The sequence below is a fragment of the Chryseobacterium sp. SIMBA_028 genome (assembly GCF_046535285.1).
In the GTDB taxonomy this organism is placed as follows: domain Bacteria; phylum Bacteroidota; class Bacteroidia; order Flavobacteriales; family Weeksellaceae; genus Chryseobacterium.
This window is the reverse complement of record NZ_JAWRWZ010000012.1, coordinates 1-115,343: the sequence shown is the minus strand read 5'-3', so window position 1 is coordinate 115,343 and position 115,343 is coordinate 1. Positions and strand designations below refer to the sequence as shown.

Genomic DNA, 115,343 nt, shown 5'->3' with positions numbered 1-115,343 from the left:
ATTTAAAGCAAGACAAGCAGGCATAATAAATTAAGTGTAGCAAAAAGAGGTTTGGTAAGAGTTGAGCGGAGCTAGGAAATTTCAACTTTATTATTAATTATGGAAATTTTTATGACCTTTGTTTAAAAGTAAGAAAAATTGTACTGTCGGCCTTTAAGTTCTCTTTTTTTTAACAAAAAGTTGTAAATTTACAAGTAGAAATTAAAGCGTTCTTTGGTTCAAGTCGTAAGAATTTTGCAGAAATAATATATTTTGTTATCTGGATCTGTTTTATAAAAATTGTGGCAATTTCATGGCACTTTCAGATTCATGTAATAAAAATATGATAAATAGGGCATTTACACGAGTGGGTTCGAATCCCTCTCTCTCCGCAGAGACAAATAAAAAACTACTGAATATCAGTAGTTTTTTTTGTTTTATAAGATTTCTATTTTGGTTGCTGTTGTGTTACACAATGTACCATTCCGCCATTGGCAAACAGGTTACGGCAATCAATTCCAATCACTTTTTTATCAGGATATAATTGTTGGATAATCCTGTTGGCAATTACATCATTGGGATCATTGTAATTAGGGACCAGTACGCGGTTATTAGCAATATAATAATTGATATAAGATGCTTTGCCTACATTTTTTCCATAGGTGGTTGTCACATCATATTTCGTTAAAGGAACTTTTACAAACTGATAGGACGTACCATTTTTTTGTGTAGCATTGTAAAGCTTACCCATATCGCTGCTGGGAACCTGCCAGTAATCCAGATCATCAGTATCCATAGTGATAATAGTGGTGGAATTTGCAAATCTGGCAAATCCGTCAATATGCATGTCTGTGATGTCAAGATTGGCTTTTCCATCCAGCCAGATGAATTTGGTGATTCCTAAATTCTTAGTGAAAATAGCTTCTGCCTGCTGTTGAGTCATTCCAGGGTTTCTGTTTTCGTTAAGAATAGAACTTTTACAAGCCATTAATACTCCGTTTCCATCAATTTCAACACTTCCTCCTTCATTGATCATTACCGAATTAAGATCTATTTTTGGAATTCCGGTGTCGGTAGCAATTTTAGATGGAATGGTATTGCATTTACTAGATTGGGCTTTATTTCCCCAACCGTTAAATCCCCAGTCCTGAATAAACAACTTACCATTTTTATCTTTTACATAGATAGGCCCATTATCTCTTACCCAAAAATCATCGGTAGGGTACAGTTTAAAGTCAATATTGTTCAATGGTACTCCTGCGTTGTTTAATAGTCCTATAATACGGTCTTTTTCTGTACTGTTATAGGCAATGATATGCACTTTTTCACTTTGTGCGAGCTCTTTAGTCATTGCTACCCATGTAGGGTCCAGTCGGTTACGGTAAGTGGTGCCATATTGATACTGGTGTGGCCACTGAAGCCAGGTTCCTTCATGTGGAACTGATTCCTCAGGCATTTTGTAAACTACGGAAGCTGGGTCAGGTGTGCCAGAAGTGGGAGGTGTTGTTATCTCATCCTGAGAACAGGAGAACATGATAACAGGTAGTAATAAGAACATGATTTTCTTTTTTTGCATAACTGATCTATTTTTGATAGGGCAAAATTAGATCGATAAATAGTGGCAAAGTTGTCCAAAATTGACAATCTATTTCAGAGGCAGTAAAATATAAGTCAATTGTTCCTCTTGACTTTCCACATCATCTGCATACCTTTCATATTTCTCTATAATAGGAGTGTGCGAAAACTCAAGTCCTGAATTAAAAATCCATCGGGAATAAATTTTTGTATAAGTGTCATCTATTGTTTCGTAAGTTCCAGAATGAGTAAATCGTGCATATTTACCGCCTAATATGGTTTTTGAAGGAAGCTTTTTATTTTGAGCCTGTGTGGTTGAACAGGCATCATACCGGCAGTTTATTTCGGTTTTAATTAAGGGTTCATCTGCTATAACTCCAAAATATTCTGCATCGGAACTGAGAAATTCATTGTGCATGAAGTTGTCCCAGAGTAATTCAATTTCCGCATTATTATAATAGGTTTGAATGCTCTGATAATACACTTGTGTTGGTTTAAGGTATACAATTTCGGGCTCTAGTAGGATGTCAGATGTAACGGGAATCAGATCCGGTTCGCAAAGTAGCTGTTGCTTGCTTAGTTTCGCTTCTTTAGGAGATATACCAAAATGTTGTTTGAAAGCTTTTGAAAAAGAAGCTATAGAGGAAAATCCTACTTCAATACCTATAGACGTAAGGTTTTCTTGAGTATAAAGAATTCGTTTGTAGGCATTTTCTACTTTCAGCCTTTGCTGGAAAGCGCCTATTGTTTCCCCACAACTATACTTAAAGATACGTTGAATGTTTCTGTAAGAATAATTTGACACCTCTTCTAAATCTTTCACAGAAATCTGCTGATCGTAATTTTTCTCAATGAAATTGATGACTTTATAAATACAATTCAGGTTGTCTTCCATAAATAATGACATTTTGAGAGGTGAGCGGTCTGAAATAAATTGCAAATAAAAGAAATAAAAATAAAGTTAGAATAATGGATGGAGAAACTTTCCTCTCACTACAAAAGCCTTAAATCAATCAATTTAAGGCTTTTATTTCCAGGTGATATGCTGTTTGTTAGCTTAATATTTCACAAGGTGCTACACAATAGACCCAAGGACATCTTTTAATTCCCGGAGGTGGGCAGCATGCTTCTGAGCAGCTTAATGCACCACCATTGATGTTCTTCAGCTGATCTCTTGAAATTTTTTTAGAATTTTTCATTGTCAAGTAATTGGGTTAGACTTACAATTTAAGGCTGATTTCCGCCACCACATCCGTCGTATGGCATACATTGCCATTTACCGTTGATCAAACATATCTGACCACCAGGGCAGTTAATTCCTCCTTTAATTGTTTTCATTTCTTGTCTGTGAACTTTCTTTAAATTTTTCATAGTAATAAGGTTTAATGTAAATCGAAATTAATCAATTTTCATTAAATAAAGTAATGTTATTTTGAGAATATTGTTATAAAATTTGTTTTATATTGTGGTATTATTCAGTGTAAAGTAAACTGTAATAATTATGAAAGATGCTTAGAATGACCTTTTGGAACAGCCTTGCAAAGTAAAAAACTTTTGTCCGGTTGAAATCTTGCCTTGTGGCAAGTTGAATTTCATGAGAATAGAGTAGCTTTAATTAAAAGTTATAATTGATAACGATTAAAAATATTGCCTTATGAATACAAAGTTTGAAGCGGGAATTAATATTGCTATAAAAATTCCAAAAAATAAATACGAAAGCACAGTCGCTTTTTACAGGGATATTTTGAAATTTGATGTTGAAGAGAGATCCATTAACAATCCTACAGTTTCCAGAACGCATGAGGTCAAATTCGGGAATAATATTATTTGGCTGGACTGTGTGGACAATTATACCCATTCTGAAACCTGGTTACAACTTACCGTCCCCAATGTAGAACAGGCAACAAAATATTTGCAGTCACAAGGAGTGGAAACGTGTGATGAAATTGAACAGCTTCCTGAAAATATGCATTGGATTACCGATCCGGCAGGAACAGTTTTCAATGTACAGCAAAGAGGCTAATCTCTATATCTGTTTTTTGTGTAGTATTGCAAGTATATTTGAACGTTCATGATTATAATTGAAAGAAACGAGGAAAATTTTAAACGTTATGGCTCAACAATAGATGAAGAGGGTTTAATTTACCTTTTAAATAAATTTGTAGAACCAATTAATACACATTATGGAGTCGGGTATTGTGCTTCCGTAACATTAAATGACGGGACATTCTTTCCTTGTGTTGAATTTAGGCATAAAGGAAAAATGATTGAGCTTACCTATACTGCATTGCATGAAAAACGGTATGGTATTATAGATAAGAGACCTTATGAGACCGAATTTGTTCAAAAAAGAATAATTGAACATGATCTCAGTTCTGAAAATAGGTTGAAATTTGACTCTGATGTTATAAAAATTGAGAAATGTAGGTATGTTCTTCCCGAAAAAATTCTTCAGAAAATGAGTGGTACCCCCACACATTATTTTCTTGTACAATTTAAAGATGGGAGCTATGAGAATTTTAGGTGGGGGGACGGTTTGTTTTATGAAGTACCATTTAAAAAGCAGTTAGAAGATATTGTGGAGGTATTTAATTCAAAATTAATACTGCAAAATGATAAAATCATTGAATTGAAAAGCCTGATGGATTGGAAAGTCAATGAAGAAAATTTTAAAAGGATACATATTTCAAAGCCTTATTTCGTGAGTTATATTGGTAATCCTGATGACAAAGGTTTTGCTGAAAATATAGATAGGATTAAAAAAAGCAGGAAATAAACGGTCTTTACATAAAGCTAATTCGCAATGATGTAGATGTTGAGTTTCTATGTGAACTCTAAAAATTAATATTCAAAATGTAATAGTCCCTTTTTCTGAGTTGTTATAATGTCAACAGAGAAAAATAAATATCCATAAAACTAATTACTTGAATATGAAAAAGATATGTTTGATCATTGTTCTATTTTTATCACTTAATATTTTTGCGCAAAATATAAACGATAAAATAAACCTATTCGAAACCAAGCTAAACTATTGGGATAAGTCCAAAACTAAAAAGTGGACTTTAAAAGAAAGAATGGCTCTCTACAATGCTAATGCAGTAAGTATTGCTGTTATTAAGGATTATAAAGTAGAGTGGGTAAAAGCCTACGGCTACGCAGATGTTTCTGAACATAAACCTGCTACTCCCCAAACTCTTTTTCAGGCAGCATCAATCAGTAAGTCAATCAACAGTCTTGGAATTTTGAAACTGGTTCAGGAAAGAAAATTAGATTTAGATAATGACATCAATAATTATCTAACAGATTGGAAATTTCCATACGATGAAGCTATAACAAAAGGGAAAAAAATTTCAATTTCCAATGTATTGAGTCATACGGCAGGTTTATCTGGTCATGGTTTTTATGGGTACGAAAAAGGGAAAAAATTGCCAACGATTATAGAAATATTGAATGGGGTACCACCGGCAAATTCAGGGGCGGTAAGGTCTGTATTTGAACCGGGGCTTAAGTTTCAGTATTCAGGTGGCGGAACAGTCATTACTCAGTTAATTCTTGAAAATGTAACGGGAGAAAAATATGAGGATTATATGATGAAGAATGTATTAGCTCCATTGGGGATGAACGAAAGTTCTTTTAACCAGCCTCCGTTAGAAGATAAAGCCAGTCTGCTGGCTACAGGATATCATGCAAATGGCAAGGAAGTGAAAGGGAAATACCATATCTATCCGGAAAAAGCACCGGCCGGTTTATGGACAAACCCCTCTGATTTAGCAAAATATGTCATTGATACACAATTGTCATTATTAGGAAATTCTAATAAAGTATTGTCTAAAGAAATGTCTGCAAAAAGAGTGGAAAATAATTTAGGAGTGTTCTTGAATGACTTTAAAGGAACAAAATATTTTGGACACAGTGGTGGAAACGAGGGCTTTGTCTGTTATTATGTGGGTAGTGTGGATGGCGGAAATGGAGTAGTCGTAATGACAAACGGAAGAAACATCAGATTAATAGATGAGATCGTATGCAGTATTGCCAGTCTGAATAATTGGAAAAACTATCCCATTGAATCCCAAAAAGAACCTATAGCCTTAACGATAAGAAAAGAGTGTTATAAGAATATTGATAAAGGTATTGAGCTATACAAGAAACTTAAAAAGAACAATAATGCCGATTATAATTTTTCTAATGAAAATGAGTTGAATGAACTTGGCTATGAATTTCTAAAAGACGGAAATATAGATTCGGCAATTAAAATTTTTAATTTGAACGTCAATGAGTTTCCAAAATCTGCTAATACATATGACAGTCGTGGTGAAGGATATTTCAATAAGAAAGAATATCAATTATCGAAAAAAGATTATTTGAAAGTTTTAGAATTAGATCCTGCTAACCAAAATGCAAAAGAAATGCTTTTAAAGATAGAAAAAGAGGCCGTAAAATAGCCATATTTTTTTATTTTTGTGGTGATTTAAGAAACTCAAAAAAAGACAGATTATAATCAATCATCTGTTCACTTTTTATATTTATAAGTAACCTTTTTCATCATGAAAAAAATAACCCTTTCTTTATTTGCTTTCCTTGTGCATATTGCTTGTCAGGCACAAAATTTCGACCTTATTCCGTTAGGTATATACGGTGGAGAAGAGGAAGATAACCTGTCTGCCTATTTAGTGGGAGGTCCAAAAGACAATACATTTCTATGCCTGGATGCAGGTACAATAAATACAGGAATTCGTAAGGCCATCCAACTGAAAAGTCTCAACGGATCAACAGAAACCGTTCTAAAGGATCAGATCAAGGGGTACTTTATTTCACATGGTCATTTGGATCATTTGTCAGGTCTTATCATCAATTCTCCTGCGGATTCTAAAAAAGATATTTTCGGGATAGCTCCAGTACTTCAAATTTTACAAAATCATTACTTTATTACAGATACCTGGATTAATTTTGCAGATCAGGGACAAAAACCTATCCTTGGAAAGTATCACTATAAGGAACTTCAGGAGGGAATAGAAGTTCCTACACAAAAAACTTCATTTTTCTTAACAGGATATGAACTAAGCCACGTGAACCCTTATAAAAGCAGTGCTGCCCTTGTAAGAAATGGTGAACACTATTTACTTTACTTAGGAGATACAGGAGCTGATAGAGTGGAAAAATCAGACAAGCTTAATAATCTATGGAACAACGTTGTTCCATTTATTAAGAAAAGACAGTTAAATACAATTTTAATTGAAGTCTCTTTTCCTAATAGCCAACCCGAAAATTTACTGTTTGGCCACCTTACTCCCAATCTGTTGACGGAGGAACTAAGTAAGCTGAAAGAAAAAATCGGACAAAAAAATCTGGAAAATTTAAATATTGTAGTTACCCATAGAAAGCCAACAGGAAATAATCCTGAGATTATAAAGAAAGAATTGCTGGAGAATAATCCATTAAAGGTAAATTATATTTTCCCTGAGCAAGGTAAAAAGATTAGTTTACCATAAAAAAGATAAAAGATGAGACAGAAGAATGTTTCATCTTTTTTTATGTGATTGAAATGTTTGTACATCCTGACAAACTGTTGTCATCTGTTTTTTATAATTTTACGTAAAACAATTGAACATGCAACCTGTAAAAGAAAGAAAAACAATAACGATCAATACAAGCAAAGAATGGCGGAAATGGCTGGAAAAGAACCACCAATCTGAACAATCTGTATGGGTTATTTGCAACACTGCAAAGTCTGATCTGCCTGTTGCAAAATGGAGTGATTTAGTAGATGAATCCCTTTGTTTCGGATGGATTGACAGTACAAGAAAAACCATTGATCCATATTCTTTCATGCAATTGTTTAGTAAACGTAAACCCAATAGTACCTGGTCAAAAATCAACAAAGAAAAGATTGAAAGACTGATCGAAAGGAAATTAATGATGCAGGCGGGTTATGAAACCATCAGAATAGCCAAGGAAAATGGTTCATGGATCATTCTGGATAGTGTAGAAGAGCTTGTAATTCCTGAAGATTTGGATGCTGCATTTGAAATTCATAATGGATCAAAGGATTATTTTTTGAATTTGAGTAAATCAATGAGAAAAATGATGTTGCAATGGATTGTACTGGCAAAAAGATCTGAAACCAGGCAGAAACGTATTGATGAAATTGCAGAGCATGCAGCCCGAAAAGAGAAGCCTAACTACTTCGCATGAGATTTTTACTGATCTTCAGAGGGGTTTCTTTATGATAATCTGTACCAATTATGCTTTCTCAACCTGTACTTTTTCTTCTTTATTGTAAGTAGAAATGATCTGTTTAGTAGAAAATAAAGAGATTGCTACATATTTTGCATTATCCTTAATTTTTGCGTCTCATCTAAGAAAATGGATTTACATTCATTAAAAGCTATGGTTTTAAGGGTATTTTAATGTGAAGTACAGCTCATTTCTCCCAATTTTACCGGATATTTACTATTATTAAGAAGATAAAAATTACTTTAACTTTGCTAATTGAATGATATTTGCTAATTATTAAAATTTTAATAATAAATTTATATTGTTTAAAACTAATAAGAAAAGACTTAAAAAATCAGGATATTAATTTAGCTGATCGTAAATATGGAAAATAAATTCTTAAATTTTAAATTGAGAAAAGTTGTTCATTACTCATTGATTATTTGTATCTTATTGATACAAGTGATTATAGCCATATTTTTTTACAACGAATTTGTCAATGAAAAAAAACTAAATTTCATCAAGAACCAGCTAGAAGAAAGCAGGGCGTTGGGAGGATTGACTGATAATTCAAGAAAAGACTTTATGGATGCGCAGGATCATCTGCAGAAATATATGATAAGTCAGGATGACAAGGATCTTCAAGCCTATTTTCAGTCACTTAGGAAGCTTAAGAACAATTTTGATAAAATTGGTGAATATGAAAATACAAGCCCAAGGTTAAAAAATACTTTGGCCCAAAAAAAAATTGATACTCTTAAGGTTACAAAGCTGAAAACTTTAATAGATTCTGTATATCAATCTTCTCTGAAACCTCCTGCAAAAATTCAAAACAAGCAATACGAGCCGGAAAAGTATAAAAATGACTTTGAGAACTTCAATGTTCAGACCCGTACTTATGCTGATACTATTAAAAAGAAAGGCTTCATGGGGCGTCTAAAAGATGCGATAACGGGTAAAGTAAATGTACAGAAAGAGAGTACGGTAGTTACTTTAACGAATAATAAAACAATAGATCTGTCCAATGTAAAGTCTGAGATGAACAATGCACTCAAGTCTATGGATAGGCATTATGCGGCGGAAGTGAAAAAAGCACAGCTTTATGCCATCCAAAACCAGCGCGAGAATATGCAGTTTTATAATAACTTCAATAAATTGTTGGTATACAGTAATGGACTTATTGATGTATATGAAAGTGCTATTAAGGACTTTAAGTCGGAGCTTGAAAAAGAATATAGTAAGCAAAGTTCAGATAATAATAAAATCAGGAGATATCTTGTTCTTGGGTTAATGACTTTGATGTTTATTGTATCCATCCTTATCATGTATTTCACAAGAGTTGCCTTCTTATATGAAAGAAAACTGAATGCCGCGAATAAGGAAATCAAGAACAACCTGAGTTTCAAAAACAGGATATTGGGTATGCTGAGCCACGATTTAAGATCTCCGTTGAAGATTATTAATATCTTTATTGATAAGATCTACAGGACAACGGAGGATGAGACCACTAAGGATTATCTTAAATCGATTAAGTTTACCAACAGTACTTTACTTCTGCAGTCTAACCAGATTCTGGAATACACGAAAAATCAGGATGCAGAGAAGCAACTTATAAAGTCTGTTTTTAATCTTAAGGATGAGGTTGGCTCCATTGTGAAGGTGATTACCCCTTATCTGGAAACAAGAAACAATAAGTTTGCAGTAACAGATAGAATTCCTGAAAATGTAGTGGTGTATTCAGATAATATAAGAATCAATCAGATTTTTATGAATATTCTGGGAAATGCCAATAAGTATACAGAAAACGGACAGATTGATCTTACCCTGACAACACAGCCTCTTGATGGAAACAGAATTTCTCTGATTACAACCGTAGCTGATACAGGAGTGGGAATCTCGGAATCCGATCTTAAAAAGATTTTTGACCCTTACTATCAGGGAACTGTATCTGATGAGGTTGATAATCTGGGAGTAGGACTAGGACTAAATTTATGTAAGGAAATTGTAGAGCTTTTTGATGGTGAAATATCTGTGGAGAGTAAGTTACACAAAGGGACAAAAATAACATTCAGTCTCAATTTAAATATTAATAATAATGGAAATACCAATTGAAAACAGAGAAATAGCATTCCTTTTAGCAGATGATCATAGTATTGTAAGACAGGGAATGGAGATTGTAATCAATGATATTGCTCCAAATGCTAAAATTTATCACACTTCATCTTTACAACAGGCTGTAGAGCTAGTAGAATCAAAGGGAATTGAAATGGCTATTATAGATGCCCATTTTCCGGAGGGAAATAGCCTGCATGTTTTGCCACAATTGAAAAGTGCAAACCCTGATATTAAGATTTTAATTTTTACAGGGCTTGAAGAAGATTTGTATGCCCTTAAATTCATAAAAGCTGGTGCCAATGGTTATCTGAGTAAGTTGAGTGAAGAAGAAGAGGTGAGACAGGCTGTTCTGAACTTTATACAGAAAGGAGAATATTTTTCTGATGTTTCCCGAAACTTATTGGTTCAGTTTATTTATAATCCGGATTTAATAAGCCCGCTTAGCCGTTTAACCAAAAGAGAACTGCAGATTGCAGAATTGTATGCCGATGGATATGGCAACCTGGAAATTGCGAATAATTTAAATATAAAACAAAATACGGTAAGTACAATCAAAAAAAACATCTTTGAAAAGTTAAAGATTGATAACCTCGTTGAACTGATTGACCTTATTAAAACACATCATAAGATATAGGTGTTTTCAGGAAATATTCCTCACTTCTAATTTTTATAGATAAATATCTATATCACGTCCGAGATCTATCGATGGGTTTTATGCGTAATATTATCCTGTGATGTCGTTACTTTGCAGTATAAAATTTACCAAATGAAATGTAAATGCTTTTTTTAGTTATTTCATTGCATATTAAAAGGTAAATATTATAACTATAAAAATAATAAACTATAGTTATAAAAAACGCAAATGATGAAATTAATATAGAAGTGTATGGATAACCTTTTAACGAGTGAACTTCTTGAAAAAACCAAATGATAAGAAAAAAAAACACAAATTAATATAAAGAAGTTCAATTGGTGGTTACTATTACAAAAACAAAGGAGGCATAAAGGCCTCCTTTTTTTATTTGATTTCGGTTTTGTTTTTCATGATCTTATCTGAATCAATTGACCAGTATTGCTTACTAAAATAAACGTTTCTATTTTTTAATCAGTGTAAGTATAAGCTTATTTTTAGCGTATGAAAGCTCCACTGACTGGGTCTTGGTTTCCCATTTTGAATACGAGGGTTCTTCTGAAACAGGAGTACCTAATTTTTGATTTAGAAAGCTAAACAACCAGTTGTATTTTTTCATAAAAATACTTTTGGAATTAAGAGATAAGAGCTCGTTGGAATCATTTTTTTTGTCATCTTGTGAGTGCGTTGAGAACGGAAAGCCCCATTGAAATTGAATTTTTTCTACAGATTTATTTTCAGGAGCATAATCATACCTTGTTAATAAATGAAGGTACTTGCGTTCAGATTTTTTATAGGCCCTTTGCTCTTTAGAAGATTCTTTTATGTCGTTGTTCTTTTCTGGAGTTATGGCCAGGGCATTTTCTTTCTGCTCAATACGATCAACCTGATCTACGGATAAAGTATTGAGGTTAGAGTAGAAGTACTCAAAGTTTTGTTCTGTCCAGGCCTTTATTTTAGATTCTCCGAGTATAGGTTCTCTGTACAGATTTTTAAAAGTTATCACATTGAATTGGTTTTTGTCAATTTCAATAATTCCAAAAAAATTAGGATCTTCAGTAGTAAACTGAACCGTTTTATAGGAGTTGTCGGTGATGTAATTTCTGGTGTCAGATGTTGATCTGTAGGGGAAAATGTCCGACTTAAACTCCTGAACTTTCAGTAGGGATTTATTTTTCACAGCACCTATTTTCATCGTATTATCACTTGAATAGAGATGATACAACTTCTTGTTGATGACAAATGAGGTCATTATGGCAAAATTATTCCCATTGGAAAAGTCATTGGAATATTCAATTTCAGATTCTGTCAAAGTGTTGGTTGTAGGGAGATAATGATCAGAAGGCTCCATTAATTTGAGGCTCTTAGGATCATTGAATTTCAAAACGGATTCTTTAGAGGTAAGATAATAGACATTATTCAGTTTATTAACCACTGGGCTTTCTGCCAAGATTTCATATTGCTGGCCTGTTGCATTGTCTTGAAACCAAGTTTTATTACAGCAAATTCCCCTATTATTAACAAATACAGTATATTTCTTATCCTTATAAACTTCATCTGTTGCCTTTGAGGTTTTTATCCATTTTTTATTTTTTTCATCAAGATAAAATGTTAGACTACTCCAATCTGCTGTAGTCAAAATACTATCATTTCTTATATACAGGTCATAATCCGTGAAATTTATACTGGGTAATGGAATTTTGGAGGTTATTTCTCCGCTTTCATTCAAAATATAGAAGTCTGTAAATGGTGCAGAGCTATTTTTTTTGTCAACACTTTCGAAATAACAATAATATTTTGAGTTGTGCTTCACGGATGGCCCCATCGTTCCAGGAATACTAATTTCAATGGTTTTAAAATTGATTCTCATTTCTTTTGACTGGCAGGACTGCATCAATAAAAGAATGATAAAGATGTGAATAATATATTTCATGAATTGGTTTGTGGACAACTAACTTACGAAAAATAGAGAAACTAGGAAAATCAGGAGTTTATAAAAGCAGCCTATTCACGGTTGATGAGGGTATAAGTGGCAAAAAAACAGCTTACTATTACTGGTAAACTGTTTTTTGTCAGATAATGGATTCTAACTAAATTTTTGAAGAGCCTCAGCACTTACTGGAGTAAAGAAATTGATTAAGTTCCCATCCGGGTCACAAAATAGAAGAGAGCGGTTACCCCATGGCATCGTTGTAGGTTCTTGTACAATCTTATTTGTTAGGTTCTTAATTCTTTCATATTCATGATCTATATTAGAAACTAAAAATTCTATAATGGTATGGGTAGCCCCTTTTGATTCCGTCAGATGTTCACTGCCAAACATCTTCATGGTACGGGTGCTTCCGATAGCGATGGTGATAGAACTTGTTTTAAGTTCTGCAAAATCTTCCGTATACCATTGAGCCGTTAAGCCCATTGCTTTTTCATAAAATTGTACAGATTGCTTAATGTTTTCAGTAATTATCCTTAATGATGCTAGTTTCATATGATTTTATATTTAAATAATTTCATACAAAACTAAGGGAGAGTTGTGACAACAGAATGTCAGCAGTAATTGAAATGATAAACAAATCCGGGCTTAATAAAAATTAGCAATATGGATCAGTTGTTTAAAATCTATTATTTTTAACTTACGCCTTTCTGATCGGATCAGGTTTTCCTGTTTAAAGTCATTGATGATTCGGGCCAGAGTTTCCCTTGCTGTTCCTACCATATTGGCGAGGTCAACACGGGATAAAGAGATGAATACCTCTTCCTCAGGATTATCAGTCATTTTATATTTATCATGCAGAATCAGTAAGCTTAAGGCCGCACGTTCCCTAACCGTTCGGTGAGACAGAACCGCAATAAGGTTGGCCATCACACTGAATTCATGGCTTAAGGATTTTAGCAAAAGCCTTGAAAATACAGATGACTGATCAAGAATATCCAGAAAACTTTCTTTTGAAATAAACGAAATAACGGAACTTTCTAGGGTAGATGCGGTATCTCCATAAGATTCATTACTCAAAACAGCTGAATACCCGAAAAACTCTCCGGAACTGTAGATGTAGATGATTTGCTCTCTGCCATCGTTATCTACCTTGTATTTTTTTATTTTCCCTTCATTAAGGTAGTAAATTCCGTTAGGCTTTGTTCCGTCAGTAAATATAGCCTCATTTTTTCGGTAATTTTTGGTTTTCATGGCTCCTAGAAGAAGATTTTTCTCATACTCAGGAAGCTCATTAAACAGATATTGATTATTAAAAGTAAATTTCGAGATCATAATTTCTAGGGAAGCTGATGAATAAACGTTCAGAATGTAACTTAAATCACATTTTAATCAGATCTAAATCAACAAGTTTTTTTTCTAAACGAATTATTTTTACAAAAGTAATAAAATAGATTTTGAATATGATTTAACCGATCATATATGAACTATTAAGCCTAGAATTTCTCCTCATAAGAATATAAAATAATACTGGATAAAAACTTAAGTTGACATGTTTTTCACGGCGGTTACGCTGACATTTCTAAATTATTTTTTTTTGCTTATTTATTTTATCCAGTTTTTTAAGCAACTTGTAAAAGTTAGTAGTATTTCCCTACAAAAAATGGTCATTTCAAAATACTGAAATGACCATTTTTATTGTAATAGTAGCTAAAATCTACTGAATTGTATAAGATAAATTTTTCACTGTATGTGCAGAAAAATACCCCAATGCACCATTGCTGATATTGCTCGGTGGATTGGCCGGAGTAACTCCGCTACCATTCGATAGGTTAAGAAGAGCACTATAAAACGTGAATACATTATTGTCAATGCTCTGCATTTCTACATGAATGGTATCTCCCACTACAACTTCATGATCAGCTCCATCATTATCATCATTAGGAAGTATGATCGGACGTTGATTAGGCAGTCCGTTATTTAGGTTGTCTGAAAATACATCGATATATTTTTTTGCTAAATCATTAATGGTAAATGAGAACAAATAACGATTTCCCAATACTGTCGGATCTGTAAAAATTGGTAAAAGAGTATAGCTGGTTTTGTCTCCGAACTTAAAAGAATCCTGTTCAAGACCCTCAAAATCTACAGCTTCCGGCATGGTGCTTTGGGCTGTATATTGCTGCCCTTCTGCCTGTATTTTCAAGGTATAGGTTCTTCCTGAAGCCCCTACAAAAGCTGATGTCATATATCTGCCATCGCCTACATACTGCAAGGTTTCTGTCTGACCTGTATTATCGCTTAAAATCACCTGTGCACCAATTACAGCAGGATACTGATTCTGCTGTGTAAATTCTACAGATTTTGTAATTCTTACGATATAAGGCCCTGGCTGGTCAGTTACATTGGCTTCAATAACAATTTTACCACTCTGATCCGCCAGATCCAGATCAATCTCTTTCTGGCATGAGGTTACTAAAAACAGAGATAATATGATTAAAAAAATATTCTTCATGATTTAAAATTTGAAATTGTAAGTAATGTTAGGAATCAGGCGGAATAATGAAGTCTGCATGGCGCGGGTAGTTCCCGGATTATTCGGATTATCTTCAAAAGTAATGGTGTAGGCGTTTTCACGGGCATACAGGTTATAAATTCCAAAAGTCCAAGATCCACGGAAACGCTTATTAGATTCCGGTTCATAGGTTGCACTTATGTCCATTCTGTGATAAGCCGGCATTCTGTCAGCATTTCTGTTGCTGTACTGGAAAACAGTTTGTCCGTTTAATTGATACTTTCCGGTAGGGAATGTTACTGCATTTCCTGTGCTGTAAACAAATAATCCAGAGAAAGACCATTTAGGATTCAGTTGATAAGTAGCTACTACAGAAAGGTCATGCGTTTTATCCATTCTGGCATTATACCACTTATTATCATTAATTCCGTCTATTTTTCTTTCCGTTTTAGAAAGGGTATAGGAAATCCATCCTGTAAGTTTTCCGCTTTTCTTTTTGGCGATAAGCTCCAGACCATAGGCTCTTCCTTTACCAAATAACAATTCACTTTCTACATCGGCAGCAGTATCAAAGGTGATTTGAGCTCCATTCTTAAAGTCAATTTGATTTTGCATGGATTTATAATAAACCTCAGCATTAAGTTCATAGTTGTTATTATTGAAGTTTCTGCTGTATCCTAAGCTTACCTGGTCTGCAATTTCAGGTTTTACGGTATAGCTGCTTCCAATCCACTGATCGGTAGGATTTCCGCTGCTTGAGTTGCTTAAAAGGTGTAAATTCTGAGTATTACGCGAATAACCTCCCTTGATGCTGCTCACTTCATTGATTCGATAATTGGCTGTAACCCTTGGCTCAACGTTAACATACGTTTTTCCGAAGTCTCCTTTCTCAAGGTATCTGCTGTCGGTAAGAATTCCATTATCATAGGTATTAAAAGTATCACCTCCTAAAACACTGAACATAGAAAGTCTGGCTCCATAGTTGATGGTTAGTTTTTCCGTAGCCTTAAAATCATCGTTAATGTATAAGGCATTCTCCCATGATTTTCTCGGATTTCTAGGGAAACTGCTTACACTTGTCCCTGAAGCACTGCTAGGAGTAATGGTATGATAAATAGACTGTAAACCAAAACGAACAGAATGCTTATTTCCTGCAAACCATGTAAAATCCTGTTTAAGATTCCAGTCCTGTATCTTAGAATTTAGCCCAAAAGTGTTATCATTGCTTGTCAGACTGATTTTGTAATCATAGTTACTATAGATAAATGAAGTGTTGGAAAACAATGTACTATTGATAATGCTGTTCCATCTCAATGTAGCCGTTGTATTTCCCCAGTCTGTAGAGAATGTATTCCCTAATCCCAATACATCTCTTCCAAAATATCCTGAAAGGTAAAGTCTGTTGTTTTCATTGATCTGATAATTGGCTTTCAGATTCAAATCATAAAAATATAACTTGTTGTCTTTGTAATCTTTGGAAGTTTTAAGAAACAAATCTGCATAGGTTCTTCTTCCGGAAACAATAAATGAGGATTTTTCCTTTTGAATAGGCCCCTCCACACTTAATCTGCTGCTGATAAGCCCAATTCCTCCATTGATGTTATAATCCTTGTTATTACCATCTTTCATTTTTACATCCATTACCGAAGAAAGACGTCCTCCGTACTGAGCAGGGCTATTTCCTTTGATGATACTTGCATCTTTCAGAGCATCACTGTTGAATGTACTGAAGAAACCAAGTAAATGGGAAGCATTGTAAACCGGAGCTTCATCCAATAAGATCAGGTTTTGATCTGTGGCACCACCTCGTACACTAAACCCGCTGCTTCCCTCACCATTGCTTTTAATACCGGGAAGTAGCTGTATGGTTTTCATCACATCTTTTTCACCAAACAGAACCGGAAGCTTCTCTATGTTTTTAATGCTTAATGTTTCTGTCCCCATTTGGGCAGACGTTAGGTTTTTATCCTTTTTAATTCCTGTTATAACTACCTCATCAATCGTTTTTGCAGCCTGTTCCTGTTGGCTAAGAGGGAGGTCCAGCTTGATATTCTGGTTAACCGTTATTTGTTGTTCAAAATCTCTATAACCCGGATAAGAGATAATCACCTTATAATTTCCCTCAGGGAGTGATAAAGAATAGAAACCATATTCATTGGCAATCACATTAATAGAGGGATCTTCGGCTACCTTTACGCTTACCCCGATCAGAAGTTCACCGTTTTTCTGATCCTTCACGGTTCCGCTTACCTGGTATTTTTGTTGTGCCATAGCCCAACTGCTGAAACAGAGTGCAGCCGAGGCAGCAGCAATTTTAAAAAAAGATGTTTGCATTAAGTTTATTTTTTAAAGTAGTAGAGATCTCCAATAGATATATCGGTTATAGTTCGTTGAATTAGTTGGATAAAAGGGAAATTAGTTACATCTAAAGCTTTAATTATTAAAGAAATCCATAAAAAAAATGAATTTTTCCACCTCTAATGAATTTTTTTCAAAACATCCCAAATAAACATAAATATAAATCATTGCAGAAAGATTAATATTATGCACTAAATATTGTTTTATTTATGTTTTTTGGTTTATTGTTGAAACAAAATAAATTATTTGATTTTGTTGAGCGAATTTTTTTCAAATAAATCTAAAAAACCAATTTTTAACTTGTCAAAATACTCTTTAAAGCAGTTTTGATACATAGAAAGAATAGAAATTCCGGAGGTTGTGTTGTTTTTCATGATTATTTAAAATTAAAGATCAGCTTTAGTCAATACTAAAACAGCAGAAAACTTAAAATATTGTATGATAAAGAAAATACAGTCTTATTGATAATTGGTGAAGCCAAAAGAAAACGGCTATGCAGATCAATTTCATCGGAAGCGTCTCTTACATCTCAATACAATCTAAAATATGTACAATATGTACACAATTGTATGCATGTGCATATTGTGTGCAATTATGGGTTTCCATAGTGCAGTACTCCATAAATTATTTACTTTTATCCTGTAATAAAAAATCACACAAAAAAGAATTAATTATTATATTTACAAAACACAAATGCTTATGAAGACAAATCTATTCTGCGGACTTTTATTGTTAAGCATGCTTACTGTTTCCCTCAATTCCTGCAGGACAGATGAGATGCTGACAAGCACAGAACAAACGCAAAAGGAGAAAATTGCCTTTTTTGAACGCTTTGAAAAGGAAAAAAGCCTTTCCAAAAATGCAACATCCAACAACTATGCATTACCCTTTGGAAACTCCATGCTTGCCTATTTTGAGAAGTATCCCGAAAAGAGAACAGAACTTGAAAACAAGTATGGAACGGTGGATTTAAGGGTTTCCTCTCAGGATATAGGAGGAGATGAGGTAGATAACAGGAAGCTTCTATTTTTTCCTATGCTTAAGGATGGAAAGGTAACGGCCGTAATAGCCGGAGTGATCAATGCAGAAAGAGACTATCTCTATTTTGACGTTCACCAAAGCACACATTCCGATGTTTTTTATCTTATTGATACATTTCAAGACTACTATGACACCAAGACAGTTTCCAGAAATAGCAACAACCCTATTGATGTAGGAGAAGTGATCATCAGAGTAATAAGACCGGTAAGGCTGACGATGTATGACGGATGGGGTGGAAATGGAGGTCCTGGCAATGGCGGACATGATATGGGTGGTGGACCTGGTGATTATGGTGGTGGAAGTGGGAGTAATCCTAATAACCCCAACCCCAATGATCCTTGTGCTAAGGCAAAAGATGGGAATAATACTGCTGATATAGTCTCAGAGAACTCAGAATTTAAGGGAAAAAGAGATTCTATTAAGGTTGGGATAGCTAATGCTGGACCCGAAAAAGGATATGTATTTGGAAAAGATGCAAATGGGAATTTTAAAAGTGGCAATATTAAAACAGGCACAAACTCAAATATAAGCCTACCTAGTATAGATCCCAATTATACTATAACAGGCAGTGTACATACGCATGTGGGAGACGATAATTTTGATAGCTTTTCTCCTTTAGATTTCTATGGTTTGGGAGAACATAACCAAAATAACTCAAGTTACAATATGATGTTTGTTTTTGGAGCGACAGGATCAGAATATAGTTTGGTAATTACTGATCCTGTAAAATTGAAAAACTTTATCAGTACTAATGGACAAATGAGTAATATTGGAACAGACAATGGATGGGTTAAAGGAACTTCTATTGGAGATCATTTTTTGGATGCATTAAAGCAATTCATAAATAATGGTAAAGGACTTGATGCAGCCTATGCATTGGCTAATGCTTATGTGTTAACAAAATTTGAAATAGGAATGGCAATAAGCAAAAAAGAGGTAGATGGAAAATTTAAGACTTTATTTATAAAAGAAAAATGTGATTCTAACAATATCACTAGCTATGAAGAAACTTCTGATTGTAACTTATAAAATTTTATCATGAAAAGTATATTTAAACATTTTTCTGTGGGCTTATTATTGTTGATTAGCATTAAAATTAATGCACAATTAGATACGTTGAGCTATTTAAAACAATTTGAAACTAATAAATCACAGTATGTAAATAAGCCACTGTCATATTTGTTGGGACAAATTACCCAGATACAGCCTAAAACAGTTTGGCCCATACCTGTTACTAATAAGAAAAGTATTATTAGAGAATCTCAATTTAATTTTTGTGAGAAAAAATATAGTTTTCATAATGCTATTAAGCTCTACATAACATGGCAGGACGAAATTCCATATTCCCAGGTAGATTACTATCAAAAAAAGAATGCATTTTTTTTTACCAATGAAGAACGGATGTTTTACGGAAATAAAATAGTAAAGGATATAATGGTGTATCGTTAATTGTCATTATTCTAATCAAATATTTGATGGGGCAAGTTTTCTTTTTGATTATTGAAGTGGGCCTTATCATGGTTTTCAGCTAAAGCTATTCCAATTTTTTTGTTCTTCATAACAGTTGCTAAAAATTGGCTTTTGTGTGATCTCCAGTTTTGAATAATATAAAACGATCATTTATTTCCTATTTTGCTGGGCAGGACGTTATATTTCCTTTTAAATGCGGCTGAAAAATGTCTTGGATTTTTATACCCGATAAAATCCGAAACTTCACTGATATTCATGTTACTATCCAAAAGTAGTCTTTTAGCCTGTTCCATTTTAGTATCATTCCAGAATCCGAAGACAGTGGTTCCGAAAAGTTCCTTAAATCCTTTTTTTAAAGTAAATTCATTGGTCCCCACCTGATGGGCAAGGTCATTTAGGGTACAGTCTGCATTCAGATTGCTGGCGATATAATCTCTTACGGCATAGATTTTCTCTTCATCTTTTTTGGAAAGGGAAGATGTTGAAGACTTATCATGAAAAAGTTGTTCCAGCTGAAGCAGAAGCAATTCGCTCACCTTGGCTTCAAGATAAATCCGTTTAAAAACGCCCTTTCTGTCACAATTTGTAATATCATTCAGAATTTGATACATCTCCAGGCTGATGCGGTTATGATCCGGATGAATCAGGGATGAATGCTGCTTTTCTATTGCATTTCTGAAAGTTTCAAATAATCCTGAGTGATCAGGCAGAAACTTCTTAAAAAAATAAGGAGCCAGATTGATTTCCAATATATGAATATCCGGACCGTAGAACTCCATTTTACCCTGCATATGATGAGCATAAATGATATTGTGCTGGTAGCTGTCAAATTGTACAGTCTTCTGAAAGTTTTCTGAAATTGCTAAGCTTTTTCCCTTAAGAGCAAAATGCATCTCCACTGTATCAAAATCACTTTCAAAATACAGTTGAAGCTTGTTGGCTAATGAAATATTTCCAAAACTGATATGAATGTTTTCAAAACATATTTCATGATAAAAACCATCCCCATAAGGAGGAATCAGACGGGTTATGCACTCCTGAATATCCCCGTCGTTTATGTAATACGTATCCGGATAATTCCTCTCCATGAGTATTTTTCCGATATTTTCATCATACAGGCGTAGTGTCATTTCCTTTCTTTTAGTTAGAATTTCCTTTTTGCGGACTTTTTATTCCGTTTTGCGTACCTCAACTCTGGGCTATACGATCTACTTTTGCACAAAGGTAATGATTATTTAGAATCATTCTTAATAACTAAGTCTATTTTTCATGAAAGAATCGAAGAAAAGAAAAAACGGAATTGCAAGACTATTGGAGATTGCTGGAAGGCGGAAAATGCTGTTGTTTTTCTCAGGTTTCCTGTCCGTTATCCATGCGTTGCTAAGTCTCATTCCTTATATATTGGTGTTTTATATTATTAGGGAACTGACCAGAGAGACAGTGGATTTCAGTCGGGCTCGTCAATACATTATCTATGCTCTTATTGCAGCTGTGGTGAGTATGCTGGTATTCTTTATCTCCGGAATTTTATCACATATTGCAGCCTACAATATACTGTTTGAATTAAGACGATTTATTGTAGATAAAGTAGGAAAACTTCCTATGGGCTATCTGAATAATAGAAACTCCGGAGCATTAAAAAAGATTTTGTCTGATGATGTAGAAAGAATAGAAAGCTTTATCGCTCATCAGATTCCAGATTTTGTAAAAGGAGTGGCTTTGCCGGTTGTAACTATTGTTTTTCTTTTTTCGCAGGACTGGCGCTTGGCTGCCATCAGTTTTGTGCCACTCATTGTTCTTGGAATTTGGATTCCGGTTATGTTTGGCGGTAAAAAATCAAAAGTTCTGATGAAAAACTATCATCAGTCATTAGAAGATATGAATGCTGGTATTGTAGAATATGTAAGAGCAATGCCTGTGATGAAAATATTTGGGCAGTCGGCAGAAACATTTGACAAGTATGGTAATACGGTAAAGCGTTTTAATGGCTTTGTGAATGATTGGGTGAAATCCAGTACGCCTGCATTTGCTGTATTCATGAGCTTTATCAGCAATGCAATGCTTCCGGTGCTGGCATTGGGGCTGTATCTGTACTTTCAGAACGGTCTCACACTGGCCACCTTATTACTGTTTCTTATTTTGGGAACAGGCTATATCAAACCTCTTTTTGTACTTAACAATATGGGAATACAGATCTCAGTCATCAATAGAGGTGTGGAGCAGATTGATGAACTTCTGTATCACGAAAATTTAAAAGAAAACCATGAAGATCATCAGCCAAAAGACCATAGCATAGCATTTGAAAATGTGAGCTTTGCGTATGATGAGAATAACCTTGTCTTGGAAAATGTTGATTTTATAATCAAAGAAAAATCCATTACAGCACTGGTGGGCCCATCAGGAGCAGGCAAAAGTACGGTAGGACAGCTTTTAGCCCGCTTCTGGGACACCAGTAAAGGAAACATCAAGATTGGTGGAGTCAATATTAAAGATTATCCTCAGGAACAATTGATGCAGATGGTTTCCTTTGTATTTCAGGACAGTTTTATGTTTCAGCAAAGCATGTTTGAAAACATAAGAATGGGAATGAATAAAACGCAGGAACAGGTAGAAGATGCAGCCAAAGCAGCTCAGATCCATGACCTGATTATTGGGCTTCCCAATGGTTACCATACCTTATTCGGGCAGTCCGGAGTACATTTGAGTGGAGGAGAGCAGCAACGTTTTCAGCTGGCAAGGGCAATTCTTAAAAATGCTCCGATTTTAATTCTTGATGAAGCAACAGCATTTGCCGATCCTGAAAATGAATACAAAATCCAGCAGGCATTCAGTCAATTGATAAAGGATAAAACCGTACTGATTATTGCCCATAGACTAAGCACAATTACCGATGCTGATAAGATTATGATTTTTGATAAGGGAAAATTAGTTTCAGAAGGACAACATGAGGATCTTTTAGAAGAAAGCAAAATCTATCAGAGAATGTGGAGTGCCCATATTAGGGCTAAAGAATTTGTAATGTAAAAAAATAACAGAGAATTATCCCCGATAATAAAAATAGTATGAAAAATTTTAAAACAATACAGGCAGAACTTACAGTCAGCAGAAAAGAATATATCACACCTCATTATATCAGGATCTTTTTGACAGGAGCGCAGGTTCCTTTAATAGACAATACAACAGTGGGAATAAACAATAAGATTCTTATTCCGCCCAAAGGAGCAGATAAGGTTCATTTCCCAGAATTTGATTACGAAAAGATGCTTTGGAAACCTCAGTCTGAAGAAATTCGTCCAAGTATAAGAACATATACCCATCGGGGAATTGATCTCGAGAAAAATGAAATCTGGATTGATTTTGTAGCCCACGGAGATGAGGGACCCGCCTCTGCATGGGCATTAGAGTGTAAAGTTGGAGACTTGTTGGGTGTACTGATGAAAGATGGTAAGACAGAACTTTATGGCAAGGCTGAAAACTATCTTCTGGCAGCTGATGCAACAGGAATTCCCGTATTGGCTGCAATTCTGGAAGATCTTCCGGCAACCGTTAGAGGAACCTGTATTATAGAAGTTCATGGGGAAGAAGATAAACAGAATCTGCAAACTGCAGCAGATATTCACTTTATCTGGCTTTACAATAAAAAACCTCAGCAAGGCAGTAAGCTGGCAGCAATTGTAAAACAACAGATTTTGCCTGAAGAATCCCGTTCTGGTTATGTAGCTGCAGAGTTTTCTTCTGTAAAAGAAATTCGCAGTTATCTCAGAAAAGAAAAATACTGGAAGCAGGAAGAATTGTATGCCTATTCTTACTGGAAATCTGGTGTAGCTGAAGATAAGTCTGCTGTAGAAAGGCATCAGGAGAATGCTGAAACAAATGCTTAATAATTTTTAAAGGTAAACAATGATAAAGAATTTAAAATACGTTACCTCTTTCAATCCAAAGGATACCCGAAAGGTGGCTTTTATGGAGATTGTACACAGTCTTTTTATTGCTGCTCCCTCAGGTATTTTGCTGGTGATTGTCTGGGAACTGTTTTCAGAAAAGCCTGATATGACAAGAATATGGTCTGTTGTTGCTTTAATGGCCGTTATGTTACTGGTGCAGTTTTTTGTAGCTTCCCGCTCCATGGTAAGATCCAATATTCTGGTCTATGATCTTTCGACTAAACTGCGCATTAAACTGGGAAATCATATTCAAAAATTCTCTTTAGGATTCTTTAAGCAAAAAGATCCGGGAGAAATAGCTTCCATTGTTTTACAGGATGTTGCTAATTTTGAGGGAATATTCGGACACAGTATAGGAAATCTTGCTTCGGCAGCGTTTGGTACAGTATTATTATCAGTCTGTTTATTGGTGTATGATTGGAGACTGGCGCTTTGCCTGTTACTGGCATTACCGTTAATTTATCCTTTCTTAAGAATTGCTAATTATTTTGTCAGCCGTTTAGGAAAAAAACAGATTGAAGCAAGAAATACGGTAGGAGCAAAATTTCTTGAGTATGTACAGGGGATCCGACATTTGAAATCTTATGGGCTAACAGGGCAAAAAAATAAGGGACTGGAAGATTCATTCGATGATCTCCGCCGTAAATGCATCCGTTTGGAAGCCATTCCCGGACCATTTATTGTAACAGCAGCCATTGTATTTGAAATCGGTTTTATAGGAATGGTCGCCCTTGGATTATACTTTCTTCTACACCAATCTATCACTGTTCCTGTACTGATTACCTTTCTGATTATGGGGTACAATCTGTATAGTCCCTTAAAAGTGGTGATGGTTGATTATCTCGTATTGCGTTATATGAATGAAAGTCTGAACCGAATCATCGGAGTACTGGAAGAACCTACAATGGAAACCGAAAAAAATGAAGCTCCTGACAACTACGAAATCAGATTCAATAATGTGAACTTTGGATATCAGGAAAAAATGACTTTGAGGGATATTAACTTTACTGTTCCTGAAAATTCAATGCTGGCTTTGGTAGGGCATTCCGGATCTGGTAAAACAACCATTGCCTCATTGATTGCCAGATTCTGGGATGTAAATGATGGAACCATAACAGTGGGTGGTATTGATATCAGGAATATCAAACAGGATACGTTCTATAAGCTGATTAGTGAAGTCTTTCAGGATGTTTATCTTTTTGATGATACCATTTACAATAATATTAAAATCGGGAATCCGGCTGCAACCGATCAGGAAGTTTCCAGAGTTATTGAACAGGCTCAATGTCTTGAATTTATCAATGAATTGCCCAAAGGTATTCATACCAAAGTAGGTGAGGGAGGTTGTAAATTATCCGGTGGGCAAAAGCAACGGATCAGTATTGCAAGAGCCTTATTGAAAGATGCTCCCATTGTATTATTGGATGAAGCTACCGCCAGTCTTGATCCCGAAAACGAAATTTATATCCAAAGAGCGATTCAGGAGCTGGTAAGATCAAAAACAGTAGTGGTAATTGCCCACAAACTGTCTACCATACAGAATGCAAACCAGATTCTTGTCCTTAATGAAGGAAAAATAGCGGAAAAAGGCAATCATGAAGAACTTTTACAAAAAGAAGGGATATACCGTAACATGTGGGATATCCAAAAACAATCCAACGGATGGAAGGTAAAACACACAAATAAAATGCTTGATGTATGCTAAAGATGGAACAGACGTTTTCTTCTTAGTAAGAAAAGGTCCAATGCAGAGGGAGTCTTTAAATCTTCGGATTTAAAGACTTTTTTATTGAAAAAAGAATTCCGTAATGCCAAACCAAATAATAACCTTATCTTGGTGTAATGAATTATTAGGAAAAGAATATGGAAAATATGAAAAAATGGTTCAGAAGCAATTGGTCTACAGTCATCTTTACCATTGCTTTCATCATCTTGTTGGTCAGTCCCGATGCCAAGGCATGGCTCATGAGACAGGCAGCCTCTACAGGCTTATTAAATTCTAAAATATCAGAACCCAAAACTAAAAATACCCATACTGTGCCCTCTGCTTCTTACACTGATTTCACCCTGAAAGACGAAGCGGGAACTATGGTAAACGTATCAGACTTAAAAGGGAAAGTGGTTTTTATCAACTTTTGGGCATCATGGTGTCCTCCGTGCCGTGCAGAATTTCCCTCCATTCAGAAGTTTTATGAAAAATACCGCTCAAATGCGAATATGGTTTTTCTGACGATCAATTTGGATGATGATCTGACATTGGGGAAATCTTATCTAAAGGAAAAAAGTTTTACTGTTCCGTTTTTGACTCCGGGAAGTTCCATTCCAAAGGAAATCTATGACGGATCCTTGCCTACCACTGTGGTTTTGGATAAGAATGGGGAAATCCGTTTTCATCATACAGGAGTGGCTGATTACAGTAAGGACTCCTTTTATGATCAGATGGATCAACTCTTAAAAGAATAATGCTGATGATATCCTTTAAAATACTAACCATTAAAGAAATGGAAGCCGAAGTTTTGAAAGAGAAGAAAACTTTGCAAAACTTCCCAAAAACTACTGATTTCCCTTTTTCTGAACTGTATAGAAAACTGGCTACTCAAATAAAAACTGTGGAAATTGCATCTGAAGCTATTTTATACAATTCTGTGGATGCAGTCAATGAAAATAAAGAATTTGTATTGAAAGAGTATTGGTGTTTTGCCGGAAATGGACAAGGAGACCAGTGGTTTTTTGATAAAAATGGGAATGTTTTTTTCTACGACCATGATTATGATGAAAGTATGGAACCTATGGATATCAATTTTGAGCAATGGCTGCAAATGGCATTTGTGATTAAACAGTTGGATGACTATTTTGATGTACATGACGATATTTCAGAGCCTGTTAAACATAAATTTTATGAAACATTGAATATCTTTCACCCCAAACTGAGTGAAAAATATCCCTTTGCAATATAGAATCATCCTTTTCTAAAAATTATAAAAACCAATAAAATCAATTATTTTTGAATGAAAGTATTTGATTTCAAACACTAAAAACAACACTTGAATAGTAACATGAAAAATGAACCGCTTGTAGAAGTTTTTTATGACCCAAAAAACAAAACATATACCTGTATAGAACGAAATACCTTATAATCCCAATGAATATCTCAGAACTAGAACAAAAATACAACTTCAAATACCCCGAGATCTACAAACAGCTATCCGAAAATAATATGCTGGATTGGGGAGAATCCGGATCAGATTGGTACCATACAACCTTTCCGGAGCTGAAGAAAAATCCACCATTGCTTTTATTTGGATACGATATTGAAATCTGGAATAATCCTCAGTTTGTGGAAGCTTCCATAGATGAAATGTCAGATGAAGAAGACTATAGAAATATCCATTCGGGATATCAGTTTGTACCTTTTGCAAAAAATGGAGCGGGGGATTTATATGCCTTTCAGTTTGACTTACAAAATAATGGGGAAGTTCCGGTTACGTTTATTCCTCACGATGATGAAGAAGCAGAAATAGTAGCCAAAAATTTTCAGGATTTTATTTTTCGTCAGCTTTTGGAAGCTATTACGGAAGTAGATGAAGACTCTATGTTCTACGAAGAGGATGAAGAGGAGATGAAGCAGAATCTAATCAATCAACTAAAAACCCATGAACCTTATTTGACCTCCAGACAGATAGGAATTCTGAAAGATATCTACCAGAGAGATATCTTTGAATATACTTACAAAGTTCCCAATGGCAGTACTTTTGAAGCAGAAGGCTTGGTAACCTTTGATGAGGTGGAGAAAATCCTGAATGAAGAGATCAACTTTGCTCAGCTTAATAAAAAATTTAACTATACAAAAAATTGGATCAGCTAAGAACCCATATAGAGAAGATTGTTCCTCTCAGTGATGAGGAGTTTAATTCTATATCATCTTTCTTTACGTATAAAAAATATAAGAAACATCAATTTTTGATACAGCAGGGAGAGGTTGTGCCCTCTAATTATTTTGTATTGAAAGGCCTCCTGAAATTAGTCTATACCGATGAAGGAGGAAAGGAACATATTGTAGGATTTGCAATGGAAGACTGGTGGGAAACCGATTTTCCGGCCTATTATCAGAGTAAAAAGGCAACCATGTCATTAGAATGTGTAGAAGATACGGAAGTACTATGCCTTAGTCTCGACGGGTATCGAAAAATAGTTCGCAATCATTCCAAAATGGAGCATTTCTTCCTTGAAAAAGCTTATATGGGCTTTATTGCGGCACAACAGCGTATCATTTCTACCATGACAACAGGGATAAAAGAACGGTATGAGCAGTTATTGGAAAAATACCCGTCACTCATACAGCGCGTTCCAAAGTCTCTACTTGCTGCTTATCTGGGAGTTTCCCGGGAGACCCTGAGCCGTTTCCCTTTATAAATAGTGATCTTCCTCACTTGATAATCGTGATAGGGATCACAGAATTTTGCTATACCTATTCTGCAATTTTGCAAAGTAATGTATAACAAAATATAGTCAATACAATGGAAAAAAGAACGGTAAACCCATGGAAATGGCAGGAAGAACGCAGCTATTCGCAGGCAGTTGAAGTAAAAAATGTTCAGGGAACTTTATATTGCTCCGGCCAGGCAGCCATTGATCCCGATGGTACATCAAGTAACAAGGATATGAAAAGCCAATTAGAGCAGGCTATAGCTAACCTCGAAGAAGTAATCACTGCTGCAGACTATGAATGTAAAGGAATTGTAAGGTTAAATATATACACGACTTCTACAGAAGAATTGTGGCCTCATTTTCCTATTCTTCAAGAATGGATTAGCAGACATCAAATAGAGCAGGCTGTAACTATGCTTGAGGTCAATGGTTTATTTGAAACCTTAAAAGTAGAACTGGAAGCCACTGTTGTTAAATAATTATTCAGTAAAATTCTATAACCAACCTCCAAGGCACATCTGGAGGTTTTTTCTTACCTTTATATAAGCTAATTTGAACGTATGAATATTCAGTTGTTTTCAAAAAATGCCTTGGTAGGAGGAGCTACACAAGGAATAGGGGCCGGGATTGCCCTTGAACTTGCAAAAAGTGGTGCTAATGTTACTGTAATGTCCAGAAATGAAGCCAAGCTCAGGGATTTTGTATCCACATTGCCTGTCTTAAATGCAGATCAGAAACACCAGTATCTGGTTGCCGATTTTTCAGACTTTGAAAACTACAGAAAAGTGATTGCAGGGTATTTCAATGATCATTCTATAGATATTCTGGTTAATAATACCAATGGTCCGGAGCCGGGTTTAGCAATAGAAAAAAATACAGGAGACTATCAAAAAGCATTTGATCTACTCTTTAAAACTGTTTGTGAAACCACGCTACTGGCCTTACCTCATATGATAGAAAACAAAAATGGGCGTATCATTAATGTTTCCTCACTTTCCGTGAAAGAGCCAATTGGTAATCTGGCACTTTCTAATTCCATTCGTTCAGCAGTAATGGCCTGGGCAAAAACCTTATCCAATGAAGTGGCACAGCATAATATTACCGTAAACAATGTTTTAACAGGATATTTTGATACCGCACGCATTCAAAATCTGATTGATCATGAAGCGGAAAAAACAAATACCTCTGTGGATGAAATAAAAAAGACCAGAGAAAGTAAAATCCCAATGAAAAGGTTTGGAAAGCCCGAGGAATACGGTCATCTGGTTACCTTTTTAGCTTCTGATTACGCCGCTTATCTTACCGGAGCAAACATTCCTTTGGATGGAGGATTAAATAATACCTATTAAAATCAAAAATTTTAAAATTTTCATGTAATAAATCCTTTCCATCAGTTGTCTTATTAATTATTGGAAAATATTATATGAAAAATTGGTCTTTTAAAAAATGGAACACCGTAACGGGATGGTTCCTTTTCGGTATTGCGTTTATTACCTATCTCTCTACCATAGAGCATTCCCTGAGTTTTTGGGACTGTGGAGAGTATATTTCATCAGCTGTTAAACTTGAAGTAACCCACGCTCCGGGAGCCGCCTTATTTCAAATTATGGGAGCTGTGGCCAGTATTTTTGCACTGGGAAATTCAGAAAACTATTCCTTGGTAATCAATGCAATGTCAGCCCTTTTTAGTGCATTTACTATTTTATTTCTGTTTTGGACCATTACCCATCTTTTAAGAAGACTTTTAAATAAAGACTTCGAAGAAATTTCCGGACACCAGGAGATTTCTATTCTGTTTGCAGGAGCAGTCGGGGCATTATGTTTTACATTCTCAGATACATTCTGGTTTTCTGCAGTGGAAGGGGAAGTATACTCAATGGCCTCCCTGTTTATTGCGTTACTGGTCTGGCTCATTACCAAATGGGAAAACGAATATCGGGCAGTTGATAATGAGCGATGGATTATTCTTATTTTCTTTATTATTGGGTTGTCGGTTGGGGTACATATGATGTGTATGCTTGCAATTCCGGCAATCTGTTTGGTGTACTATGCCAGAAACTATACATTCACCTGGAAGAGTTTTATAATTGCCAATCTGGTAACCCTTGGAGTGCTGGCCTTTGTGTTTAAGATTATTTTCCCTTTGATCATGACGATGTTCGGGAAGTTGGAGATTTTCTTTGTCAATGGATTAGGACTACCTTTTCATTCGGGAACAGTGGCTGCATTTGTTATAATGGCCGCAATCAGTTTCTTTCTGATTAAATATGCCCGAAAGACCAAAAAAAATATTTATCAAACCATCGTTTTATCGGTTGTATACATGATTATTGGTTTTTCTTGCTGGTTGGTAATCCCGATCAGGGCTAATGCTAATCCTCCCATGAACCTTAACGATCCCGATACAGCGATTGGAATGAAGGACTATTATAACAGGGAACAATATGGCGACTGGCCAACCATCTACGGACAAAATTATACGGCAGCTCTTGACAGGAAAGGACTGGAAAAGAATGAAGACGGAAGCTACAAAAGAAAAATAACAGGTGACATTTATGAAAAGGATGACAAAACAAAAACCTACAGAAAAACCGGAGAACGATTCAACTATGTTTTTAGTAAATCTCATATAAGTTTTATGCCGAGGATGTTCAGTGAAGATAAAGAAGTAACGGCTAATTATATTGCCATGTACGGAGCTCCTGATTTTACATTCAACTATGATAATGAAGAAGTTGCAGACAATCCGCAGGCAAAACAAATTTTTGATGAATTGAGAACCAAATATGAAAATAAGACCATTACAGCAGAAGATTATTTAAAAGTAAAACCTTATGATCTTATCAATGTGCAAAGGCCCTCATTGGCGCAAAATATGGACTATTTTATCTCCTTTCAGAATGGGTATTATTTTGTAAGGTACCTCTTGTGGAACTTCGCAGGAAGACAGAATGATCTTCAGGGTCATATGGAAAACACCCACGGAAACTGGATTTCCGGATTTTCATTGATAGATAATGCTTTGTTGGGAGATCAGGATCATATGCCGGTCAAATTTAAGAATGAAAGTACGGTGAAATTCTTCTTTTTACCCCTTATTTTAGGTTTAATTGGTTTCTTTTTCCAGTTAAATAAAGATTTTGGAAGATTCTATGCAATCCTTTCGCTGTTTATTCTGACTAGCTTTGGAATTGTTTTTTACACAGGAGTGAAACCGTTTGAAGTAAGAGAGAGAGATTATGCAATGGTAGGTTCTTTTTATGCTTTTGCAGTCTGGATCGGGTTAGGAGCAGGGGCAATTTTATGGTTCTTGCAATCCAGGATCAAATCGAATGGCGCTAATGTGGTACTAGGAGCAATTTTATTAGGAGTTCCTTTTATGATGGGCTTTCAGAACTATACATCCCACGACCGAAGCAAAAAGAGTGCAGCATATGACTCGGCTTATTCATTCCTGAAATCTTTACCTAAAAATGATATTTTCTTTATCTATGGAGACAATGATACCTTTCCAACTTGGGCTATTCAGGAAACAGAAAGATTCAGAGATGATGTGAAAACAGTCAACTTCACCCTTCTAGCTACGCCTTGGAGTATCGATCAGGTAAAAAGAAGAACCTACAATGCAATGGGAATTCCGGGAGAATTAACCCATGAAGAATATAGAGACGGGGTTAATGATCAGGTATATCTGATGAAAAAGGACGATTGGGAGGGACTTTTTGCCATGTTAAAAGAACAAGGTGCTCCTGATACAGAATTTCAAACTTTTAGAAAATATTTGACACAGGATTCCATGACATTGAAAGAAGCTATGCAATTTCTTAAGTTAAAATCCGCCGAAAAAGATGAACTGTTGAAAATGTACTTCGGAGAAAAGGAGTATGAAAAATACAATATTATCCCTGTCAACAAATTTATTCTTCCCGTAAACAAAGAAAATGCGGTGAAGTCAGGAACTATTAATCTGGAAGATCTTCCAAATGCAGTGGATCATATTATGATTAACTATGAAGCTCATACTCTTTACAAAAGCAATCTTATGATGCTGGATATGTTGGCTAACTTCGATTGGAAGCGGCCAGTCAATTTCTCATCAGGAGGAATGTATGACAGTGAAAATGTTTTTTATCTGGATGATTATCTGCAGTTTGATGGATTCAGTTACAGATTGGTTCCTATTCACACGCCTCAAGGTCCGGATGGAGATAAAGGTAGAGTAGATGCAAATTCTCTTTATAATGTGGTGAAAAACTTTAAATGGGGCAATTTTAAAGATCTCAGCATTTATTATGATGAAACTGCTACTTCCAATATTATAGGCTACAGAATGTCGGTAAGCAGAGCCGCTTCTGCTCTTGTCTTAAATGGACAGAAAGCTAAGGCACAGGAATTATTAGATCTTGTAGCAAAGGAAATTCCCGTTGAAAAATACAATGATCCACGTTCATTAAGTTCTATTGTAACCGCTTATATCGTTGCCGGAGAAGAGCAAAAAGGGATTCAACTGGCAGAAAAACTTAAAAAAGAAATATTTGAAGAGTATGATTATTATCTAAAACTTTCTTCCGAATTTCAGGCAGCTGCGCGGAGACAGATGAGGTCAAAACCAATGGAATATGCGCTTGTTATTTCAGCAGTGACAGAAGGATACAGAAGATTGGGACAGAATGAGAAAGCACATGCCTATCTGCTAAAATCTGTGGAGTCAATTGATCAAAAATTCAATGTCTTTGTAAAAAGTCTTCAGCAAATGGATAAAGAAAAAGCGATGAAAGAATCTGAAAATGTTCAGCAGATTACTCCTTTCTATCAATATTTATTTGACGTTATGAAGCCTTTTGACTCTAACTATTCAAAGAAGAAAGAAGAGCAGATTACCACCGCTATGATTAGAGCAACACAGTAATAAGAATGACAAGACAACCCACTTAATAATTAAAAAAGCCTTTAAATTCAATATTTAAAGGCTTTTTTATATAATGGAAATTACATTTTATGCTCCAACAGAAAATTCCTTTTCCAGTTGTATTGCTTTAGGGAAAAGAATATTATTTTCAAGGTGAATATGTTTATGAAGATCATTTTCAAAATCCTGCAGCATGGCAAAAGCTACTTTATAAGTATTACAAGCATCTGCAGGCGGCTGGTATTCGTTTGTGATCTCCGCAATCTTTCTGAAACGGTCACCCTCCACGGTATGTTCGTGCTGCATCATATTAACCGGATTTTCCACTGTTCCAAATGCAGGTTGTGCAAGGTTTCCTCCTGATATTTTAGTCTTAATCATATTTCTTACAAAAGGAAATAGAATAAGTTCCTCTTTTTTCATATGAGCGGCCAGATCATGTGCAGACTCATTAAACAGGGCATTGATCTCAAACAGTTCAGGATGTCTTTCACCGTGAACCTTGCATAGTTTTTCTAGAAAAGCCTGTAAAACTTGGGTTTTCTCCTCCACATAACGATGGTGGGTTTTCTCAATATAATCTGCCAGAAGATCTAATGGCCAGCTATTGAAATCTATTGTTGCTGCTTCATTTTTCGAAAGGGTTTCCAGTTCTTCATAGATTTTTTCAGGCGGCATTTTTTTGGTGTTGCATGCTTCTTCAATGGTTCTTCCGCCTTTACAGCAGAAATCAATTCCGTGTCTATTAAAAATAGCTGCTGCTCTGAAGTCCTCAGCTACAATATTTCCTATACAATCTGTTTTTGCATTCATAATACAATACTTTTTTGTCTTTTATTATTTTAAATTTTTTATTTTTTTAATGATAAAATATACTTTACCATCAGTTTTGCATTGTCTTTACTGAGTTCATTGTGAGGTGTCATTGGGATATCTCCCCAATTTCCCTTTCCGCCCTCAATGATTTTCTGGGCAAGTATATCGAGATCGGCATCTGTATATTTTGCGGCAACTTCCTGATAAGAAGGACCTATTAATTTTGAATCTATTTTGTGGCAGGCAAGGCAATCTGCTTTTTCAATTAATTGTAAACCCTCATCTCCTGAGGGGCTCACTACCAATGGTGCAGCTGGTACCGGTTCTACAGGGGGAACTGATTGCTGAGCAGAGGAAGGTTCAGGAACAGGAATGGGTGTTGTTTCAGTCTTGGAGCATGAAAATAATAGGATGGATAAGGTCAGAATAATTGCGGTGTTTAAGAATTGTGTTTTCATAATGAATACATTTTATTATTTATTTTTTAAACTGTAAAATAATGACGATAGTGATTGTCAAAGCCTAGCAATCTCTTCATATTATATTATTTAAATATATTAAGATCTTTTTATCTTTTATTTTATTAAATTTTTTTTACACTTTAAGATGGGTTAATTTTAAATCTAAATTATCAACAAACATTTGTATACTAGAGGTTTCAAGCATAATGCGGAGATCATGTCTGATACTTTTGAACTGCTCATGAAGAGGGCAGGGGTGAATTTCAGAACATTGATCAAGCCCAAGACCACAACCCGAAAACAGTTTATCCCCGTCAATTTCTCTTACAATATCTGCAATGCTTGTATTCAGGTTGGACTGATCCATATAAAATCCACCATTAGGCCCTTTTGCCGATTGTACAAATCCTTTTCTGCTCAGATCCTGAAGAATCTTTGCAATGAAATGCTCAGGAGAATGAATGCTTTTTGAGATGTCTTTAATTCCGACTCTGCTGTCATTTTTAGACTGCTGGGCAATATAAATCAAAGCTCTTAAAGCATATTCGCAGGTTTTGGAAAACATCTTATCTGAATTTTATAGCACAAAGGTATAACTTATTTTTAATAAAAGATAAAAAACTCTTTTATTTTATTGGGATTTGATAAAGATCATGAAATGACAGATTGAACCATAAATACCTAAAATTTTAACCAGAAAACTCTCAAAAGCTTTTAAACACTTTACGCAAAACACTTAAAAAGTCTTACTGCTTTTTCTAAGATCTGATGGTCTGGATTGGGTAAACTCATGAAAGGTATCACTGAATGCACTGATAGAGCTATAACCCACATCATCTGCAATTTCGTTAATGGGTTTATCCGTATTTAAAAGGAGTTCGATAGCTTTTATAATTCTTAATGTTTTCAGGTATTGAAGAAAAGAAATATCCATATCAGCCTTAAACAGACGGGACATGGAACGTTCACTCAGCCCAAATCGGGCACTTACATTCCCTAGAGTAAGTTTTTCCCCGATATTCCATTCAAGATAAGAGACGATTCTCATCATTTGTTTATTATGGGTAGCAGGAAGAATAATGGGTAAGGGTTGATTATGAGTTTTGGGAAGGATTTTTTTTAAAGCCATTAAAAACTCAAAATTTTCGTCCTTGTCAGTGACATGCTTTTCGTCCCATATCTCTGAGTATTTAATCATCTGGATTAAAAGCTCGGATGCCGGATATATCCCCAACCTGCCATAGAAGGGATCAGAACCATCATCATGAGCATAAAAGTAAAGTGAACGAAGGACGGTAGCCGTATGTCCGATCTCTAAAATATGTTCCATTCCTTGAGGGATCCAGAAGAAGTGTCTGGCAGGCACCACATATGTTCGATTGTCTATTGTAATATAGGCTATACCGCCCTCTACATAGCTTAACTGTCCTTTTGTATGTTTATGAAAAGGAATGAGTTTTTCTGATTTTTCGTGCATTACAAATACACTTTTATCATGTTTATCTATATCCGGAAGTGCTGCAATTAATCCCATAAAAAAATGAAAATACTAAAGAAAATACAAATATACGCATTTGGCCGGAATCATGTAAAACTTGACTATTTTAGATAAAAGAGATGTCTGAATTGGAGAGTAACTTTGCAGAGCAATAATTCGAAAAATCCCGATGAAAATTTATCTTACCGGATTGCTGATGCTGGGAACTTCCTACATTATATCAGCCCAGACAGGCAGTCCAAGAAATGATACCATCCGCCTCTCCCTAAAAGATGCATGGCAAAAAGCTGAAGAAAACAGCCGTCATATTAAAATCAATACCATCAATGTAGACATCGCCGAAGCTGAAGTAAAAGACGCCAAAAGAGAAAGACTTCCGGAAATAGAAGTTAAAGGATCCGCAGAAAAAGCATCCAATATCCCAATTTATGAAAATGGTATTTTTTCCAAACCTACCCAACATGAAGTAATCCATACACTGTATAGAGCTGGAGCAGATTTTTACCTGAATATTTATAACGGAAATAAGCTGAACCTTAAGATCAAGGAAAATAAAACGCTTCAGAAAGTCAAGGAAATTCAAAAAGAACAGGCGATTTCGGATATTCATTACAAAACGGCAAGTCTTTATCTTGAACTACAGAAAACTTTCATCTTCAGGGATCTTATTAAGCAGGATATTGCAGATCAAAAAGTTCAGCTTAAGGAAATACAGGCACTTTATAAAAATGGAGTCGTTCTGAAAAGCGATGTTTTAAGAATAGAGCTTGAGCTTTCCAAGAGAAAAATGACCTTAATGACTATTGAGAATGATATCCTCATTGCTATGCAAAAGCTGAACATTATTTTAGGTATTCCGGATGATCAGGTTGTTATTCCTGAGGCTCCGTTCAGTCAATGGAATGAAAACACGACCTATGCAGAATATCTGAAACTGGCTTTGGATCATTCTTTCAATTATCATGTTTCGGAACAGCAAACTGAACTGAGCAAGATTAAGCTGAAGCAGGTAAAAGCCAACGTAAGTCCCAAAATTGGAATGTATGGAGAGTTTTATTATGCCAATCCACAGATTTTTCTTTACCCTTATAATCCTTATTGGTACTCCCTCGGCATCGTAGGAGTTAAGGCTTCCTTTTCCATTTCGTCTCTTTATCACAATACCCAGAAAGTAAAAGCTGCTGCATTGGAATTTGAAAAAGAAGAAGAAGTGCACAAAGACACGGAGGACAAAGTAAGACAACAGGTAAAAGAGGCCTATTTAAGATATCAGGAAGCTCTTGAACAGATAAAAGTTGCTGAAACCAATGTAGTTCAGGCTAAAGAAAATGCAAGAATCATCAAAAATACCTATTTCAACCAAACCTCTCTGATAACAGAACTTCTGGATGCCGATATACAGGTTCTTCAGACAAAATTTGAATTAGAGGCTGCAAAGATCATGGCTCAGAACAATTATTATTTACTACAAAATATTACAGGCGTTTTATAATACAATGAAAAAAAAATATACTCCCACCGATAGAATCATCACAAAAGTTACAGGATGGATTTCCGTTTTTATCGTTGCAACCCTTGCAGTTTGGGGCGGTTTTACCCTTAAAAATTACTATAAATATGAGCAGACCAATGATGCCCAGATTCAGGAATATGTAAACCCTGTTATTTCCAGAGCTGGTGGATTTATTGTAGCTGTGAAATTTGAAGAAAACCAGGAAGTGAAGAAAGGAGATACACTTTTACTGATAGATAATCGTGAATATATACTTCAGCAAAAACAAACCCAGGCAGCCCTGCAGAAAGCCCGTGCAGAGCTAAGAGTGCTGGAAAGCAATACTGGCACCACAGAAAAAGAAGCAGCTTCAGCACAGGCACAGGTAGATGCCAATAAAGCAAAGGTCTGGAAGCAGCAACTTGATTATAACAGATATAAAAAGCTTTATGATGATGAGTCTGCTACAAAACAGCGGTTAGAAGATGTAAAAGCAACTCTGGATGTCAACGAAGGCGAATATAAATCTTCTCAGGATAACTATGCCGCATCTATGTCTAAAATCAATGACATACAAACTGAGAAAGCCGTTGTACAGGCAGAAATTGCCAGACTGGAAGCATTGTTGGATCGCCATAAACTGGATGTAACCTATACCGCAGTTACTGCAGCATACGATGGAAGAATGGGACGTAGAACCGTTGAGATAGGACAAATGATTGATGCCGGAGAAACTCTTGCATTTATCGTGAATAATGAAACTGATAAATGGGTAGTTGCGAACTATAAGGAAACACAGATTAAGGATATGCATATCGGAGATCATGTGAAAATTGTGGCAGATTCTTATCCTGACAGAGAATTTCAGGGAACCATTATTTCTTTGTCACCAGCAACAGGGTCCAGTTTTTCACTTTTACCTCCTGATAATTCCACCGGAAACTATGTGAAAATTGTACAACGTATTCCTGTAAGAATTAAGGTTGAGGGGCAAAGAAAAGATATAGATGTCCTGAAATTGGGAATGAATGTGAATGTATATGCCAATAAAAAGCATTCCAATGGCTAAAAGACGAATGCCCTTTTTTAAAAGTTGGGTGCCGGAATGGCTGGTTAAAATCATCCTTTTCTCGATGACACTGCCGGGGATTATCATATTCTTTCTGCCACTTACCAACGTTAATGCAGCAGCAGGATATTATGGCTGTGAGCCTGCAGATATTCAGTTTTCAGTGGCTTTATTTTATGCCGGATATGTAGGGTTTTATAGTCTGGAAAGAAGATTTTTTAGCTTTCTGGCAGCTAAAGAGTATTTTCTTTTATTTACAACCTTGCAGATTGTAGCCTGTTTGGTCTGTTATTTCACTCGTGAAATTTATATTTTATTTCCCATACGTTTTATTCAGGGAATGTTGTTTGCAGGGAATGTTAACCTTTCACTTACCCTGATCTTTACACGGCTGAACAATGAAAGAGGACGGGAGATCAGCTTTTCGGTATTCTTTGGAATTCTGATCTGTGCATTGCCTTTTAATAATTTAATTACAGCAGATCTTATAGACTCCTATAATTTTAATATTGTCTATAAAACGGCAATCTTTTCTTATTTGCCGGGACTTGTATTTCTGAGTCTTGTGATGAGTAATTACAGAACCCATGTCAGATTCCATTTGTATAAGCTGGATTGGCAAAGTTTTGCAGTCTTTAGTACCATACTGGTACTTATAGGATATATTATGATTTTTGGCCAGGAATATTATTGGCTGGAAGATAACCGGATTTTAGGATCTGTAATAGGGATTATTATTTTGACAGGAATATCCATATTTCGACAGCAGGCGATTAAAAGACCTTACATTGATCTTCGGATATTCCGATACAGAAACTTTAAAGTGGGGCTGTTGATTCTTTTTGTCATGTATATCTGTCGTTTTGCCTCAGGAATTACCAACAACTATTTCGCTACAGAGCTTCATCTTGACCCGTTTTATATTTCCTATATTAATATTTTTAATCTTTGTGGACTTGTTATTGGGGTAATTATTGCCTGCTGTATGGTATTGCAGAAGAAAAGAATTCAATATATCTGGGGACCCGGGTTTCTTATGTTGCTTGCCTTTCATGCACTGATGTATTATTCCTTTGATGTTCAGGCTGATGAATTCAACTATTACATTCCGTTATTTCTTCAGGGATTAGGAGTGGGATTAATTATGGTTCCTACTATCATTTACATTATTTCATCAGTTCCGGCTTCTATTGGTCCGTCAGCAGCAGCAACAGCTCTTACGATAAGATATTTGGGATTCTGTGTCAGTATTGCATTGATCAATTTTTTTGAACTTTTCGAAAAAAGCCGTCACTATAATGCTTTTCAGGATCATTTAAGTGCGATAGACCCTGCCGTTAAAAGTTTCTTACATCAACAAACAGCTAAATTGACTGCTAAGGGAATGCTGGAAGATCATGCGGTAAAAGCTTCCAATAAATTGCTGGTGAGAAGAATAAATGTCCAGAATCATGTTCGTTTTGCCATGGATTATTATGAAATGATGATGTGGCTCCTTGCCATTGTCTTGCTTCTGATTTTTCTTTTCCCGTACCTTAATCGTACAGCTCTTTATTTAAAATCCCGCAGGTTATCTCCGGCATAAATGTAGATGATCATTGAAAATTTTTAAATACAAATACAATCAGAAAAGTATAGCTTATTAGCTAGTTTTTATAGTAGAGTGCTGAGACTGTCTTTTATGGCAGTCTCTTTTTATAATCAAAAGAGATGATGAAGTATGGCTGAAAGTGTATATTTTTTGTCATTGCAGCCATGATGCATTCTCAGTACATTTGTATCATACAAATAAGGATATGGAAGAGGTAGAAAAAGATACAGGAATAAAAAATATTGTGCTTTTGGTTTTACCGCAGGTACAATTATTGGATGTTGCGGGACCTTGTGATGTTTTCACTTCAGCCAATCGTTTTTTATCTGAGGAAAGCTCCAGGTCAGGATATTATGTCTACCTTGTATCAGGAACATCAGAAAAGATCTTGTATTCAAGTTCCGGAATCCCGTTGACCTGCAGCCATACCATTTATGATTTTGATTTTAATATAGATACATTATTAGTTGCAGGAACTGCGCTTACCGTGTTGGATGAGATCAATCCGGAGCTTTATTCTTACCTGCGTAATATGAAAGAAAAAGTAAGGCGGATGGGCTCAGTCTGTGTAGGAGCATTCGTACTGGCAAAAGCTGGACTTTTAAATGGAAAGCAGGTTACCACTCATTGGAAGTATGCAGATGCATTACAAAAAAGCTACCCTGAGCTGGAGGTCAATATCAATCCTTTTTTTATCCGGGATCAGCAGATATATACCTCAGGAGGTGTCTCTTCCGGGATGGATCTGGCATTGGCTGTTGTAGAGGAAGATTTTGGAAAGCCATTGGCTGCAGAAGTTGCCCGCCACCTTGTTCTGCATTTAAAAAGAGTAGGAGTACAGTCGCAGTTTGGAAACGCTCTCCCAGATTATGAAACCCTGTCCTCTTTTACAAAAGATATAAGAGATTTACTTAAAGATAAGCTAGGGCTGTCCATAAACATTGAGTATATGGCAGAGTTTATGAATATGAGTGTTCGCAATTTCTCCAGAGTATTTTTAAAAGAATCAGGAATGACTCCCGGTCGGTTTCTTGAAAAAATGAGACTTGATCAGGCAAAAAATATGTTGGAATATACAGATATGAGCCTTGATATGATTGCCGATAAATGTGGCTTTGGAAGTTCTGTTTCTCTTCGGAGATTATTTTTGAAAAACCTTTCCATTTCTCCCGCACAATATCGAAGAGCTTTCAAGGGAACAGAATAATTAAATTTTAACTTTTTAATACACAATAAGGCTGACAATCATTTGTCAGCAGGCAAAATCCATGTCTTTTTCAGAAAAATATTAATCTTTAAAAAATAGAATAATGAAGCAAGTACAAAACAGTAAAACAATGAATGTAGCATTTTTAATTTATGATCAGGTAGAAGTTCTTGATCTGAACGGTCCTCTGGACGTTTTTGTTAAAGCAAATGTAGTACAGCCCGGAAGCTATAACTGCTATACCGTAGGGAAAACAATGGAACCAGTGTATACAGAGGCCAATACCATGTCAATAATTCCTACTTATGATATACAAACGTCTCCAAAACCTGATATGATTGTGATTCCCGGAACTAATCCTGATCAGGTAATGAAATACCTAAAAGACGATGACTTTCAAAATATTGTATTGAACTGGGTGAAAAATAATAGTAACAATGGAACCGTTATTTTTACGATTTGTACGGGAAGTATGCTGTTGTCAGAAACGGGCATCCTTGATCATTATGATATTACGACTCATAGCATGCTGCTGGATGCATTGGAACAACATAATCAGGAAAGTAAGGTTAAAAAAGGAGTACGGTATGTAGATCAGGAACAGTTAATTACCACTGCAGGGATCACTGCCGGAATAGATGCCGCTCTTTACTTGGTCGGGAAGCATCATGGAAGTGAGCTGACAAATACTTTGATTACCCTTTTTGAGTATCAGAAGACAAAGATGGAAGATTCTATGGCTTAATAAGCTCTTTTTTTAATAAAATATAAAATGAGTTTAAAATTAATCGGCGGCTTCGAAGAAGCCGCCGATTAATGAATTCAATATACTTCAAACTTTATAAAACTTCACTTTCCAATATAGAAAATGTCTGATCAATACAGTTGATTTCCGCTAATTTCCCATAAGGAAGTGTAAAAGTAGGGCAGGTGTGGCCGAAATCCATCTGGGTAATGACGGGAAGATCATAAAGATCTTCTTCATCCAAAACTTTCAATAGCTCGGTTTCATATTCCTCTGCATGTAGATTATCATAAGGTCTCCCAAAAATAATTCCCTTTGCATTTTTAAGAATTCCTGTTGCAGCATAGTTTCTTAGCCACCATCTTACATATTCAGTTTTAGGTTTATCCTCTGAAGTTTCAAAAAACAAGATACAATCTTTCCATACTTCCGTATCCGGCCAGTAGTCCGTTCCTTTAAGCATTTCAAGCACTTCGATACATCCACCTATCAAAGGCCCCTGTACAATGGAGTTTCCTCTTATAAAGCGCCATCCCGAAGAAAGAGTTAATTGCCTTTTGGTATTCTGTAGAGAAACATCAAACCAATCGAGAAATTCCGTCGTCCAGCCCTCTTTATTAGGATGGATCTGTCCAATTACAGACGGAGAAAATAAAGTTCTGTTGATATCATTGATTTGATATTCATGCATCGCTCCATTCTCTGCAAAACCAACCAGTAAAGAAGTACCATAAAAGGAGCTTAAACCCGCCTTAAGACAGATAAAATGAGTAATGGTACTATCAGAAAATCCAAGAAATATCTTTGGGTTATTTCTGATGACATTAATATCGATATATTTCAACATTCGAATGCTGTCATCTCCGCCAATATTTGAAATAATAGCCTTTATAGAGGGGTCGGAAAAAGCGTCCATAAGATCATTGGCTCTGGCTTCAGGGTGGTTATAGATCCATTGTGCAGATTGCAGGGCATGTTTTGTTTCCGAAACCTCAAGGTTGAAAATCTGATTCAACCGTTCCTTGCCTTTTAAATAGCGATGTGGCAGATCGCCAGCGCCTCCCCATGACATGGAAATGGTTGCTATTTTATCACCACTGACTAACCTTTTGGGAGTAATTAATTTCATAGATATGGGATTACTTAAAAAAAACTATGATTTGAGATGATGTAACCATTGAAAAGATCAATCAGAAAAGGCTTGTATGCCTATTTCTTTCAAAAATAGAACTTCTTTACCAAAAATACAAAGATCAGTCCTTAAAAGCAAAGGTGAAAATCTTCTATAAACATGGCATAATAGAATACGGTCAAAGATCAAAGGACTAATTTCATAAAAAGTAATAATTGTAATTGATTTATAAACAGGTGCTTGATAGTTATTCTTAAAATTTGAAAATAAAAAAGCAGTGAAAAAGTTGGAATTAAAAAGGATTTTTCTATCTTTGCAGTCCCTTAAACAAAGGGATTTACTTGAAAAAGTAAGTGGCCGACTCGGTAGCTCAGCTGGTAGAGCAATACACTTTTAATGTATGGGTCCTGGGTTCGAATCCCAGCCGGGTCACAACAAAAAAAGAACTGCAATTTTGCAGTTCTTTTTTTGTTTTTTTATAGGTAAATTTTAAATCTGCTCATTAACTTTTTTAAACCTCTATCTTTCCAGAAGAGTTGTGATGTATATTTGTATAATATCACGAGAGTAGAGCCTGCATATGAAGTTTATCCATCAAATTGACCCATCAAAATTGACCTTTTTTGAACTGGATTCCTATTCGGAAGATTATCTGCGAAATCCACAACGAGCCCATTTTTTTGAAATTATATGGTTTCGAAATGATTCGGAGAAGAAAGAGGAAGATCAATATATAAGTCTGATTCCCTTATATCGGATTGAAAAACCGGACCTTAAAGGGAAGAATGGTTGTGTAATTGCTTTTAAAAGGGATTATTTGGAAGAAGATGATAAGGAATATGCATTGGATGTTTTCAATCTTTTCAATATGCATGGGCAGTGCACCAGCTTTCGTTTGAATAAGGATGTTGTAGAAACCCTTCAGCATTTAAAAGTATTAATTGAGAAAGAATATACTAGCTCAATGGGAACCTATCTGGTTTTAAAGTCACTGTTGAAGGTGTTTCTTTTAAATTTAATTCGGATTAATCAAAATTACTTTTTAAATCAGGATGTCAATCAGAAACGGGTCTATCACTTTATTATGCTGATGGACGAATATTATAAGACAGAACGAAAGGCTGACTTTTATTCCTCAAAAATGGGTATTAGTGAAAAACGGATCAACCAAATTCTAAAAGAAAAAATGAATAAAACCCTCACTCAGTTATTACATGAAAGGGTTGTTTTAGAAGCTGAAAGAATGTTGATCTCCAGCGAATTGACCATAAAAGAAATTGCGTTCGACTTAAATTTTGATGATCCTGCCTATTTTTCCCGATTTTATAAAAAGCAAACAGGGCAAAGTCCCGAAGTTTTTAAAAGAAAAAATGCCTGCCTGTAATATTTTTAGCATTTAAAATTCTAAGTCTTTTCCTCAGTTTTTCTTCAAACTCAAAAGTATTATTTGAGTGGAAGCGCTATTCATAGCACTTTTCCAAATTGTACATATCGATTAGATAATAGTACAATAATCCAGGTATTTACCTGATTTAACTTTGTCCTACAATTGACAGAATAATGAAATAGGAATGGAGTAAATAGAATAAGGTAAAATGAAATTCATGCTATTTTTCCATCCTTATACCCAAGGGTTTGATCGAAGAATTAAAACGTATAATGTAATAAATTATCGAATATGGAATTGACTAAGGAAACTGAACAATTAATGTTTAAGGATATAAATACTCTTTTATCCTCTAAACCAATCTCTCTTGAAGCGGGTGTCAAAAGATTGGATAACGGAATGCTTCATGTGGCGATGAGGAATGTGCTGCATAATTGCAAAGGTAAGATGTTGGATTGGTGGTTCAAGTATTTTGAAACAACGACCGATTTAAAGTTATGGCATCCCCATGATCATGTGGAGCACGGGGGTTGGGACAATAAATGGATTAAAAATGAAAATTATATCGGAGCTACCATCCACGCAACAGAATCCCTTGGGGATATTCCTCCCGTAGCTGCCACCATAAAATTTCATGATCCGGCAGAAATTTTTGATCCTAATACTCTAATGCGGGCCTATGCTAATGGAGAAGTAAGTGCCGTTGTATATGCAAGAATTGGGTTTGGTGAAGATACATTAATGGATGCAAATGGGGACCCTATGGATGGCTACATGTTTCATGTTATCAGAGATACGGTACAGGGCTGTATGTTAAGAAGCCATTTTTTTCTGGGAGCTTTAATGGCAGATAATGAAAATCAGTTGTCTGAAGAAATTGGATTCGGCTTAATGGAGCACTGCTATAATGAGTTTACTTATCTTTCACAGGTCCTGCCTTCCCTTTATTATGCTGAAAATAAAAATGGAGATCTGGCACCTCTTTTTTGGTAATTTACCTTAAACGGAGGTTGTTTTAATTAATAAACACCAATAAATTTAAATTTCGACCTACAATTTTAGAATGCTATATGAAAGCTTCATATAGCATTTTTTCTTTGCAACTAACCCTTTATCAGTGTTTTGGTATGATGACCACAATTACAAGGAATGTAAAATCCTCATGAATGAGAGATTTAAAAGTAAAAAACATAAGAAAAAGAGTAGGGGTAAAGGAAAAAATTATATCTTTGCAGTCCCCTAAATAAAGGGATTTACTGAAAAGTAAGTGGCCGACTCGGTAGCTCAGCTGGTAGAGCAATACACTTTTAATGTATGGGTCCTGGGTTCGAATCCCAGCCGGGTCACAAGCAAAAGGATTATCAATATTTGATAATCCTTTTTTTATTTTTCCTAAACCATATTATCAGAATTTACTTTTTATATGAGGTCCTTAAAACTCATGAAAATTAATCTCATTGTATTTCTGTGCTTTAGAATTAATTTTAAGATTTTTAAGGTAAAAAAGTTGGATTGAAAAGAAAAGTTTCTATCTTTGCAGTCCCTTAAACAAAGGGATTTGCTGAAAAAGTAAGTGGCCGACTCGGTAGCTCAGCTGGTAGAGCAATACACTTTTAATGTATGGGTCCTGGGTTCGAATCCCAGCCGGGTCACAAGAGCCTTAACGAAAGTTAAGGCTTTTTTATTTCAAGCGGGTTGAGAACCGGGGTTCGATTTGCAGAAACTCGGCTTGACAAAGGAATGGTTGTATTTGAAAGAATTAAATCACTCATAGGAAAATACAAACCAACTTCATCTTCAATAGACATTAGTGGTAGTACGGGAAAGTGTTAGGAATGGCTTGCTAAAAAAGGATGGGTATACAAAATCCACCTCATAATTTTGTAGACGCCCCATTTTTAGACAGTAAAACTGCTATTATCTAATTTATTTTATTACTTTTTCAACTTCGTTTTGGATATTTGTACATGGCTTTATTTATAACTTTGGACAATGTCTATAAATTGTACAATCTCGATCTTTCAAAAAAGACGGAAGGGATCGTTATTCTTAGTCAACAAAATGACCCAAAGAAGAAATATACAACTCATAGTCGCCTATTTGATGGTTTATTACTAGGGTTTATGGTACAAGGATCCATGAAATCACAAATTCATTTTTTAGAGTATGAAATAAACACGGGTGATATTGCTATTTTACAACCGCAACTGATGATTGATACAAAGTCATTGAGTGAAGATGCAAAAATAGTAACAATTGGTCTTTCATTAGATTTTATTACAGAATTTCCTATTCTACGTGAGTTTGTAATGAATAATCAAATTAGATGGCAACCAATTATCAGGCTTCAACCCGAAGACGTAAAGCTCCAAAATGAATTATTAGCACTTATACAAAATTTCTATAATAAAAAACCGAGTTCTAATAAGACACAAATGCTGCGGCATCTTGTTATGGTTCTAATTAGTATGATTTCTGAAGTATATTCTAATTTACCGAATAACAAAAGCTTAGTAAAAAACCGCACACATGAGATTATAGATGAATTTTATTTACTAATTTCAAAGCATGCTAGCCAACAAAGAAGCGTTGCATTTTATGCTGGAAAGCTACATTTAACACCACAATATCTTTCTACTTTCCTAAAACAGAAAACTGGAAAATCTGTATTACAGTGGATTGATCATATCACAATTCTGAATGCTAAAACATTATTAAAATCTTCTAATTTATCAATTAAAGAAATTAGCAATGAGCTTCATTTTGAAGAAACAAGTGTCTTTTGCAGATACTTTAAAAGAATAGTAGGAGTATCGCCAAAAACGTATAGAAACGCATAATAATTTATATTCGTTTATATATCTAAACTATTTACAGGTCGCTGAAGATTATTAGCTTTCAGATTGTATGTAAACTCCATTAAATTGTCAATACCTTCTTTTTATCTCTGTTTAATTTTACAGCATGAAAAAAACAGGTAAAAAAGCAGCTATCAGATTTATATTTATCACGTTGTTGATTGATATTACAGGTTGGGGAATTATACTTCCTGTGGTTCCTAAACTCATTGGAGAACTTATCCATAGTGATCTTAGTGAAGCTGCTAAATATGGAGGGTGGCTCGGCTTCGTCTATGCTATGACGCAATTTATATTTGCACCTATAGTGGGTAATCTCAGTGATAAATATGGAAGGCGACCCATTATTTTAATTTCTCTTCTTGGTTTTGCGATGGACTATATACTATTAGCACTTGCGCCTTCTATTGGTTGGTTGTTTTTTGGAAGAATTATTGCTGGGCTTACTGGGGCTACTATTTCAACAGCTAGTGCATATATAGCTGATATATCCACCGATGAAGATAGAACCAAAAATTTCGGCTTAATAGGTGCTGCTTTTGGATTAGGGTTTATTTTAGGCCCGGTCATCGGTGGTTTACTTGGGCATTATGGAGCAAGAGTTCCTTTTTATGTTGCTGCTATATTATGCATGGTGAATTTTCTTTACGGGTTGCTTATACTACCAGAAAGTTTAGAAAAAGATAAACGTCGATCATTTAACTGGAAAAGGGCCAACCCTATCGGAACATTTAATTTTTTGAGAAAACAATCAAAAATATCAAACCTTGTCCTTGCTTTAATTTTGGTCTATGTTGCTCTTCATGCCGTACAGAGCAACTGGCATTTCTTTACCATGTATAAATTCAATTGGACGGAACGAACTGTAGGTTTATCACTTGGTTTACTTGGTTTATTGATTGGATTAGTACAAGGAGTTCTAATAAGATGGACAACCCCAAAATTAGGAGAACAGAAAAGTGTATATTTTGGGTTGTTATTCTATGCCTTGGGACTCATGCTATTTGCCTTTACTAATCAAGGATGGCTGATGTTTGTTTTCCTTATCCCTTATTCTTTGGGAGGAATCTGCGGCCCCGCACTACAATCAATAATTAGTAAAAATGTTCCTTCAAATGAGCAGGGCGAGCTTCAGGGAGCTTTAGCAAGTTTAGTGAGTGCTACTTCTATTATAGGTCCTCCGATTATAACAAACTTATTCTATTATTTTACACATGATAAAGCACCATTTGAATTTTCAGGAGCGCCATTTTTTCTAGCATCCATTTTAATGGCTATTAGTGCAATTATTATATATTTTGCTTTTCAACGAAAAAGTAAACAGAAATCTAAAGAATAAAAAATGCAATAATTTGAAGAAGTAGGGGTAAGCTAATGATGCATTACATACTTTATTCAGAATTAAAATGGTTTCCGAATCTTCTAATCTCTTTTTTCAAATAGATTATTGAGTTTAGGATTGAACAACTCTCGGTTTGTGAATGTTTGGAGTAACTGTATCCGAATGATTTTTTAATATCTTTTCGCTGGTTTAATTGCCTCAAATCTTCCAGTAAGGAGTTCGAGTTTTGTACCAGTGGGTTCACAAGCAAATGGATTATCAATATTTGGTAATCCATTTTTTATTTTCTTTACACCCTATCATAGGAATTTCCTTTTTATACAAGATGCTAAAAATCCATGAAAATTAATCTTATTGTATCTCTGTGCTTTAGAAATAATTTTAAGATTTTTAAGGCGAAAAAGTTGGATTGGAGAAAAAAGTTTCTATCTTTGCAGTCCCTTAAACAAAGGGATTTACTTGAAAAAGTAAGTGGCCGACTCGGTAGCTCAGCTGGTAGAGCAATACACTTTTAATGTATGGGTCCTGGGTTCGAATCCCAGCCGGGTCACAAACAAAAAAGAACTACAGAAAGTAGTTCTTTTTTGTTTTAGGTGAAATATTTCATAACAATATTGCTTGCAGAATTTTTTTCATCAATTACTTCCTGAAACCCCATTTTTTTATATAAATGATAAGCCCTGTCATTTTTCGGAGTTACTTCCAGAACGACCTCAATTCCTTTAAATCTGCTATGGGCTTCATTGATGATAGCCTGTATTAATCCAGATCCGATATTTTTCCCCTGAAATCCCTCTCTTACATACATCTGGTAGATATTTCCTGTACTATTTTCATCCTTAACGAAAGCACAGATACCAATAAGCTTCTGATCAACAAATGCTCCAAATACAAATCTTTCTAATGACTGATTCTCTATATCATTTTCTATCCTGAATTTTTCAGTCTTCAGGGCTTCCAGGTAATTGGCACCAAATGATTCCGGAAATTTTTCAAGACTTTCTAGACGGATCGCCCTATATGCTTTACTTTCGTTTGGTAAAAGATTTCGATATTCAATATTCATGGTTGTTTGCAATTAAGGTTACACGGCTTTACTAAGCAAATATGCAGATAGTTTTGGACTTGTTCTTTATGAAAACCCTAAAGTTTGTTGTATTGATCGGGTTTTCCAATAAAATAAGAAATTTGTAACAATTTTACTTTCGCATAGTCTTATTAAAGAATGAAGAAATAAAATATTTTCCAATCTTACACCTACAAAAATTAGAACGTTATGGGAGTCGTTAAAGCTGTAGAAAATACTGAAATATCTACTCAACATAAATAATTTTTGAATGATTATTACGTTGTTTTTTTTAGATTGGAATGATTTTATACAATAATTTATAGATAAATTCAGTATATTTATAACAAATGTTGCTAAGATGATTATTTAATTACAGTATGATAAGTTATTAAATTAATGTTCAGGTAGGTATATGGAACGCGACAGATAAAAGGGGAAATTAAAATTGACAATTAGTAAGAATAATAAAGTATCTTCAATAATCTTGAGGAAAGTATTAATGTATACATGGTGTATAGGTTTGTTATTGCATATGTTTTCATGTAGCTCAAAATCTCAGGATGAAGAGAAAGAAAATTTTGATATTTCCTTACTCAGGAAAAGTGCAGAGCTACAGCTTTCTGGTGAATATGAAGCTCTTGTCCAACTCAATCTGAAATATCTACAAAAAGCTTCTAAAATGAAGTATAAAGAGGGAAAAGGGCTTTGTTATCTTAATATTGCAGGGGTAAATGTATCAGCAGGTAACTATGAAAAAGCACTGTTTTTCTTCAACAAAGCAGAAAAAGACCTTGAAAATTCTGAAAATAACTATCACAAAGCTACATTTTATAATAACTACAGCCAATATTACTCCCATCTCAAATTATATGACAAGGCTGTAGGATGCAATAACAAAGCATTTTCTTATCTAAAGAATGCTAAGGACTCAGATCTTAAAAACAAGCTTTTGCCGAGACTTTACATCAATAAAGGAATCTACTTTGCATGGAAAGGCTGGAAAGGCACTTCGCTGAAGTCTTTTCTAAAGGCCAATGAATTGGAAAATTCGGCTTATAGTAATTGTATGGTTGCTCAATACTACCTGTTTGTGCACGAGCCGAAACTAGCGGACCCTTACATTGCGATAGCAGACCAAAAGATGCTCAGCCAAAAGACCAGCGATGTAGAATCTCTTTGGGTTTACTATACCATGGGATATTATTATAATGAAATCAATGATAATGATGAGGCTGAAATAGCCCTTAAAAAAGCTCTGGACATTAATATAAAGACCAAACGTACTTATTCTACTCATATCAGTGGAGTATATAAATCTTTGGCAGAACTCTACAAGAAAAAGAATGATGGCGGGAAGGCTTACTACTATTTGAAAAAATACATGGAAGAGGAGAATAGACTTGATACGGCACGATTGGCCACCATGAATAAGGCTACGGAAAGCTTTATCACAGAAATGAAGAAAGAATCCGATTGGCATAAAAATGATTTACCCTTTCTTATTGCATTATCGATTACAGTACTTGCTATTTCCGGTATTTATGTGCAAAAAATGATAAAGCAGCAAAAGATAAAAAAGAAAACATTAAAAGAGGAAACCGAAGAGCTGAAAAATCATGTGCAAACTAAGATGCTGCAGGAAGTCACCGAGCTGGCCCAAAAAAATGATTCTTCTTTTTTAAAGAGGTTTAAGGAAGTATATCCGGATTTCATCACTGCACTTCTGAAGATTAATCCTGATCTGGAAAACTCTGAACTGGCATTCTGTGCCATGTTAAAGCTCCATTTTTCATCCAAAGAAATAGCTGATTATACCTTTGTACAGCATCGGTCTGTACAGCAAAAGAAATATAGAATCAGAAAAAGGCTTAACATTACCGGTGAAGAGGATATTTATGCTTTTTTTGATAGGCTGGATCACTAAAAGAACTATTAAAAGTTAATTAGATCTGATATATAAACAAAATGTAACATCATTGAGTGTAATAAAATCATTTTTAAATCATAATTTATACCTAATTCAATTTAGATGGTAAAGGTGCTATGATACGTATTCTTCTTTTTATTTTACTAATTATCCTCATTTCCTGTAACCCGGATTCGAAAGAATACGAGAAAATTTTTGATGCTCCTCTCATGAAACAGAATGAGGAATTTAGACTTGCCGGTGAATACGATTCCCTTGTCAACCTTAATAAACAGTTTTATAGAAAGGCAGAAAGTATGGGGTATGATGAGGGTAAGGCACTCTGTTATATCAATCTCGCCGAAGTCAATATTTCATTGGAAAACTATCAAAAATCTCAGTCATTTTTTAACGATGCAGAGGCCATTCTAAAAAACTCAGAAAATAGGATTCATCAATCCAGGTTTTATAACGCGTACGGCCGTTTCAATTTAGAGATGGGGAGAGGGGATAAGGCCTTTGAATACAATAATAAAGCTTTAAATCTTATTATAAAAAGTGGAAACTCAGAACTGAAAAACAATATCCTTTTTAATATTTACCTCAGACAGGGAACCTATCTTATTAAAAAAAATCAGTATACAAAAGCACTGGAGTCCTTTCAGAAGGCCAGAAAACTAGACGATTCAGGGTTGGCAGACTGTGCCATAGGGGATTACATATACATGCATAAAAATATGGATTCTGCCTATAAATATGTAACCATTGCCTACAATAAAGCCAATGCAAGTGGGAAGAAAGATGGAGTAGCTCTTTATGCCAATACCATTATGGGAGAATATTATCTTGCAGACAAGCAATATGATAAGGCCGAGGAAGTCCTTAAAAAAGCTCTGGAAATAGATAACAAAACAAAACGTATCTATGCTTACTATACCAAGTATATTTATAATGATCTGAGGTCGGTATACGAGAATAAAGGAGACAATGGAAAAGCTTATTTTTATTTAAATGCTTATACTGAGGCAAAAAATAGAAATAATACAGCCATCCTGAAAACCATCAACAAGGATATGGAGTCCTTTATAGCAGAAACAAAGAACGATTCAGAAAATCATGGGAGAAATGTACAATGGGTAATTTTATTATCTCTTGCAGTTCTTTCGTTGCTGGCTGTGTATGCATGGAGAATCATAAGTTTGCTTAGAAAAAGGAAAGACACACTCAGAACAGAATCTGAGGAGTTAAAAAACCGCATAAATGATAAGAGCCAGACTGAAGTGATGGAATTAGGCAGAAGAAATGATCCTGAGTTTCTTAGTCTGTTTAAAGAAGTATATCCGGAACTCATCAATAAACTTTTACATATTAATCCTAATCTTGAGGATTCTGAATTGGCTTTTTGCGCCATGTTAAAATTGCATTTTACCTCAAAGGAGATTGCCAGCTATACTCTTATTCAACATAGAACCGTTCAGCAGAAAAAATACAGGATTAGAAAAAGACTTCATATTCCAACAGAAACGGACATTTATCAATTTTTTGATGATCTGAATTAACTGCAAAAAAAACTGCCTGAATCATCACAATCAGACAGCGTTCGAAATATTTTTTTTCCACCACTATATTTTTATAGTGGTCTCTTGTTCAAATATGATGATTTTTACCTAAAAGAAGAAAAAAAACAGTACTACACGAATACTACAGCTCTGAATTGTTAAGTTAATTAATTGAAAAATAGATTGTTATATTTTTGAGGGTAAATTCAAAAATTTATACATATTATGGATGATGTTGATGCCTGATCTTCTTTTTTAGACTTTAATTATTTTAAAATATAGCACTGTCAAGAATTGCTTTAGAGAGTATTTATATTGCGATTGTAGATCAGAATATTTTTTTTAGTACAAGTTTGGATAGCATGTTGTTTTTTTATAATAATCTGATAATCAATTTATTTTATTCGATGCTGTATTGGTGTAGTAGGGAGTTTTTTCAAATTTCTGATTTTAAAATATACATTTGTAAAGGAATTATTGAAAATAAATAACCAATAGCGTATTAATTGTGATTATAAATAATAGTAATGCTAATAAAGCATTGTAAAATTTATAAAATACCTAGTATAATAAAAAACACAAATGGTCTCCAAAATCAGAATCTAGCGGAGAGAAAGATCTTTATTTTTAAGAGGGAAAAAGGGGCTGTCTCATTATTTGAGGCAGCCTTTTTATAATAAGTTTCAATGTCCACTAAAGAATTCCAGCATGGTTGTTAATGCCTGTTTAGAATGCATTCTCTCTCCATTTTCAAGAGATTCCTGGGTAGCAATGGCAGCCCGCTTACCCATTTTAGTTTCATAATGATGAAGAGCTTCCTCCAAGGTGCTGTAATTATTATTGGTCAAATGTTCACTTAATTCCAGTGCATCAAGCATTGCCATATTGGCTCCTTCTCCTGCAAATGGAGGCATTACGTGGGCGGCATCACCCAACAGAGTTACATTGGCCTTTGTTTCCCAAGTCTGATCTAAAGGCATATAGTAAATGGGACGCGGAATAAACGGGGTAGCAGCATTTGTAAATAATTCATGCCATATATTGCTCCATTCAGAATATTCTTTTTTAAACCATTCCAGGATATCTGCACGATCAGAAAAATTCAGGGCGCTGTGTACAGCCCAGTTTTCATCTGCCTTAAAGCTTGCATAGAAACCAAGATCACCATTGCCTTTTTGGCCCATCAATATATTTTTGGTATTTCCGAATGCCATTATTTTACCACCTTTTATCAAAGCATCAATATTTGGTGCATTTTCTTTTGAAACATTTCCTTCTAACATAATAATCCCGGAATAGACTGGTTGATTATTGGTAAGGTAAGGACGAATTTTAGAATGGGCCCCATCTGCAGCAATTACAAGATCTGCATAAGCCGATGTCCCGTTTTTGAAATGAAGTAACCAACCTTCATTGTGAGGTTTCATGGATATAAAATGGCTATCCCATACCACTGTTTCCGGTTGTAAAGAGTCCAGCAGCATATTTCTGAGTGGTCCCCGGTCTATTTCAGGGCGAAAATGCTCGGCTCCAAAATCTTCATCAGGCTTTGCTTCATGATCACTGAAAAGAATTTCTGCCTGTTCGTTCACAATCAGTGTTTTATCTGCGCCGGGGCGGTATGATTTTTTAAATTCTTCAAGCAAATCAGCTTTACGCAAAGCAGCCAGCCCCGAATCTTCATGCATGTCAAGAGGAGAGCCTTGTACACGGGCATATTTATTAAGATCTCTTTCATATACCTTTACATGGGCATTTTTCAGCTGTAAAAGTCTTGCCAGAGTAAGTCCCGCAGGGCCTCCTCCAACGATTGCTATTGATTTATTGTTTATCAGCATTTTATTTTAAATTTTACAGGACAAAATTACTTGCCTTTTAATACTGATAATAGTACAAATCGGTCGTTTTTATTTTGAGATAATTCCTTGGGAGCAACTCCGGAAAATTTCTTCACCTCCTTGATGAAATGATTTTGATCTGTATAATTAAGTTCAGGGAAAAGCTTTCCCTTAACGATGTGTTCCAAAGATGCTCTGAAACGTAAAATTGTGGAGTAGGCTTTTAATGACAAGCCTAGTTGCTTTGTGAAATACCTGTTTATTTGTCTGCTGCTCCAGCCTACATTTTCCGAAAGTTCTTTCACACTCATTTCTCCTTTTGATGAGTAGATGAGATGAAAAAGGGTACGCTTTCTTTCATCTGTTTCTTTGGGAAGAAGTTCCTTTATCTTTTGTGTCGCCTTTATACAGCAACGTTCAAAATTTTGCACGTCTTCAGCCTTAAATCCCCAAAAATCGTCAGGAAGATCTTTTGCTCTATTTACTATTTCAGCAATGGAAGTATTTAAAATATATTCAACAGCAAGAGGCTTGAAACTCACAACAAAAGCAATGGTTTGTGGCGGGATATCTCTTTGTTCAGGATAGGTTTCCAACCCAATAAGGGCAATATGGAAAGGTTCAGACGGAGATTGCATGAAAAACACATCAACCCGCCCATCCGGAATAATTACCACTTCTTTTGCTTCATCTGAACGATTATGAAATGTCCCCAGATTTTCTACGAAATCAGCAAGAACTAGATCGGGTTCAATGAAATTATAATAAAAATCCTGGTCCATACTGGTAAGGAGTGCATACTGATTAGACTGAAGTAAATTACAAAAATAGTTAGATCACAACAAATAATTTAATAATTTAGTCGCTAAGATTTATTAATATAATTTGAATCTATAAAAACTAATAATATGGCTAAATATCAAATTTTGTTGTTTTTTCTGTTGATTTTTATGGCAGTACCTGCACAGAAAAAGAAAAATAAGGCAATGTCACCAATGCCTAAAAGAGAAGTATTAACTCCTCCCGCAATCATAACAAAGGAGTCCCTGGAACCTGCTATTGGGGATATGGCAGCGTTTCGTTGGAAGAATGAGCCCGAAACATTAACTACTTTTACTCCTGATGACCTTGTAGAAAGAATATATGATTTTAACGGAATGTACAGCGCACGTATTATTTCCCATTATCCATTGGAAACCATCAGCTATAAAAAGCCAGACAAAAATGACGATAGGGTAGTCTTACTTGGGTATACCGCGAAGTATGATGACTATGATACTGTTGAACTAAAAGGAAATAAATTGCAACTTTCTGATAAAAAGGATCCAAAAAAGGAAAAAATTATACTGGAGGTAACCAAAAAAGGCAATAAAGTAATCCGAATAAAGGAAGTAAAAACAGGAAGAGTATTTAGTCCATCAGAATATTCACCCTCTCCTTCAATCTAGAAAAGCCAATAGCATTACAAAAATTCTCTACATTTTAATTAATTTTAGACGGAGAATATTATACAAAAAAAGTATACTGAAAAAATCAGTATACTTTTTTTATATGTTGTTAAATCTTTGAAAAATAATCCTCTTCCAGGATGGCATATTCATAATTATCACTCCAACCATTTTTTAGTGGAAGCAATTTTCTACGATGTGCTTCTCTTATCATTCCTGTTTTTTCCATGATTTTATAAGATGCAATATTGTCTACTGCACAACCTGCTTCAACTCTATGTAATTTTAGATCTTCAAAGCCAAATTGAATAATTCGGTCAAGCGCCTCAGTACCATATCCTTTTCCCCAGCTTTCAGGACTGATTTTAAACCAGACTTCGGCATTTCTGTAGTGTGGTTTAATAATATCAATACCGATAATTCCAATAAATGCATGATTGATTGTATCCTCTATTAAAAAAGTAAATTTTTTCCTGTCCTTTCCTTGATCAGATTCTAACTGCCAGGTATTGATTAATTGTTCAGTCTCTTTTTTATCCTCGGAGTATGTGGTTGGGTTGAATGCCGTACTTTCTGGTCTTAAAAGCATTTCATGCACATTCAAGATATCACGACCTCCAAATGTGCGTAGAGTTAATCGTTTTGACTCCAGGGTAAGATGATTCATTTTCTATGGTTTGTTTTTTAGTTTAATTGGAAACCCGAGGCAATATATAAAGAATAATCACAATTTCGGCCTCCAGGGAAAATATCCTAGTTTTTGAATTCATTATTTATAGTGATTAGGTACCATAGGAATTGGATGAAAGTGGAGATTCACTACTGAAGCGAAGCAATATCGTGCAACACTAGTTAATAATAAGATAGAGAAACCTTCCAAAGCTTTTTCCTGCTGTAAATATGAGTAACGCAGAAAGAGCAATAATTATAATTCCAAAAGTAGGATTGCTTTTGGATTTTTCTGTTAAAAATAGTATCACATCATCTGCTTTAATCTTTTTCAGTCTGTTCCATAAATTTTTCATACCGTTCTGTTTATCAGTTAGTAGATAATGTTGGGTATTTGTTACAAAGGGGGTAAGGTGTAGATTATCAATTGTTTAAGCCTGAGTCTTTAAATTTTTATATTCCTCAGTAATTTCCAAGATGCTTTAAATCAGGTGTTTTCTTTTAAGATATAGAAAAAACCAGTGTTAATCAGGGGTAAAGTACCTATATTTGAATCATGTAATGCATTGTAAAGTGCCTTATAATGCCCAATGAAAAAGAAATAATAATATGCAAGAAGAGAAAATAGACTTTTTACACCATAATGAGTCTGCCTGGAATAAGCAGGCATTGGAGCAGAATGAATGGTCGAAAGCTGTAAGTACAGAACTGATTAAAGCTGCTAAAGAAGGGAAATGGGAAGTTCATCTTACCCCAAAACCCTTGAATAAAACATGGTTGGGAGATGTAAAAGGAAAAAAGATACTATGTCTGGCTTCTGCAGGAGGACAACAGGCTCCCGTATTGGCAGCGGCAGGGGCTTCTGTGGTAGTTTTTGATATTTCAGAAGAACAATTAAGACAGGATGAACGTGTTGCAGAACGTGACGGTTTGTCATTGAAAACCATTCAGGGAGATATGAGAGACCTTAGTGTATTTGAGAATGAGTCATTTGATATTGTATTCCATCCCATATCCAACCATTACGTGGAAGATGTGAACCCTGTCTGGAAAGAAGCTTACAGAGTCCTGAGAAAAGGAGGAACTTTACTGGCCAGTTTTTTTAATCCAGTTGTTTTTGTTGCAGATCGTAGCCCTGAGGATATGGCAAACGGAGTTATCCGTCCGAAATATACTTTACCCTATGCTGATATTAAAGATCTGGGACAAGAACAGATTGCCAGAAAGATGGAGAATAGAGAAGCCTTGGTTTTTGGGCATACACTTTCGGATCTTATTGGCGGGCAATTAAAAGCGGGTTTTGTAATGGCAGATTTTGAAGAGGAAATGCAGCCACATCCGAGGTTTTTAATAGATAAGTATCTGCCGACTTTTATGGCGACAAAAGCATTGAAATTAGTATAGCATTGAATGGATAAATCATCAATTAATAATTATTTTCATTCCTTATTCAGTATTAAAGATGAGGTGGTTGAAAAGATTACGGAAACTTTCAATCATTTTGAATTAAGGGCTAATGCGGTCTTGCTTGATCAAAATACCATTAGTACAAAGACCTATTTTTTGGAAAAGGGGTATGTTCGTTCGTATCTTTTGAATGAAGATAATGAGGAAATTACCACCAATATTTATGCTGCACCATGCTTCGTTAATGATTTTCTGTCGTTTTTCAGGCAACAGCCCACCAAGGAAATTTACCAGACTGTTACGGACTGTACTTTTTGGGAAACAGGTTTGGAAAATGTACAGCATAATTTTCATAATATCCCGGAATTCAGAGAATTTAGCAGGCTTCTTTTCGTATTAAATTATTACAATATCCATGACCGGCTGATTGAAATGGCGAGCCAGAAAGCTTCCACAAGGTATTTTAATCTGATGAAGAAAGATCCTGATATTTTTCAGCATGTTCCTCTAAAGGTTATTGCGTCCTATCTGGGAATCAAGGATAGTTCTTTGAGCAGGATCAGAAGAGATATTAATAAAATGTAATTTCTTTTCATTTGTCAAGTGATATTTTATCATTTGTCATTCATCTTTGTTAAAAATAATTTAATGAATAAAAAACATATTGTCGTTGTTGGGTTAGGAGGTGTAGGTGGATATTTTGGTTTTAAAATTAATCAGCTTAATGAAGCTTTCGGAAAATATACGGTTTCTTTTGTTGCCAGAGGAGAAACCTATGATAAAGTAAAGGAAAACGGATTGACCTTACTTTCTCCGGAGCATCCCAATGACCGGACACATCCTGATGCTGTTGTAGAACATATCAATGACATTCAGAATCCTGATTTGGTATTGATCTGCGTTAAGGAATATGATCTGGAAAATGTTTGTAAACAGCTTTCTGAGGTCATTCATAAAGATACTGTTTTACTTCCGATGATGAACGGAGCAGATATTTATGACAGAATTCGAAAAGTAATTCCTGATCATGTTATTCTGCCAACCTGCATTTATGTAGCTTCCCATATTAAGGAAAGAGGGACTGTGGAGCATAAAGGAAAGGCCGGGAAGATGATTGTGGGGAGAGATCCTGAACACTTTTCCTGCGATGTGGAATGGGTAACAGATCTGCTTAAGGAAAGTAAAATTGATTTTGATTTTAAAGAAAATTCACTAGCCGATATCTGGACTAAGTTTTTCTTCATAGCAAGCTTTGGAATGGTCACTGCAAAGCATAATTCATCCATTGGAATGGTATGCGCAGATGAAGAACAGAAGCATGAAGCAACAGAGATTATGAAAGAAATAAAATTGATTGCGGATAAAAAAGAAATCCATTTACAGGAAGATATTATAGAGAAAACTTTTGAAAAAGCTTCTACATTTCCGTTTGAAACACCTACCTCTTTACAGTTGGATATTCATTCCGGGAAGAAAGACAATGAACTGGAATTATTTGCCGGAGCGATCTTAAAATATGGAACAGAACTTTATATTGATACTCCTTTTACGCAAAAAATATACAATGAGATAAAAGGAAAATAGGTTTGGGCTAAAGCCAGACGAAGAATTTTTGATATTGAAGGCGGGTTAAAACCCGCCTTTATTTGTTATTAAAATTATAAGGGTGTATCAAGTGAAAACGCATACAAATCATGGAGGTTTTGTAGATATCATTAGTTCTCATTCGTATACAATCAGAGTGTTATTAGTGTTTAAAATTGTGACATTTAATCCGAAATTTAAAATCTAAAAGCTAGGTATGCAAAAACCTCTGCCGGTTCAGTAGGACCTCTTCAGTTTCCCGATGATCAGGATCATCAACGCAACAATCTACCGGACATACGGCTTTACACTGTGGCTCTTCATGAAAACCTTTACATTCAGTGCATTTTCCGGATACAATATAATAAACCTCATCTGAAACAGCCTGATTAAAGGCACTGGCATCTGCCTCTGTACCATCAGGAAATGTCACATTTCCGGAGAGCTTTGTCTTGTCTTGCCAACGCCAGTCAATGGCCCCCTCATAAATAGCTGAATTGGGGCATTCGGGTTCACAGGCCCCACAGTTGATACAGGCATCCGTTATTTTTATAGCCATGTTCTTTATTTTTAAAGTATTTAAAAAAAGGGACTTCTTCAACATTGTACTGTTTTGGAAATCCCTACTAAACTTAATTAAAACAGTTTCAACAATTTATTACATCATAAACTGTGCAAACTTGTATTTTGAATCTGTTAATCTGCTGCGATTTCCACAGAGAGACCATCCATTTGCGCTGTCAGATAAATTTGGCAAGCTAATCTGCTGACTGCATTAGAAGTGAACAGTTCTGAGAGAAGAGCTTCTTCAACATCATTTTTTTCAGGCAATGAGGCCGCTTCACTGAGAATGTAGCAATGGCAGGTGGCACACATAGCCATTCCGTTGCACATAGCCTCCATGGGAAGTTCATAGGCTTTACAGATATCTTTTAAAGTAAGTCCCATCTCCAGCGGACAAATCAGGGTATGTTGAATACCGGTTTGATCCGTTACGGTGATTGTAATTTCATCTTTCATGGTTATTAGTCAATCGTTGCTACTACTTGCTTCTCTGCTTGTTTTTTTGTTCCGTCAAACCCCTCAATACCACTTACTGTAGTATATTTCAGGACAAACTTTTTGTTAGGATTAAGACGTTGATAAATACTTTGGCAGGCAATGGCTGCTTCATGGAATCCACATAGGATCAGCTTCATTTTGTAAGGATAGGTATTGATATCACCTACCGCATAAACCCCAGAAATATTAGTTTGGAAATCTGTGCTATTATCTACCTTAATGGCATTTTTTTCAAGTTCCAGCCCCCATTCTGCTATAGGTCCCAGTTTAGGAACCAATCCAAATAATGGGATTAAATAATCTGTTTTTATAGTTTGGATAAGCCCTTCTTTCTCAATAACAATTTCCTGCAATGAATCCCTTCCTTTCAGTCCAATAACTTCTGCAGGAGTTACCAGATTGATTTTTCCCTCGTGTTTTAATTTTTTCACCTTTTCCACGGAATCCAATGCCCCTCGGAATTCATTTCTCCTGTGAATCAAAGTAAGGGAAGAGGCAATTTCTGCCAAATGTATGGCCCAATCCAATGCAGAATCACCACCACCAGCAATCACTACGTTCTTTCCTGTATAGTCTTCAGGATTTTTAATGAAATAATTTACCCCACGGTCTTCATAAAAAGAAATGTCTTCAAGAGGAGGTTTTTTAGGCTCAAAACTTCCAAGGCCTCCGGCAATAATGACTGCTTTAGCTCTATGTACGGTACCTTTATCAGTAATTACTTCAAAAAGATTTTCTTCCAGTTTCAGAAGGTGCCTGGCTGTTTCATTGAATGTAAAACCTGGCTCAAACTGTTTGATTTGTTCATAAAGATTATCAATCAGTTCACCAGCAAGTACACTGGGAAATCCCGGAATATCAAAAATGGGTTTCTTGGGATATAATTCTGATAACTGGCCTCCCATTTGGGGCAATGCATCTATAATATGGCAACGCATTTTAAGGAGACCGGCTTCAAAAACTGTAAATAACCCTGCAGGGCCGGCACCAATGATCAGTATATCTGTTTCTATCATGTTATGATTGCTTTATTGTAGTTTTTTCTATTTTCTTTGTTGTTGCTATGCTGATAAGTTGATCAAACTTACCGGAATAAAGAGGAGAGATCTGTGTAGGATGATCATTATCAAATAAGGAACCCCTTACAATCGGGACACTAAAAGGAAGTGGCCAGGCCCGTAGTGATTTGGCAATAACATCCATCGCATTGATTCCGTGCATGGCCTGTAAACCATCTGCCCAGCAAACTAATCCTACGGTTTTGTCTGTAAGGTAAGGTTCATAGGTGTTGGCTGTCACTTCCAGCCAGTCGAGGCAATTCTTCATTACCCCCGGAATACTTCCATGATAGATAGGAGCCAGCCAGAAATGAAGATCAGCCCCCAAAAACATTTGAGTCATACGTTCCACAGCCAAAGGCGTTTTGGTAAGGGTGACATCAAATAAAGGAATCCCGGAATCCGCAAGGGTGAAAATATCAGCCTGAACTCCTGATTGTGCAAGACGTTCTGATAAATATTTGGAAATAAGCCCTGAAGTAGACTCCGTTCTTCTTTCCAGTGATCCGTTGAATATGATTGCTTTCATTTTGTTTTATTTTTTGAAAATTACTTTTGGCAAACCTATTTCGCCATACATCAGGCTTTTGACCAAGGGTTTTAGAAGTCCGGTTACCAATAAGTAAAGTGCAGGGGCGTGATGGGTATGCGCTCTAACCACAACTTTTTGATTTTTATAATGTTTTAGATCTGCATAGGTAATCCGGCGTTTCCAGAGATCAAGCAGAATGGTTTCAGCATTGTTTAAATCTACATAAACAGCATAAGGAGATATTTTTTCCATGATGAGCATATAGGCCCACGGCGGAATAATGGCATCAGTAGAACAAATAATCCCCACTGCTTTTTCGTTGTATACAGAATAGTCCACTGCAGCAATTGATTCTTTAAACTCCTTTTCTTTGACAATCATTCCCATAAAAAGATGATCCTTGATATCGAACTCTACAATTTCTGTAGTGGGTTTATAGTCTAAAAAGTCAAAAGCAATAATACCGGAGGCCTCTGCTTTATTGACAAAAGTTTGAGTGTTCATTGTTTGCAATATTTTCTTGTATTATCTTATTTTTGAAAGGGCTTCTTCATATTTTTTTTCTACTGAAGCCCAGTCTAACACAGACCAGAATGAATCCAGATAATCTGCTCTTTTGTTCTGATAAGCTAAGTAGTAAGCATGTTCCCAAACATCTATTCCAAGGATTGGGAAACCTCTGTTCATCGAAAGGACGTCCATCATAGGGCTATCCTGATTAGGGGTAGAACTTATGGCAAGAGAACCATTGAATTTTACAAAAAGCCAAACCCATCCTGAGCCGAATTGTCCAAGACCTGCTTTCTTCATCTCTGCTTTAAGGTTTTCAAGACTTCCGAAAGTTGAAATAATAGCATCATTAAGTTTTCCCTCAGGGTTTAGCTTAGGTTGCGGGGACAAGATTTCCCAAAATAAAGAGTGGTTATAATGACCGCCACCATTATTTCTCACAGCAGGGCTGTATTCACTTATTCTTTGTAGTAATGAATCAAGGTCAGGATTCGTCTCATTGGTTTGCTCCAAAGCAGCATTTAGATTATCCACGTAGGCCTGATGATGGCGTTGATGATGAATAGTCATTGTATTTTTATCTATAAAAGGTTCCAGAGCATCATAAGCATAGGATAGCTGAGGTAGTGTAAATGGTTTCATTGCATTTATTTTTTTGATTAATGTAGGACAAAGGTAATAATATATTTAAATAAAACAACTTTTTAGTTGTTTTATTGAGTGGTCTGATATGAAGGGCAATACTCTGTAAATGATGTGATTAATATTGTAATTTAAAGATTATAGAAAATGACTATATTTGTTGTTGGAAAATAAAACAACCTAAATATTGTCAAATGAAGAAGCCGGCAGCAGACCGCATTCTGATGTTTTTGAAGATGAGAGGAGAAGCCACTGCGCTCCTGATCTCTGAGGAACTGTCCATCACAAAGGAGGGTGCGAGAAAGCATCTACTGAACCTTGCGGAAAACGGATTGATTGAACCTGTCATAAAAAGTGAAGGGGTAGGCCGCCCATCTACCTATTATATCCTTACCGAAAAGGGATTGGCTCAATTTCCGGACACGCATGCAGAAGTAACAGTTCAGCTTCTGAAATCTGTGAAAAATCTTTTAGGAGAAAATGCATTGGATTTACTGATCAGTGATAGAGAAAAAAATACCCATGAACGATATGAAAAGGCTATTTCCAAAACAAAATCTCTGGAACAACGTCTGGAAGTCCTTGCAGAAGCCCGAAGCAAGGAAGGATATATGGCAGAGTGGAAAAAAGAAGGCAATGAATATTTTCTGATTGAAAACCATTGCCCGATATGTGCTGCCGCCACCGAATGCCAGGGGTTCTGTCGTGCTGAGCTCTCCAATTTTCAGTCTCTTATTGGGAAAGATTATACAGTGGAAAGGGTAGATCACATTATTTCCGGAGGGCAGCGTTGTGTTTATAAAATCAGCCAATAGTTATCATTATTTAAATTCATCGGTAAGGAATATGGTTTTAAAAGCAGTAATATTTGACATGGATGGAGTTCTTGTGGACTCGGAGAGATTTTGGGCCAAGGCTGAACTGGATGTTTTTTCTTCCTATGGCGTTCAGATTACGGATGATTTGACCACGCAGACCAAATATATGACCACGAAAGAGGTTACGGAATTCTGGCATGGAAAATTCCCTTGGGAAAATCTGGATGTACCTATTGTAGAGCAGAAAGTGGTCTCTAAGGTTATAGAATTTATACAAGCCGAAGACTGTACCATGTCCGGTATACAGCAATTTATTACAGACCTTAAAAATAAAGATTATAAGATAGGATTAGCGACTAATGCCCCTTTACGGGTGGCAGATGCTGTTCTTGAAAAACTTCAGATACGGGATTTATTTGACAGTGTTCACTCATCGGAATTTGAAGAGCTGGGAAAACCACATCCGGCTGTATATCTTACCTCAGCTAAAAAGCTTGGTGTATCTCCAGAACATTGTATTGCTATTGAAGACAGCCATTCCGGGCTTCGGGCAGCGAAAGGAGCGGGAATGAGAACCATTGTTTTTACCAATGATGATGAAAGCATTAACTTTGATCTGGCAGATTTTAAAATATTGAATTTTAATGCAGGGCTATTGCCTGTTTTTCAGTAATTTAACGACAATATAATGATAATAAACAAGGTTCTTAATACCTTGTCAATATTTCCATCAGCATAAGAATAGATACCAGTTTTTTGGAAGACTTGTATTCCGGATTTAGCTGCTCCCGAACCTCATTGAGGGCTTTACTCAGTTTATTGCTTACCGTTTTATTGCTTATTCCCAAGGCTTCTGCGGTCTCATTTACAGACCTATTCTGCCGGATTCTCATGTCGTATACCTGCTGTTCTGTTGTGGGGAGTTGTGAGACTACTTCATCAATCATAGATAATAAAGCAGAAATTTCATTTTCTTCGATCATTTCAATGTATTCCGTATCAGAAATATTAAGTTCTTCCGGAGTTTCAAACTCATCAATACTCAGTGTTGGAGGTGCTTTTTTATAGCTGTTATAGTAATCGAGAATCCGATAATGAAGGTGACGAAGAAGGTATCCTTTTGCACTTTCAGTTTCGTCTGTTTGTATTGTATCTGGATTTTCAAGGATCTTCATCCAAAGATTTTGAAGAAGTTCCTCAGAAGTTTCCTTATCCTTGGTTCTTACAAAGACAAAGCGATACAAACTATCCCAGTATCGGTCATACAGCAGCGTGAATGCAGGGCGGTCGCCTGATTTTATTTTCTTTAATAAAGTGTAGTCTGTTACATTCATAGGGTTGCAACAAAATTACCTAAAGGAAAATTAACTTTTTGTGAACTTTAATTATGGTAAGGTTAAATATTTCTGTAAAACCGGGCTTAAATATGAAGTTAATGTTGAGTAAATGTAAAGTAAGTTGAAAATAATCCCAAATCTGGCTTTAATATGAATAAAATATTAAGAAATGGCTGGGGAAGTTTTTCATTTTCATCGTCTTATAGATAGAAGTATCTGTGAATACTATGAAATATTTTATGAAACATTTTAACTATAAAAATATTGAGGCCTTTGTTTTCAAGCTCTGGGCACGTGAAGTCTCAGAGGAAGACATTTCTGAAAAAGAAAAGGAACTTTTAGTACAATGGAAGATAAATGCTGAACAAGATCTGGATGCTGTTCATATGAAAGAATCCAAAGAAAGAATCCTTTCCGGTTTGGAGCCTTATTTCAAATCATCAGATACAACTTTTTCTATAGAAAGTTTAAAAAGATATCCCTACCAAATTGCAGCGGCCATCATTCTGCTCTTTTCGTTGGGAGGTCTCTTTACTTATCAAACATTCATTAAGCCGGATATTTATCTGGCTGAATCCGGGAAGCGTATTGTTTATCTGGAAGACGGATCTGTGGTCACATTATTACGGGGTGCAGAGCTTACCGTATCAAAGTCATTCCCTGCCTCTACAAGAGTGGTTAATTTAAAAGGTGATGCTATTTTTTCGGTAGCAAAATCAAAAACACACCCTTTTATTGTGTATGCAGACGGTTTCAGTACCAAGGTATTGGGAACGGTATTTAAAATCTCTCAATCCGGGAAGAAAAAAGCAGTAGATCTTTACGAAGGTAAGGTTGCTGTATCTTCTGCAGGAGTTCCTGTTTCGTTCCTTAAGCCCAATCAGAAATGGACCAACTTCGGGGTTGCTCATACCACTGCTGTTATTTCGTTCGCACCGGATAAAACTTCCGGAAAACAGACTGCTGAGTTATTGTCCTTAAGTTTTAATGATGTGCCTTTAAAAGAAGTGATTACCGTTTTGGAAGGTAATTACAATACTAAAATTTATTATCCGCGGGAAATTGAAAATAAAAAGATCACTGCCGATTTTACGGGAGGAACAGTTGCAGAGAATATTGAATCATTGGCCTTTATATTAGGTTTTGAGGTTCAGAAAAAAGACAATATGTACTTTCTGAAAAAGTAAATCATTAAAAAAATTAAATAATCAGATAACCTTTAATTAAAAAGAGAACACTAACGTATGAGAAGTTTGAAATGTGGTTTTACCATAGCAGCCTTATTTTTTACCGTTGCAGCAGAAGCACAGGAATTGGTTCAGAAAGTTTCATTTTCTGTTCCTGTAAGTCGACCATTGATTGAAGTTTTGGAGGACTTTGCCGGAAAAACAGGAATGAGACTGGCCTATTCAAAGGTAGATATTAAAGAGCTAAAGGTAAAAGGCGTAAAATGTGAAAATTCTACAATCAATGGCTGCCTGAAAGATATTACCAGTGGACTTCCTGTAGTATTCCGATTACATGGAGACCTTATTTCAATAAAGTATGAGGGTAGCTACGTTTCTATACCGGGAAACGGACGTATATCCGGGAAAATAGTAGATGAGGTGGGAAACCCAATTGCAGGAGCAGAAGTTAATATTGCCGGAAAAACGGTAATAACAGACAATAATGGTGACTTTTCAACGGATCTTCCTTCGGGGATCTACAATTTAACGATAAAAGCATCCAAATATAATACGCTTCGGGTAGAAAAACTATCCATCCTTCATAAGGAAACAAATACAGTGTCATTTGCCTTAAACAGGGCTTCTGATAAAATTACAGACATTAAGGAAGTGGTGGTTACGGCCACAAGAAAGGCTGATACCCAGGCAGGATTGTTGGCCCAGCAAAAAAAGGCTGCCCAAATGAGTGATGGGATCTCTGCTGAACAGATTTCGAAAACGCCGGATAATGATGTGGGGGGTACATTGAAAAGGGTAACGGGGATTACTACCATAGACAATAAATACGTTGTAGTCCGGTCTATGGGGGAACGTTGGAATACCGCAGCCATGGATGGAATCAATTTACCAAGTACTGAGGCATATAATCAGAATTTTTCTTTCGATATTATTCCTACGGCAATGGTGGAAAGCGTAGTGGTAAGCAAATCTGCAACCCCTGATATGAATGCCAATTTTGCAGGAGGGTATGTAGAAGTGAGAACAAAGGATATCCCTAACGAGAACTTTACCACGGTAAGCATGGGAACTTCTTATAATGATCAGGCTGCTTTCAAAGATTTTCTTACCCGTAAGCGTGGAAAGTATGATTATTTCGGGTATGATGACGGAACAAGAGATTTTCCAAAGGGACTTGAACCTATGAACTGGAACAATCCAATGTTTTTTGAACAGTCTAAACAATTCACCAATGACAACTTTACAACCTACCGTACAAAAGGGGATATGGGATCTAATATGCAGCTGGCTTTAGGAAGAACATATGCGCTTAAAAACAATAATAAATGGGGTTTTGCAGGTGCTTTTATCATCAGAAACGAACAGAATAAGCTGGATATTGATCATACAGGAAGAGGAAACTGGATGGATACTACCGGCGTACCAGATGCCAACGGAAAAATACCCTTTTATAATTTTAAAAACTCAGGCGCGTCCTATAATTACAATTCCACCATAGCCGGAATGCTCAACTTTGGTTTACAGCTTAATAAAACAAGAATATCATTCCGTAACTCCTACACGCATATTTATGATAATACACTGACAAGGGTTACAGGGTGGAACGAATATTCTAGCGGAAGTGCTCTTCCTGCCAATGCGGAGCTTGCCTATAATTACTTTTACCACGGAGTGATTCCGAATAATGATCCATCACAGATTAAATCTTTAGATGCTCCTTATACAGACAATGCGAATTATCCTGTTTATCAATCTTTTTTACAAAATAAACTGGAAGGAAACCATAAAACAGGAAATATGGAAATCAACTGGTTTGCAGCCAGAACAGGAGTTACTTCAGATACCAAAGATTATACTTTACATCAGGCTTTATACCGTTTCATGGGTAATGAAATCCTAAGCTATCATAATATTAATAATTCCTCAAGTGATTTTGCAAGAGGATATATTGAAAATAAGGAAACTGACTATAATTATGGAGCGTCTTTTAAGCTGAACCTTGACAGGGAGAATTTTAAAAATGATATCAAGGTAGGCTATGCCGGTGCTTCCAAGTTCAATACCAACCAACAACAGAAATTTTTGCTTCGGGTAGATGAAAACAGGGAGGTTTCAAATCCTAGTATTTTAATCATGTATGGGCCTCTTTCCGAATGGTTCAATGGTTCTCACTATGTACCGGGAGGAATCGGATGGCAGACCAGACCTCTTTATAAAAACGAGAAGTATGAGGGAGAGGTTGATCAGCATGCGGCCTATGTGATGTTTGATAACCGTTGGAAAAATAAATTCAGGCTGGTTTGGGGGCTGAGAGCAGAATATTTCAGATATGATCTTATTTCTCAGCAGCTGGACCCTAATGATTCCAGAAATTTTTCCAAATCTGGTATTGATGATAAACCATGGCAATGGATGCCCTCTGCCAATTTTACTTACAGCCCTACCAATAAGATGAATCTGAGACTGGCCTATAGTAAGACGGTTATCCGTCCTCAATTTAATGAAAGAACAGGATTGCCTTATTTTGATCCGATTGCCAATGGACAAATTTTCAATACACAAATGGTTTCTTCTGTGGTCAATAACTATGATTTTAAATTTGAGTGGTTTCCTGGATTAGGTGAAATATTTTCTGCAGGAATATATTATAAAGACATAGATCGTCCCATAGAACGCGAAGGGTATATTTCCAGTGAGGGAAATTTGTATCTGTACAATGGAAATTCAAAGAATGCCAAGCTGAAGGGATTTGAAGTAGAGGTAAGAAAAAACCTGGGCTTTATTATACCGGATTCCTTTCTGTCAAAACTTTTCATAAGCGGAAACTTTACTTACAATGATACTAAAGTAATTGCTTTTAAAGACAGAGAAAAAACAAAGGATGAAGATGCCACCTATGAAGTGGGAAGACCTCTTTACGGACAAACTCCTTATGCCTATAACCTAGGATTGATGTTTGATGGGGAAAGGCTGGGAGCAAGCTTTTTGTACAATGCAAAAGGGGATCAGTATATGACCGTAGGATATGCCTATAGCGGAGAAGAAATACAACGTCCATACGCTGTGGCAGATGCACAGATTTCATATAAATTTTTAAGAAACAGAAATCTAGAACTGAAATTGAATATCAGAAATCTATTCAACAGAGTAAAGGAATATTATAACAATTATAATTCTTATTTGAATCAGAAAGACGGTGGAAGTACGGTAGGAACCTACAGAGAATCCTTGGCACTGTTACCAGGTGCTACCGATAAATATGATAAGGATATTGATAAAATCTTATTCCGTGCCTATAGCGGAAGAATATTTGGGCTAAGTGTAGGGTATACATTTTAATATCTGCCTGCCCAAAATTTAAAAATGAAAAAGAGCTCTTGATATAGAAACGTACAGGTTTCGGCAGCCTGAACATGAACCGGATGAATACTGATGATGCGCACACCAGTACCGGATGAGCAAAAAACCGAACGTTGCTGTTTTTTCCCGGGCAGTAAAGGATTTATGGGAACCTCGGTAGGACAGCCCCTCCTGAAATACCAGATGAATATAAAAAACCAAATCGAAGGAATAGAGAGGTGGATATTCCTAAATATTAAAACTTCCGGTAATAAAATAAATAACCGGGATCTACTAAAAATTATAACAATGAAAAGATTAACTCTAATTGCAGCTGCTGCATTATCCCTTACTGCTTGTCAGAACGACCATTTAGCAGATTCTTCAACTCCTTTCGAAATGAAACCTACTTCTGCTGAATATCTTACAGCTTCTTCACTTCCTGTTACTACTGTAAGTGGAGCAATTATAGGTAACACTACTTGGAGCGGAGTAATAGAGCTTGACGGTACAGTAACCGTTAAAAACGGAGCAACACTTACGATACAGCCGGGTACATTTATCAAAGCTAAACCGAATGCATCAGGAGAAGGTTCTGGAATTTTGGTTATTACAAAATCAGCTAAGATCAATGCTGTGGGTACAGAAGCTCAGCCTATTGTATTTACAAGTTATAAATTGTTGGACGGAGAAGAAACTACAACGGCTACTCCGGGAGATTTCGGAGGAGTTATCCTATTGGGTGATGCGCCTACCAATGTCCCTTTTACAACAACCATTGAAGGGTTAAGCGGTGATGACTATTACTTTGGAGGAACTAACCCTGCTCATAGCGCGGGAACAATGAAATATGTGCGTATTGAATTTGCAGGGTATGATTTCGTAGGAGCTAACTCTGGAAACGAAGTAAACGCATTATCATTAGGAGGTGTTGGAAACGGAACTACTTTAGATCATATTCAGGTTTCTTATGGTCAGGATGATTCTTTCGAATTCTTCGGAGGTACGGTAAATGCTTCCAACTTGGTATCTTTTGCAGCTGAAGATGATAACTTCGATTTTGACAACGGATATACAGGAACAATCACATGTGCATTGTCTTTAGCAGATTACAAATCAGCACACACTGTAAGTGGAGGTTCTCCTGACTCTAACGGTATCGAATTGGATAACAACGCCGGAGGTACTGCTACATCATTGATTACAAATCCTGTGATCAATAATCTTACCATCATTGGGGCAAGAAATGGATTAGCAGGACAAGGACTTGCTTACGAAAATGGTATCCATATCAGAAGAAATGGAAAACTAACATTAAATAATGCCGTAGTTACAGGATATCCGGTAGGGATCAAAGTAGAAGGAACAGGTTCTGAACTTTCTTCAGCTTCTAACCTAACTTCAATCCTTGTACACGGATTCGGAACTTCTGTTACAGGAACAGGAACTGCCGGAATTCCTACTGCAAACCTATTAACGGGAACTCTTGCTTCACTATGGGGAATGAGCCAGCCATTCTTCAACGAAGGACCATGGAATGTTTCTCCTAGAAACTGTGGAAACTTCCAGGGTATTTGGACAAAATATGACTTCTCAGTTCAAGAATAAAACTTAAAAAGCAGGGAAAGAATTCTTGTCTTTCCTTGCTTTTATTCTTCAAAAAAATCTTAATAACAAGTATTATGAAAAAATTAATTTTACTATCTATTGTATTGGTATCCCAGGCTGCGGCTGCACAGTTTCAGATATGGAGCAATTCCTTTGAGACACCTGACGATCTTCAGGGATGGACGATTCATGATTTAAATAATAATGGGAACAAGTGGGTTCAGGGAAAAAATATCTATCATAACGGAACCTCAATGGTATTGGGAACTTCAGGATCACTTCGCTATTCCATAAGCATAGTTCCATCAGGTACTGCGGCTAGTTTCAATACAGAAAATGATTGGATCATTTCGCCCGAGATTGATTTATCCTCAGCCGGAGGAAGTATTATGCTGGCTGCTTTCGTAGCAAGACAGAGAGCAAGTCAGGCTTCTGTTGCCAGAGATCTTTATATCTACGTGAGTACTCCGGAAAAACCGATTCCTGCTTTGTCAGATTTCCAGTCACTTGCTGTAGATGCCAATGGGAATGATCTTCCTAATCCTTATAAAATACAAGGGGGATACACCAATAATCCATTTCCTTCGGATGTTACCCAGTTTGTAGAAAGTATTGTAGATCTGTCTGCTTTTGCAGGAAAGAAAATTTACATAGGTATATGGTCAAACAGAAAAGCATTAGGGAACAATATTCAGAATATTAATATAGATGAAATGGCTATTTATGCTACATTATCTCTAAACACAAAGGATGTAAAAAAGAAAGAAAACCTTACTAAAATAGTAGAAAATCCCGTAAAAGAAAACCTACAGTTACAGCTTAATCCGGCATTGAAAGAAAATATAACAATGGTCAATATCTATAATAGGGCAGGTCAGAAAGTGAGTACCACTCAGTATTCCAAATCTATGAATGTAGCAGACTTATCTACAGGAGTATATATCGTGGAGGTTACTGACGGAAAGATCACAGAAAGGTTGAATTTTATTAAAAAATAATCATTCTTGATTAAAAAAATGATTGTTATAAACACCATGAAATTTTAAATATACAATAATGGATAAAGACTTTGCTAAAAAGCTTTATCCAGAACATATCCAACTAGTTTTTTTATAATTATATATTGCCCTGCTGTAGGGTGGGGCAATATTTTTTAAGTTTTAAAATAATAAAAAAGATGAATAAGATCTTTGCAGTACTATTATTATTTACCATACTGTTTTCCTGTACAGACAATACTGTAATGGAGCGGTATGATACAATACAAAAACCCGGAGATATAACCATCAACGGATATTCCAAACCTGATGTAATTCAGTTGAGATTTAATGGAACTCCTGTATCCATTAACGGAAATACGTCATATACCAATAAAATAGAGACCAACATTCAGTTTGCACAGGATCTGGGAGAAACCAACAAACTGGCAATATATAATAATGAAACAGGAAAGGAAATAGCACAATATAATATCACCTATGATAATATAGATGATTATAAAAAGCTGTATTTCTTCAATTTACCAGGCATCTTCCTGCAAACTTATATCGTAAAGCCTCAGGTAAACCTTGGAAAAGTAGGCTTTGAATTTATTTTTCCGAATCTGGGGGAATTTTCAGGATCATCCTTTAAAAATGTAAAAGGTATTTTAAAAAGAGAAAATGGAGTAGTATTGGCAGAATTTGACAATATTGGAAAAGATAATTTCACAGCAGTGAAAGTCTATAGTTTTTTCAGTTCCACAGCTCCTGTATATCTTGAATTATATAAACCCGGGACTACAGAAGCCTATGCCGGATCCGGAATTATTAAGGTTAAAATAAAGCAGCATATGGGAGCCAATATGATCGTTCTTCAGGAAAAAATGGAAAATGGAACTTGGGGGGTAAAAGGTGACATTGATGTCGCAGAATATTTGTAACCAGCGATGAGAAACTTTTTAAAACTTCAATGCATAGCCATTATAGCCATTCTTGTATCCTGTACCAGCAGTGATGAAAATATTCCTGTATTTCCTGAGGGAAGCACAGAATCCGTCAATGTCTGGGTTCAGGATAGTATGAAGCGCTATTATTACTGGGCAGATCAGATGCCTGCCAAACCTGACTATCATCTTCCCGTTAAAGATTTTTTTAAAAGTCTGCTGTCTTCTCAGGATCGTTTTTCATTTATTGTAGATACCGAAGACTCTTCCAGCTATCCACGTTCCATTAGAAATATGTATGGTTTTGATTATACTGTTCTTCAGCTGGCCAATGGGGAAGTGGTTACGGTCATTAAATTGGTCCTTAAAAATTCTCCTGCATTCAATGCCGGATTGGAACGGGGAATGATGATCACCAAAATTAATGGAAAGACGGTGACAGCTGCCAATGCAGAAACCATTACCGCCTCTATGAAAGATTTTACCGTGTTGGATCTTACCCTAGGAGAGTGGAAAAATGGAAGTATTACGGATGAAAAGGAGGTTAAGGTGTATTATGGCTTATCTCTTGAACAGCCTGTATTAACTAAAATATTTGAAAAAAATGGTAAAAAAATAGGCTACCTTTATATCTATGACTTTCCGGATGGAATGACTTCCGTGTTCAATCAGAAATTTGCAGAATTTAAGGCTGCCGGCGTACAGGAACTGATTCTGGACCTTCGGTACAATTATGGCGGATCTGTATCTGCAGCGGCGGCACTTTGCTCACTGATTCCCTCCGGTATTTCCTCCAATTCACCATTCATACTATTTAAAGGAAATAAAAATGGCGGTCAGGTAAAAAGAACATTTGCCCAGCAGATTGCCTATGATCCAAAGGCTCTTGATTTTAATGTTTTACGCGCCAATGCTCTGGGAATAAATAAAGTCTATATTCTGACCTCAAACAGTACAGCATCAGCGGCAGAAATAGTGATTAATAACTTAAAACCTTATTTGCAGGTTATTCAAATTGGCAATACAACCTTAGGAAAAGATATGGCAGGATTTACAGTAGAAGATAAACGGAAGCCAAAACAGATTTCATGGCAGATTCATCCGGTAATTTACAAAGTATTCAATGCAGATGGATCCGGAGAGTATAGCAACGGAATATTGCCTCAGATCACGGTGAATGAATATGCTGTGTTACCCTTATTACCCTTGGGTGACCCTAACGAAATTCTGATCTCATCTGTTCTTAATGGAGCTTACCTAAAATATGCAAGTCATGATGGTTTCTATAAGGACGTAAAGATTTTGTACCAGAGTGACTTGAATTTTATTCAGGGACAGAAGTAGCCATTCATTTAAGTTTCTTTAAAAATAAAACAATGCAAGGAATAGAACCCAAACTTCACACAAGCCTGATGGGCCGTATGGAATGCTTTCGCGCACTATTACAGGAAGCTATGGACCACTCTGAATCTCAGTCATCTGATATTTTGGTAAAGATTTCGGAACTGGATGAATTGTATGATGATTATTTACTCAACAAAAAGAATTTGGAGAATAGTATTAAAAATTATCGCGAGTATCATAATGACTTAAGGCGAAAGCTCACTGTAAGGCTTCGGGAGCTTAGGAAAAAAGCAAAGGAGAAATGATCAGAATGGCTGATTTTAAAAACGAAATTCATACTTTTATAACATCAAGTTGAAAGATGAAGAGTTTATGAATTTTAATGAAACTGAGCTTTCCGGTTACTTACACTTATTTTGGCAGTTTTCCTGGCCTCAATGGATTATGTTCAGTCTGATCATTAATATTTTTCTGTACCTGTTCTCAATAGGCATATACCTGTTCATTGATAAGACCTGTCGCAAAAGTAAACTGCAGGAACAAGATCATCCTGTTACAAAGGCAGACTTCTATCTTAGCCTGCTTACCATTTTTTGTAATAGTCTTGTAATGCTGATAGGTGTTTTTTTATGGAAGAATGGCTGGATAGAGCTTGAAAATACCCTTTCACCGGTTGGCATTGTTCTGCAAGTAATGGCATTGCTTCTTTTGATGGATCTTCTGATGTATTTTTTTCATTATGCCGCCCATTTACCTTTTGTATATAACCTTTTGCATGGAAAGCATCATGAGCATGTAAGCACCAATTATCTGAGCCTTTTTGTTCTTCATCCCTTTGAAACCATAGGCTTTGGACTGATGATGCTGGTGCTACTGATGGCTTATGACTTTTCTGTCATTTCCATTTCCATTTATCTGCTTATCAATCTCATTTGGGGAACCATAGGACATCTGAACCGGGAGTTTTTTCCTGCTAGTTTTGATAGATTTTTTGTAGGAACAACCAGATTTCATAATCAGCATCATGTGGAGAAAACAAAAAATTTTGGATTTTATACCTCTATCTGGGACAGATTATTTGGAACATATAAATGAGGTTATTTTAGTTTATAAAACAATTTTTTAACCGCAGAGTCCGCAAAGTTTATATTTTCGATAAAATTGGAAGTTATGGAATCTCTCGCAGATTTTTTTGATTAGGCTGATTTTCATTCTGTTCCATTGGTTCATTTCAAAAATATGATTAACTACAAGGAATCTGGAGCATTAAAGTTTGATTTCACTCAAAACCTTGCTTAGCAGATTATTAAAATGTTCAAGTTCAGCCGGACTAAGTATTTTCGTAGTTTGCTGGGTGATTTTTTTTCGGAATGTTTCAGAGTTTTCAACTACAAATTTCCCTTTTTCAGTCACGGAGAGTATGAATTTTCTCCGGTCTGTTTCATCCTGCTTCTGAGTAATAAAATCATTGTTGATGAGGGGTTTCAGCTGCTTTGAAACTGCTGCTGGGGTGATCTTAAAAGCAGAAGAGATCTCTTTTCCTGTTGACCCTTTTTTACGAAGAATAAATTCGATGATATTGTAATGAGAGGCTGTTATTCCGTTAATATCCCCTCTATTCATATGAGCAATAATAAGACATTGGAAATCGGTAAATGTATCAAAAAATTTTTTTTCAGTTGGCTTCATGGAATAAATTAATTAACTTAGTTAACTTTTAACAAAGTTAATGATTTAAAATGGAAAACATAGAAATTACCCATGCAAGACAGAATAATCTCAAAAATATTTCCATAAAAATACCAAAATATAAGATCGTAGTTTTTACAGGAGTATCAGGTTCGGGGAAATCTTCTCTGGTATTTGAGACTATAGGAGCGGAGGCACAGCGGCAGATTAATGAAACACAGAACAGTTTTATCAGAAACCGATTGCAGCATTACGGTATCCCGGATGTAGATAAAATTGAAAATCTGAATGTTCCTATTATCATCAATCAGAAGAGACTGGGAGGAAATGCACGTTCTACTGTAGGAACTGCTGTAGATGTTTATGTTTCTCTGAGGCTTTTATTTTCAAGAATGGGACATCCCTTTGTAGGGTATTCCAATGTATTTTCATTCAATAACCCACAGGGAATGTGTCCGGAATGTGAAGGGTTGGGGTTTGTACAGACAGTAGATGTTAATACCCTGATTAATCAAAAGAAATCATTAAATGAGGGAGCTATTCAATTTCCAACCTTTCAGCCCGGAGGATGGCGTTTAACAAGATATACACAGTCTGGCTATTTTGATAATGATAAAAAGTTGAAAGATTTTACTTCCCAGGAATTAGACCTCCTGTTATATGCCTCTGAACATAAACCGAAACATCCGGATAAAAATTGGGGAAAAACCGTAAAATACGAAGGAATTATTCCCAGGATTGAAAAAACATTTCTTAAAAAAGATTCCAAAGAAAATCTGACAAGAAAAGATGCCTTGCGTAATGTAGTGGTTACAAAAACCTGCCCATCCTGTCATGGAAAACGCTTGAATGAAAGGATTTTAAGTTGTGAAATCAAAGGGAAAAATATTGCAGACTGTACAGCACTTTCCATTGATGAGTTATTGGAGTTTATCAACAGTCTGGAATCAGAAGCTTATGAAGTCATTATTCAAGAACTTTCCGGAAAGCTGCAGAATATCATTGATATCGGTTTACAGTATTTGACCCTGGACCGAAGTACCAATACACTTTCAGGAGGGGAATCTCAACGGATAAAAATGGTAAAAAGTTTGGGAAACCGCCTGGTAGACTTACTCTATATCTTTGATGAGCCAAGTATTGGTTTACACCCCAAGGACCTTGAAAATATTAATCACATGATACAACAGATCAAGGATAAAGGCAATTCTGTTTTGATCGTGGAGCATGATCCGGATCTTATTAAGAAAGCAGATTGGATCATAGATATGGGGCCGGGCTCAGGAAAAAATGGGGGTGAAGTGATCTATGAAGGGGATTTCATCAATTTAAAAAATTCTAAAGGAAAAACAGGGTCTTATTTTAAGAAAAAGGCTGCTATTAAAGACCTTTACCGAAAGCCTAAAGGTTATCTTGAGATCAGAAATGCTAGTCTTCATAACCTTAAAAATATAAGTGTCAATATTCCGGTAGGGGTTATGACTGTTATCACCGGTGTCGCAGGTTCCGGAAAAAGTACTTTAATTAACCATGTTCTACCTGCGTTTTATCAGGATTTAACTGTGATAGACCAGTCTTTGTTTACAGCAAGTAGCCGCTCTAATCTTTTAACCTACTTAAACCTTTCCGATACGGTCCGAAAACTATTCTCAGAATGTAATCATGTTTCGGAAAAGCTTTTTAGCAGGAATAGTGAAGGGGCATGTAAAAATTGCAAAGGATTGGGAGTGGAAAAAATAGATCTGGCTTTTATGGATGATATTGAGCAGCCATGTGAAGTATGTGGAGGTTCTGGTTTTGATCCGAAAGTTCTTCCCTACCAATATCATCATCAAAATATTGTAGAAGTGATGAATATGACGGTAGTAGAGGCAAAGGATTTTTTTTCAGATAAAAATATTATCAAAAACATTGATCTGCTGATAAAGCTGGGTCTGGATTATCTGACATTAGGGCAGCGGCTGGATAGCTTTTCGGGAGGCGAAAGACAACGTTTGAAACTCACCAGAGAACTAAAGAATACGAATCAGATTATTGTGCTGGATGAGCCAAGCACAGGGCTCCATCCAAGTGATACTCAAAAACTACTGTCTTTTTTTAATAATCTTGTAGACCAGAATAATACATTAATCGTTATAGAACATAATCTGGACATCATTGCTCAGGCTGACTGGATCATTGATATCGGTCCTGGTGCCGGAAAATTTGGTGGAAAAGTTCTTTTTGAAGGAACCCCTGAAAAATTATTGGAAAATAATATATCCTATACTGCTGAATTTCTGAGAAAACATATTGAATAAAATAAACCATTAAGATCGTTGAAGAGAATAAGAAAAGGTAAGATTAAATCTTTCGATTTTAGATAAATTTCAATCTTCAAGCGAAACTTTTCTTAAATCTTCTTAAACCCCTATTAATCCTAATGGTTTATAGGTATTATCTAAACAGAAATTTAGTCACAAATAAAGAGAGTTATAATTGTGCTATTTGTAAAAATATTAGTCTTATCTGTGTTTAAAAACTATTTTTTAGATGTTTTCATAGCAGCTTGAATTCTCTCTTCAATAAGCCTCCAGTCATACATATGGAAGACTCTGCCATTGCTCATGGCAACAAAGACTCCCTTAGGGAATTTTGGCCCTAAATTGACATTTGTTACCTCAGAACCGTCACTTTCAAGAGTAGAAACAGGAATTTCTGCAATGCGACCCTTTGCCGGATCTTCTCTTAAATATACATTAAACGTATCATTCTGCTGATTAGAAACCAAAATATATCCTTTCCCTTTTGAAGTAGGGTAAATTGAGATTCCTTCCACATCAGAGGCGAAATCACCTTTTCCAAAAACCAAGAGTTCTTCATTCCCTTTTGCCGGATCCGCATAATATTGATGAATTCCAAACTGTTCATCAGAGTAATAAATATATCCCAGTTCATCATCTACAGCAATACTTTCAATCTCTTTCAAACCACTGTATTTTCCAAACTTACGGACAACCTCTCCCGCAATGGCTCCATTTTTTTCAGAAAGTTTGTATTGCCAGAGATATCCATCCTTTGGTCCTGATTTTCTTCCGACAATCACAAAAATTTCTCCTGTTTGAGTGTTTTTATACATGGAAATACCCATTGGTCCACGTTCTGTTTCTCCCTCAAATACAGAAATTTCGCCAATTTCTTTCAATTCAGGAAGAGAATACAGCTTTACCTTGTGGGTTTCACGTTCTGTAGCCGCTGCGATATCTGTCTTTTTCCCATTTAAAGTAAAGCCATACTCAATATCCACATTATTAGGACGTTTAAGCCCTAACACTTTATGGATGATTCTACCATTCAGGTCAAAGGCATACAATCCGCCATCAGTATCTTTATCTGTTCCAATGATGATGCTCTTGGAAGCATCTTTAGGATTAATCCATATGGCCGGATCATCGGTATCATGAACTACAGTTTCCGTAATAACGGTTGGTTTTAGTTTTTCTCCTGATTGATTCTGCCCCTTACAGCTTGTCACAAAAGGAAAGACTGCAAGTGCTGCGATATAATATATTATCTTTTTCATGTTGTTAAAAATCAAATTTCACTCCCAAAGTAAATCTTGGCCTGTAATATTCTGCCTGTGCCGTTCTGCTCTGAATTCCCTGGTAATATCTTAACGGTTGATTGGTAAGATTATTGGCTTCCGCAAAAATTCTTAATTGGCTTGTGATTTTATAGGAGGCATTGGCATCAAGGAAAAATTGCTTGTCATAATAACGATCATCAAAGGACTTTCCTCCTAATTCATCAATATAATGAGAAGCATAATTCATAGAAACCCTGGCAGAAAAGCGTTTGTTCTCCCATGAAAGCGATCCGTTGAACATATGAGGGGCCGCTCCCGGAAGACCTACATCTGTTCTTTCAATACCATCTTCATTGGTAATTCCTTTAGCCTTGGATTTGGTATAGGTATAGTTGACATACACTCCCATGCCTTTCCAGAATGCTCCCGGAATGAAATCCAACTGTCTCTGTAAAGCCACTTCAAAACCATAAATGTCTACATTGTCACCATTACGCTGCTGGGTAAATTTCCAGTTGCTTTCCCCGGCCGGAATAGGATTGGATTGCCCAGCAAATTCACTGGAAAAATCATTGGCCGTATAATTTCTTCTGGAATAGGTATAAATAAAGTCGTTCAGGTTTTTGTAAAAAATCCCTCCGGAAAGAATCCCCACAGATTTAAAGTATTTTTCGGCCATAAAGTCGAAGTTATAAGCATATGTTGCCTTTAAATTTGGATTTCCTGCTGAAATAACTTCATCTTCTGAAATTACATTCAGGTAAGGAACCAGTGAGTAGTAATTCGGGCGGGCAATAGCTGTTGTAAATGCCGCACGAAGCACAAGATCCTGAACCGGAACATACTTGAATGATAGATTGGGGAGTACATTGGTGTAGGTATTGGTATTGTTGATTTTTCCAACCAGATCACTTTCATTCATTACATAATTTCCGGTGTAATCAATCTTTGTAGTTTCAACACGAGCCCCTATAATCATGGAGAGCTTATCATTAAAATCCTGATCCCAACGGATATATCCTGCATAAATCTGCTCCTTTGCACTGTAATTATTGGAAAGGAATTTTGATGGTTTCAGCGTACCATTGAATTGTCCTGAATTAAACAGGTCCAATCCTCCCAAATAGACAGGATCAACGAATGCTCCCGGAATATAATTCCCCGGCTGAAAGTTTTTCCCGTCAAGATATACAGTGGGTACAGAAAGAAGACTGCCCATACTGCTGGTGGGTTCAAAGGCATAAAAATCATTATCCCTTTCCTTTTCCTTTAAACGCATACGGAAACCGGTACGAAGTCTTCCTTTTTGGTCTTCAATGACAGAAAAAGGAAAACGTACATTCACTTTGGCTCCAAACTCCTTTTCCTGTGTAAAGCTGTTGGCATCTGAAAGATCACTTAATTTATAGCTTCCTAAATTATCTGTTGCAAGAAGATTGAACATCGGTTTTCTAGGATCACTAAGGTCCGGTGAAAAATTCATCTTACTGTTTTCAAACTCTATATACCGTTGATGAGGTTTGTCTTCGCTGGCTGTAGCATAGTTCATAGACCAGTCAAGATCTACTTTTGTTCCCAGGAGGTGTTCTCCTCTTAAGGCATAGTTCTGAACTTTCTGCTTTTCAAGACGGGTATTGTCATTGTCTGAATCTCCACCCTTGTTTTGTCTTGTGATACTGCCTTTCCAACCTGTAATCTCGGATTCGTCAGTAGTATAGACTGGTTTTATCTTATAGCCTAATGCAAAACGGTTTTCCTTGTCGTTTCTGAAGTTGTACATGGCGGAAGCATAGATCTTATTTTTAGAATTAAATTCATAATCCATATTAAGATCAAAACTATGCCTGATACGATGTTCATTATAATGACGAACACCCATTTTGCTCACATATACAGTCTTTGCTACATCATTGGCCTGGCTCCATACAGGTTCTATATTATCTGAACCAAAATTATTGTTGTTATAGGAAAAGCTAAATACAGCGCCCAATTTTTTGTTTAAAAAACGGTTTCCATATACAAATCCGGCTGTATAATTTCCTTTTTCACGAATCGGATTATACCCGCCGGCCAATGTTGCAGAAATTCTCTGCCCATTAGGAGAGGCCCTTGTGATAAGGTTTACAGAACCACCAATGGCATCAGCATCCATATCGGGTGTTAGGGTTTTATTCACCTCAATGGTAGAGATCATATCAGAAGGAATAAGGTCCATCTGAACATTACGGTTATCGCCCTCAGCAGACGGAATTCTGTCACCATTCAGGGTTACGGAGTTTAGGTTGGGGGCAAGACCTCTGATAATAAGGTTTCTGGCTTCTCCCTGATCATTTTGTATGGTAATTCCCGGAACACGCTTCAGGGCATCTCCGATATTGGCATCAGGAAAACGTCCGATCTGGTCGGAAGAGATCACATTGGTAATATTGGCGTTGTTTTTCTGCTTGTTTAAGGCTCTTGCCTGATTCTTTAAAGTAGCTCCGGAAACTACGATTTCGGCAATATTTGTTTCCTTTTTATCGAAAACGATGTTTTGTCGCGTATTTTTTTCAGATTCTACAGTTACATGATATTCATGCGCTCCATAGCCCAGATAATCCACTTTCATGGTATAATTACCAGGAGGAACATTCAGGAAAACAAAATTTCCATGCTCATCAGAGGTTGTATAAATAGTTCCCGGACTTAAGGAGATTTTAGCTCCCGGCAGGGCAATTTTAGTGTCGTCATTGATGTTTCCGGAAAGAGTACCGGTTTGTGCATAGAAAAAAATAGAAGCACAAAACAAAACGGATGTAAAAATTTTCTTCACTTTCTTTTGATTAGATTAAAATCATAACAAAATTAAACGACTGTTTGGAAAGGGACCTGAAGTAAAAATTAACATTGTTTTAAGATTTGTTAACATGGAAAGAAATAGAGTCTTGTATTTGAAATGTAAATGCTAGGTGCGATCAATGCTTATTTTTATATCAATAGAAAAAGGCTTTAGGAAAAAATTAAATTCTATTCCTATCCATAGTTTTAAATTATTTTTCTCAATTTGCATAAGAAATAAACCTATATCAAAATTTACCAATAAGATGAGCAGATTTCCGAAGATTCTATCAGATGAAAAACTTAATGAGAGACATATAGATTTTAGGAACGCATTGTATAATCTTGAATCTGGTGATCTTACTCCCGAAAATTTTGACTGCTTGATCAGAATTTATACAACCACTAAGCAGCTTGATTATCGAAACAGAATCCTGAAACTCCTTTATAATCAGACTTATTCCAAGCTTCAGTCATTTTTTGAGCTGGCTTATAAAAAAGAAAGATATCTGGATATGAAAATCTATGCCTTGCGGGGATTGGCTTTGTTCTCAGAGGAAAAAGATATTGAAAAGCTTGTGAATAAACTTAAGGGGACATTGGCAAAACGTGAGCAAACAACCCCTTACAATTATCAGGAATATGAATTACTGAGAGGGAAAAATGCATTACCATTTCTTGTTGAAAAATATAAGTATACTTCTTTTAAAGACCTGCTGGAACAGGTGAATGAACAATATGACAGAATGCCGGAAGCATTTAAAGGACACTTTACCACTGATGAAAATGGAGAAACCGTTAACTTAAAAACCGCTGAGGAAAGTTCAAAGTTGCTGAGGGATTTTTTTGATCAAAATAAAATATAAAGTAACAAAAAAACCGCATTGAAATAATTCCAATGCGGTTCGTGACGATTAGTCAGTTTCAATTAAGTGCAATTTTAGTCATTATCTACCCGGATCCACTTTCCGTTTTCTACTCCTTCGTAAAAGTGATCGTTATGATAAATAATAGCTCCCTGAATATGAGTTTTATTTGTTGGAAGCGTAAGCGATTCAGGGGCAGCATTCGCATTACGGATCAGAAATACCTCATTTCCTTCCTTTACTACAATTCCTGTTCCCGAAACAAGCCTTGTTACGCCCACATCCGTTGGTGGGTTTGATACAACAGACGGATTTACTTCTGATAAGCGTCTCGCTCCCATAGCAGAAGTGCAGCCTCGGAGAAGATTATCCATCAACATCATGACACCGGGGGTAGGGCAGTCAGGGTTGATATTCACAATCATCTCTTTATTGCTGATCGCAGCCGGACAAGCTTCTCCAGTGGCAAATCGGATGCTTTTAAGACGATAAACAAATGTTCCTGCCTGGGCTTTAGAATGAAGAATAATTGCTTCACCATTAGCCGCAGATGCAATTTCCTGATCAGGACCTCCGTTAATGTTATACGTAAAGATATAAGCCTGGGGAAGAGACCCCTTAAACTTTACCTCTATATCTCCGGAAATCTGCTTAGCGGCACTTGCTGCTGAAGAAGTACTACTATCTTCGGGCAATGCAATTGAAGAAATGGTGAAGTTTTCTGTAATATTACATCCGTCCTGACTATAAGTGACATTTACCCTGTAATTTCCGGGCTGTGTAAATGTTACCAATGGACTTGTACTCATCACTCCTGAATTGGGAGTATTAAGCTTCGTCCAGGTATAGGTTGCATTGGGATCCGTTCCGTATAAAGCTGATGCATCATAGGTTTTTGGAAATTCCGAAGCACAGAGGGTCTTGTTGCCTCCGAATCCTGCTGCCTGTACATTGGTAGGAACAATCGTAAGGTTAGCTGTATTTCCTAAATCCTGACTATTCCCATAAGCACTTACAGTACGGGAAAAGTTCATATCTCGTATGGATGCATAAAACATGGTGTATGCTGCTGCTGGATCCAGATTGAGGGTGTTCTGGCCCGCTGTTGACTTGATGACAGAGATTCTGTTACAGGGAGTTCCTGTCATGAATAGATTTTCGGTGACAGTCTGGCTGCTTTCTATCTGATAAGATCCCGGATTGAAGTACAGTGTTTTATATTTACCTGCGGAGGTCAGCGTACTTACAGAATTGACGGCAGAACTTCCAAGGAAAGTCATTTTATTGAAATTCCAGATTTTTGTTCCGGTATTTACTGTTCCGTCTTTCCAGATGGTAAGATCACCAAAGCTGGCTGCATCAGGAGTATTGGTTGTAAGATATCCTACATTAACTTTAGCGGCAGATGCATTTAAAGTGATTGGATTATTCCCTGAGTTAATATAAAAATAAGGACTATAGAAATTATAATAGGAAATTGCTGCTGCGTAATAGTTAGAAGTACCAATGCTATTTGTTCTTGTCCCTGTAATGATGGACTGCCCAAGATCTACTACAGGATTATTATTGACCGTTTGATTCCAGCTGAAATTAACAAGATTCATAGGCTGGTCATTGGTTTTAAACCCAGCAGCATTATTAAAGTTGATATCTCCCTGATAAGGACTTTTTAATTCAAAATAATCCTGGGAATTAATATTCAGATAAATATAGGCTCCTTTTGCATCAATATATCGTGTTCTTCCTGTGGAAGTTCCCTGTGCCATGATGATGTTACGGGTTAATCCATACGTTGACATCGGCACTATGATTTTTAAGTCGTTTTGCAGGGTCAGGTTTCCATACACATTCAGATAATAAGGGGTACTGCCATTTATGCCAAAATCCAGTACCGGCTGATGAGGAGCATTATTAAAAGTGATATTATTGGCTTTCGAAAAGTTGTTTCCTCGTATCATGATCTTGTTTGCAGTGGCTGTAAACCCAGAATTCTGATCAAAGAATACATGATCAGCTGCGGTAGGAATATCACATCCTGCCACTGGCACACCACCTGAGCTTAATGACCAATGTTGAGGATCTTGCCATAATCCCTGGCCACCAATCCAGTAAAGATTTCTTGAAGTGGAGGGAATTGCATCCTGAAAATTTATGCCGTTATTTCCTCCAAGATCTGTACTTCCTGTAGCAGTATAAGTTTGTCCACCAGAAGAGGAGATTGCCTTAAACTGTATTTTATCCATTATGTAATTGGATGGATTGGTACTGTAATTAGGAAGCAGTAAGGTTTTCGGTTGTGCATTGGATGAAGCAAAAGTAATTCGGTCTAAACAGTCTCCCAGTATCTTTAATGACTGGTTGACTTGTAGATTGCCGTCTAGGGCAACAAAATTATTTTTCTCAATGGTCAGGTTATTCACAGCCATAGGGGTTCTAAGAATGATGGATGGGTTAACCTTATCAAGTCTTGAATGGGTTGCTGAGTGAATAATAAAGGTATTGATAACCCCGCCAAGCATGCTAAAAGAGATAATATAATCTGTATTGGTAGAAGAATTGGTGTATTCTATCTTTTCAAAATAATGATTTAAATTATTGAATGTAATATCAGAATCGGAGCCTCCAAAGTTTCTTATTAACTTGATAACACTATTGGCTGTGTTTACAACGGGTTGTTTGGTATTGATGATAAAGCTGGAATTAACAGTAAGATCTGCATTGTCCATCAATAGCTGAGAACCGTTTATATTGACAATATTAATGTTCATTACAGTACCGCTTATATCCAAAATATTTCCTGGAATACTGGTTTGTCCAATACTAGAATTACCATTAAGATCATACTGTGAAGTTCCCCTGTTGATTTTCCATTGGGCATCTCCGGCAAAATTAAGGGATGAAGTTGCTCCATTGGGAGTTACATTTTTTAAGGTACCTGTAGGTTTATTAATATTTACAAACGTAAACCCGCTGAAGTAGCCGGCATCATAATATCCTGCATGCAAAACTGCATTTCCATTGACATTGATCTTGTAATAGTTGCTATTTCCTGAGAAAAGGGATCTTGAGCCGGTGGTTAATCCACTGAATGTTATATCATTAACGGAAACGTCATTAGAAAGCTGTATACTGGTGATTCCTGTTGTAGAAAATCCGGAATACTGATCAAAGAAAACATTGTCATTAATGGTAGGGAGGCCGCAATTGGCTGTTGTTCTTGTGCTTGTAGGATCCAAAGACCAATGGCTGAGGTCATTCCATGTGCCGGGACCCCCTTTCCAGTAAAAGTTTTTAGGAGTAGTGTCCATGAAATTGATTCCAGAATTACTTCCGCTGTCTATAGAATTGCTGGCATTAATAGGTTTTGCTCCTGCAACCGGATTGATATAGCTGGCGTTAATTCCTGAAAAATTCATTCTGTTCAATTCAACGAACCCATTACCATTAATACTATTTCCCAGAACAATATTATTTCCGCCCTGACCAGTGAAATTAACAACCAGATCACAGTCTGAACGATTATATATCCAGCTGTCCGTTATGGTAAATTTGGTACTACTATCAAACATATTGATATTGGAAAGAGCATTAATAGTAACATTTTTTGCCTTATTGTTTCCGAAAACTCTCAAATCCCCTCCATTAGCCTGAAAATTTTCAGTATTCATATGCTGTATATCTCCGACACTATTTCCCTCTTTGTATACTTTCCCAAAAAAATTATTGGTATTTCCTGAATTGTAATATCGCCCATTATAGTTTTGGGTGTATACTGCCGTATTAGGTGCCGTAATGGTTTGTTTGGCTAGAATATTTAAGATATTCTGACGAAGCAAGGCATTATCTATATTCACACTATTACCACCTAACCACAATTCTCCGGATTTTATTTTTCTTCCGTCTGCATAAAGATTACTTGTCAGGGCATTGTTGTCAAAATTAAAAACCCCTCCAACTTCCAGATCATAAGGAGTACCTGAGCCAGATGGCAGGAGGTAGAAATTGTCATTACCAAAGATGCTCAGCTGAGTTACTTTCTGACCTTCAAAGTTCATGTAACGACTTACAACAGGATCTCCTGAATTATTTTTAAGCAAGGTCATTGTTACAGGAGCGGTCATATCCTTTTGAAGATAAATATTGCCATATAAATTCATGCCTACATTCAAAACAGGATTAGCCGGAGCGTTATTCCAGGTCATATTTCGTACTGAAGCAATTGCACCGTTATTACTGATCGTATTATTTCCAGCTGTAAACCCTGCATTTTCATTGAAGATCACATCATCATACATGATAGGAATACAGTTGGCAGAAGATCCTCCTGATGTGAAAGACCAGTGTGCCGGATCACTCCAGCTACCACCACCGCCTATCCAGTAATAGGTTTTTGCTGTAATTCCCGGATACGTAATATTTCCTGTATTGTTTCCACCATTTATTCCTGCCGTTACAGAAGCTCCTCCGGTAAGTTTTGTAGTGATTAAATTATAGCCATTAAAAGAAGCAGTTCCATTTCCGTTGAGAGTACCCGGGAGAATGAGGTTTACAGGAAACGTAATATCTAAGGCTCCAAACTTTGGAATAGCTCCGTTACATGGAGTATTGGCAATAAGGGTTTGATTAACCTGAAAATAAGTAGGAAGGCCACCTATAGGCTGACGGAAATTGTATTGTCCACCATTCAGGGTAAGATTATTGATGTCAAATTGTGATGTACGCAAAATATTGTTTCCCTTACCAAGGGTCATGTTTTTGATCTCAAAGCGGGATCCTGTCATCTCAGCGCTTCCATCGCCAATTACTATATCATTAGCCTTAAGCAAATTAGCGTTGAGTATAGAGGCATATAAATTGAATTTATTAATGTTAAATTGATTTCCTGTAAAACTCCCCCCGGAAGTTCCTACTCCTGCAACTTCATCAATAGTCAGTAGATTTCCACCTGATATTTGGGCAAATCCTGAAAAAGTAAGGAGTATTTTTTTTTATATCCTGAGTCGTTTGTATATTCAACAAAGCAAAAGTAAGAGTAGCCTGGGTAAGATTGGCAGACGAGTTGAACGTCATTGAATTGGAAGTAGTTATTGTAGAAGACCTAAAATTGGATGCTGCCGTAGAGCTGTGGGTTAGCATCAAAGAACTTATGTTTTTATGATCTGTATCCAGAAAGGCAGTATCGCTAATGTTGAATAAAAAAAATCCGTTGCTGGCAAAATTTTTCACAAGCTTGAAAGTTCCGTTTCCTTTAAGATTAAAAGACGATTGATATCCTCCATTAACGTATAAAGGATCAATCATGTTATCAACATCGATGAGGTTTGGGATCGGATTTGAGCTGTCCGAAAACAAATTCATAGTCAGGTTATAATAAGCACCAGCATTGGATTTCCATTTCAGATTTCCATACACATTAAAAACACTTCCTGCCGGAAAGCTAAGTTTTGTGTTAAATGAATCATCGATGATGAAATCCTTACAGGTAGCTGTTGATGGGATAGTAAGCATACCTCCGCTGGAAGTAAAACCACTTCCGGAATTGATATAAACATTATCATAGCGGGAAGGAATAATAGTGGCGGCTTGTCCTGATGATGAGCCTATACGCCAGTGATTAAGATCTGTCCAGTTACCGGGACCGCCCACCCAGTAATAGTTATTCTGCGCCAAAATACTCTGGCTTATTAGAAAGAGCAGTATGAAATATAATTTGAGTTTCATGTTCTTTGAATTACAAGATTAATAATGAGTTGAGACAAAATCTCAACCCCTGATTGCAATGAATAGGTCAAAAATCGATTTCCTCGATGATTATTTTGACTTTTTCAACTGCTGTACTTCTTTCTGTAATTCGTCGATTTTTTGGCCCTGTTCCTGAACGGTTTGCAACAATAAAGGAATCAGTTCGTTATAGTTTACGGATTTATATCCATCATTATCGGTACTTACGATGTTGGGAAGAATTTTTTCCACCTCCTGGGCGACAAGGCCATATTGCAACTGTGCATTTCCTCCTTTCTTCTTTCCTGTCTCATTCCAGAAGTAGGAAACTGGCCTTAGCTTATTGACTATTTCGCCAGAAGATTTTATTTCTGTGATGTTTTGCTTCAGTCTCTCATCAGAATTATAATCTATGGCACTGGCTTTCACGGTTCCGGCAACGTCAAGTTTTGCAGATCCTGACGGGGCGGTTCCAATTCCTACACTTCCTGTTCCGGAAAAAACAAGGTTCTTGCCATTAAGATCCACGTTTCTTGATGCTAAAGGTGTTGTGATAGAGCCATCTGCGGTATAGATATTAGAATTTACACCCATACTTTCCCAATTGGTACCATTCCAGAAATAATAACCTGGCTGAGTGATTTTTGAGACCTTTGCAGTAGGAGAAACAGGAGAGGCTGTTGCATAGATCATCAGAGATTCCGTTCCGGGCAGGATGCTTGCTGTCATTGTTTGGATCTGATCTCCGGTAAGACGAGGGATCATAAGACCCTCTGTCTGTGAAGTTCCATCTGTTTTGGCATTAATATCCAATGTAGCTTTCGGATTAGGAGTATTTATTCCTATTGCACCACCGGTCTGAGAATAGAGTAGTGAAGTGATGGTGGTACTTCCGATTAGGCATAGCCTGAACACTGCAGAATGAGTCTTCTGCAAGAAAGTAGAGTTTTGCATAGTTTTTAATTGCTTTTTACTTGAGTATATTTAATTCTTCCTTAGTGTGAAAGGTTGAGTATATTTTTTATAACGGTCTTAGATGTTTCGATTAATTCATTGGATCTATAAAGCTGGCTGGTCAGTATAGAGCTTTCAAAAAGCAGATAGATATGGGATGCTGTATGCTCATCCTTAATCTCTTCATTGAAGAACTCCCGCAGTTTATTTTTATGATAGCGGAGAACATGATGGATATCCAATTGATCAGCAGGTATTTCAGAGAGAAGATTCAGGAAGCTGCAGCCCCGGAAGTCTTCTTTTTCGTTCATATACATAAGAAAATCAAATGATCTCAGTATTTTTTCCTCAAGATTTTCCGCTTCAGATATAAAATTTTCAAGCTCAGAAACCCAATAATCATATCTGTTGTTGAGAAACTCAATGCATAGATCGTCCTTTGACTTGAAGTGCTGATAAAAGCTTGCCTTCGATACCTTGGCGTCTTCAATAATCTGATTGATACCAGTACGGTTATAGCCTTGTTTGTGAAACAAAAGCATAGAAGTGCTTACTATTCTTTCGCGAGGTCGAGACATTGATTATTGTTTTTCACAAATGTAAATAAAATATGAACAGACTGGTGTGTTTGTTAAAAAAATCTTAAAATAATGTTTAGATATAGTCTTTTTGTTGATTTTATTTTATTGTAAATCAATTATTTGTGTGTATTTTTTATTTTGTAAAATCAATGATTGTAAAGCTATTTCTAACATTGCATTTTTAGAGTAAACCTTTCCATTAAAATACACTTATTCGCCGCAAAAGCACTTAAAATACAGGAATTTCTCAAATGAATCCTCTCGCATAGTAGATCTGTATAAGAAAAAACAATAAGGTGAAAATCCATACCACATAAGGATGATAACGAAAGTTTTCCTGTAAAATATGATGCAAAGCCCTGAACAATTTTATCAGCCCAATAATTCCTGTTACAATAAATATAAAGAAAACAATAAAGAAGATATGATCTCTGGAGGTATACGCTCCTGACTCTGCCAATTTTGCAAGATGATCCAAATAAGACTGTACATTGATTGTCTGTCCTAAAAACATAGTAGAGAGAATCAGGATGAAAAATGGAGTAGAGGTGTAAACAGTGGTATAGATAAAGGAAAAAAGCAGTGTGCGAAAGGTAACTGTGTTTACTTTTTCCTTTTTGTACCATAATAATATTACACTGAAAACAACGGCTGTAAAATTATTCATCAGGAAAATGAATAAGGCCTTTTCTACCATACTTAGCCCCTTGATCTTGGATATAAAGTTTTGTTCTCCGCCATAATCCATGAGAAGTACAGAAACGATCACTGAAGTATAGACTGAAAGCTTAATGGGTGACAGATAATCACGAAAGCGCTCAGGTTCTTCCTTTTCCATTTCATGTACAGACAAGTCATAACAGCGACGGGTATCCTGAAATAATTTGAAAATGGTTACCGGTACCAGCAATATTTCAATAATAATCTGAAGACATAGCTTCTCAAAGCTATCAATCAATTTTTCGAACATACATCAGGTATTAAGGGAACGGGTTCACTATGCAATTTAATTAAATTTTAATTGCGATGTATAAAAATAAAATGAGCAGAATGATGAGCATAAAATCATTTGCAGGGGAGGTTTTCATTAAACATAGACCTTCATCCACAACTTTATGACTCCTCTTTATATGAAATAGATTGTATAAAAAAACAGGTTGAAAGAAAAATCTTTCAACCTGACAATAATTTTTTTATTTAGGAAGTCCTTTTTTTAAGGCAATATTAGCTCTTTCCACGGCTTTTCTTTCTTTCCAGTCCATATATCTTTTCTTATACCGTCCTTTCATGAAGTTGTCAAAATTACGTTGAACAGTAAGATTCCAAAGAGAATGTGCTTTTACAGCCCAACTTTTGTCCCAGGCACGAAGAGAAATAGAGAAAGATCCGTCCAGATACTTCATCCAGTGCCACCAGCCAGTAGGCATAAATAATGTATCTCCATGTTCCAGATAACATTCAATTCCTTCGATGCCATCCAATGCCGGGAATTTTTCAAAGTCAGGGTTTGAAATATCATAGTCTTCCAGTGCATAAGTTGCATAAGGAAGCTTATAAAGACGTGTTTTCCATTTATATTCAAAAAGAAGAACATGCTTTCTACCATTGAAATGAGTATGGAAAATATGAGGCATGTCTATATCATAATGAAGGAACGTTACAGAACCTTTTCCTCCGAAAAACATACTCGGATATTTATCTAAAAATCCACCCATCAGATTCTTTGGCGGAACATAATCATCCAGCAATTTAGGCGCAAATTTGATAGGGTCGAAAAAGAAAATTCTAAGGTCGGTAGGTTCCCGTTGGATAAGGTCAACATATTCACTAAACGGCATTTTAGTCGTTGGAGTGTTGATGGGAGCTGCAGGATCAGCCTTGGCACTGTCGTATAAAGGAACAATCACGTCGCCTACAACCTCCTTCATGTACTCCATCGTCCATTTTTGATAGGCAGGCCAGTTTTTTGCCATGTTTCTGATTACCACTGGTTTACATGGTTTTAAATATTTTTCACGAAAGTCTTCTTGTGAAATATCTTCTACTACATCAATAGGTTTAAGAAGTATGCCCATTTGTTTCAATTATACAGCTAAAGTATTAAATATTTATGAAAAAAAATACAAAGAATTGCATTTGTTTGGAATTAATATAAATAAATATAAAAATATTCTTTAAAATTGTTTTAATCCGGCTGTAGTAAACGAATTATTTGTGATTTTGTATGTCAAAAAATACTAATTTTTACTTGAAAAAATATATGGGTAAGATACAGTAATAGTGTGTCTTAAAATAGGGATGAAAATAAGTGGATTATTTTTTTATTACAATAAACCACCAATTGAAAATCGCTTCTAGTTTATGCCCATAATAAGATCCCAAAATTTTAGTCTTGCCAGGGGCTAGCTATTTCAATATTACTCATTCCAATTCCAATCCTTATATTTGATCTATGAAAAAAACAGGCCTATTAGCATTATTTTTAGTTGTTTTCAATAGTGGTTATCATGCCCAAATGAAGCCTTTACCAAAAATTGAATCTGGTGTCTCTTACGAGCTGGCCCAATTTAGAAAAAATACGCTCAATGAAATTAAGTATGAACTTAATCTGAAAATCCCGGAAAGTAAGTCAGAAAGGATTGCTGGAACAGAAGTTCTTACTTTTAATTATAAAAAGCAAAATGATGCTCCGTTACAGATGGATTTTAAAGAAGATCCCTCTTCACTTATATCTGTATCTGTGAACGGACAACAGATAAAGGCAGTTCTGGAAAATGAACATATCATTATTGAAGCAAAGTACCTGAAATCGGGATTTAACCAGATTAATATTGCCTTTCTTGCCGGCAACGGAGCTCTGAACAGACGTGATGGATACCTGTATGCTTTATTTGTTCCGGATCGTGCGCGAACGATGTTTCCTTGTTTTGACCAGCCTGATCTGAAAGCCAATTATTCTCTGACATTAACTGTTCCTGAAAAATGGAGTGCTATCACCAATGGAAAGCTTAAAGACACAAGCATACAGCAGACCCAAAAAACCTTGCGTTTTGATCAGTCGGATCTGCTTCCTACCTACTTGTTTTCTTTTGCTGCAGGAGATTTTAAAGATCATACAGAGAAAATCAGTCAGCAGGATTCAAGAATTTTATATCGTGAAACAGATTCTGTGAAAATTAAAAATAGTATGGATTCAATTTTCACTTTATATAGGAATTCTCTTTCCTATTACGAAAAATGGACAGACATTAAGCATCCTTTTCAAAAGCACGGGTTGGTTGTTATTCCTGATTTTCAATTCGGGGGAATGGAGCATCCGGGGGCCATATTGTTTCAAAATTCCACTTTATTTTTAGATCAAAATGCTACCCAAAACCAGTTAAATAACCGTTCCAATCTTATAGCCCATGAGGTTGCCCACCTTTGGTTTGGAGATATGGTAACCATGAATTGGTTTAATGATGTCTGGATGAAAGAGGTTTTTGCCAATTTTATGGCAGATAAAAGTACCGGTGCATCTTCAGATAAAAGTGTTTATGATCTGAAGTTTTTAACAGGCCATTTTCCGGCGGCTTATTCGGTGGATCGTACCTTAGGGGCCAATCCTATCCGACAGGTTCTGGATAACCTTCAGAATGCAGGGATGATGTATGGGCCTATTATTTATGATAAGGCACCCATTATGATGCGCCAGTTGGAATTGCTGATCGGGGAGGAAAATTTTCAAAAGGGAGTAAGCGAATACCTTAGAAAATATGCTTACAGTAATGCAAGCTGGCCGGATCTTATTACCATTCTTGATCACCATACACCGGAAGATCTGCAAAGCTGGAATAAAGTATGGGTAAATGATCCGGGTAGGCCTGTGATCGATTATGATGTAAAATATAAAGGCAATGCAATTGAAGAATTTATCATTTCCCAGAAACCAGAATATGGAAAGGAACAAAAATATTGGCCACAGGCATTTCAGATCAGTTTATTTTATGCTGACAGGGTTGAAACTATTAACATAAAGCTGGATGGAAAAGAACAAAATATTTCAGCGTTAAAAGGGAAAAAGAAACCTCTTTTTATCCTGCAAAACTCATCAGGAATCGGGTATGGGGTATTCAAAACAGATAAAGCTGTAATGTCGGAGTTCTCTTTGGTAAAAGATCCGATCAACCGTGCGAGTGCTTATATTTCTTTATATGAAAACATGCTGAACGGCTCAGGAACCAGCCCGCAGGATTTATTACATTTTTTTGCTGAACAATTACCAAAGGAAAATACAGAATTAAATTTACGTTTGATTACCGGATATATTTCTACTATTTACTGGGATTTTTTATCTGAAAATACCCGATTGAAAGAATCCGCAAATATAGAAGATATATTATGGAAAACATTGCAGGTACAGACGGCAAAAAATAATAAGAAAATTGTATTCGATTGCTATCAGGGAATATTTCAGTCTCAGCAGGCATATGATACCCTATACACCATTTGGAAATCCCAGACACCTCCGAAAGACGTATCCCTTAATGATGATGATTTTACGAACCTTGCCCTTGCTTTATCATTACGAAATGCCAATAATAATGATTTGTTGCAAGAGCAGTTGACGAGAATCAAGAATCCGGATAGGGTAAATCGTTTTAAAATTATTATGAAAGGGGCTTCTTCAGACCCAAAAGTACGCGACGATTTTTTCAATGGTCTTATGCAAAAACAAAACAGAGCAAATGAATCAGCGGTTGGTTCTGCATTAGGCTACCTGCATCATCCGTTAAGACAAAATACTTCTATTCATTATCTTTCCAATACTTTAGAGGTTTTGCAGGAAATACAAAAAACAGGAGCCATATTTTTCCCGGATAATTGGCTTCGTTCAACATTTAGCAATTATCAGGCTCCAGAAGCATTTGGTATTGTGAATCAGTTTCTTTTGAAAAATCCTGATTATAATCCCATTCTGAGAAATAAAATTTTGCAGGCAACAGACAATTTGAGAAGAGCTCAGTTGCTTGTGAAATAAAGCACATCCTGTGTATGATAAAACCAAATCCCGGGTAAATTTACCCGGGATTTTATATTTAAAATAAGGTAGTTTTTTAAGAGGTATCTCGGACATTTTTTAAAAAATGGTTATCTTCGGCTTCATAAAAAAAATGATATGCAAGTATATGAAGGGATTTCTGTGGGGTTGTATCTGTTATTAATGATAGGTATAGGCATATATTCTTATAGAAAATCAACAAGTAATTCGGAGGAATTTTTAATAGGCGGAAGAAAGATGGGTCCCGCTGTTACGGCATTGTCAGCTGGGGCTGCGGATATGAGTGGCTGGCTGTTGATGGGGGTTCCGGGCGCCATGTATTTATCCGGGATTTCCAGTTCCTGGATTGCGATAGGGCTAACGATAGGGGCTTATCTCAATTATATTATTGTAGCACCAAGACTCAGGATTTATACCGAGGTCGCTCAAAACGCCATTACACTTCCTGTATTCTTTGAAAACAGGTTTAAAAATAAAAATCATCTTCTAAAAATAACCTCTTCCATTTTTATTCTGGTATTTTTTACGCTGTATACTTCAGCAGGGATGGTGTCAGGCGGAAAGTTGTTTGAGTCAGCTTTTGGAATGGATTATACCGTAGGTTTGCTATTAACCAGTTTAGTAGTGGTTTTGTATACGTTTTTGGGTGGATTTCTGGCGGTAAGCCTTACAGACTTTGTGCAGGGAACCATTATGGTCCTGGCCTTAGTGATTGTACCGATTGTGGCCATTACCCAGATTGGAGGAGTTGGAGAAACTTTATCCCTGATTGAAGCTAAAGATCCTAAATATCTGGATCTATTCAGAGGAACAACTACGGTAAGCATTGTCTCTCTCTTGGCATGGGGATTAGGATATTGTGGGCAGCCTCATATTCTGGTACGTTTTATGGCCATCGATAAGCCTAAGGATTTGGTTAAGGCAAGACGAATAGGAATTACATGGATGATTTTTACTGTTGCCGGAGCTTTAGCCATCGGTTTGGTGGGAATTGCTTATCTGCAAAAATTTGACTTGGAAACCATGATGAAGTTTGATAACTCCAAGACAGAAGCAGAAACGATCTTTATTTATTTCTCCCGTATATTATTCCATCCGTTTATTGCAGGATTCCTGCTTACGGCTATTTTGGCTGCTGTAATGAGTACTATTTCTTCCCAGTTATTGGTTACTTCAAGTTCATTAACGGAAGATATTTATAAAGCTTTCCTGAATAAAAAGGCAACCTCAAAACAATTGCTGATCGCCAGCAGACTTTCTGTTCTATTGGTAGCGATTATTGCAGGTCTTTTATCTTTAGATCCAAAAGACAGCATCCTTAATCTGGTAGGAAATGCATGGGCTGGTTTTGGTTCTGCATTCGGGCCACTTATTCTTTTGTCTCTTTTATGGAAAAAAACAACCTGGCAGGGGGGCTTGGCTGGTATGTTAGTAGGTGGAGTAACTGTATTGGCTTGGGTATATCTTCAGCATCCGTTAAAGAATTGGTACGAGATTATTCCGGGATTCACACTTTCTCTATTAACTAATATTATTGTTTCATCATTGACTTATAAGCAGGATGATGTGATTGAAAGCGAATTTGAAGAGGTTAAAAAAATTATGCAGGAATAATAACGCAATTTTAATCCATATACGATAAACAATAAACCCTTGCCTGGAGCGAGGGTTTTATATTTTAATCAATTCTATAAGCCTGTTTTTATACTGCATATCTTGAAAATTCTTCACGATCATGATAGCCGAAAATTTCTATTTCCGGATGTTCGTTGATCAGCTTTTTTATCTTTTCTATAGATTCCAGACGCTTTATATTGTCATCGGCCCTTGCTTCTGCCAAGTGGTTTACAGGGTGATTGTCATCTTCCAGTTCAGCTCTCAGATAATAGGCATCTCCTACATATAACATCCATTTTTCCTCCCATTGTAAGGCAATTCCACAATGTCCAAGCGTATGCCCGAATAAAGGGATAAGAAATATCTCGGTTTTCAGGGAAGTATTCAGTCTTCTGGCTTCCAATCCAAACCATTGTTCTTTAGAAGTGGAGTATTCGGCTATATTCGGATGATGAGAAAGATGCCCCTCCAGATAACGAGGATTTTCACTGTAAAAATTGATATGCTCTTCCATAGAAACATGCACTGTAGCATTAGGGAAATCTGCAAGTCCTCCCGTGTGGTCAGGATCCATATGACTTAAAATACAATCCTTTACATGATTGGGATCCAGTCTCAGTTTTTGGATTTGTTGAAAGGCTGTAAGCTCCATATCCAATTGAATCCCCACAGCTTTTATAAGTTCTGCACCCAACCTTTCATTGGGGTGCTCTACATCCTGTACACCGACTCCGGTATCAATTAGCAGCAGGTTGTCATCTTCTTCTATCAATAGGCAATGGCCAATTACGTCGTCATTCATGGGTATGGCAACCTTTACACAGTTGAGATGGTGTATTCTCTTCATAACTTCATTGTTTTTTTGAATCTCAATATTATATTGACAAATTACAAATTATAAGTCGTATCTCCTCTCATATTCTTGTTTTTTGCTAGTATTCATGGCTTGTAGCGAAAGTTTTCCAAGGTTTTGAATAGAATTTAATTATCTTTAAAGAATCATAAAATTCAAATGAAAAAAATACTGCTTATTCTAGGAGCTGTTCTCTTGTTGGCCGTTATTTTCTTGTACAATTTTGGTAGTTTGGATGTGTATTTACTCAATAGAATGAACAATTCCAGGCTGCCTGAAGAATATAAGGGTTATCAGGATATTGATACTTCTAAATCCATTTCTTTTGGGCATCACGAAATAAAACTCATGTGGGAAAGCTTTGATCCGATACAGCATTTTATAAATTCAGACGGAGAGGTGATTGTTGTGACCAGTGAGATTCCAAAGGATCGGGATCAGAAAGAAATAGAAGATGATGGGGCAGTAGGCAGTACCCGTTTTTATAAGGACTATCATTTTTATAAGCTGGATAAGAATGGGAATATCAAAGATCATTATACCTACAAAAGTACCCGTGATAACTGGTGTGAGTTGTTGTATGGTGATTTTATAGTGAATTATAACAAGAAATATTATAAAACCTGGATAAAGAATGGTGATACAATTCGTAAACCAATGGTCGTACAGAATGAAGATCTGAAATGGAGCAGAGAAGAACAGATGAATATGTACCATACAATAGTTGAAGATGCAGAAGAGTATTTAAGGAACAGTAAAGGAGGCTCAGAAGAGCAAATCACTTATTATATGCATGGAAGATGGTATCAACTATCTACCAATACCAAGCTTTCTGACGGAATATATTATCCCAAGGCAAATCCCGGGTACCATAACAGTCTTTTTGGAAAGGACTCTTTTGAAAGCGAAAGAAAAGAGCTGGACCCGAATCGTTTCCCAAATATTATGCCTGTTTATTTCCAAAGAAGAGAACTCGTGAAGTCTACTTCCAGTGCATCAGGAGGTTCCATATCATCCACTTCAAAAAGTTGGAAAGGAGATTTATACTGTCAGCTTCTGATAAAGGGAGATACATTGAAGTTTAAAGAAAAAATGTCATTTGATGAAAGGTTTACAACCGAAAAGTTTTATCAAACCAAAGGAGAAAACATCAGACAACTGAAAGCAGAACTTGAAAAAAAATATTTACCTTATTTCTATTTTGCAGATAGAAATCTCAACTTTCAGTTGTTTACCACAAGCCAGAACAAACTGTACATTATAAAACCGATTAAATAAAACCCATTTATTTAAAAAAAGAATATTACAAAAACCTTTGGAAAAACAAATAAAAGAGTCTGATTACTATTCAAGACTTATTTTCCATCATCTTTTTCTTAATGAATAAAGTAAGTAATGCCAATGCCATCATCATCATACTTGACCAGACGATATTCGCAATACCATAATGAGCAATCCAGAATCCTCCGGATAATGTTCCGGCGGTCACTGCCAAATTTCCGCAGGAAGTAAAAATACTGTTGATGAATTCTGAAGAACCGGAAACAGATGATGTCACATTAACATTGCTGATCAGAAAACCTCCGGAATGGATTAGACCCCAAAGCCCAATAATCCAAATCATGGGAACAAGAAAGCTTCCATATTGATAGATCAGCAGGTGAATACAGGATAATAAAACTAAGAATATAAAGGGAGTATGAAAAGGAAAGCGACTCATATATTTTCCTGCAATTTTATTACCCAAGATTCCAACGGTTCCAAATAAGAAAAGCATCATGCTGATCTGTTTACCATTCATTTGGGTTATATTTTTCAAAAAATCGGCCATATATCCATAAGTAGAGTACATCCCTGCAATGGTGAAAAAAGCTATAAATAGATTGATCCATAAAAGGGTAGAGCGAAATATTTTGGTATTAAAAACCATTGGAGATTCTTTCTCTTTTTCAATGACCGGAAGCAAAAACTGAACCCCTGCCAATGCTACACTATTAATCAATGCTGTAAGTAGAAAAGAAGACTGCCATGAAAAAAAATCGGCCATTAATGTGGCCAATGGAACCCCTAAAACTGTGGCAAGCGTAAGCCCTGAAAAAATAATGCTTACTGCTTTTGATTTATCCGCTGGATCAGAAGTCTTTTCAGCCAATGACAAGGCAATTGACCAATACACAGGATGGAAAAATGCAGGAACCATTCTGATGAGTAATAGCAGATAAAAATTCCCAATGTATGCTGAGAGAATATTAGCTGTGGTAAAAATCAATAGGGAGGAAACCAGCAGACTTTTTCTTTTAAATGAAGAACATATCAGCAGCATAAATGGTCCAAATACAGCTACAATTAAAGCAAAGGCACTCAATAACCATCCTGCTCTTTCGATGGAAATATTGAATGCAGAAGCTATTTCCGGCAATACACCAATCACTCCAAACTCTGTGGTAGTAATCCCAAAAACACCTAAAGAAAGTATATAAAGATTTCTTTTCGATTTCATAATTTTTTTGTGCAAATTTGCAAAATGAACTATCAGAAAACTATATACTTACCTTTTAGTTCTATACTTACCTTTAGGAAAGTATAACTGTAAAAAAGATTATTATGCCTGAGTTTTTCCATGACAAAAGATTGTATTATACCCCGATTGAATTTGCTCTAAGCCACATAGGAGGAACCTGGAAAATGCCTATTTTATGGAGATTACAGGAAAAACCACTTCGCTTTAGTGAACTGAAAAAGGATATTCCTCATATTACGGACAAAATGCTGACCAGTCAGCTAAGAGAGTTGGAAAGTAAGGAAATGGTCTACCGGGAAGTATTCCCCGTAGTTCCGCCAAAGGTAGAATATAGTCTGACTGAGAAAGGAAAAAAAGCCATTCCGGTCATTGAAACTATTATGAAGTATGGTTATGACCTTATTCAGGATGCAGGAATTACTTTTCCACCAAAGGAATAGACCGCTTTTATCGTTCATTTTACCAAAAATGATTATCTTTACGAATCAGAATTCTGTTGTCTCATTTAAGATTAATTCAGACTTTTCCTAGATAAGGAGAATCACAATTATCCTTAATTTTTCCTGCTTTTCTATCTTATACAGATCTTTTTTCCATTCTTTACAATCAATAAAATCCTTTTTATCTACTGCTTTTTCATAAGCTATGGATAGGCTCTTTCTTTTCCAACTTAAGATCATCCTACAGCAGATCCTAATCATTCTAAGTTATTAACCTTTAAAATAGTTGATGATGAAAAATAATCATACCCCAAAAAAACTTTATATTATCACTGGTGGGCCGGGTGCCGGAAAAACCACACTATTGAATGAATTAAATAACAATGGATTTACAACAGTGCCTGAAGATGGCCGAAGAATTATTAAGGAACAAATGGACTTAAAAGGTGAGGGACTGCCTTGGGTCAATAAAAAAATGTTTGCTGAACTGATGTTTGAAGCTTCAGCGAAAAACTATCAAGCAATGATAGAAATTCCTAATTTAAGTCCCGTTTTCTTTGATCGTGGAATATTGGATACTATTGGGTATCTCAAACTGGAAAACCTTTCTATTCCGAAAAATATGGAAGTTACCGCCAGAGAAATGGTTTACAACAAAAATGTTTTTATTCTTCCTCCCTGGAAAGATATTTACGAGAATGATTTAGAGAGAAAACAAACCTGGGAAGAGGCGATGCAAACCTTTGATTGTATGGTAGAAACTTATCTGAAATATGATTACAATATCATTGAAGTTCCGAAGATTGCCGTAGCGGAAAGAGTCCGGTTTATTCTTCATGCCATTAATAATTTTGTAAATTGAAACTTTATTTGAGGAGCAATGAATCATACATTTGGAAAGGAAATAATAGAACTGGCGCAGGTGGATCTGTCAGTAAGGGAGACGCTTTCTGCAGCAGGAGAACTTTCAGGAGGATATCATCCTGAGATGGAAAAAGTTCATAAAGACAATGCCAAGCGACTTCAGGAGATTATAAACGAAATAGGATTTCCCTCCATATCCAAGGTGGGCGAAAAGGCATGTGATACTGCCTGGCTTATTATCCAGCATTCCATTGGGGAACCTGAGTTTATGAAACAATGCTATAGGATGATGGAAGAAAATAGGGACGATATTAATCCAAAAAACAAGGCCTATCTGTATGACCGAATTCAGGTGTTTCAGGGCAAGCCACAAAAATATGGCACCCAACTCATTGAAAATGAAATTCCTTATCCGGTAGAAAATAAGGAGCATTTAAACCCAGAACGGCTAAAGGTTGGCTTGCCACCATTATCTCAAAAGGATATTAATGAAATCCCTGATGCTGAAAGTATTCCTGAAATAGAAATAAGGGACGAAGAATATACAAATTGGAGAAAAAAAGTAGGCTGGATTTAAGCTCAGGATCATAGAACCTATTTTACTTACCTACACAAAAAAGAACCGAAACCATAGGTCCCGATTCTTTATCAGATAGCTGTAAAAGCTACCTAAATAATACGGAAATAAACAATCCGGATAAATACAACCCAATGCCATATATAAAATGGGCTTGTAAACTCCGAAGTCTGGCAATGGTAGGATTGGGTAGCTTGGACGCTGCAACTCCAAAACCAAATGCAGGCTGCATCATCAACCATGGAGCTAATGTGGTTGCCAGCCCTATAAAAATGGCTGGAAAAGCAGTTGGGTGAAGCAGCCAGCTTTCGCCCCAAATTAAAAGCAGGACATATGCAAACATAATTCCGATGGAGTAGTGAGCCAGCCAGCCTATAGCCTTTTCGCCCTGAATAGGAGTGGCTTGTATAATATTAGGATGACTGAATTTTCCATTTTTAAAGTGCCCTATCCATCGCCCTAAGATACGATAGTCCAAAGAGGGAATATTCCATAACTTCTTGATGATGAGAGCGTATATATCCATAAAGATAGTCGCTCCCACACCAAGTAACACAGCATCAATTAATACATTCATTTTTTAATTTTTATCTTAAACTGATAAGCATCTGCTCTAAAGCTTGTTCTGAAAGTACTCCTGAATTACGCCAGACTTCCACATTGTTTTTTAAGACCACAAAGGTCGGAACTGACCTGATTCCATATTTTACGGCGAGCTCCTGTTGTTGATCCACATCTACCTGATGCACATTGAGCCAGTCTTCCAGTTTTACTTTTAAGGTATTGACTACAGGCATCATCATTTTGCATGGGTGACACCATTCTGCATAAAACTGAAAAAGCATCAATGAATCAATTTCCTGTACGTTCTGATTTCTCTCTGTCATTGTTATAAAATTTATTGATACAAAATTAGAGAACTGGCAGGCAGTTCAGCTGACACAAATCAGGGTGAAAATGGTACAATTCAAAGGTTTTAATCCATATTGTTTGATTAATCCGTTATCTTTCTCATCAACATCTCCAGTGGTCCCTGCTTGAATTTTTTGCTCCAAAGTTTACTGAAATAAAGGCTTAGGATAAAAAAGCCTGCGGAATACAACAGAATATAAAAAGGAGTCACAGTACTGTTATGATGGCCGATTCCTGAATAACCGTTCCCTTTCAATAAAGCCAATGCAAGAATCCCAATACTGAGATGAGAGACATAGTGAGTTAATGTCATTTGTCCGGTTCTTGCCAGATCTTTGGCCCATTCTCTTTCAGAAATGTATTGGCTGATAAACATAAAACCTGCAATAAGCATCATTCCAAAACCAATTGTATTGAATAAAAAAGGCAGTACCGGAGGAATATAGTCTGCATTGATGAACTCCCGAACTTCCGCACTCAGTACAAAGAATGTACTCCCATAGCGGAGTCCCTCCACCAGAAGATATATCCCTAAACCTATACAAAACATGCTCTGCTGAGTCTGTTTCAGAGTCCAGTTTAATCTTCCAAGATAAAGGCCAAGAGCGAAATAGGCAAACCAAGGAAATATAGGGTTCCAGCCATTATAGAAAGTATTTCTCAAAAAACCGGAAATCGTCCAGAAGTCAGTGTATTCGAGGGTCGTAAAATTCCATCCGGTTTCAAAAGGAATGATCATTAATAGCAGATGAAATATGATAATAGCAAAAGCCGCAGAGATCAGGTAGTATTTTTTGTCCATAAATATAAGCAAGGCTCCGATGCTCATGTAACCTCCATAAAGATGCAGAATATCTGCAGGCCACCAGCAATAAAACAGCATTCCGAATACAAAAAGAAAGAGTGCCCTTTTAAGTATTGTGTTGCGAAGTCTTTTTCTGTCTTCCTGTGTGTACTCCTGAACCCGATTGGTCATCAGGGCTACACCCATGCCTGCAAGGATGACAAATACCGTACTGGAATGCCCACTGAACAGAACCAGAATCTTTCCAAGAGGTGAAGTATCATCATGATTACCGAAAACCATATTGAAGTTGACAATAAACATCCCGAAGATAGCATAGGCGCGGGCCAGATCAAATCCTATAATTCTTTTTTTCATGCTGTATAATAATTTGCAGCAAAAATCAAGATTAGGACTGGGTATTCCTTTGACAAAAGTCAAAAAATAAAAGGAAGATAAGATTAGAATAGGGAAATATTTATATTTTGGATCTTATTCTGCTCAATGTTTCCAGAGAAACTCCCAGATAAGAGGCAATGTGGGTCAGTTTCAGATAGTGAAAATATTCAGGAGATTTTTTCAAAAGTACTTCATAGCGTTCTTTGGCACCTAAGGTATGGAAATCAAAAAGCCGGTCTTCCAGCCAAATAATATACAATTCTGACAATAAAACATCATATTCCAGCAGGAGAGGGAGTTGTTTTTTAGCAGTTTCAAATGCAGTATAATCCACGGTTTCTACCGTTATATCAGTCAGGCATTCAATGATCTCCTTACTTGGTTTTTGATTGATATAACTTTTAAAGGAAATTGCAATGTCATCCTTAAAGAAAAACTCGGTGGTTATTTCCTTTTTATCCGAATAAAAGAACTTTCGGGCAACACCATTGATGATGAGGTAGCTTTTTCTACATACATCACCTTGCTGTAATATTATTTCTCCTTTTTTAAACTGTTCTGTGGTGGTAATCCTGTCAATGGTATCAATGGTTTCCTTATCAAAACGAGAACTTAGGTTCTTAAGTTTTTCAATGTGTTCTATCATCATACACTTTGAATTGTTTAAAGCTTCTCAACAGATTCTGGAGAAATACAATTCCACTTGGCAAATAAACTCAGGTTTAATTTTTTGGCCAATGCAACAGAAGCTGTATTGTTCAGTTGGCAACGGTACTGAGGTTCATACCCGTCCTGTAATGTCGCTTTTGAGATAACCTGAACCGCCTGTCTGGCATACCCTTTCCCTCTAAAATTATCCAGTGTGATGACTCCTATATCCGCCAATTTGGAATCTTCCCGCCATGGATACACGCTTGTTACTGTAATCAGCTGATTGTTTTCAAAAATCCCAAACACTTTCCAGTGATTCAGCTCTACAAATGCTCCATCCAGATCTTCTTCTGTGGACAAAGACTCAAAAATGGTAAAATAATCAGTATCATTTTTTGTCAGGGGACGCATATTTTGGGGATCATTAAGATTTAAAATTACTGACTTTTCTTCTTCAGGAAAATAAAAAATATAATCAGCACCATACAAAAATAGCTGTTTATGTTTTAAAAGGTCGATGAATTTTTCAAAATCCAGGTGAAGAAGATTTGTTCCTTTTAAATGGTTTGCCACCTTAGGGCTTATCATTGCCCAGTTGTTTCCGGATGGAAATTCTAGGGTCATAATTTGGCTTTCTTCCTCAAGATCTTCATTGAGAAGTAACGTAAATTTAGGGTGATTACAAAGAATTTCACCCTGAAACTGATCGTTCCAATACTGCTGAACAACAGGAGAAGTGATTTTTGAGGTGTACATGGCTATTTTAATTAATGTTTGTGGTTTTTGCGGTATTGAAGTGGGGTAACTCCGGTTTGCTTTTTAAAGAAACGTCCAAAATAGGAATCATCCGTAAAGTTGAGCTCCATGGCAATCATGGAAACTGTATCACGGGTTTGTATAAGTCGTGATTTGGCTTCCTGTATGAGCTGTTTCTGAATGAAATGACTGGCAGGAAATCCGGTGACCTCCTTGATGACATCATTCAGGTGGTTAGGATGCATATGCAGCAAATCTGCATAATCAGCGACCAGTTTTTTATTCATAAAGTGTTGGTTGACCAATAACTGAAATTCTGCAGTCAATTGATCTTTTCTGGATAATGAGAATGCATTTTCAGATGTTTTTTTATTGTAAATACGCTCAGCTTCCAATAGGATGACATTTAAGAATATGCGGGTAAGCAGATCATCATTAAATGTTGTTTTCTGACATTTTTCACTGTTTAATTTCCAGAATAAATGCTCCATCATCTGGACCTCCCGCTCCAAAAGCTTTATAAAAGGCTCCTGATTCATCTGAAAGAAAGGAAACTGATTGAGCTTGATCTGATGCTTAATGCAGAGAAGAAAATAATCAGCATCAAACATACAGATAACTCCTTTTACATTTTCACTCCAGTATTCTACAGCATGTAATTGATTTTCTCCAATAAAGTAGATGGTTCCGGGTGTAAAGTGATAAGATTGGTGTCCTATTGTTTCGTGTATTTCCCCTTCAGTCAAGAGAATAATGCTGTAAAATTTCCGTCTGGTCTGCTTTCCTTCTATATTTTTTTGCTCCTTTTTAAGATCTTCCAATTTAGCAATTTCCAAAAAACCGTTTCCGTGAGTATATGTAATATCGTTGCATTCTTCACAGAAAGATGCTGAAGAATCATTCAGGTAAAAATCCTTAAAATCCTGTTCATTTCGAAGCTCTTTAATCTCAGACTGTCTCATAATTCAATTACTCTTATTTTTCGGAAGAACTGTAGCCCTAAAGGTAAGTATAGATCATGGTTTTTACATTGTAAAATACCTATGAATTACATAGAAAATTTGCATAAGCCAGCCGTTCCAAGGAAACGGCTGGATGAATTACGTTTTAATTCGAAAAAATGTTTACTCATTCAATAACGGTCTTGGATCAAATACTACTTTCAAAGAGTGAATCTTTCCGTTAATAATATGATACCATCCGGAAGCTGTTATCGTTTTGTTTCCCATATTAATATCATACCAGAAACAAACATCTTCACCAGCGGTAAAGGTCTGAATAATATGATATTTAAACTTCATCTGCTTCATATCATTCATATAAACTGAAGCTCCGTCTCTTGTTCCCAATACTCCTGCGAAAGTAAACGTAGGATCAAGGCAGCTTTCTGCTTTCTCAAAGTTTTCTTCATTGAGGTATTGGATAAACTGTTCTGCTGGATTTTGGATTGTATTGCTCATAAATATTGTTTTTATTGGAACAAAATTAAGGGATTGATGATAATTTTCTTTGTGACCATCGTCACAAAATGGTTGAATGTTTTTAAATAAATGATATGGTAAAGAGACTCCTCTCTTCAAGATTTCTTATATTCACCCTACAGAAACTGAATGTAGTAACTCAATAAAAAAATAAAATGGAAATAAAGTCTGTAGATTCATTCATAGATTATTATGAGAAAATTCGGGGAAGAACTAATAAGATTATTGAGATCGTTCCTCCTGAACATCTTGATTTTACCTATAAACCGGGAAAATTTACCATTGGTGACCAAATACGGCATATTGCTACTATTGAACGATATATGTACGGAGAAACCATTTCGGGAAGAAAAAGTGCCTATCCGGGTTGTGGAAAAGAACTGGCAGATGGGTATGAAAATATCGTGAATTTTTTCAATGAAATGCATAGGCAAACCCTGGAAATCATAAAAGGATTTTCTGATGAAGATCTTAACTGTAAATGCCTTACTCCCGCCAATAATGAGATCTCAATATGAAAATGGCTTAGGGCAATGGTAGAGCATGAAATTCATCACAGGGCAGAATTATATATTTACCTGAACCTTTTGGATGTAAAAACGCCTCAAATCTATGGTTTTTCAGCAGAAGAAGTTCAGGATATGAGCGTGAAACTATAGCCTTTTAAAAATCCTTGACTTTGGAATCATAAAAACTGATTGAGGTTAATTTGTATATTAGCCTTTCAAAAAAATAGTCATGACCAAGCCCTTTATCGCTGCTTTTTTACTATTGGTGAGTTCTGTATATGCACAGACAAATCTGGAGTTAAAACCAAAAGATACCTTAATGTATTCTCCCCAGTCCGGCAAACCTGCATGGATATCCGTAGAGTCCGGCAATGCTAATTTAGGGATAGCTTTATTTATGGATGGGAAAAAGATAAAAGAGCAGGATGATTCCAGAGGAATAAAGAGTGTCGAACGACTGTATTTTGCTCCTGAGAAGAATAAAAAGTATCAACTTAAAATCTGGGCAAAATCTTATGTTGAAAAAAGTAAAACAGCGATAGTTTCCATTAAAGAATCGAAAGATCTGCCGGTACTGAATAACCGGTTTACTGCAGCTCAGTTGGTGGAAGATCTGCATACATTTCGATCTATTAGGGAGCAGGCGAATTCGGGACTCTACGTTTACAGAAACAAACAGCAGATAGACAGCATTTATGAAAGGGCAGAAGAAGAGGCGGGAAACAGCAAGAGCATTTTTGATTTTTACAAAGTAATAGCCAAGGTTACAGGTTTTGAAGGAAGCTGTCATAACTATACAGATCTTCCTAACCACGCATCTTATTATCTAACCCAAAAACCAGAATATTTACCCATTACCCTTAAGAATATTGATGGACGATTACTACAGGATTCCAAAAACGTTGCAGTTCCTCTTGGTGCTGAAATTCTATCCATTAATGGAATTCCCTCAAAGGAAATAATCAGTCGCTTTTCACAATATTATTTTTCGGATGGTTATTCCATACCTTATAAGGAAACCGCAGGCTTTGAAAGGGGAATGCTTGATAAATTTTATATGGAGTTTGGTACTCATAAAAGCTATGTAATCAGCTATCAGTGGAATTATCAAACTCATCAGACCACCTTATCCGGAATTTCATTAGAAAACTTTAAAAAACTTCAGGAATCCCGATTTTCATTAATATTCGACAAAAAACTCTTATCGGAAAAATATAGTCTCACGAAAGAAGGTGAGGGAATCTACCGCTTATCATTAAGAGGATTTGATTTTGCAGTGGATAAAGAAGATCCTGCCTACAAAAAATTCAGTACTTTTCTTGATCAGATGATGGACGTCCTTGAACGGGAGAATATAGGGAACTTAATCATTGATCTGAGAGGAAATACAGGAGGAACTGGAGCCGTTTATGAGAAAGTTTTTACTTACCTCACACAAAGGCCTTTTCGCGATAGTCATTATGCCTACACTAAGTTTAATGAGATCCCAATGGATGAAAAACTGGTTATTACCCCTCTTTTCCTTTCCAATGGAGTAACAGATAAGAATGGATTGAATGCCTACTTCAAGCAGCTTTATCCCAAGCAGGTTCAAGGGAAGTTCTATTGGGCAGATGACAAAAATCCACTTATTTTACCCAATGAAAGAACCTTTAAAGGACAACTTTATCTGCTTATAGACCAGCGTGTAGCATCTGCAGCATCCCATTTGGCTTCACTGATTAAATCGTATACCAATGCTATTGTAATCGGTAAGGAGACTGTAGGTGGTTATTATGAGCATAATGGACATTTTCCTGTGGTGTATGAACTTCCAAATACCGGTATTCAGACTGGATTTTCTATTGTTCATGTGATTCAGGATGCCCAAATTCTTACAGATCAGAAAAGAGGACAGGGAATTATTCCGCACATCAAAATACAGCAAACCAATCAGGAGTTTTTAGACCAAACCGATGTTTATCTCAAAAAAGTACTCGAACTTCAAAAACAGAATACTAAATAAAATAAAGTAGCCACAGATGATTCGGTTGTGGCTTTTTTCTTACATCGATTCGTAAATAATCATATATTTCTCATGGCAAGGTGAAAAAATTATTTTTTTAAAATAATTAATATTGTTTTGTAATACAGGTTTTTATTGACTTTTTTTAATGTAAGGAAAAGAGGAGTTATAATCAAAAGTCGTAGAACTACTACAAATTTTCAGATTGATGTCTGAAAATTTTTTGAATATAAATAACCGCTTTATATTTGTTATACCAACACCCAATTACAAAATAGTATTAACGATTAAAATTTATAAATCATGGCAACACATTCAAGGGTACTCGTAACCATTCTGTACTAGCTTTTCTGATTATTACAGATTTTTAAAATTTAACTGTTTATTTCATCGAATTTTCTGAAGTTTTTATTTCGGGGTTATTTTCTAGTGCCAAATTAAAACTAAAGTATTTGAAGAAAGGGTATCAGGTTTCAGGTTAGAATGCTTGTAGTGGTATGGATAAATATAAATGAATTCGTCACGAAATTTTTAAAGATTTACAACAATATGGACATTAATAATTTAAAAGAAACAATCAAACCATTTTTCTGGGTAGAACATGGCAATAGTTTTTCGGTATGCTTAGATGCCGGAAGTTATAAACAGGAAATCTTTGATGCAAGAGCAGATGAGGGGTTTGAGGGAAGCGGTTACGACTGGGGATCCTTAGCTCAGGTTTTCCTGGAGGAGAAAAGGCAGGATTTGAGTGATAGTATTCGTTTTGATCCTGAAGGAGGAATGTTTTGTGCCTATTCTTCTAATGGAGATCAACTGAAAGACTTTATTCTGGACTTTAAAAAAGCCTGTGAAGATGAAACTGTAATCATGGACTTATTTTCAAGGGCAGAACTGGATTAAAACAGGAGTATACCGGAGGAGTAGTGAAATATAGTGAGGCCTATTTAAATTTTAACCCAATTTATCAAATTAATTATGAAAAAAATATTTTCTGAACTTAAAGGCTTTGTTATATACAGTCCGGAGCTTTTAGAAAAATACCTTCAGGAACATAATCTGCCGGGTAATAATATTTTAAAATACTTTGTTGAGAATGAACACGGTGATGAAATAACAAAGTCGGGAATTGCCATTCCGCTTATAGGAGTAGAAGAGGGGCATTACTCTTTCTGTATTTCTACAGGGGAAGAACACATTCTGGGAGATGGGGAAGTAGCAGTTCGGTCAGATGGTTGGATATATCAGACAAACAATAATGAATTAAAGGTTGTCGGTATCGGTTATTTAAAGGATATTTCAACCATTAATGATGAAAATAGTATAAAACTTACCCTGGACAATGGATGGTCTTCTATCAAAATAAGAGCGGGAATAAAGAATGGGGAAAGATTATTTGAGCTTAATACACAAAAGGAGGAAACAAAACCAAATTTCAGCGGAGATGTGACCACAACTTATTATTACAGCTAAAAAGATAATATTTAAGGAGGGAGTTCTATCAAAAGAAAGATTTTGCAAAAAAAAAAAAAAATAAAGTTGATTATTACAATGACTGTGTAAGGATTTTTGTTGTTAAATAATAAAAATATTTGATAGTCAATGTGTTTGTGAGTCTGTCTTTCTGAATCGTATTTTCGGGAAACCCCTTTGCCATCACTGAATTTTTTAATTTTATTAAAAAATATTTTGTCAGTTATAAAAAAGTTTCTATATTTGCACCACTGAAAACAACGGTATAGCCGAAGTTTAGGGAGAGATGGCAGAGTGGTCGATTGCGATAGTCTTGAAAACTATTGACTGTAACAGGTCCGGGGGTTCGAATCCCTCTCTCTCCGCTGGTTGAGAAACTAAAATAAGCTAAAACGCTGTAAACATCAATGTTTACAGCGTTTTTTGTTTTTGCACTAGTATCAAAAAAAATCAAAATAGGTCACAATTTATATGACCTATTTCGTGACCTATACTGAAAATTTCAAAATAGGTCACGAAAAACTTAGAGATACCCGACCAATAGGCAGTCTAATGATTGTACATCTTGCAAAAAGTGGAAACAAAAATTAAATTATTAACAATTAAAGTTACCACAAAATGAACAAAACATTCAACCTGTTATTCTTTATAAAGAAGAATAAAATCAGAACCAATGGAACCGCTCCCATCTACTTACGGATTACAATAGATGGCAAGGCAGCAGATATTGCTGCTAAGAGGTATATTCATCCAAAGAAATGGGATAATAAGGCACACCAGGCAATAGGTAATAGTCAAGAAGCCAAAACTCTGAATGTCTATCTTAAAACCTTGGAACAAGAAGTTTACGATTCTCATTACCTTATGGTGAAAGAGGCGAATAATCTAACAGCAGTGAGTTTAAAATCTAAACTGCTTGGAACCGACATTCAGCAGAGAATGCTAATTCCTATTTTTCAAGATCATAATGATAAGGTCGAAGCGCTGGTAGGTCAGGATTTTGCGCTCGGAACTTTGGAACGGTATAAAACCTCTCTAAAACACACACAGGAATTCCTAAACTGGAAATATAAAATTTCTGATATAGACATCACGAAGATTGATCACGCTTTCATAATGGATTATGATTTTTGGCTTCGTAGTGTTCGTAAATGTGCTAACAATACCGCAGTAAAATACATTAAGAATTTCAAAAAGATTATTCGGTTATGTATTGCGAATGGCTGGCTCTCCAAAGATCCTTTTCTAGGATACAAAGCAAAACTTAAGGTAGTGGAACGTCCATATCTTATCAAGGAAGAAATTCAAACGATTTATGAAAAAGAATTTGCGTCAGACAGATTAAACCAAGTTCGTGATATTTTTCTTTTCAGTTGCTATACCGGTTTGGCATATGTTGATGTAAAGAAATTGTCTAAATCTCACGTCAATCTCGGAATAGATGGTGACAAATGGATATTCACACATCGTCAGAAAACCGACACCTCAACCAGAATTCCGTTATTACCTTTAGCCCAGGAACTCATTTTAAAATATGAAGGCCATCCAGAATGTGTAAATTTAAACGTCTTGTTTCCTGTTCTCAGCAATCAGAAAATGAATTCCTATCTAAAAGAAATTGCTAATGTCTGTGGAATTAATAAAGAGCTGACTTTCCACATTGCAAGACATACATTTGCTACTACCGTTACATTGTCCAACGGAGTGCCAATTGAAAGTGTAAGCAAAATGCTTGGTCACACCAATATAAAAACCACACAGCACTATGCGAAGATTTTGGATAAGAAAGTGAGTGATGATATGTTGGAATTAAGAAGCAAACTTCAGGACAGGAAGTGTAATTGTAATTAAAATAGTGATAATGATGTTAAATGTAATCCCGCCTTGGGACCTTAACGAGCGTATCTTCAAACACTTTTATTGATGATTTGATTCGTTTGAGTCAAATTAAACAAGAGTTACAAAGCTCATTTTTTATGGATAGATTTTTTGTAGATTAAGAGTATTGCAATTTAATGTTAAGCACTTGGAACAATTGACATTGTTTGGCTTTAATTTACTTCAATTGTCTTAAGTTCGCAAGAGTGAATAGAGTATTTAGTTTGTCGTAAATATGATCATTTATATAGAGATATAATCCTGTTACATTACAATATATTATTACCCAAAAATATAACACGACACGCTCTGCTGTTATAGTAATTTATCTTTGTCTCAAAATGATTTTATATGATAAATTTCACATTAAAAAACTCATAATAAATCTTTCAAGTGTGATAAAAAGAATATTTTTACGCAGTTTTAAAAATTAATAATCACTCAAATAAAACTAAACATGAAAAGACTTTATGTAAGTGCACTTTCTATAGGTGCCCTTACGGCTACCTATGCCCAAGAAGTGGTGTGGCAGAAAGACATCAAATCCTCGACTCAGGATTTTCTTTCCCAAGTTATCACAACCATAGATCAGCAATACTTAATTACCGGCAGCTCAATCCAATCAAAAAAACTTTCTACTGAAAGCAAACAGAATAACGGCTATGATTTCCATCTGGTGAAACTTAATCAACAGGGTGAAGAAGTGTGGGAAAAGTATTTCTCAGGTCAGAATCATGACTTCCTATCTGCTGTGGTCAATACTCAGGATAGAGTGCACCCAAAAGTTTAGACAAAATTAAATAATCTTTTGATAATAAAGAGTTCGATATTCTATCGGGCTCTTT

Annotated in this window: 104 protein-coding genes and 5 tRNA genes; 64 read left to right on the top strand and 45 right to left on the bottom strand. The window is 36.0% G+C overall.

Annotated elements, in window-relative coordinates; translation table 11 throughout:
• Positions 1–427: 427 nt before the first annotated feature.
• From SCA31_RS16880 to SCA31_RS16865, 4 genes are all read right to left on the bottom strand, one after another.
• Positions 428–1,555: an agmatine/peptidylarginine deiminase gene (locus tag SCA31_RS16880; protein WP_410698146.1), complete on the bottom strand. Its 1,128-nt coding sequence runs from the start codon at positions 1,553–1,555 to the stop codon at positions 428–430.
• Between the two features lie 69 nt (positions 1,556–1,624).
• Positions 1,625–2,449, bottom strand: coding sequence for a GyrI-like domain-containing protein (locus SCA31_RS16875; RefSeq protein WP_410698144.1), 825 nt, complete (start codon positions 2,447–2,449; stop codon positions 1,625–1,627).
• Positions 2,450–2,606: 157 nt separating this feature from the next.
• Positions 2,607–2,753, bottom strand: coding sequence for a bacteriocin-like protein (locus SCA31_RS16870; RefSeq protein ID WP_410698142.1), 147 nt, complete (start codon positions 2,751–2,753; stop codon positions 2,607–2,609).
• Between the two features lie 28 nt (positions 2,754–2,781).
• A complete protein-coding gene (locus SCA31_RS16865; protein ID WP_162926140.1) occupies positions 2,782–2,925 on the bottom strand; it encodes a bacteriocin-like protein in 144 nt (47 codons plus the stop codon).
• Between the two features lie 283 nt (positions 2,926–3,208).
• Here SCA31_RS16865 and SCA31_RS16860 point away from each other — a divergent pair, with 283 nt between their 5' ends.
• The 7 genes from SCA31_RS16860 (at position 3,209) to SCA31_RS16830 (ending at position 10,516) form a co-directional block, all read left to right on the top strand.
• Positions 3,209–3,577, top strand: a complete 369-nt coding sequence (locus tag SCA31_RS16860) for a VOC family protein (protein WP_410698140.1) — start codon at positions 3,209–3,211, stop codon at positions 3,575–3,577.
• Between the two features lie 48 nt (positions 3,578–3,625).
• Positions 3,626–4,330, top strand: a complete 705-nt coding sequence (locus SCA31_RS16855) for a hypothetical protein (RefSeq protein ID WP_410698138.1) — start codon at positions 3,626–3,628, stop codon at positions 4,328–4,330.
• Positions 4,331–4,484: 154 nt separating this feature from the next.
• Complete coding sequence (locus SCA31_RS16850; protein WP_410698136.1) at positions 4,485–5,996, top strand: serine hydrolase; 1,512 nt, start codon at positions 4,485–4,487, stop codon at positions 5,994–5,996.
• Between the two features lie 102 nt (positions 5,997–6,098).
• Complete coding sequence (locus SCA31_RS16845) at positions 6,099–7,043, top strand: 3',5'-cyclic-nucleotide phosphodiesterase (protein WP_410698134.1); 945 nt, start codon at positions 6,099–6,101, stop codon at positions 7,041–7,043.
• Between the two features lie 118 nt (positions 7,044–7,161).
• Entirely contained in the window at positions 7,162–7,746 is a 585-nt protein-coding gene (locus tag SCA31_RS16840) for a YdeI/OmpD-associated family protein (protein WP_410698132.1), read from the top strand.
• 405 nt (positions 7,747–8,151) lie between these two features.
• Positions 8,152–9,879, top strand: coding sequence for a sensor histidine kinase (locus SCA31_RS16835; RefSeq protein WP_410698130.1), 1,728 nt, complete (start codon positions 8,152–8,154; stop codon positions 9,877–9,879).
• Positions 9,863–10,516, top strand: a complete 654-nt coding sequence (locus SCA31_RS16830) for a response regulator transcription factor (RefSeq protein ID WP_410698128.1) — start codon at positions 9,863–9,865, stop codon at positions 10,514–10,516. The genes SCA31_RS16835 and SCA31_RS16830 overlap by 17 nt, the downstream gene beginning before the upstream one ends.
• A 460-nt stretch (positions 10,517–10,976) precedes the next feature.
• On the opposite strand, the gene SCA31_RS16825 is transcribed toward SCA31_RS16830, so the two are convergent.
• From SCA31_RS16825 to SCA31_RS16805, 5 genes are all read right to left on the bottom strand, one after another.
• Positions 10,977–12,446 carry a hypothetical protein gene (locus SCA31_RS16825; RefSeq protein ID WP_410698126.1) on the bottom strand — a complete coding sequence of 490 codons (1,470 nt, stop codon included), beginning with the start codon at positions 12,444–12,446 and terminating at the stop codon, positions 10,977–10,979.
• A gap of 153 nt (positions 12,447–12,599) precedes the next feature.
• Positions 12,600–12,998: a VOC family protein gene (locus SCA31_RS16820; protein WP_410698124.1), complete on the bottom strand. Its 399-nt coding sequence runs from the start codon at positions 12,996–12,998 to the stop codon at positions 12,600–12,602.
• Positions 12,999–13,091: 93 nt separating this feature from the next.
• Positions 13,092–13,778 carry a Crp/Fnr family transcriptional regulator gene (locus SCA31_RS16815; protein WP_410698122.1) on the bottom strand — a complete coding sequence of 229 codons (687 nt, stop codon included), beginning with the start codon at positions 13,776–13,778 and terminating at the stop codon, positions 13,092–13,094.
• 382 nt (positions 13,779–14,160) lie between these two features.
• Entirely contained in the window at positions 14,161–14,958 is a 798-nt protein-coding gene (locus SCA31_RS16810) for a DUF4249 domain-containing protein (RefSeq protein WP_410698120.1), read from the bottom strand.
• 3 nt (positions 14,959–14,961) lie between these two features.
• Positions 14,962–17,292, bottom strand: coding sequence for a TonB-dependent receptor (locus tag SCA31_RS16805; protein WP_410698118.1), 2,331 nt, complete (start codon positions 17,290–17,292; stop codon positions 14,962–14,964).
• Positions 17,293–18,015: 723 nt separating this feature from the next.
• On the opposite strand from SCA31_RS16805, the gene SCA31_RS16800 reads away from it, so the two are divergent.
• Both SCA31_RS16800 and SCA31_RS16795 read left to right on the top strand, forming a co-directional pair.
• Positions 18,016–19,386, top strand: coding sequence for a hypothetical protein (locus SCA31_RS16800; RefSeq protein ID WP_410698116.1), 1,371 nt, complete (start codon positions 18,016–18,018; stop codon positions 19,384–19,386).
• A 9-nt stretch (positions 19,387–19,395) separates the two neighbouring features.
• A complete protein-coding gene (locus tag SCA31_RS16795; RefSeq protein ID WP_410698114.1) occupies positions 19,396–19,806 on the top strand; it encodes a hypothetical protein in 411 nt (136 codons plus the stop codon).
• Positions 19,807–19,973: 167 nt separating this feature from the next.
• Here SCA31_RS16795 and SCA31_RS16790 read toward each other — a convergent pair whose 3' ends face one another.
• A complete protein-coding gene (locus SCA31_RS16790; RefSeq protein WP_410698112.1) occupies positions 19,974–20,957 on the bottom strand; it encodes a helix-turn-helix transcriptional regulator in 984 nt (327 codons plus the stop codon).
• Positions 20,958–21,096: 139 nt separating this feature from the next.
• Between SCA31_RS16790 and SCA31_RS16785 the strand changes: the two genes are divergently transcribed.
• From SCA31_RS16785 to SCA31_RS16740, 10 genes are all read left to right on the top strand, one after another.
• On the top strand, positions 21,097–22,851 hold the full coding sequence (locus SCA31_RS16785) for an ABC transporter ATP-binding protein (RefSeq protein WP_410698110.1): 1,755 nt from the start codon (positions 21,097–21,099) through the stop codon (positions 22,849–22,851).
• A 38-nt stretch (positions 22,852–22,889) separates the two neighbouring features.
• Positions 22,890–23,708 carry a siderophore-interacting protein gene (locus SCA31_RS16780; RefSeq protein ID WP_410698108.1) on the top strand — a complete coding sequence of 273 codons (819 nt, stop codon included), beginning with the start codon at positions 22,890–22,892 and terminating at the stop codon, positions 23,706–23,708.
• A gap of 19 nt (positions 23,709–23,727) precedes the next feature.
• Entirely contained in the window at positions 23,728–25,476 is a 1,749-nt protein-coding gene (locus SCA31_RS16775) for an ABC transporter ATP-binding protein (RefSeq protein WP_410698106.1), read from the top strand.
• 167 nt (positions 25,477–25,643) lie between these two features.
• Entirely contained in the window at positions 25,644–26,234 is a 591-nt protein-coding gene (locus SCA31_RS16770; RefSeq protein ID WP_410698104.1) for a TlpA family protein disulfide reductase, read from the top strand.
• Between the two features lie 5 nt (positions 26,235–26,239).
• Positions 26,240–26,728, top strand: coding sequence for a hypothetical protein (locus tag SCA31_RS16765; protein ID WP_410698102.1), 489 nt, complete (start codon positions 26,240–26,242; stop codon positions 26,726–26,728).
• 185 nt (positions 26,729–26,913) lie between these two features.
• Positions 26,914–27,636 carry an SMI1/KNR4 family protein gene (locus SCA31_RS16760; RefSeq protein ID WP_410698100.1) on the top strand — a complete coding sequence of 241 codons (723 nt, stop codon included), beginning with the start codon at positions 26,914–26,916 and terminating at the stop codon, positions 27,634–27,636.
• Positions 27,624–28,184: a Crp/Fnr family transcriptional regulator gene (locus tag SCA31_RS16755; protein WP_410698098.1), complete on the top strand. Its 561-nt coding sequence runs from the start codon at positions 27,624–27,626 to the stop codon at positions 28,182–28,184. Before SCA31_RS16760 ends, SCA31_RS16755 begins: the two co-directional genes overlap by 13 nt.
• Positions 28,185–28,288: 104 nt before the next feature.
• Complete coding sequence (locus SCA31_RS16750) at positions 28,289–28,678, top strand: RidA family protein (RefSeq protein WP_410698096.1); 390 nt, start codon at positions 28,289–28,291, stop codon at positions 28,676–28,678.
• A gap of 81 nt (positions 28,679–28,759) precedes the next feature.
• On the top strand, positions 28,760–29,548 hold the full coding sequence (locus SCA31_RS16745; RefSeq protein WP_410698094.1) for an SDR family oxidoreductase: 789 nt from the start codon (positions 28,760–28,762) through the stop codon (positions 29,546–29,548).
• 74 nt (positions 29,549–29,622) lie between these two features.
• Positions 29,623–33,108 (top strand): DUF2723 domain-containing protein, encoded by a 3,486-nt coding sequence (locus SCA31_RS16740; protein WP_410698092.1) that lies wholly within the window; start codon positions 29,623–29,625, stop codon positions 33,106–33,108.
• Positions 33,109–33,195: 87 nt separating this feature from the next.
• Here SCA31_RS16740 and ric read toward each other — a convergent pair whose 3' ends face one another.
• The 4 genes from ric to SCA31_RS16720 form a co-directional block, all read right to left on the bottom strand.
• Entirely contained in the window at positions 33,196–33,921 is a 726-nt protein-coding gene (ric, locus tag SCA31_RS16735) for an iron-sulfur cluster repair di-iron protein (RefSeq protein WP_410698091.1), read from the bottom strand.
• Positions 33,922–33,959: 38 nt separating this feature from the next.
• Positions 33,960–34,382, bottom strand: a complete 423-nt coding sequence (locus SCA31_RS16730) for a c-type cytochrome (protein ID WP_410698090.1) — start codon at positions 34,380–34,382, stop codon at positions 33,960–33,962.
• A gap of 136 nt (positions 34,383–34,518) precedes the next feature.
• Positions 34,519–34,950, bottom strand: a complete 432-nt coding sequence (locus tag SCA31_RS16725) for an RrF2 family transcriptional regulator (RefSeq protein ID WP_410698089.1) — start codon at positions 34,948–34,950, stop codon at positions 34,519–34,521.
• A gap of 171 nt (positions 34,951–35,121) precedes the next feature.
• Complete coding sequence (locus SCA31_RS16720; RefSeq protein ID WP_410698088.1) at positions 35,122–35,919, bottom strand: AraC family transcriptional regulator; 798 nt, start codon at positions 35,917–35,919, stop codon at positions 35,122–35,124.
• Between the two features lie 133 nt (positions 35,920–36,052).
• Between SCA31_RS16720 and SCA31_RS16715 the strand changes: the two genes are divergently transcribed.
• From SCA31_RS16715 to SCA31_RS16695, 5 genes are all read left to right on the top strand, one after another.
• Positions 36,053–37,375 (top strand): TolC family protein, encoded by a 1,323-nt coding sequence (locus SCA31_RS16715; RefSeq protein ID WP_410698087.1) that lies wholly within the window; start codon positions 36,053–36,055, stop codon positions 37,373–37,375.
• A gap of 4 nt (positions 37,376–37,379) precedes the next feature.
• Complete coding sequence (locus SCA31_RS16710) at positions 37,380–38,444, top strand: HlyD family secretion protein (protein WP_410698086.1); 1,065 nt, start codon at positions 37,380–37,382, stop codon at positions 38,442–38,444.
• A complete protein-coding gene (locus tag SCA31_RS16705; protein ID WP_410698085.1) occupies positions 38,437–40,029 on the top strand; it encodes a beta-carotene 15,15'-monooxygenase in 1,593 nt (530 codons plus the stop codon). The genes SCA31_RS16710 and SCA31_RS16705 overlap by 8 nt, the downstream gene beginning before the upstream one ends.
• A 211-nt stretch (positions 40,030–40,240) precedes the next feature.
• Entirely contained in the window at positions 40,241–41,242 is a 1,002-nt protein-coding gene (locus SCA31_RS16700; RefSeq protein WP_410698084.1) for a GlxA family transcriptional regulator, read from the top strand.
• Positions 41,243–41,345: 103 nt separating this feature from the next.
• Positions 41,346–41,987, top strand: a complete 642-nt coding sequence (locus tag SCA31_RS16695) for a DJ-1/PfpI family protein (protein ID WP_410698083.1) — start codon at positions 41,346–41,348, stop codon at positions 41,985–41,987.
• Positions 41,988–42,081: 94 nt separating this feature from the next.
• On the opposite strand, the gene SCA31_RS16690 is transcribed toward SCA31_RS16695, so the two are convergent.
• Positions 42,082–43,116 (bottom strand): S66 peptidase family protein, encoded by a 1,035-nt coding sequence (locus SCA31_RS16690; protein ID WP_410698081.1) that lies wholly within the window; start codon positions 43,114–43,116, stop codon positions 42,082–42,084.
• Between the two features lie 362 nt (positions 43,117–43,478).
• On the opposite strand from SCA31_RS16690, the gene SCA31_RS16685 reads away from it, so the two are divergent.
• The 8 genes from SCA31_RS16685 (at position 43,479) to SCA31_RS16650 (ending at position 49,256) form a co-directional block, all read left to right on the top strand.
• A tRNA-Lys gene (locus SCA31_RS16685) sits at positions 43,479–43,551 on the top strand.
• A 148-nt stretch (positions 43,552–43,699) separates the two neighbouring features.
• The gene (locus SCA31_RS16680; protein WP_410698080.1) at positions 43,700–44,503 is read left to right on the top strand and encodes a helix-turn-helix domain-containing protein; all 804 of its coding nucleotides are present in this window, start codon (positions 43,700–43,702) and stop codon (positions 44,501–44,503) included.
• A 294-nt stretch (positions 44,504–44,797) separates the two neighbouring features.
• The gene (locus SCA31_RS16675; protein ID WP_410698079.1) at positions 44,798–45,499 is read left to right on the top strand and encodes a DAPG hydrolase family protein; all 702 of its coding nucleotides are present in this window, start codon (positions 44,798–44,800) and stop codon (positions 45,497–45,499) included.
• A gap of 280 nt (positions 45,500–45,779) precedes the next feature.
• Positions 45,780–45,852: transfer RNA gene (locus SCA31_RS16670), tRNA-Lys, on the top strand.
• 233 nt (positions 45,853–46,085) lie between these two features.
• A tRNA-Lys gene (locus tag SCA31_RS16665) sits at positions 46,086–46,158 on the top strand.
• Positions 46,159–46,473: 315 nt separating this feature from the next.
• A complete protein-coding gene (locus tag SCA31_RS16660) occupies positions 46,474–47,346 on the top strand; it encodes a helix-turn-helix domain-containing protein (RefSeq protein ID WP_410698078.1) in 873 nt (290 codons plus the stop codon).
• A gap of 124 nt (positions 47,347–47,470) precedes the next feature.
• On the top strand, positions 47,471–48,703 hold the full coding sequence (locus tag SCA31_RS16655) for a TCR/Tet family MFS transporter (RefSeq protein WP_410698077.1): 1,233 nt from the start codon (positions 47,471–47,473) through the stop codon (positions 48,701–48,703).
• Positions 48,704–49,183: 480 nt separating this feature from the next.
• Positions 49,184–49,256: transfer RNA gene (locus SCA31_RS16650), tRNA-Lys, on the top strand.
• A 39-nt stretch (positions 49,257–49,295) separates the two neighbouring features.
• Here SCA31_RS16650 and SCA31_RS16645 read toward each other — a convergent pair.
• Positions 49,296–49,772 carry a GNAT family N-acetyltransferase gene (locus SCA31_RS16645; RefSeq protein ID WP_410698076.1) on the bottom strand — a complete coding sequence of 159 codons (477 nt, stop codon included), beginning with the start codon at positions 49,770–49,772 and terminating at the stop codon, positions 49,296–49,298.
• A 487-nt stretch (positions 49,773–50,259) separates the two neighbouring features.
• Here SCA31_RS16645 and SCA31_RS16640 point away from each other — a divergent pair, with 487 nt between their 5' ends.
• On the top strand, positions 50,260–51,699 hold the full coding sequence (locus SCA31_RS16640; RefSeq protein ID WP_410698075.1) for a tetratricopeptide repeat protein: 1,440 nt from the start codon (positions 50,260–50,262) through the stop codon (positions 51,697–51,699).
• 212 nt (positions 51,700–51,911) lie between these two features.
• Positions 51,912–53,240 (top strand): tetratricopeptide repeat protein, encoded by a 1,329-nt coding sequence (locus tag SCA31_RS16635; RefSeq protein WP_410698073.1) that lies wholly within the window; start codon positions 51,912–51,914, stop codon positions 53,238–53,240.
• A gap of 683 nt (positions 53,241–53,923) precedes the next feature.
• On the opposite strand, the gene SCA31_RS16630 is transcribed toward SCA31_RS16635, so the two are convergent.
• Both SCA31_RS16630 and SCA31_RS16625 read right to left on the bottom strand, forming a co-directional pair.
• Positions 53,924–55,078, bottom strand: a complete 1,155-nt coding sequence (locus SCA31_RS16630; protein WP_410698072.1) for an FAD-dependent oxidoreductase — start codon at positions 55,076–55,078, stop codon at positions 53,924–53,926.
• Between the two features lie 26 nt (positions 55,079–55,104).
• A complete protein-coding gene (locus SCA31_RS16625) occupies positions 55,105–55,860 on the bottom strand; it encodes a helix-turn-helix domain-containing protein (protein WP_410698071.1) in 756 nt (251 codons plus the stop codon).
• 126 nt (positions 55,861–55,986) lie between these two features.
• Between SCA31_RS16625 and SCA31_RS16620 the strand changes: the two genes are divergently transcribed.
• Complete coding sequence (locus SCA31_RS16620; RefSeq protein ID WP_410698070.1) at positions 55,987–56,526, top strand: hypothetical protein; 540 nt, start codon at positions 55,987–55,989, stop codon at positions 56,524–56,526.
• Between the two features lie 109 nt (positions 56,527–56,635).
• Here SCA31_RS16620 and SCA31_RS16615 read toward each other — a convergent pair whose 3' ends face one another.
• Both SCA31_RS16615 and SCA31_RS16610 read right to left on the bottom strand, forming a co-directional pair.
• Positions 56,636–57,193, bottom strand: a complete 558-nt coding sequence (locus SCA31_RS16615; protein ID WP_410698069.1) for a GNAT family N-acetyltransferase — start codon at positions 57,191–57,193, stop codon at positions 56,636–56,638.
• Positions 57,194–57,374: 181 nt separating this feature from the next.
• Positions 57,375–57,551: a hypothetical protein gene (locus SCA31_RS16610; RefSeq protein WP_410698068.1), complete on the bottom strand. Its 177-nt coding sequence runs from the start codon at positions 57,549–57,551 to the stop codon at positions 57,375–57,377.
• Between the two features lie 253 nt (positions 57,552–57,804).
• On the opposite strand from SCA31_RS16610, the gene SCA31_RS16605 reads away from it, so the two are divergent.
• The 3 genes from SCA31_RS16605 to SCA31_RS16595 all read left to right on the top strand — a co-directional run bounded on the left by SCA31_RS16605 (position 57,805) and on the right by SCA31_RS16595 (position 60,186).
• Positions 57,805–58,599 carry a class I SAM-dependent methyltransferase gene (locus SCA31_RS16605; RefSeq protein ID WP_410698066.1) on the top strand — a complete coding sequence of 265 codons (795 nt, stop codon included), beginning with the start codon at positions 57,805–57,807 and terminating at the stop codon, positions 58,597–58,599.
• A gap of 6 nt (positions 58,600–58,605) precedes the next feature.
• Positions 58,606–59,187, top strand: coding sequence for a Crp/Fnr family transcriptional regulator (locus SCA31_RS16600; protein ID WP_410698065.1), 582 nt, complete (start codon positions 58,606–58,608; stop codon positions 59,185–59,187).
• Positions 59,188–59,250: 63 nt separating this feature from the next.
• Positions 59,251–60,186, top strand: coding sequence for a ketopantoate reductase family protein (locus tag SCA31_RS16595; protein ID WP_410698064.1), 936 nt, complete (start codon positions 59,251–59,253; stop codon positions 60,184–60,186).
• Between the two features lie 211 nt (positions 60,187–60,397).
• On the opposite strand, the gene SCA31_RS16590 is transcribed toward SCA31_RS16595, so the two are convergent.
• The 6 genes from SCA31_RS16590 to SCA31_RS16565 all read right to left on the bottom strand — a co-directional run bounded on the left by SCA31_RS16590 (position 60,398) and on the right by SCA31_RS16565 (position 63,990).
• The gene (locus tag SCA31_RS16590) at positions 60,398–60,745 is read right to left on the bottom strand and encodes a 4Fe-4S dicluster domain-containing protein (RefSeq protein WP_410698063.1); all 348 of its coding nucleotides are present in this window, start codon (positions 60,743–60,745) and stop codon (positions 60,398–60,400) included.
• 137 nt (positions 60,746–60,882) lie between these two features.
• Entirely contained in the window at positions 60,883–61,206 is a 324-nt protein-coding gene (locus tag SCA31_RS16585; RefSeq protein WP_410698062.1) for a 2Fe-2S iron-sulfur cluster-binding protein, read from the bottom strand.
• Between the two features lie 5 nt (positions 61,207–61,211).
• Positions 61,212–62,264, bottom strand: coding sequence for an NAD(P)/FAD-dependent oxidoreductase (locus SCA31_RS16580; protein WP_410698061.1), 1,053 nt, complete (start codon positions 62,262–62,264; stop codon positions 61,212–61,214).
• Between the two features lies 1 nt (position 62,265).
• Positions 62,266–62,835: an NADPH-dependent FMN reductase gene (locus SCA31_RS16575; RefSeq protein ID WP_410698060.1), complete on the bottom strand. Its 570-nt coding sequence runs from the start codon at positions 62,833–62,835 to the stop codon at positions 62,266–62,268.
• A 6-nt stretch (positions 62,836–62,841) separates the two neighbouring features.
• Positions 62,842–63,342 carry a DUF2480 family protein gene (locus SCA31_RS16570; protein WP_410698059.1) on the bottom strand — a complete coding sequence of 167 codons (501 nt, stop codon included), beginning with the start codon at positions 63,340–63,342 and terminating at the stop codon, positions 62,842–62,844.
• 21 nt (positions 63,343–63,363) lie between these two features.
• Positions 63,364–63,990, bottom strand: coding sequence for a superoxide dismutase (locus SCA31_RS16565; protein ID WP_410698058.1), 627 nt, complete (start codon positions 63,988–63,990; stop codon positions 63,364–63,366).
• A 194-nt stretch (positions 63,991–64,184) separates the two neighbouring features.
• Here SCA31_RS16565 and SCA31_RS16560 point away from each other — a divergent pair, with 194 nt between their 5' ends.
• Both SCA31_RS16560 and hxpB read left to right on the top strand, forming a co-directional pair.
• Positions 64,185–64,805, top strand: coding sequence for a helix-turn-helix transcriptional regulator (locus SCA31_RS16560; RefSeq protein WP_410698056.1), 621 nt, complete (start codon positions 64,185–64,187; stop codon positions 64,803–64,805).
• Positions 64,806–64,836: 31 nt separating this feature from the next.
• Positions 64,837–65,481, top strand: coding sequence for a hexitol phosphatase HxpB (gene hxpB / locus SCA31_RS16555; protein ID WP_410698055.1), 645 nt, complete (start codon positions 64,837–64,839; stop codon positions 65,479–65,481).
• A gap of 34 nt (positions 65,482–65,515) precedes the next feature.
• Here hxpB and SCA31_RS16550 read toward each other — a convergent pair whose 3' ends face one another.
• Positions 65,516–66,142, bottom strand: coding sequence for an RNA polymerase sigma factor (locus tag SCA31_RS16550; RefSeq protein ID WP_410698054.1), 627 nt, complete (start codon positions 66,140–66,142; stop codon positions 65,516–65,518).
• A gap of 242 nt (positions 66,143–66,384) precedes the next feature.
• Between SCA31_RS16550 and SCA31_RS16545 the strand changes: the two genes are divergently transcribed.
• The 8 genes from SCA31_RS16545 to SCA31_RS16510 all read left to right on the top strand — a co-directional run bounded on the left by SCA31_RS16545 (position 66,385) and on the right by SCA31_RS16510 (position 76,642).
• Positions 66,385–67,332, top strand: coding sequence for a FecR family protein (locus tag SCA31_RS16545; protein ID WP_410698053.1), 948 nt, complete (start codon positions 66,385–66,387; stop codon positions 67,330–67,332).
• Between the two features lie 57 nt (positions 67,333–67,389).
• Complete coding sequence (locus SCA31_RS16540) at positions 67,390–70,671, top strand: TonB-dependent receptor domain-containing protein (RefSeq protein ID WP_410698052.1); 3,282 nt, start codon at positions 67,390–67,392, stop codon at positions 70,669–70,671.
• A 309-nt stretch (positions 70,672–70,980) separates the two neighbouring features.
• Positions 70,981–72,279 (top strand): hypothetical protein, encoded by a 1,299-nt coding sequence (locus tag SCA31_RS16535; protein WP_410698051.1) that lies wholly within the window; start codon positions 70,981–70,983, stop codon positions 72,277–72,279.
• 74 nt (positions 72,280–72,353) lie between these two features.
• Positions 72,354–73,277, top strand: a complete 924-nt coding sequence (locus SCA31_RS16530) for a choice-of-anchor J domain-containing protein (RefSeq protein WP_410698050.1) — start codon at positions 72,354–72,356, stop codon at positions 73,275–73,277.
• A 179-nt stretch (positions 73,278–73,456) separates the two neighbouring features.
• Positions 73,457–74,200, top strand: coding sequence for a hypothetical protein (locus SCA31_RS16525; protein WP_410698049.1), 744 nt, complete (start codon positions 73,457–73,459; stop codon positions 74,198–74,200).
• 6 nt (positions 74,201–74,206) lie between these two features.
• A complete protein-coding gene (locus tag SCA31_RS16520; RefSeq protein WP_410698048.1) occupies positions 74,207–75,547 on the top strand; it encodes a S41 family peptidase in 1,341 nt (446 codons plus the stop codon).
• Positions 75,548–75,579: 32 nt separating this feature from the next.
• Complete coding sequence (locus SCA31_RS16515; protein ID WP_410698047.1) at positions 75,580–75,852, top strand: hypothetical protein; 273 nt, start codon at positions 75,580–75,582, stop codon at positions 75,850–75,852.
• Positions 75,853–75,919: 67 nt separating this feature from the next.
• Positions 75,920–76,642: a sterol desaturase family protein gene (locus tag SCA31_RS16510; protein WP_410698046.1), complete on the top strand. Its 723-nt coding sequence runs from the start codon at positions 75,920–75,922 to the stop codon at positions 76,640–76,642.
• A gap of 171 nt (positions 76,643–76,813) precedes the next feature.
• On the opposite strand, the gene SCA31_RS16505 is transcribed toward SCA31_RS16510, so the two are convergent.
• Positions 76,814–77,236 (bottom strand): MarR family winged helix-turn-helix transcriptional regulator, encoded by a 423-nt coding sequence (locus SCA31_RS16505; protein WP_410698045.1) that lies wholly within the window; start codon positions 77,234–77,236, stop codon positions 76,814–76,816.
• A gap of 50 nt (positions 77,237–77,286) precedes the next feature.
• Here SCA31_RS16505 and SCA31_RS16500 point away from each other — a divergent pair, with 50 nt between their 5' ends.
• Positions 77,287–79,536 carry an ATP-binding cassette domain-containing protein gene (locus SCA31_RS16500; protein ID WP_410698044.1) on the top strand — a complete coding sequence of 750 codons (2,250 nt, stop codon included), beginning with the start codon at positions 77,287–77,289 and terminating at the stop codon, positions 79,534–79,536.
• 221 nt (positions 79,537–79,757) lie between these two features.
• Here SCA31_RS16500 and SCA31_RS16495 read toward each other — a convergent pair whose 3' ends face one another.
• Together SCA31_RS16495 and SCA31_RS16490 are read right to left on the bottom strand one after the other, a co-directional pair.
• Positions 79,758–80,798 carry a phytase gene (locus SCA31_RS16495; protein ID WP_410698043.1) on the bottom strand — a complete coding sequence of 347 codons (1,041 nt, stop codon included), beginning with the start codon at positions 80,796–80,798 and terminating at the stop codon, positions 79,758–79,760.
• A 4-nt stretch (positions 80,799–80,802) separates the two neighbouring features.
• Entirely contained in the window at positions 80,803–83,613 is a 2,811-nt protein-coding gene (locus SCA31_RS16490) for a TonB-dependent receptor (protein WP_410698042.1), read from the bottom strand.
• A 271-nt stretch (positions 83,614–83,884) separates the two neighbouring features.
• Here SCA31_RS16490 and SCA31_RS16485 point away from each other — a divergent pair, with 271 nt between their 5' ends.
• Positions 83,885–84,484, top strand: coding sequence for a hypothetical protein (locus SCA31_RS16485; protein ID WP_410698041.1), 600 nt, complete (start codon positions 83,885–83,887; stop codon positions 84,482–84,484).
• 74 nt (positions 84,485–84,558) lie between these two features.
• On the opposite strand, the gene SCA31_RS16480 is transcribed toward SCA31_RS16485, so the two are convergent.
• The 6 genes from SCA31_RS16480 to SCA31_RS16455 form a co-directional block, all read right to left on the bottom strand.
• Positions 84,559–89,235 carry a hypothetical protein gene (locus SCA31_RS16480; protein WP_410698040.1) on the bottom strand — a complete coding sequence of 1,559 codons (4,677 nt, stop codon included), beginning with the start codon at positions 89,233–89,235 and terminating at the stop codon, positions 84,559–84,561.
• A gap of 172 nt (positions 89,236–89,407) precedes the next feature.
• The gene (locus SCA31_RS16475) at positions 89,408–90,205 is read right to left on the bottom strand and encodes a hypothetical protein (protein ID WP_410698039.1); all 798 of its coding nucleotides are present in this window, start codon (positions 90,203–90,205) and stop codon (positions 89,408–89,410) included.
• 90 nt (positions 90,206–90,295) lie between these two features.
• Complete coding sequence (locus tag SCA31_RS16470; protein WP_410698038.1) at positions 90,296–91,159, bottom strand: tail fiber domain-containing protein; 864 nt, start codon at positions 91,157–91,159, stop codon at positions 90,296–90,298.
• Between the two features lie 41 nt (positions 91,160–91,200).
• Positions 91,201–91,737 (bottom strand): TetR/AcrR family transcriptional regulator, encoded by a 537-nt coding sequence (locus SCA31_RS16465; RefSeq protein ID WP_410698036.1) that lies wholly within the window; start codon positions 91,735–91,737, stop codon positions 91,201–91,203.
• Between the two features lie 250 nt (positions 91,738–91,987).
• On the bottom strand, positions 91,988–92,710 hold the full coding sequence (locus tag SCA31_RS16460) for a hypothetical protein (RefSeq protein WP_410698035.1): 723 nt from the start codon (positions 92,708–92,710) through the stop codon (positions 91,988–91,990).
• Between the two features lie 223 nt (positions 92,711–92,933).
• On the bottom strand, positions 92,934–93,815 hold the full coding sequence (locus SCA31_RS16455; protein ID WP_106916045.1) for a cupin-like domain-containing protein: 882 nt from the start codon (positions 93,813–93,815) through the stop codon (positions 92,934–92,936).
• A gap of 377 nt (positions 93,816–94,192) precedes the next feature.
• Between SCA31_RS16455 and SCA31_RS16450 the strand changes: the two genes are divergently transcribed.
• Both SCA31_RS16450 and putP read left to right on the top strand, forming a co-directional pair.
• A complete protein-coding gene (locus tag SCA31_RS16450) occupies positions 94,193–96,760 on the top strand; it encodes a M1 family metallopeptidase (RefSeq protein WP_410698034.1) in 2,568 nt (855 codons plus the stop codon).
• A 138-nt stretch (positions 96,761–96,898) separates the two neighbouring features.
• Positions 96,899–98,395, top strand: a complete 1,497-nt coding sequence (gene putP / locus SCA31_RS16445) for a sodium/proline symporter PutP (protein ID WP_410698033.1) — start codon at positions 96,899–96,901, stop codon at positions 98,393–98,395.
• A gap of 88 nt (positions 98,396–98,483) precedes the next feature.
• Here putP and SCA31_RS16440 read toward each other — a convergent pair whose 3' ends face one another.
• Positions 98,484–99,245: an MBL fold metallo-hydrolase gene (locus tag SCA31_RS16440; RefSeq protein WP_410698032.1), complete on the bottom strand. Its 762-nt coding sequence runs from the start codon at positions 99,243–99,245 to the stop codon at positions 98,484–98,486.
• Positions 99,246–99,410: 165 nt separating this feature from the next.
• Here SCA31_RS16440 and SCA31_RS16435 point away from each other — a divergent pair, with 165 nt between their 5' ends.
• Entirely contained in the window at positions 99,411–100,529 is a 1,119-nt protein-coding gene (locus tag SCA31_RS16435; RefSeq protein ID WP_410698031.1) for a hypothetical protein, read from the top strand.
• 70 nt (positions 100,530–100,599) lie between these two features.
• Here SCA31_RS16435 and SCA31_RS16430 read toward each other — a convergent pair whose 3' ends face one another.
• The gene (locus SCA31_RS16430; protein ID WP_410698030.1) at positions 100,600–101,751 is read right to left on the bottom strand and encodes an MFS transporter; all 1,152 of its coding nucleotides are present in this window, start codon (positions 101,749–101,751) and stop codon (positions 100,600–100,602) included.
• Positions 101,752–101,855: 104 nt separating this feature from the next.
• Between SCA31_RS16430 and SCA31_RS16425 the strand changes: the two genes are divergently transcribed.
• The 3 genes from SCA31_RS16425 to SCA31_RS16415 all read left to right on the top strand — a co-directional run bounded on the left by SCA31_RS16425 (position 101,856) and on the right by SCA31_RS16415 (position 103,653).
• Complete coding sequence (locus SCA31_RS16425; protein WP_410698029.1) at positions 101,856–102,212, top strand: winged helix-turn-helix transcriptional regulator; 357 nt, start codon at positions 101,856–101,858, stop codon at positions 102,210–102,212.
• A 292-nt stretch (positions 102,213–102,504) separates the two neighbouring features.
• Positions 102,505–103,074: an AAA family ATPase gene (locus tag SCA31_RS16420; protein WP_410698028.1), complete on the top strand. Its 570-nt coding sequence runs from the start codon at positions 102,505–102,507 to the stop codon at positions 103,072–103,074.
• Positions 103,075–103,092: 18 nt separating this feature from the next.
• Complete coding sequence (locus SCA31_RS16415; protein ID WP_410698027.1) at positions 103,093–103,653, top strand: DUF6624 domain-containing protein; 561 nt, start codon at positions 103,093–103,095, stop codon at positions 103,651–103,653.
• A gap of 88 nt (positions 103,654–103,741) precedes the next feature.
• On the opposite strand, the gene SCA31_RS16410 is transcribed toward SCA31_RS16415, so the two are convergent.
• The 7 genes from SCA31_RS16410 to SCA31_RS16380 form a co-directional block, all read right to left on the bottom strand.
• Entirely contained in the window at positions 103,742–104,230 is a 489-nt protein-coding gene (locus SCA31_RS16410) for a DUF2938 domain-containing protein (protein ID WP_410698026.1), read from the bottom strand.
• 10 nt (positions 104,231–104,240) lie between these two features.
• Positions 104,241–104,540: a thioredoxin family protein gene (locus SCA31_RS16405; RefSeq protein ID WP_410698025.1), complete on the bottom strand. Its 300-nt coding sequence runs from the start codon at positions 104,538–104,540 to the stop codon at positions 104,241–104,243.
• 107 nt (positions 104,541–104,647) lie between these two features.
• Entirely contained in the window at positions 104,648–105,727 is a 1,080-nt protein-coding gene (locus SCA31_RS16400; RefSeq protein WP_410698024.1) for a DUF418 domain-containing protein, read from the bottom strand.
• A 100-nt stretch (positions 105,728–105,827) separates the two neighbouring features.
• Positions 105,828–106,397, bottom strand: a complete 570-nt coding sequence (locus tag SCA31_RS16395) for a Crp/Fnr family transcriptional regulator (protein WP_410698023.1) — start codon at positions 106,395–106,397, stop codon at positions 105,828–105,830.
• A gap of 14 nt (positions 106,398–106,411) precedes the next feature.
• Positions 106,412–107,155, bottom strand: coding sequence for a GNAT family N-acetyltransferase (locus SCA31_RS16390; RefSeq protein WP_410698022.1), 744 nt, complete (start codon positions 107,153–107,155; stop codon positions 106,412–106,414).
• An 11-nt stretch (positions 107,156–107,166) separates the two neighbouring features.
• Entirely contained in the window at positions 107,167–108,117 is a 951-nt protein-coding gene (locus tag SCA31_RS16385) for a helix-turn-helix domain-containing protein (RefSeq protein ID WP_410698020.1), read from the bottom strand.
• A gap of 162 nt (positions 108,118–108,279) precedes the next feature.
• On the bottom strand, positions 108,280–108,615 hold the full coding sequence (locus SCA31_RS16380) for a nuclear transport factor 2 family protein (protein WP_410698018.1): 336 nt from the start codon (positions 108,613–108,615) through the stop codon (positions 108,280–108,282).
• A gap of 176 nt (positions 108,616–108,791) precedes the next feature.
• Here SCA31_RS16380 and SCA31_RS16375 point away from each other — a divergent pair, with 176 nt between their 5' ends.
• The 8 genes from SCA31_RS16375 to SCA31_RS16340 all read left to right on the top strand — a co-directional run bounded on the left by SCA31_RS16375 (position 108,792) and on the right by SCA31_RS16340 (position 115,288).
• Positions 108,792–109,154: a DinB family protein gene (locus tag SCA31_RS16375; protein ID WP_410698016.1), complete on the top strand. Its 363-nt coding sequence runs from the start codon at positions 108,792–108,794 to the stop codon at positions 109,152–109,154.
• A 15-nt stretch (positions 109,155–109,169) separates the two neighbouring features.
• Positions 109,170–109,295: a DinB family protein gene (locus SCA31_RS16370; protein WP_410698015.1), complete on the top strand. Its 126-nt coding sequence runs from the start codon at positions 109,170–109,172 to the stop codon at positions 109,293–109,295.
• A gap of 79 nt (positions 109,296–109,374) precedes the next feature.
• Positions 109,375–111,150, top strand: a complete 1,776-nt coding sequence (locus tag SCA31_RS16365; RefSeq protein WP_410698014.1) for a S41 family peptidase — start codon at positions 109,375–109,377, stop codon at positions 111,148–111,150.
• Between the two features lie 549 nt (positions 111,151–111,699).
• A complete protein-coding gene (locus SCA31_RS16360) occupies positions 111,700–112,050 on the top strand; it encodes an immunity 51 family protein (protein WP_410698013.1) in 351 nt (116 codons plus the stop codon).
• Between the two features lie 75 nt (positions 112,051–112,125).
• The gene (locus tag SCA31_RS16355) at positions 112,126–112,620 is read left to right on the top strand and encodes a hypothetical protein (RefSeq protein WP_410698012.1); all 495 of its coding nucleotides are present in this window, start codon (positions 112,126–112,128) and stop codon (positions 112,618–112,620) included.
• A gap of 280 nt (positions 112,621–112,900) precedes the next feature.
• A tRNA-Ser gene (locus SCA31_RS16350) sits at positions 112,901–112,985 on the top strand.
• Positions 112,986–113,238: 253 nt separating this feature from the next.
• A complete protein-coding gene (locus SCA31_RS16345; RefSeq protein WP_410698011.1) occupies positions 113,239–114,471 on the top strand; it encodes a site-specific integrase in 1,233 nt (410 codons plus the stop codon).
• Between the two features lie 484 nt (positions 114,472–114,955).
• Positions 114,956–115,288 carry a hypothetical protein gene (locus SCA31_RS16340; RefSeq protein ID WP_410698010.1) on the top strand — a complete coding sequence of 111 codons (333 nt, stop codon included), beginning with the start codon at positions 114,956–114,958 and terminating at the stop codon, positions 115,286–115,288.
• The last annotated feature ends 55 nt before the right edge of the window (positions 115,289–115,343 follow it).

Excerpts from the sequence above, each read along its gene's own strand:
- SCA31_RS16565 (WP_410698058.1), bottom strand. The coding sequence starts at position 63,990 with ATGAAACCATTTACACTACCTCAGCTATCCTATGCTTATGATGCTCTG.
- SCA31_RS16765 (WP_410698102.1), top strand. The coding sequence starts at position 26,240 with ATGATATCCTTTAAAATACTAACCATTAAAGAAATGGAAGCCGAAGTT.
- SCA31_RS16760 (WP_410698100.1), top strand. The coding sequence starts at position 26,914 with ATGAATATCTCAGAACTAGAACAAAAATACAACTTCAAATACCCCGAG.
- SCA31_RS16415 (WP_410698027.1), top strand. The coding sequence starts at position 103,093 with ATGAATCATACATTTGGAAAGGAAATAATAGAACTGGCGCAGGTGGAT.
- SCA31_RS16435 (WP_410698031.1), top strand. The coding sequence starts at position 99,411 with ATGAAAAAAATACTGCTTATTCTAGGAGCTGTTCTCTTGTTGGCCGTT.
- SCA31_RS16425 (WP_410698029.1), top strand. The coding sequence starts at position 101,856 with ATGCCTGAGTTTTTCCATGACAAAAGATTGTATTATACCCCGATTGAA.
- SCA31_RS16410 (WP_410698026.1), bottom strand. The coding sequence starts at position 104,230 with ATGAATGTATTAATTGATGCTGTGTTACTTGGTGTGGGAGCGACTATC.
- putP (WP_410698033.1), top strand. The coding sequence starts at position 96,899 with ATGCAAGTATATGAAGGGATTTCTGTGGGGTTGTATCTGTTATTAATG.
- SCA31_RS16575 (WP_410698060.1), bottom strand. The coding sequence starts at position 62,835 with ATGAAAGCAATCATATTCAACGGATCACTGGAAAGAAGAACGGAGTCT.
- hxpB (WP_410698055.1), top strand. The coding sequence starts at position 64,837 with ATGGTTTTAAAAGCAGTAATATTTGACATGGATGGAGTTCTTGTGGAC.
- SCA31_RS16850 (WP_410698136.1), top strand. The coding sequence starts at position 4,485 with ATGAAAAAGATATGTTTGATCATTGTTCTATTTTTATCACTTAATATT.
- SCA31_RS16360 (WP_410698013.1), top strand. The coding sequence starts at position 111,700 with ATGGACATTAATAATTTAAAAGAAACAATCAAACCATTTTTCTGGGTA.
- SCA31_RS16495 (WP_410698043.1), bottom strand. The coding sequence starts at position 80,798 with ATGAAAAAGATAATATATTATATCGCAGCACTTGCAGTCTTTCCTTTT.
- SCA31_RS16740 (WP_410698092.1), top strand. The coding sequence starts at position 29,623 with ATGAAAAATTGGTCTTTTAAAAAATGGAACACCGTAACGGGATGGTTC.
- SCA31_RS16780 (WP_410698108.1), top strand. The coding sequence starts at position 22,890 with ATGAAAAATTTTAAAACAATACAGGCAGAACTTACAGTCAGCAGAAAA.
- SCA31_RS16725 (WP_410698089.1), bottom strand. The coding sequence starts at position 34,950 with ATGTTTTCCAAAACCTGCGAATATGCTTTAAGAGCTTTGATTTATATT.
- SCA31_RS16715 (WP_410698087.1), top strand. The coding sequence starts at position 36,053 with ATGAAAATTTATCTTACCGGATTGCTGATGCTGGGAACTTCCTACATT.
- SCA31_RS16865 (WP_162926140.1), bottom strand. The coding sequence starts at position 2,925 with ATGAAAAATTTAAAGAAAGTTCACAGACAAGAAATGAAAACAATTAAA.
- SCA31_RS16660 (WP_410698078.1), top strand. The coding sequence starts at position 46,474 with ATGGCTTTATTTATAACTTTGGACAATGTCTATAAATTGTACAATCTC.
- SCA31_RS16395 (WP_410698023.1), bottom strand. The coding sequence starts at position 106,397 with ATGATGATAGAACACATTGAAAAACTTAAGAACCTAAGTTCTCGTTTT.
- SCA31_RS16525 (WP_410698049.1), top strand. The coding sequence starts at position 73,457 with ATGAATAAGATCTTTGCAGTACTATTATTATTTACCATACTGTTTTCC.
- SCA31_RS16520 (WP_410698048.1), top strand. The coding sequence starts at position 74,207 with ATGAGAAACTTTTTAAAACTTCAATGCATAGCCATTATAGCCATTCTT.
- SCA31_RS16365 (WP_410698014.1), top strand. The coding sequence starts at position 109,375 with ATGACCAAGCCCTTTATCGCTGCTTTTTTACTATTGGTGAGTTCTGTA.
- SCA31_RS16635 (WP_410698073.1), top strand. The coding sequence starts at position 51,912 with ATGAAACAGAATGAGGAATTTAGACTTGCCGGTGAATACGATTCCCTT.
- SCA31_RS16825 (WP_410698126.1), bottom strand. The coding sequence starts at position 12,446 with ATGAAATATATTATTCACATCTTTATCATTCTTTTATTGATGCAGTCC.
- SCA31_RS16475 (WP_410698039.1), bottom strand. The coding sequence starts at position 90,205 with ATGAAACTCAAATTATATTTCATACTGCTCTTTCTAATAAGCCAGAGT.
- SCA31_RS16505 (WP_410698045.1), bottom strand. The coding sequence starts at position 77,236 with ATGAAGCCAACTGAAAAAAAATTTTTTGATACATTTACCGATTTCCAA.
- SCA31_RS16560 (WP_410698056.1), top strand. The coding sequence starts at position 64,185 with ATGAAGAAGCCGGCAGCAGACCGCATTCTGATGTTTTTGAAGATGAGA.
- SCA31_RS16385 (WP_410698020.1), bottom strand. The coding sequence starts at position 108,117 with ATGAGACAGTCTGAGATTAAAGAGCTTCGAAATGAACAGGATTTTAAG.
- SCA31_RS16550 (WP_410698054.1), bottom strand. The coding sequence starts at position 66,142 with ATGAATGTAACAGACTACACTTTATTAAAGAAAATAAAATCAGGCGAC.
- SCA31_RS16500 (WP_410698044.1), top strand. The coding sequence starts at position 77,287 with ATGGAAAACATAGAAATTACCCATGCAAGACAGAATAATCTCAAAAAT.
- SCA31_RS16625 (WP_410698071.1), bottom strand. The coding sequence starts at position 55,860 with ATGGACCAGGATTTTTATTATAATTTCATTGAACCCGATCTAGTTCTT.
- SCA31_RS16595 (WP_410698064.1), top strand. The coding sequence starts at position 59,251 with ATGAATAAAAAACATATTGTCGTTGTTGGGTTAGGAGGTGTAGGTGGA.
- SCA31_RS16605 (WP_410698066.1), top strand. The coding sequence starts at position 57,805 with ATGCAAGAAGAGAAAATAGACTTTTTACACCATAATGAGTCTGCCTGG.
- SCA31_RS16535 (WP_410698051.1), top strand. The coding sequence starts at position 70,981 with ATGAAAAGATTAACTCTAATTGCAGCTGCTGCATTATCCCTTACTGCT.
- SCA31_RS16790 (WP_410698112.1), bottom strand. The coding sequence starts at position 20,957 with ATGACACTACGCCTGTATGATGAAAATATCGGAAAAATACTCATGGAG.
- SCA31_RS16835 (WP_410698130.1), top strand. The coding sequence starts at position 8,152 with ATGGAAAATAAATTCTTAAATTTTAAATTGAGAAAAGTTGTTCATTAC.
- SCA31_RS16745 (WP_410698094.1), top strand. The coding sequence starts at position 28,760 with ATGAATATTCAGTTGTTTTCAAAAAATGCCTTGGTAGGAGGAGCTACA.
- SCA31_RS16345 (WP_410698011.1), top strand. The coding sequence starts at position 113,239 with ATGAACAAAACATTCAACCTGTTATTCTTTATAAAGAAGAATAAAATC.
- SCA31_RS16795 (WP_410698114.1), top strand. The coding sequence starts at position 19,396 with ATGAAAAGTATATTTAAACATTTTTCTGTGGGCTTATTATTGTTGATT.
- SCA31_RS16630 (WP_410698072.1), bottom strand. The coding sequence starts at position 55,078 with ATGCTGATAAACAATAAATCAATAGCAATCGTTGGAGGAGGCCCTGCG.
- SCA31_RS16485 (WP_410698041.1), top strand. The coding sequence starts at position 83,885 with ATGAGCAGATTTCCGAAGATTCTATCAGATGAAAAACTTAATGAGAGA.
- SCA31_RS16690 (WP_410698081.1), bottom strand. The coding sequence starts at position 43,116 with ATGAAATTAATTACTCCCAAAAGGTTAGTCAGTGGTGATAAAATAGCA.
- ric (WP_410698091.1), bottom strand. The coding sequence starts at position 33,921 with ATGAATGCAAAAACAGATTGTATAGGAAATATTGTAGCTGAGGACTTC.
- SCA31_RS16680 (WP_410698080.1), top strand. The coding sequence starts at position 43,700 with ATGAAGTTTATCCATCAAATTGACCCATCAAAATTGACCTTTTTTGAA.
- SCA31_RS16450 (WP_410698034.1), top strand. The coding sequence starts at position 94,193 with ATGAAAAAAACAGGCCTATTAGCATTATTTTTAGTTGTTTTCAATAGT.
- SCA31_RS16620 (WP_410698070.1), top strand. The coding sequence starts at position 55,987 with ATGGCTAAATATCAAATTTTGTTGTTTTTTCTGTTGATTTTTATGGCA.
- SCA31_RS16540 (WP_410698052.1), top strand. The coding sequence starts at position 67,390 with ATGAGAAGTTTGAAATGTGGTTTTACCATAGCAGCCTTATTTTTTACC.
- SCA31_RS16840 (WP_410698132.1), top strand. The coding sequence starts at position 7,162 with ATGCAACCTGTAAAAGAAAGAAAAACAATAACGATCAATACAAGCAAA.
- SCA31_RS16830 (WP_410698128.1), top strand. The coding sequence starts at position 9,863 with ATGGAAATACCAATTGAAAACAGAGAAATAGCATTCCTTTTAGCAGAT.
- SCA31_RS16375 (WP_410698016.1), top strand. The coding sequence starts at position 108,792 with ATGGAAATAAAGTCTGTAGATTCATTCATAGATTATTATGAGAAAATT.
- SCA31_RS16655 (WP_410698077.1), top strand. The coding sequence starts at position 47,471 with ATGAAAAAAACAGGTAAAAAAGCAGCTATCAGATTTATATTTATCACG.
- SCA31_RS16390 (WP_410698022.1), bottom strand. The coding sequence starts at position 107,155 with ATGTACACCTCAAAAATCACTTCTCCTGTTGTTCAGCAGTATTGGAAC.
- SCA31_RS16585 (WP_410698062.1), bottom strand. The coding sequence starts at position 61,206 with ATGAAAGATGAAATTACAATCACCGTAACGGATCAAACCGGTATTCAA.
- SCA31_RS16460 (WP_410698035.1), bottom strand. The coding sequence starts at position 92,710 with ATGTTCGAAAAATTGATTGATAGCTTTGAGAAGCTATGTCTTCAGATT.
- SCA31_RS16600 (WP_410698065.1), top strand. The coding sequence starts at position 58,606 with ATGGATAAATCATCAATTAATAATTATTTTCATTCCTTATTCAGTATT.
- SCA31_RS16880 (WP_410698146.1), bottom strand. The coding sequence starts at position 1,555 with ATGCAAAAAAAGAAAATCATGTTCTTATTACTACCTGTTATCATGTTC.
- SCA31_RS16610 (WP_410698068.1), bottom strand. The coding sequence starts at position 57,551 with ATGAAAAATTTATGGAACAGACTGAAAAAGATTAAAGCAGATGATGTG.
- SCA31_RS16700 (WP_410698084.1), top strand. The coding sequence starts at position 40,241 with ATGGAAGAGGTAGAAAAAGATACAGGAATAAAAAATATTGTGCTTTTG.
- SCA31_RS16770 (WP_410698104.1), top strand. The coding sequence starts at position 25,644 with ATGAAAAAATGGTTCAGAAGCAATTGGTCTACAGTCATCTTTACCATT.
- SCA31_RS16510 (WP_410698046.1), top strand. The coding sequence starts at position 75,920 with ATGAATTTTAATGAAACTGAGCTTTCCGGTTACTTACACTTATTTTGG.
- SCA31_RS16810 (WP_410698120.1), bottom strand. The coding sequence starts at position 14,958 with ATGAAGAATATTTTTTTAATCATATTATCTCTGTTTTTAGTAACCTCA.
- SCA31_RS16430 (WP_410698030.1), bottom strand. The coding sequence starts at position 101,751 with ATGAAATCGAAAAGAAATCTTTATATACTTTCTTTAGGTGTTTTTGGG.
- SCA31_RS16355 (WP_410698012.1), top strand. The coding sequence starts at position 112,126 with ATGAAAAAAATATTTTCTGAACTTAAAGGCTTTGTTATATACAGTCCG.
- SCA31_RS16730 (WP_410698090.1), bottom strand. The coding sequence starts at position 34,382 with ATGAAAACACAATTCTTAAACACCGCAATTATTCTGACCTTATCCATC.
- SCA31_RS16720 (WP_410698088.1), bottom strand. The coding sequence starts at position 35,919 with ATGGGATTAATTGCAGCACTTCCGGATATAGATAAACATGATAAAAGT.
- SCA31_RS16695 (WP_410698083.1), top strand. The coding sequence starts at position 41,346 with ATGAAGCAAGTACAAAACAGTAAAACAATGAATGTAGCATTTTTAATT.
- SCA31_RS16705 (WP_410698085.1), top strand. The coding sequence starts at position 38,437 with ATGGCTAAAAGACGAATGCCCTTTTTTAAAAGTTGGGTGCCGGAATGG.
- SCA31_RS16750 (WP_410698096.1), top strand. The coding sequence starts at position 28,289 with ATGGAAAAAAGAACGGTAAACCCATGGAAATGGCAGGAAGAACGCAGC.
- SCA31_RS16775 (WP_410698106.1), top strand. The coding sequence starts at position 23,728 with ATGATAAAGAATTTAAAATACGTTACCTCTTTCAATCCAAAGGATACC.
- SCA31_RS16785 (WP_410698110.1), top strand. The coding sequence starts at position 21,097 with ATGAAAGAATCGAAGAAAAGAAAAAACGGAATTGCAAGACTATTGGAG.
- SCA31_RS16875 (WP_410698144.1), bottom strand. The coding sequence starts at position 2,449 with ATGGAAGACAACCTGAATTGTATTTATAAAGTCATCAATTTCATTGAG.
- SCA31_RS16455 (WP_106916045.1), bottom strand. The coding sequence starts at position 93,815 with ATGGGCATACTTCTTAAACCTATTGATGTAGTAGAAGATATTTCACAA.
- SCA31_RS16370 (WP_410698015.1), top strand. The coding sequence starts at position 109,170 with ATGGTAGAGCATGAAATTCATCACAGGGCAGAATTATATATTTACCTG.
- SCA31_RS16615 (WP_410698069.1), bottom strand. The coding sequence starts at position 57,193 with ATGAATCATCTTACCCTGGAGTCAAAACGATTAACTCTACGCACATTT.
- SCA31_RS16440 (WP_410698032.1), bottom strand. The coding sequence starts at position 99,245 with ATGAAGAGAATACACCATCTCAACTGTGTAAAGGTTGCCATACCCATG.
- SCA31_RS16470 (WP_410698038.1), bottom strand. The coding sequence starts at position 91,159 with ATGCAAAACTCTACTTTCTTGCAGAAGACTCATTCTGCAGTGTTCAGG.
- SCA31_RS16800 (WP_410698116.1), top strand. The coding sequence starts at position 18,016 with ATGAAGACAAATCTATTCTGCGGACTTTTATTGTTAAGCATGCTTACT.
- SCA31_RS16710 (WP_410698086.1), top strand. The coding sequence starts at position 37,380 with ATGAAAAAAAAATATACTCCCACCGATAGAATCATCACAAAAGTTACA.
- SCA31_RS16870 (WP_410698142.1), bottom strand. The coding sequence starts at position 2,753 with ATGAAAAATTCTAAAAAAATTTCAAGAGATCAGCTGAAGAACATCAAT.
- SCA31_RS16845 (WP_410698134.1), top strand. The coding sequence starts at position 6,099 with ATGAAAAAAATAACCCTTTCTTTATTTGCTTTCCTTGTGCATATTGCT.
- SCA31_RS16340 (WP_410698010.1), top strand. The coding sequence starts at position 114,956 with ATGAAAAGACTTTATGTAAGTGCACTTTCTATAGGTGCCCTTACGGCT.
- SCA31_RS16860 (WP_410698140.1), top strand. The coding sequence starts at position 3,209 with ATGAATACAAAGTTTGAAGCGGGAATTAATATTGCTATAAAAATTCCA.
- SCA31_RS16530 (WP_410698050.1), top strand. The coding sequence starts at position 72,354 with ATGAAAAAATTAATTTTACTATCTATTGTATTGGTATCCCAGGCTGCG.
- SCA31_RS16855 (WP_410698138.1), top strand. The coding sequence starts at position 3,626 with ATGATTATAATTGAAAGAAACGAGGAAAATTTTAAACGTTATGGCTCA.
- SCA31_RS16420 (WP_410698028.1), top strand. The coding sequence starts at position 102,505 with ATGAAAAATAATCATACCCCAAAAAAACTTTATATTATCACTGGTGGG.
- SCA31_RS16820 (WP_410698124.1), bottom strand. The coding sequence starts at position 12,998 with ATGAAACTAGCATCATTAAGGATAATTACTGAAAACATTAAGCAATCT.
- SCA31_RS16590 (WP_410698063.1), bottom strand. The coding sequence starts at position 60,745 with ATGGCTATAAAAATAACGGATGCCTGTATCAACTGTGGGGCCTGTGAA.
- SCA31_RS16645 (WP_410698076.1), bottom strand. The coding sequence starts at position 49,772 with ATGAATATTGAATATCGAAATCTTTTACCAAACGAAAGTAAAGCATAT.
- SCA31_RS16545 (WP_410698053.1), top strand. The coding sequence starts at position 66,385 with ATGAAACATTTTAACTATAAAAATATTGAGGCCTTTGTTTTCAAGCTC.
- SCA31_RS16580 (WP_410698061.1), bottom strand. The coding sequence starts at position 62,264 with ATGATAGAAACAGATATACTGATCATTGGTGCCGGCCCTGCAGGGTTA.
- SCA31_RS16675 (WP_410698079.1), top strand. The coding sequence starts at position 44,798 with ATGGAATTGACTAAGGAAACTGAACAATTAATGTTTAAGGATATAAAT.
- SCA31_RS16480 (WP_410698040.1), bottom strand. The coding sequence starts at position 89,235 with ATGACCCTTGGTAAGGGAAACAATATTTTGCGTACATCACAATTTGAC.
- SCA31_RS16405 (WP_410698025.1), bottom strand. The coding sequence starts at position 104,540 with ATGACAGAGAGAAATCAGAACGTACAGGAAATTGATTCATTGATGCTT.
- SCA31_RS16805 (WP_410698118.1), bottom strand. The coding sequence starts at position 17,292 with ATGCAAACATCTTTTTTTAAAATTGCTGCTGCCTCGGCTGCACTCTGT.
- SCA31_RS16465 (WP_410698036.1), bottom strand. The coding sequence starts at position 91,737 with ATGTCTCGACCTCGCGAAAGAATAGTAAGCACTTCTATGCTTTTGTTT.
- SCA31_RS16400 (WP_410698024.1), bottom strand. The coding sequence starts at position 105,727 with ATGAAAAAAAGAATTATAGGATTTGATCTGGCCCGCGCCTATGCTATC.
- SCA31_RS16380 (WP_410698018.1), bottom strand. The coding sequence starts at position 108,615 with ATGAGCAATACAATCCAAAATCCAGCAGAACAGTTTATCCAATACCTC.
- SCA31_RS16815 (WP_410698122.1), bottom strand. The coding sequence starts at position 13,778 with ATGATCTCGAAATTTACTTTTAATAATCAATATCTGTTTAATGAGCTT.
- SCA31_RS16515 (WP_410698047.1), top strand. The coding sequence starts at position 75,580 with ATGCAAGGAATAGAACCCAAACTTCACACAAGCCTGATGGGCCGTATG.
- SCA31_RS16570 (WP_410698059.1), bottom strand. The coding sequence starts at position 63,342 with ATGAACACTCAAACTTTTGTCAATAAAGCAGAGGCCTCCGGTATTATT.